The sequence below is a fragment of the Flavobacterium psychrophilum genome, from assembly GCA_001708385.1.
Lineage (GTDB): Bacteria > Bacteroidota > Bacteroidia > Flavobacteriales > Flavobacteriaceae > Flavobacterium > Flavobacterium psychrophilum_A.
On the sequence record CP012388.1, the window covers coordinates 2,306,863 to 2,422,205 of the forward strand.

The 115,343-nt window shown below is 38.6% G+C and carries 92 protein-coding genes, 1 tRNA gene and 2 pseudogenes (2 of these 95 only partly in view); 53 read left to right on the forward strand and 42 right to left on the reverse strand.

Annotated elements, in window-relative coordinates; genetic code table 11:
• The 9 genes and pseudogenes from ALW18_10060 to ALW18_10100 all read right to left on the reverse strand — a co-directional run.
• Window positions 1-1,026: the 5' portion of an exopolysaccharide biosynthesis protein gene (locus ALW18_10060; protein AOE52824.1), read on the reverse strand. It extends 108 nt beyond the left edge of the window; only the first 1,026 of its 1,134 coding nucleotides appear in the window; its start codon is at window positions 1,024-1,026; its stop codon lies beyond the left edge, outside the window.
• The gene (locus ALW18_10065) at window positions 1,026-2,213 is read right to left on the reverse strand and encodes a hypothetical protein (GenBank protein ID AOE52825.1); all 1,188 of its coding nucleotides are present in this window, start codon (window positions 2,211-2,213) and stop codon (window positions 1,026-1,028) included. The genes ALW18_10060 and ALW18_10065 overlap by 1 nt, the downstream gene beginning before the upstream one ends.
• Window positions 2,213-3,010, reverse strand: a complete 798-nt coding sequence (locus ALW18_10070) for a hypothetical protein (protein AOE52826.1) — start codon at window positions 3,008-3,010, stop codon at window positions 2,213-2,215. The genes ALW18_10065 and ALW18_10070 overlap by 1 nt, the downstream gene beginning before the upstream one ends.
• Window positions 3,003-4,367 carry a hypothetical protein gene (locus ALW18_10075; protein ID AOE52827.1) on the reverse strand — a complete coding sequence of 455 codons (1,365 nt, stop codon included), beginning with the start codon at window positions 4,365-4,367 and terminating at the stop codon, window positions 3,003-3,005. The genes ALW18_10070 and ALW18_10075 overlap by 8 nt, the downstream gene beginning before the upstream one ends.
• 100 nt (window positions 4,368-4,467) lie before the next feature.
• Window positions 4,468-5,454, reverse strand: a pseudogene (locus ALW18_10080) (hypothetical protein).
• Complete coding sequence (locus tag ALW18_10085) at window positions 5,447-6,739, reverse strand: hypothetical protein (protein AOE52828.1); 1,293 nt, start codon at window positions 6,737-6,739, stop codon at window positions 5,447-5,449. The pseudogene ALW18_10080 and the gene ALW18_10085 overlap by 8 nt, the downstream one beginning before the upstream one ends.
• Before the next feature lie 54 nt (window positions 6,740-6,793).
• The gene (locus ALW18_10090) at window positions 6,794-7,780 is read right to left on the reverse strand and encodes a hypothetical protein (protein AOE52829.1); all 987 of its coding nucleotides are present in this window, start codon (window positions 7,778-7,780) and stop codon (window positions 6,794-6,796) included.
• 7 nt (window positions 7,781-7,787) lie between these two features.
• The gene (locus ALW18_10095) at window positions 7,788-9,473 is read right to left on the reverse strand and encodes a hypothetical protein (protein ID AOE54377.1); all 1,686 of its coding nucleotides are present in this window, start codon (window positions 9,471-9,473) and stop codon (window positions 7,788-7,790) included.
• Window positions 9,474-9,571: 98 nt separating this feature from the next.
• Window positions 9,572-11,053, reverse strand: a complete 1,482-nt coding sequence (locus ALW18_10100; GenBank protein AOE52830.1) for a hypothetical protein — start codon at window positions 11,051-11,053, stop codon at window positions 9,572-9,574.
• A 19-nt stretch (window positions 11,054-11,072) separates the two neighbouring features.
• Between ALW18_10100 and ALW18_10105 the strand changes: the two genes are divergently transcribed.
• Window positions 11,073-11,252, forward strand: a complete 180-nt coding sequence (locus ALW18_10105) for a hypothetical protein (protein ID AOE52831.1) — start codon at window positions 11,073-11,075, stop codon at window positions 11,250-11,252.
• Between the two features lie 165 nt (window positions 11,253-11,417).
• Here the strand turns inward: ALW18_10105 and ALW18_10110 are convergent, their stop codons facing one another.
• Window positions 11,418-12,287, reverse strand: coding sequence for a peptidase M23 (locus ALW18_10110; protein ID AOE52832.1), 870 nt, complete (start codon window positions 12,285-12,287; stop codon window positions 11,418-11,420).
• A 195-nt stretch (window positions 12,288-12,482) separates the two neighbouring features.
• On the opposite strand from ALW18_10110, the gene ALW18_10115 reads away from it, so the two are divergent.
• Complete coding sequence (locus tag ALW18_10115; protein ID AOE52833.1) at window positions 12,483-12,674, forward strand: preprotein translocase subunit TatA; 192 nt, start codon at window positions 12,483-12,485, stop codon at window positions 12,672-12,674.
• A gap of 62 nt (window positions 12,675-12,736) precedes the next feature.
• Window positions 12,737-13,213, forward strand: coding sequence for a hypothetical protein (locus ALW18_10120; protein AOE52834.1), 477 nt, complete (start codon window positions 12,737-12,739; stop codon window positions 13,211-13,213).
• A gap of 64 nt (window positions 13,214-13,277) precedes the next feature.
• On the opposite strand, the gene ALW18_10125 is transcribed toward ALW18_10120, so the two are convergent.
• The 5 genes from ALW18_10125 to ALW18_10145 form a co-directional block, all read right to left on the reverse strand.
• Complete coding sequence (locus tag ALW18_10125; protein ID AOE52835.1) at window positions 13,278-15,401, reverse strand: RNA-binding protein; 2,124 nt, start codon at window positions 15,399-15,401, stop codon at window positions 13,278-13,280.
• Between the two features lie 33 nt (window positions 15,402-15,434).
• Window positions 15,435-16,016 (reverse strand): DNA-binding protein, encoded by a 582-nt coding sequence (locus ALW18_10130; GenBank protein ID AOE52836.1) that lies wholly within the window; start codon window positions 16,014-16,016, stop codon window positions 15,435-15,437.
• A 203-nt stretch (window positions 16,017-16,219) separates the two neighbouring features.
• Window positions 16,220-17,122 (reverse strand): cobalt transporter, encoded by a 903-nt coding sequence (locus tag ALW18_10135; protein AOE52837.1) that lies wholly within the window; start codon window positions 17,120-17,122, stop codon window positions 16,220-16,222.
• A 156-nt stretch (window positions 17,123-17,278) separates the two neighbouring features.
• A complete protein-coding gene (locus ALW18_10140; GenBank protein ID AOE52838.1) occupies window positions 17,279-17,707 on the reverse strand; it encodes a ribose 5-phosphate isomerase in 429 nt (142 codons plus the stop codon).
• Window positions 17,708-18,423: 716 nt separating this feature from the next.
• A complete protein-coding gene (locus ALW18_10145) occupies window positions 18,424-18,675 on the reverse strand; it encodes a hypothetical protein (protein AOE52839.1) in 252 nt (83 codons plus the stop codon).
• 118 nt (window positions 18,676-18,793) lie between these two features.
• On the opposite strand from ALW18_10145, the gene ALW18_10150 reads away from it, so the two are divergent.
• The 4 genes from ALW18_10150 to ALW18_10165 all read left to right on the forward strand — a co-directional run bounded on the left by ALW18_10150 (window position 18,794) and on the right by ALW18_10165 (window position 23,343).
• Window positions 18,794-20,974, forward strand: coding sequence for a ribonuclease R (locus ALW18_10150; GenBank protein AOE52840.1), 2,181 nt, complete (start codon window positions 18,794-18,796; stop codon window positions 20,972-20,974).
• Between the two features lie 63 nt (window positions 20,975-21,037).
• Window positions 21,038-21,712 carry a chaperonin gene (locus ALW18_10155; protein AOE52841.1) on the forward strand — a complete coding sequence of 225 codons (675 nt, stop codon included), beginning with the start codon at window positions 21,038-21,040 and terminating at the stop codon, window positions 21,710-21,712.
• A 151-nt stretch (window positions 21,713-21,863) separates the two neighbouring features.
• Window positions 21,864-22,517: a hypothetical protein gene (locus ALW18_10160; GenBank protein ID AOE52842.1), complete on the forward strand. Its 654-nt coding sequence runs from the start codon at window positions 21,864-21,866 to the stop codon at window positions 22,515-22,517.
• Window positions 22,518-22,662: 145 nt separating this feature from the next.
• Window positions 22,663-23,343 (forward strand): lysine transporter LysE, encoded by a 681-nt coding sequence (locus ALW18_10165; GenBank protein ID AOE52843.1) that lies wholly within the window; start codon window positions 22,663-22,665, stop codon window positions 23,341-23,343.
• A 55-nt stretch (window positions 23,344-23,398) separates the two neighbouring features.
• Here the strand turns inward: ALW18_10165 and ALW18_10170 are convergent.
• Window positions 23,399-23,469 (reverse strand) — tRNA-Cys (locus ALW18_10170).
• 147 nt (window positions 23,470-23,616) lie between these two features.
• On the opposite strand from ALW18_10170, the gene ALW18_10175 reads away from it, so the two are divergent.
• Window positions 23,617-25,569: a sulfatase gene (locus ALW18_10175; GenBank protein ID AOE52844.1), complete on the forward strand. Its 1,953-nt coding sequence runs from the start codon at window positions 23,617-23,619 to the stop codon at window positions 25,567-25,569.
• Between the two features lie 15 nt (window positions 25,570-25,584).
• Here the strand turns inward: ALW18_10175 and ALW18_10180 are convergent, their stop codons facing one another.
• Window positions 25,585-25,941, reverse strand: coding sequence for a dihydroneopterin aldolase (locus tag ALW18_10180; GenBank protein AOE52845.1), 357 nt, complete (start codon window positions 25,939-25,941; stop codon window positions 25,585-25,587).
• A 224-nt stretch (window positions 25,942-26,165) separates the two neighbouring features.
• On the opposite strand from ALW18_10180, the gene ALW18_10185 reads away from it, so the two are divergent.
• The 4 genes from ALW18_10185 to ALW18_10200 all read left to right on the forward strand — a co-directional run bounded on the left by ALW18_10185 (window position 26,166) and on the right by ALW18_10200 (window position 29,322).
• Window positions 26,166-27,851 carry a glutamate--tRNA ligase gene (locus ALW18_10185; GenBank protein ID AOE54378.1) on the forward strand — a complete coding sequence of 562 codons (1,686 nt, stop codon included), beginning with the start codon at window positions 26,166-26,168 and terminating at the stop codon, window positions 27,849-27,851.
• Window positions 27,852-28,376: 525 nt separating this feature from the next.
• A complete protein-coding gene (locus ALW18_10190; GenBank protein AOE52846.1) occupies window positions 28,377-28,712 on the forward strand; it encodes a hypothetical protein in 336 nt (111 codons plus the stop codon).
• 13 nt (window positions 28,713-28,725) lie between these two features.
• Window positions 28,726-29,079, forward strand: a complete 354-nt coding sequence (locus ALW18_10195; protein ID AOE52847.1) for a competence protein — start codon at window positions 28,726-28,728, stop codon at window positions 29,077-29,079.
• 6 nt (window positions 29,080-29,085) lie between these two features.
• Window positions 29,086-29,322 carry a hypothetical protein gene (locus ALW18_10200; GenBank protein ID AOE52848.1) on the forward strand — a complete coding sequence of 79 codons (237 nt, stop codon included), beginning with the start codon at window positions 29,086-29,088 and terminating at the stop codon, window positions 29,320-29,322.
• Window positions 29,323-29,359: 37 nt separating this feature from the next.
• On the opposite strand, the gene fabG is transcribed toward ALW18_10200, so the two are convergent.
• The 3 genes from fabG to ALW18_10215 form a co-directional block, all read right to left on the reverse strand.
• The gene (gene fabG, locus ALW18_10205; protein ID AOE52849.1) at window positions 29,360-30,082 is read right to left on the reverse strand and encodes a 3-ketoacyl-ACP reductase; all 723 of its coding nucleotides are present in this window, start codon (window positions 30,080-30,082) and stop codon (window positions 29,360-29,362) included.
• 98 nt (window positions 30,083-30,180) lie between these two features.
• A complete protein-coding gene (locus ALW18_10210) occupies window positions 30,181-31,179 on the reverse strand; it encodes a protease (protein ID AOE52850.1) in 999 nt (332 codons plus the stop codon).
• An 82-nt stretch (window positions 31,180-31,261) separates the two neighbouring features.
• Window positions 31,262-32,770, reverse strand: coding sequence for a glutamyl-tRNA synthetase (locus tag ALW18_10215; GenBank protein AOE52851.1), 1,509 nt, complete (start codon window positions 32,768-32,770; stop codon window positions 31,262-31,264).
• A 201-nt stretch (window positions 32,771-32,971) separates the two neighbouring features.
• Here ALW18_10215 and ALW18_10220 point away from each other — a divergent pair, with 201 nt between their 5' ends.
• The 7 genes from ALW18_10220 (at window position 32,972) to ALW18_10250 (ending at window position 43,335) form a co-directional block, all read left to right on the forward strand.
• Window positions 32,972-36,301 carry a glutamyl-tRNA synthetase gene (locus tag ALW18_10220; GenBank protein ID AOE52852.1) on the forward strand — a complete coding sequence of 1,110 codons (3,330 nt, stop codon included), beginning with the start codon at window positions 32,972-32,974 and terminating at the stop codon, window positions 36,299-36,301.
• Window positions 36,294-36,713, forward strand: a complete 420-nt coding sequence (locus ALW18_10225) for an rRNA maturation factor (protein AOE52853.1) — start codon at window positions 36,294-36,296, stop codon at window positions 36,711-36,713. The genes ALW18_10220 and ALW18_10225 overlap by 8 nt, the downstream gene beginning before the upstream one ends.
• 151 nt (window positions 36,714-36,864) lie before the next feature.
• A complete protein-coding gene (locus ALW18_10230; GenBank protein AOE52854.1) occupies window positions 36,865-38,736 on the forward strand; it encodes a tRNA uridine 5-carboxymethylaminomethyl modification protein in 1,872 nt (623 codons plus the stop codon).
• 74 nt (window positions 38,737-38,810) lie between these two features.
• Window positions 38,811-39,260: a hypothetical protein gene (locus ALW18_10235; protein ID AOE52855.1), complete on the forward strand. Its 450-nt coding sequence runs from the start codon at window positions 38,811-38,813 to the stop codon at window positions 39,258-39,260.
• Complete coding sequence (locus tag ALW18_10240) at window positions 39,260-40,114, forward strand: methyltransferase (protein AOE52856.1); 855 nt, start codon at window positions 39,260-39,262, stop codon at window positions 40,112-40,114. The genes ALW18_10235 and ALW18_10240 overlap by 1 nt, the downstream gene beginning before the upstream one ends.
• 240 nt (window positions 40,115-40,354) lie before the next feature.
• Window positions 40,355-40,945, forward strand: coding sequence for a hypothetical protein (locus ALW18_10245; protein AOE52857.1), 591 nt, complete (start codon window positions 40,355-40,357; stop codon window positions 40,943-40,945).
• 104 nt (window positions 40,946-41,049) lie between these two features.
• Window positions 41,050-43,335, forward strand: coding sequence for a helicase (locus ALW18_10250; protein AOE52858.1), 2,286 nt, complete (start codon window positions 41,050-41,052; stop codon window positions 43,333-43,335).
• An 82-nt stretch (window positions 43,336-43,417) separates the two neighbouring features.
• Here ALW18_10250 and ALW18_10255 read toward each other — a convergent pair whose 3' ends face one another.
• The 3 genes from ALW18_10255 to ALW18_10265 form a co-directional block, all read right to left on the reverse strand.
• Complete coding sequence (locus ALW18_10255) at window positions 43,418-43,801, reverse strand: DoxX family protein (GenBank protein AOE52859.1); 384 nt, start codon at window positions 43,799-43,801, stop codon at window positions 43,418-43,420.
• Window positions 43,802-43,805: 4 nt separating this feature from the next.
• The gene (locus ALW18_10260; GenBank protein ID AOE52860.1) at window positions 43,806-44,954 is read right to left on the reverse strand and encodes a DNA polymerase III subunit delta'; all 1,149 of its coding nucleotides are present in this window, start codon (window positions 44,952-44,954) and stop codon (window positions 43,806-43,808) included.
• Window positions 44,955-45,021: 67 nt separating this feature from the next.
• Window positions 45,022-45,612, reverse strand: coding sequence for a hypothetical protein (locus ALW18_10265; protein ID AOE52861.1), 591 nt, complete (start codon window positions 45,610-45,612; stop codon window positions 45,022-45,024).
• A 348-nt stretch (window positions 45,613-45,960) separates the two neighbouring features.
• Between ALW18_10265 and pgk the strand changes: the two genes are divergently transcribed.
• From pgk to ALW18_10285, 4 genes are all read left to right on the forward strand, one after another.
• On the forward strand, window positions 45,961-47,151 hold the full coding sequence (gene pgk, locus ALW18_10270) for a phosphoglycerate kinase (GenBank protein AOE52862.1): 1,191 nt from the start codon (window positions 45,961-45,963) through the stop codon (window positions 47,149-47,151).
• A 94-nt stretch (window positions 47,152-47,245) separates the two neighbouring features.
• Complete coding sequence (locus ALW18_10275; GenBank protein ID AOE52863.1) at window positions 47,246-49,009, forward strand: murein transglycosylase; 1,764 nt, start codon at window positions 47,246-47,248, stop codon at window positions 49,007-49,009.
• Window positions 49,010-49,038: 29 nt separating this feature from the next.
• Complete coding sequence (locus tag ALW18_10280; GenBank protein ID AOE52864.1) at window positions 49,039-50,016, forward strand: endonuclease; 978 nt, start codon at window positions 49,039-49,041, stop codon at window positions 50,014-50,016.
• Entirely contained in the window at window positions 50,013-50,459 is a 447-nt protein-coding gene (locus ALW18_10285; protein ID AOE52865.1) for a GNAT family acetyltransferase, read from the forward strand. The genes ALW18_10280 and ALW18_10285 overlap by 4 nt, the downstream gene beginning before the upstream one ends.
• A 111-nt stretch (window positions 50,460-50,570) precedes the next feature.
• Here the strand turns inward: ALW18_10285 and ALW18_10290 are convergent, their stop codons facing one another.
• The 3 genes from ALW18_10290 to ALW18_10300 form a co-directional block, all read right to left on the reverse strand.
• Window positions 50,571-52,457 (reverse strand): peptidase M1, encoded by a 1,887-nt coding sequence (locus tag ALW18_10290; GenBank protein AOE52866.1) that lies wholly within the window; start codon window positions 52,455-52,457, stop codon window positions 50,571-50,573.
• Between the two features lie 69 nt (window positions 52,458-52,526).
• Entirely contained in the window at window positions 52,527-54,140 is a 1,614-nt protein-coding gene (locus ALW18_10295) for a peptidase S8 (GenBank protein AOE52867.1), read from the reverse strand.
• A 370-nt stretch (window positions 54,141-54,510) separates the two neighbouring features.
• Complete coding sequence (locus ALW18_10300) at window positions 54,511-55,368, reverse strand: beta-lactamase (GenBank protein ID AOE52868.1); 858 nt, start codon at window positions 55,366-55,368, stop codon at window positions 54,511-54,513.
• Window positions 55,369-55,527: 159 nt separating this feature from the next.
• On the opposite strand from ALW18_10300, the gene ALW18_10305 reads away from it, so the two are divergent.
• The 7 genes from ALW18_10305 (at window position 55,528) to ALW18_10335 (ending at window position 63,914) form a co-directional block, all read left to right on the forward strand.
• Complete coding sequence (locus ALW18_10305) at window positions 55,528-55,857, forward strand: [Fe-S]-binding protein (GenBank protein AOE52869.1); 330 nt, start codon at window positions 55,528-55,530, stop codon at window positions 55,855-55,857.
• A gap of 144 nt (window positions 55,858-56,001) precedes the next feature.
• Complete coding sequence (locus ALW18_10310) at window positions 56,002-57,450, forward strand: cysteine desulfurase (protein AOE52870.1); 1,449 nt, start codon at window positions 56,002-56,004, stop codon at window positions 57,448-57,450.
• Window positions 57,451-57,508: 58 nt separating this feature from the next.
• Window positions 57,509-57,898: a 30S ribosomal protein S23 gene (locus ALW18_10315; protein ID AOE52871.1), complete on the forward strand. Its 390-nt coding sequence runs from the start codon at window positions 57,509-57,511 to the stop codon at window positions 57,896-57,898.
• Window positions 57,899-57,934: 36 nt separating this feature from the next.
• Window positions 57,935-58,681 (forward strand): cysteine desulfurase, encoded by a 747-nt coding sequence (sufC, locus tag ALW18_10320; protein ID AOE52872.1) that lies wholly within the window; start codon window positions 57,935-57,937, stop codon window positions 58,679-58,681.
• A gap of 1 nt (window position 58,682) precedes the next feature.
• Window positions 58,683-59,999, forward strand: a complete 1,317-nt coding sequence (locus tag ALW18_10325; protein ID AOE52873.1) for a Fe-S cluster assembly protein SufD — start codon at window positions 58,683-58,685, stop codon at window positions 59,997-59,999.
• A gap of 309 nt (window positions 60,000-60,308) precedes the next feature.
• A complete protein-coding gene (locus tag ALW18_10330; GenBank protein AOE52874.1) occupies window positions 60,309-62,480 on the forward strand; it encodes a TonB-dependent receptor in 2,172 nt (723 codons plus the stop codon).
• Between the two features lie 357 nt (window positions 62,481-62,837).
• Window positions 62,838-63,914, forward strand: a complete 1,077-nt coding sequence (locus tag ALW18_10335; protein AOE54379.1) for a hypothetical protein — start codon at window positions 62,838-62,840, stop codon at window positions 63,912-63,914.
• Between the two features lie 261 nt (window positions 63,915-64,175).
• Here the strand turns inward: ALW18_10335 and ALW18_10340 are convergent, their stop codons facing one another.
• A complete protein-coding gene (locus tag ALW18_10340; GenBank protein AOE52875.1) occupies window positions 64,176-64,445 on the reverse strand; it encodes a hypothetical protein in 270 nt (89 codons plus the stop codon).
• Window positions 64,446-64,731: 286 nt separating this feature from the next.
• Between ALW18_10340 and ALW18_10345 the strand changes: the two genes are divergently transcribed.
• The 6 genes from ALW18_10345 (at window position 64,732) to ALW18_10370 (ending at window position 71,445) form a co-directional block, all read left to right on the forward strand.
• Window positions 64,732-65,121, forward strand: a complete 390-nt coding sequence (locus tag ALW18_10345) for a ribonuclease P (GenBank protein ID AOE52876.1) — start codon at window positions 64,732-64,734, stop codon at window positions 65,119-65,121.
• A 64-nt stretch (window positions 65,122-65,185) separates the two neighbouring features.
• Window positions 65,186-66,016 carry a hypothetical protein gene (locus ALW18_10350; GenBank protein AOE52877.1) on the forward strand — a complete coding sequence of 277 codons (831 nt, stop codon included), beginning with the start codon at window positions 65,186-65,188 and terminating at the stop codon, window positions 66,014-66,016.
• Entirely contained in the window at window positions 66,000-67,634 is a 1,635-nt protein-coding gene (locus ALW18_10355) for a peptidase S41 (protein ID AOE52878.1), read from the forward strand. The genes ALW18_10350 and ALW18_10355 overlap by 17 nt, the downstream gene beginning before the upstream one ends.
• A gap of 48 nt (window positions 67,635-67,682) precedes the next feature.
• On the forward strand, window positions 67,683-68,510 hold the full coding sequence (locus tag ALW18_10360) for a sulfurtransferase (GenBank protein AOE52879.1): 828 nt from the start codon (window positions 67,683-67,685) through the stop codon (window positions 68,508-68,510).
• A gap of 118 nt (window positions 68,511-68,628) precedes the next feature.
• On the forward strand, window positions 68,629-70,629 hold the full coding sequence (locus tag ALW18_10365) for a potassium transporter Kup (protein ID AOE52880.1): 2,001 nt from the start codon (window positions 68,629-68,631) through the stop codon (window positions 70,627-70,629).
• Window positions 70,630-71,445: a hypothetical protein gene (locus ALW18_10370; protein AOE52881.1), complete on the forward strand. Its 816-nt coding sequence runs from the start codon at window positions 70,630-70,632 to the stop codon at window positions 71,443-71,445.
• A 115-nt stretch (window positions 71,446-71,560) separates the two neighbouring features.
• Here the strand turns inward: ALW18_10370 and ALW18_10375 are convergent, their stop codons facing one another.
• From ALW18_10375 to ALW18_10395, 5 genes are all read right to left on the reverse strand, one after another.
• Complete coding sequence (locus ALW18_10375; protein ID AOE52882.1) at window positions 71,561-72,598, reverse strand: heme ABC transporter; 1,038 nt, start codon at window positions 72,596-72,598, stop codon at window positions 71,561-71,563.
• A 12-nt stretch (window positions 72,599-72,610) separates the two neighbouring features.
• Window positions 72,611-73,387, reverse strand: coding sequence for a heme ABC transporter ATP-binding protein (locus tag ALW18_10380; GenBank protein AOE54380.1), 777 nt, complete (start codon window positions 73,385-73,387; stop codon window positions 72,611-72,613).
• 6 nt (window positions 73,388-73,393) lie between these two features.
• A complete protein-coding gene (locus ALW18_10385) occupies window positions 73,394-74,428 on the reverse strand; it encodes an iron ABC transporter (protein ID AOE52883.1) in 1,035 nt (344 codons plus the stop codon).
• Window positions 74,418-75,299 (reverse strand): ABC transporter substrate-binding protein, encoded by an 882-nt coding sequence (locus ALW18_10390; protein AOE54381.1) that lies wholly within the window; start codon window positions 75,297-75,299, stop codon window positions 74,418-74,420. Before ALW18_10390 ends, ALW18_10385 begins: the two co-directional genes overlap by 11 nt.
• A gap of 208 nt (window positions 75,300-75,507) precedes the next feature.
• Window positions 75,508-76,158 carry a hypothetical protein gene (locus tag ALW18_10395; protein AOE52884.1) on the reverse strand — a complete coding sequence of 217 codons (651 nt, stop codon included), beginning with the start codon at window positions 76,156-76,158 and terminating at the stop codon, window positions 75,508-75,510.
• Between the two features lie 117 nt (window positions 76,159-76,275).
• On the opposite strand from ALW18_10395, the gene ALW18_10400 reads away from it, so the two are divergent.
• The 7 genes and pseudogenes from ALW18_10400 to ALW18_10430 all read left to right on the forward strand — a co-directional run bounded on the left by ALW18_10400 (window position 76,276) and on the right by ALW18_10430 (window position 82,180).
• The gene (locus ALW18_10400) at window positions 76,276-77,490 is read left to right on the forward strand and encodes a cysteine sulfinate desulfinase (GenBank protein ID AOE54382.1); all 1,215 of its coding nucleotides are present in this window, start codon (window positions 76,276-76,278) and stop codon (window positions 77,488-77,490) included.
• Window positions 77,491-77,619: 129 nt separating this feature from the next.
• A pseudogene (locus ALW18_10405) lies at window positions 77,620-77,967 on the forward strand (hypothetical protein).
• 6 nt (window positions 77,968-77,973) lie between these two features.
• Window positions 77,974-78,393: a Fe-S metabolism protein SufE gene (locus tag ALW18_10410; GenBank protein ID AOE52885.1), complete on the forward strand. Its 420-nt coding sequence runs from the start codon at window positions 77,974-77,976 to the stop codon at window positions 78,391-78,393.
• A 10-nt stretch (window positions 78,394-78,403) separates the two neighbouring features.
• Window positions 78,404-78,727 carry a FeS assembly SUF system protein gene (locus ALW18_10415; protein AOE52886.1) on the forward strand — a complete coding sequence of 108 codons (324 nt, stop codon included), beginning with the start codon at window positions 78,404-78,406 and terminating at the stop codon, window positions 78,725-78,727.
• Between the two features lie 126 nt (window positions 78,728-78,853).
• Window positions 78,854-79,363 carry a hypothetical protein gene (locus tag ALW18_10420; protein ID AOE54383.1) on the forward strand — a complete coding sequence of 170 codons (510 nt, stop codon included), beginning with the start codon at window positions 78,854-78,856 and terminating at the stop codon, window positions 79,361-79,363.
• Between the two features lie 67 nt (window positions 79,364-79,430).
• Window positions 79,431-80,309, forward strand: coding sequence for a hypothetical protein (locus tag ALW18_10425; protein AOE52887.1), 879 nt, complete (start codon window positions 79,431-79,433; stop codon window positions 80,307-80,309).
• 134 nt (window positions 80,310-80,443) lie between these two features.
• Complete coding sequence (locus ALW18_10430; protein ID AOE52888.1) at window positions 80,444-82,180, forward strand: pyruvate dehydrogenase; 1,737 nt, start codon at window positions 80,444-80,446, stop codon at window positions 82,178-82,180.
• 41 nt (window positions 82,181-82,221) lie between these two features.
• Here ALW18_10430 and ALW18_10435 read toward each other — a convergent pair whose 3' ends face one another.
• Entirely contained in the window at window positions 82,222-83,457 is a 1,236-nt protein-coding gene (locus ALW18_10435) for a GTPase HflX (GenBank protein ID AOE52889.1), read from the reverse strand.
• Window positions 83,458-83,619: 162 nt separating this feature from the next.
• On the opposite strand from ALW18_10435, the gene ALW18_10440 reads away from it, so the two are divergent.
• From ALW18_10440 to ALW18_10460, 5 genes are all read left to right on the forward strand, one after another.
• Window positions 83,620-92,022, forward strand: a complete 8,403-nt coding sequence (locus tag ALW18_10440) for a hypothetical protein (GenBank protein ID AOE52890.1) — start codon at window positions 83,620-83,622, stop codon at window positions 92,020-92,022.
• A gap of 101 nt (window positions 92,023-92,123) precedes the next feature.
• Entirely contained in the window at window positions 92,124-93,059 is a 936-nt protein-coding gene (locus tag ALW18_10445; protein AOE52891.1) for a hypothetical protein, read from the forward strand.
• Between the two features lie 21 nt (window positions 93,060-93,080).
• On the forward strand, window positions 93,081-94,946 hold the full coding sequence (locus ALW18_10450; protein ID AOE52892.1) for a cell envelope biogenesis protein OmpA: 1,866 nt from the start codon (window positions 93,081-93,083) through the stop codon (window positions 94,944-94,946).
• Between the two features lie 151 nt (window positions 94,947-95,097).
• Window positions 95,098-95,691: a TetR family transcriptional regulator gene (locus ALW18_10455; protein ID AOE52893.1), complete on the forward strand. Its 594-nt coding sequence runs from the start codon at window positions 95,098-95,100 to the stop codon at window positions 95,689-95,691.
• 39 nt (window positions 95,692-95,730) lie between these two features.
• Complete coding sequence (locus tag ALW18_10460; GenBank protein ID AOE52894.1) at window positions 95,731-97,005, forward strand: MFS transporter; 1,275 nt, start codon at window positions 95,731-95,733, stop codon at window positions 97,003-97,005.
• A gap of 103 nt (window positions 97,006-97,108) precedes the next feature.
• Here the strand turns inward: ALW18_10460 and ALW18_10465 are convergent, their stop codons facing one another.
• Together ALW18_10465 and ALW18_10470 are read right to left on the reverse strand one after the other, a co-directional pair.
• A complete protein-coding gene (locus ALW18_10465) occupies window positions 97,109-97,684 on the reverse strand; it encodes a hypothetical protein (protein ID AOE52895.1) in 576 nt (191 codons plus the stop codon).
• A gap of 3 nt (window positions 97,685-97,687) precedes the next feature.
• Window positions 97,688-100,456 carry a TonB-dependent receptor gene (locus ALW18_10470; protein AOE52896.1) on the reverse strand — a complete coding sequence of 923 codons (2,769 nt, stop codon included), beginning with the start codon at window positions 100,454-100,456 and terminating at the stop codon, window positions 97,688-97,690.
• Window positions 100,457-100,550: 94 nt separating this feature from the next.
• Between ALW18_10470 and ALW18_10475 the strand changes: the two genes are divergently transcribed.
• The 4 genes from ALW18_10475 (at window position 100,551) to ALW18_10490 (ending at window position 105,128) form a co-directional block, all read left to right on the forward strand.
• On the forward strand, window positions 100,551-101,624 hold the full coding sequence (locus tag ALW18_10475) for an endonuclease (GenBank protein ID AOE52897.1): 1,074 nt from the start codon (window positions 100,551-100,553) through the stop codon (window positions 101,622-101,624).
• Window positions 101,625-101,817: 193 nt separating this feature from the next.
• Entirely contained in the window at window positions 101,818-102,357 is a 540-nt protein-coding gene (locus tag ALW18_10480) for a 3-hydroxyanthranilate 3,4-dioxygenase (GenBank protein AOE52898.1), read from the forward strand.
• Window positions 102,358-102,511: 154 nt separating this feature from the next.
• Window positions 102,512-103,441, forward strand: a complete 930-nt coding sequence (locus ALW18_10485) for a magnesium transporter CorA (GenBank protein AOE52899.1) — start codon at window positions 102,512-102,514, stop codon at window positions 103,439-103,441.
• 139 nt (window positions 103,442-103,580) lie between these two features.
• Window positions 103,581-105,128, forward strand: a complete 1,548-nt coding sequence (locus ALW18_10490; protein ID AOE52900.1) for an aldehyde dehydrogenase — start codon at window positions 103,581-103,583, stop codon at window positions 105,126-105,128.
• A 189-nt stretch (window positions 105,129-105,317) separates the two neighbouring features.
• Here ALW18_10490 and ALW18_10495 read toward each other — a convergent pair whose 3' ends face one another.
• From ALW18_10495 to ALW18_10505, 3 genes are all read right to left on the reverse strand, one after another.
• Window positions 105,318-106,271, reverse strand: coding sequence for a hypothetical protein (locus ALW18_10495; GenBank protein AOE52901.1), 954 nt, complete (start codon window positions 106,269-106,271; stop codon window positions 105,318-105,320).
• Window positions 106,272-106,274: 3 nt separating this feature from the next.
• Window positions 106,275-107,429, reverse strand: a complete 1,155-nt coding sequence (locus tag ALW18_10500; GenBank protein ID AOE52902.1) for a sulfatase maturase — start codon at window positions 107,427-107,429, stop codon at window positions 106,275-106,277.
• A gap of 590 nt (window positions 107,430-108,019) precedes the next feature.
• Window positions 108,020-108,748 carry a metallophosphatase gene (locus ALW18_10505; protein ID AOE52903.1) on the reverse strand — a complete coding sequence of 243 codons (729 nt, stop codon included), beginning with the start codon at window positions 108,746-108,748 and terminating at the stop codon, window positions 108,020-108,022.
• A 166-nt stretch (window positions 108,749-108,914) separates the two neighbouring features.
• Here ALW18_10505 and ALW18_10510 point away from each other — a divergent pair, with 166 nt between their 5' ends.
• Window positions 108,915-111,068, forward strand: a complete 2,154-nt coding sequence (locus tag ALW18_10510) for a hypothetical protein (protein AOE52904.1) — start codon at window positions 108,915-108,917, stop codon at window positions 111,066-111,068.
• Window positions 111,069-111,120: 52 nt separating this feature from the next.
• Here the strand turns inward: ALW18_10510 and ALW18_10515 are convergent, their stop codons facing one another.
• The 4 genes from ALW18_10515 to ALW18_10530 all read right to left on the reverse strand — a co-directional run.
• Window positions 111,121-112,266, reverse strand: a complete 1,146-nt coding sequence (locus ALW18_10515) for an AAA family ATPase (GenBank protein ID AOE52905.1) — start codon at window positions 112,264-112,266, stop codon at window positions 111,121-111,123.
• A 104-nt stretch (window positions 112,267-112,370) separates the two neighbouring features.
• On the reverse strand, window positions 112,371-113,123 hold the full coding sequence (locus ALW18_10520) for a malonic semialdehyde reductase (GenBank protein AOE52906.1): 753 nt from the start codon (window positions 113,121-113,123) through the stop codon (window positions 112,371-112,373).
• 128 nt (window positions 113,124-113,251) lie between these two features.
• Window positions 113,252-114,121 (reverse strand): aldo/keto reductase, encoded by an 870-nt coding sequence (locus ALW18_10525; protein ID AOE52907.1) that lies wholly within the window; start codon window positions 114,119-114,121, stop codon window positions 113,252-113,254.
• A 168-nt stretch (window positions 114,122-114,289) separates the two neighbouring features.
• Window positions 114,290-115,343, reverse strand: partial view of a hypothetical protein gene (locus ALW18_10530; protein ID AOE52908.1) — the 3' portion only. 881 nt of this gene lie beyond the right edge of the window; only the last 1,054 of its 1,935 coding nucleotides appear in the window; its start codon lies off the right edge, out of view; the stop codon is at window positions 114,290-114,292.

Sequence of the window (115,343 nt, forward strand, 5' to 3'; positions counted from 1 at the left end):
TTCTCTTAACGTATCATCTTCAAGCAACGCTATAATTTTACCACTGTACAATTCCGGATTTTCATCTTTAATTACAAATCCGTTGTAACCGTCGATTATTAGATCGCGGTTGCCATCGCAATCGCTAACCACGCAAGCTTTTGCAAGAGCAATGGCTTCTATTACGCTATAAGGAAGCCCTTCGTAGCGTGAAGTTGAGACATATACCTGAGCATGCTTAACGATATTAAAAACATCCTCGCGCGATGTCCAGGGCAGCATGGTAATGTTATCGGTAAGATCAAGCTCTTCGATAAGTTTTACAACAGTGTCCAATTCGCTGTAATGGTATCCAACGCCCATAAGCACTAAATGAACATTACGCTGTTTTTTAATTTCGTAAACTGCTTTTACCAGCAGTTCGGTGTTTTTTTGATATGATGGCCTTCCAACAGTACAAATGTATTCATCCGGCCATGTTTTAGGTACAGATAGCGGCTGTATACTATTTATTGGTAAAATGCTGTTATTGTACAGTAGTACTTTATTTTCAGGAATTCCTACTTCTTTCAGTGCCCTTTGTTTCTCTGATTCTGACGATGCAAGTATACGGCTGTTTCCTTTTTTGAAAAACCTTTCTATTGCAAGGTATACACTCCTCTTTTTAGGATTGTCGGTGCTTAGATAACTAAACGCCTGTGGCGTATATAGCGATGGGGTTTTAGTAAGCATGCCTACCACCCTGCCAATAACGCCGCCCTTTGCACTATGTGCATGAATTACATGGGGTTTCTCTTTTTTCACGATTTTATAAGCCGTACGAATAGCTTTAAAATCCTGTACAGGAGATATTTCCCTGAATATAGGGATCCTGTAGTTTCTTATCGAGTTTTTGCTTATATCATGAAAAGGGGTGTCATTATCTTTTGTACCCTGAATAACAATACTTTCAAACTTTTCGTCATCAATATGTTCTAAAATCAGTCTAAGGGAAACATCCACACCACCTACAGAATGCAGTATATGGGCAACTTTAATTTTCGTCATCAATCCTTCGTATTTCTCATCAATAGCAGTGCGGCAAAGATACTAAAAATATAGCACCCCGTTTGGCGGTGCAATACATTCTCTACCAGTAAAAAAAATATAAGAGACAGCAGTAATGCCGTATCTGGAAAACTTCTTCGTATAGTATATAATAGCGAAACGCAAAACGCAAAAAACAATAAAAAACCAATCAGGCCTTCACTTAAGTAAAAGTCTATAAACTGGTTATGAGAGTTAAATTTCGACGCTGTGAAATAGTCTTTTTTCGACTCATTTTCTATTTTTTGGGTATAGCATTCCAAATAATTATTTACAATCGTAGTATTGTTTTCATACCCAAACAGTACATTAAAATCGTCTCTGTTGGCAAGCTCATAAGCACAGGGCCATATTACCAACCTTGGCTCATAATCAGAAGCTACAGCAAGCGATTCTTTTATATTCTCTTTTATAAAAAACCTTTCGGCAATATTTTTATTAAACATAAATACTGCTACTACAACACCTAAACCCACAGCAATTATTATAAATTTCTTTAGCGGCGACACCGACAAATAAAATAACAGATATACAATTCCTAAAACAATAAGTGTTAAGAAAGAAATTCTCGCAGAGATAAGTATTATGAATGCTACTGAAACGATTCCACAAACAATAAGCAGCCATTTGCAGCGCTTGTATTGCGTTATCAGGCTAAAAGAGAATATTGCCCCCGCCACGGCATAAAAACCTGCGTAAGGGCGCTCCATAGGGATTAGTGTATTTACCACGTCTCCATTGCCAAAAGGAAGTCCGCCAAATTGCAGGTAGTATCTTGCCGACAGAAATAACGTTATCGCAATAGTAGCCATAACCCCGGCTATAGCACCTGCTTTTATAACAGCCACCCTCCTTACTTTTATAAAAAGCAAAGGCATAAGCAAGAGTATAATAAACTTTTTATGAATATTCCATTCTGTAAATAAACTTTGTGTAAAAGCCCCCCGTATAAAAAAATAAGCAAGGAATGCATAATAGATATATACTGGATAATGCTTAAGCCTTTTATAATCTGTATTCTTAAAATTTATAGCGTAGCAAATAATAAGCAGGGCAATTGCGATATTAGGCAATGCATTACCAAAAGGGAGTATCAGCAATAACATTGCAAAAATATAATCGTATGCCGATGATGCTATTCTTTTCATTACCCCTTTTTCCTTTTTAGAAACTGTATAATGCTATTAGGCATAATATATAAAAGTATATTTCTGGCAAGGCCATATAATGGATAAAACCCAAAATAAAAATTATCCTGTATTACCTTTATTCTACTGCCCACCTGTTGCTTTCTACGTGATATAGAAATACCGGACGGATTAATTTCTATCTTAACCAAAAACTGCTGAATATTTGCCGTCTTAAACTTGTTTGATATTATAAAGAAGAATGCATAATCCTCCGCCGATTTCCTGTTCACCGGATACAAACCTGTTTGAGGCAATATATCAGTACAAAACATAACCGTTGGGTGTATAAACATAGCATTTAAAAACATTTTGTTTCTAATCTCTCGCGTTTTTTCAGGCATAATAATGTTATACAAAAAGTTGCCATTAGTATCTGCAGCAATTACGTTACTGCCTACCATCTTTATATCAGGATTTATTTCTAAAAACTCCTGTTGTATGGCAAACCTTTTCCCAAGGCAATAGTCGCCGCTGTCTAACCGCGCAATATATTTATATTTCTTAACTTCAATAACATATTGAAGCCCTCTGTTAAGAGCATGTTCTATACCGCTGTTTTCTTCTAAATAAATAAAATACACTTCTCCATTACCAGTAAACGCCGAAATAACATCTTGTTCCGTTAGCTTATTTTTTACGCTTCCGTCGTCTACAACCAAAACATCTATTTGTTCAGACCTGTCGATGGAGCCTACAGATGCTATTAATCCTTCCGGATTATTATAATGTGGAATTAAAAGAATTGCTTTATTCATTGGTTATAACCTTATTACTGTTTAATTTAATAAGTACTGCCAAAGAAAGCCAAAAGCCGTACATTCTAAAAGTGTCTATTTGAAGCCAGTTGATGGCAAACCCTGTAAATGTTATAAGTAATATCATTGCCAGCACCTTCTCGTCCCCATCTTTAACTCTAGCCAAAAATCTTGATTTTTTTATGGAAAGGTAAATAATGAATACAAAAATTAGTGTTCCTACCAAACCGGTCTCTGCTAAAAGCCTGGTGTATATATTATAACCCGGAGGAAAAGATTTCTCTTTTGGGTTTTTATAAAACAAATCAAACTCGTAATTATTACGTGTTGCCCATCCCGGATAATGATGCCTGCTATGATATGTTTGCTGTCCAAATCCAACACCTTCAACAGGGTTTTCTTCCCAAACTTTAAGCGACGCATATTGCATACCAAAACGGGACTGGTTAGACACGTTGTTGGCTAAATTGTCTTTAAAGTTTAATGATTCTAGTTTTGTTTCTACCGATTTTATTACTTTTTCGGCATTATAGGCCAGCAATGCTATTGCTGCAAATACTACAAATCCTGCAGCATAACCTATATATTTTCTATACTTTGGCGTTTTGTATAAAAAAGAAAGAAACACTCCCAATTGTATAAATATTACAAGTAAAGCTGTTCTTGATCCAGAGAAATAAGTAAGAACAAGCACTGCCAGACCGGGTATAAATTTAAACCAGCGCTTTTCTGTAATAATATAACTAAACATCCATCCTGCGACGGTTATAAGATATATGGCAAGAAAAGGCGGTTCATAAGAAATAGATGAAATCCTGTCTACATGCACTTTAGGCTCAAGGAATGGCAAATAGCCAAATAATTTTAATATAGTATATGCCGGACCTATGTGAAATACCACATATACTGTTTCAATAAAACCGTAAGCAGAGGCTACTATAAGTGATAAGAAAAATACTTTTCTAATCTTTAAAAGTATGTCTGTAACAGTCATGTTCTTAATTACATTCCAGTACAATGTAAAAAACACTATACATGACAGCAAAAGCGAAATATACTGTCGTATAAATCTGTTTAACCCTCCTGTGTATTTAAAATAACTATTAAGTACAGTTGGCAGGTTAAATAGTGTTGCCACCAGGCACCAAAGTAAAAAGGCAATTAACAACCAGAATAACGGACTCTTAGTTGGTAAGCCTACTTTTCCATGTAGCAATAAAACAACAAATCCGGCTAAGAAGAAAAAAGCACCTGCCTCATTTTGAAATTCTCCCAATGCAGGTATGCCTTCAAATTCGTTGAAGGCAAAAAAGAATAAGCCTAAAAAGAAAAGTATCGTATATAGCTGCTTTAACATGCTTATCTTTTTATTTTTTGTTTAATAACCTCAACATCTCAGATAGTCGTGGGGAATATACCATCCCTATTATCCATGTTAAGAATGTAAGTTTTGATAACGCCTGTTTTTTAATAATGTTCAATACCAATTTTTGATATGTACCATAAACCTCCAAATCTTCCGGAGAATATTTAGCTACTATTTTGCGTATATCATCGTGAACAACCATTTTTTGTATGTAAGCCTTACGAACCGACTTAGGGCTATTCTTATCTGTAGCGCATCTAAAAATAAGATAAAACACTCTATGCAGTAAACGTAGAGATTTTAGTCTCTCAAGAGTACTATCGTCAATAGTAAGTCCAATTTCGTTTTTATAATCAAAATGATATCGTTCTACAGCTCTCTGAAAATAATCGCGCTCTATAAATTTACGGGATTCGTTTATAGCAACATCCCGGTAGTAATAGCCGCTGTAATCTAAGAATTCAACCTTGGCAGCTTTATTAAAAGCCTGAAAGTTAAACATGCTGTCTTCTTCTATATTCCTGTTTTCAGGAAATCTCACATGGTACTGTTCAACAAGGCTGCGCTTGTATATTTTATTCCACACCGCAAAAAGATCTTCCCTTTTTAAAAGGTCAGGTATAATATTGCCCTGTATAAACGCTGCATTATAAACCTTGTCAACCGGATATATAGATTCTTTAATAATGTATTTGTTATCGCGCCCTAAAATAGTTTTAGAAACAACTATATCTAAATCATGCAATTTGGCCCTGCTGTACAAAACCTCAAGCATATCGGCTTTTATATAGTCGTCATTATCCAGAAAACCTATATACTCGCCTTTAGCTTTGTTTACGCCAGTATTGCGCGCAGTACTTATACCTTGGTTTTGTTGGTTTATAAGTATGATCCTATTATCTTTTTGGCTATATTCTTCAATTATCTGCGCACTACCGTCCTGAGAGCCGTCGTTTATAAATATAAACTCGCAAGCGGCAAGCGTTTGGTTCGTTAACGATTGTATGCATTCCTCAATAAAAGGCGCTGCATTATAAACCGGTATTACTATACTTACTTTAGGTTCTATACTATGCATCCTGAATTGTTAATTTATACCTGTTTATTTCTCTGCGGGCATAATAATACATACCAACATCTATAATCAATTGCGTTACCACTAAAGATACCGCAGTTCCCTTGTAACTATAGTAATATGTTAAAAACACATTAAGAATAATGTTACATACCGTGGCAGCCAAAATTACATTAAAGTAATATTTGTCTTTACCCAGATTTAGCAGTATTTGCTTGCCAAACATATTATCCAGGAAAGACGCTATAGGTATAAATAGCAATATTCTGAATATAAGTACGCTATTTTGCATTTCATTGCCGTAAACAAGCGTTATAATCTCTTCCGAAAAAATATATGCCGGCACTAAAAACACTAAAAACAATAGTGTCCCTGCCTTTGATATTTTTACAACAGATCTGTACGCACCTATTGTATCATTGTGCATTTCTTTAGACATGTATGGAAAAAGTGCAAGTGTAAAAGGTGTATAAAAATTACCTGCTGCCCTAACCAGTTTTTCTGCCGATGAAAAATAACCCACAGCGGCATTACCTGCAATAAAACCGAGCAGTATAACATTGGTATTTGTAAAAAGGGTTATTTTAAGTTCAGATAAAAACAGATATCTACCCATTATAATTTGCTCTTTTACCCTGATGAACGATTGTCTTTGTATGCGGATTTTAAAGTCTTTAATAAGGTAGAACAACGACAATATACCCGCTGTTATATAACCTAAGGCAGTAAAAAGTGGTGCCATCCACACGTCTTCACTTTTCTTTACAAACACAAAAATAGCTGCGGTAAATACTATTTTAGAAAAGAAGTTTATATATGTAATATACTTCATCTTCTGTATACCCTGAAAAAACCACACCGGAAAAAGGCTTAACCCAATTATGTTGCCAAAGGTTAATAAATAGATAAGACGGTTTTTCTGAAAATACGGCACAAACAAAAGCAATACGCAAAGTATAATAAAACTGAGCCCCAGTAAAAACATTTTAGATGAAAAAACATCATTAAAAATTTCCTGTAACTTCTGCTTATCATCAATATTTACAGCAATATCTTTGGTTGCAGTCATATTAAAGCTATAATCTGTAAGCACCTGAAAATAAGTTATAAGTGCTGTAGCAAAAAATAGCAGCCCGAGATTATCTACCCCAAGTACACGTATAAGATATGGATATGTAAGCAGCGGTAAAACCAGGTTTAAGCCCTGAAGAACCGACAATGAGAAAAAATTCTTGAGAAGTGTTTTCTTATCTGGCGAATGTATAAATCTTTTTAGCTTACCTATCATGCTATGCTGCAATTGTTATTACGGTGTAAAACTTTGTGTTTGATAACCAATATATTAAACAATAACAGACTTTCTCTTATTAGATTGTTTTCTGTAAAAGTTTCTAAACTGTACACCTCCAATAAATGCAAGTACAAATAGCAAGGGAACTATAAATTTCATTCTTCCACTAGTAAATGTTTTACCATATATATTTAAAAGTGTTCCTCCATCTTTTACAACATCAGAGTAATTAACCTTGTCAATCCTGTTTTGGCCCTGTTCTTTCGTTAATTTGTTCTTATATTTTATTACCTCACTTAATTCGGTATTATCATTATAATACATTAAGTTACCATTTTTTCCTTTGTTGCTAAAGCCATTTAGTACGGCATCTATCTGTTTAATTACAGTATCGTTAGCAATTATCTTTAGGTTAAGATTATTTACATATTCCTCTTTCATCTTAAGGAAATAAGAATTGCTGTTGAAATATTTTAAAATAGGATCTACCATTTCAGACTTCTCAGTTTCGCCACTTGTGGTTATGGTAATAATGTGGTTTTTATAATGTCTGGCAGTGGTTTTATCTTCCAGTATTTTTTTCATGTCCCCATTTTCAGAGATCAATCTAAACAGTTGAAACTTCCTGTCATCCTCATCAACATCTTTATCTTCAATAAAGTCATATATCTCTACAACAGGCTTAATATCAATCTTTAAAAATTTATCTGCATTTTTAAAACCCGAAACTTTCATAAATTCAGGATCTTCCCTTCTTATTTTTGATGACATGTTTTCTATCTCCTCGTATAGATAATCTACGCTTCCAAAATTTGGTATAACAAATATTTTCTGTTCAAAAATGTTAGAGGTTTTGTCTTTATAATATCCTAATGCGGCACCAATTACAATTAGTATAACAAGTACAATGATATTTCTTTTAATAAAAAGAATACCATCAAAAATAGCATCGTTAAGACTTGAAAAATAATTTTTTACCTTTTTAGATAATTGCCCTAAATCAATATCCTGATTATCGGTACTAGTAGAGTTTGCCATTGGTATATTATAGGTTGAAAATTTGTTCTAAAATTTTAATCGTAATTATATATGTTGGTTTTACACCCGTAGTGCCCAGCCCGCCTGAGGCCAGTGTACTACCGGTTTCCAACGGATTATCTGAAGCATAGTATGCATATCTTACCTTTACATTGGGATTAATACTCTTTCTTATTTTTGAGGCAGATTGTATAGCTTTTTGATAATAAGCACCTTCCATTTCCAGCCCTATTACACCCCAGGTAGATTCATTAAAAAACTTCAGTAAATCCCTGTTTTGAAGCGATGTACCCAAAACCGATACCATTGGACCACTATAAACAGGTATGCCCTGCCCTTCAAACATCTCAGCAGTCAGTTCATTTTCAAAAGGGTAATTATCACCTGTACCTTCGTTTATATGTGCAGAAGGTATCATTATATCTCCTTTTGCACCTTCCAGTATACCGGCTTTTCCCATTATAGAAACCGACTCAACATTTAAAAATGTTCGCAGCTTACCTTCTTTAAAAGGTTTTAGCAACTCGTCTATTGTTTCATAGGCCTGCTCTCCAAAAGCATAATCCATTACCACGATAACCGGTTTTTCTCCTTCAGTTTTCACATTCGGAAAAGCCGTTTTGGTAAAATCTATCTTTGCGGTATCAAATATCTGCACATCTATATTAGTACCCGATGTATCGGGCATAGCTATCATACCATTTTTAAGTGCAGCTTCTTCTACCTTGTTCCTAAGCGCATCACTGTTGGTTTTGCTTAATTCCTCGAATATATAAAAATCGGTCTTGTCTTTAAATTTAGACTTAAGCACAGCAGGCGCAAAAATAGAGTTCATAACACTGTGCATATTGGCACTTATTATGTGTATAGGCCTTTCCAGCAAACCATTTTGCTTAAGCACCATTTTTATATTATCAGCCCATATTTCTCCATGAATATGGTGGCCCAGCCTTTCTCTAAGTATCGGGCTAAACGTTATAGTCCGCTTGGCACCTCCTAAAGACTCTTCAATAGCAAGTTTTCCAAGCCAGTAAATAACATGTAAAAACCTGTCTGGCGCTGCAGTGGTTCCAAATGCATCATAAATATCGGTTATCTCGGCAAAGGTTCTGCCTAAGATGCTTGATGCATGAGATATAGCCTGTTCCCGCTCTATAAGGTTAAGCTTTTTATTGTCCTGAATAACCTGTTCCAGCTTTAGCCAGTCGCGGGCTATCTCGCCATTATCATCTATAATCACACGATTTTTAATCTTATGCGATTCTATATAAATAAAAGTCAGGTGGGTAAGTATATCGTAAATGTCAGATCTTCCTCGGGTAATTTCCACGTTCATCTGCTCGTCATCTATACGATAACAGTTTCGTTTTCTCTTGGGCGGAACAATTGCTTTAAAATGCGATTTTGAATAGCCTTCGTCTGACGTAAGGTTAACAAACCTGCATTCTTCAATTCCAACAGGAAGCCGTTCTATTACATACAACAGCCCATTAAGCTCTGCTTTTTCTTCTGCGATAGAACCATAAATTTCGGGGCGAAGCGATAGTAATGCCTCACGAAGATTGTCTCCCGATACACCCATTGGTTTGTAAAAACCGCGGTTAAAAAGATGGCGCATAGTAATATACAGCCTCTCTATGGCAGCTGAAGACTCTTGCGCCCTCGATCGTGATATGTTTTTTATACCCTGCATTTTTTTACCTACGCCAAATGTAGGATTTTTATTTTTAGTTGATTGGTTCGCTCTAACTACTCTGTAGGATGACAAAAACAGCAAATAGTTGCTTCCTGCTATTTAAAAAAATCGGCAATTTTGCGGTCGTTTGCTAATCTGGGCAGTTTATTTTGCCCACCCAGTTTACCAATAGATTTCATATATTCCTGGAAACCATTTTTTTGCACCGGTGTAATCACAACTGTGCGTAAAACATTACCTACTATTAAATCGTCATAATAAACATTCTGTTTTCGCATAGAAGCATCTATTTTCAATGCAAAAGCGGCCATATCTTCAGGCTCATTTTCAAATTCAATAAGCCATTCATGATAAGGCAAACCATTTTCAGGATTAATTTGTGGTGCAACGCTAAATTCATTAACGCTAACCCCGGTATCCTGCATTGCTTCTTTAAGGGCAGTTTCTACCTCTTTGCCGATAACATGCTCTCCAAAAGCAGATATATAATGCTTTATTCTGCCCGTAACTATTACCCTGTACGGACTAACAGATGTAAACTGAATTGTATCGCCAATATTGTATGCCCATAGCCCTGCATTGGTAGAAATAATAAGCGCATAATTTATACCTGTTTCTACTTCGCCTATAGTATAACGACGCGGATTCTCGGTAAAAAACGCATCAGCCTTTATAAATTCATAGAATATGCCGGAGTTAAGCAGCAAAAGCATACCCTTTTCTTTTTGTGAATCCTGGTAGGCAAAAAAGCCCTCGGATGCCGGGAAAAGTTCTATACTGTCTACTTTTCTTCCAATAAGGCTTTCAAATTTGGCGCGGTAAGGTTCGTAGTTTACCCCTCCATATATAAACAGGCTAAAGTTTTTAAAGATGTCGCCAACTTTGCGGCCTTCTTTTTGATTTAATTTTTCAAAATACATTTGTACCCATGATGGTATGCCCGATATAACAGCCATATCTTCGTTATAGGTTTCGCCTACTATAGCGTCAACTTTGGTTTCCCAATCGTCTATAACATTGGTTTCCCAGCTTGGCATACGGTTTTTTTGAAGATAAGCCGGTACATAATGGGCAACAATACCCGAAAGCCTGCCAAACTTTATACCGTTCTTCTCATCCAGAACAGGGCTTCCCTGCAGGAAGATCATCTTACCGTCTACAAAATCGGCTTTACCTGTTTCATACACATACGCCAGTATGGCATTACGTGCAGCCTTGATATGATAAGGCATAGACTCTTTAGTAAGCGGAATGTATTTAGCTCCCGATGTCGTACCCGATGTCTTAGCAAAATAAACAGGTTTACCCGGCCATAGTACATTTTCTTCGCCATGTACAACTTTATCAACGTAGGTTTTTAGCCCCTCATAATCCCGGACAGGCACATTGGCAGAAAAATCTGCATACGACTGTATAGCAGAAAAGTTATGATCCATACCAAACTGTGTGTTCTTAGCATCCGCGAGAAGTTTCTCAAAAACCTTTTGCTGTGTTTCCACAGGGTTTTTAGCCCACTTTTGTGTACTTCTGTGTAGTATACTAGCAAATAGTTTAGCACCAATCGTTTTTAAAGACATCGTTTAATTTTTTGATTCTATGAATCGTTTCCTAAGTGCCGATTCAGTTGTTGAATACATATATGTTATAGCTGCAAATACAATAAAAACTGAACCAAATAAACGCATAGTTTCAGATTTTGGCAAAAGCAACCCAAAAAAGGATATTATAATTACTGCAACAGCAGCCTTTGTCATTTGTACAGAACAATATTTCTGAGAAAAATCCCATCGCTCCTGAGATCTTATTGATAATGGCGTACGATATCCGTAAAAATGATTAACTCGCTTACGCGGAAAAAAATACAATATAGCTGCTGTAATCAAAAAAGTAATTGAGAATAGTAACGCAAGAAGAAATGTATTATCTAGAAAATCTCTCATATTATTCAAAGTCGATAAATTGGTTAGGATTAATTGGGTAACCGTCTTTCCAAAGCTCAAAATGAAGATGAACACCTGTAGATTGTGTTCCTGTAGAACCGGCCATGGCAATAACCTCTCCCGATTTTACAATATCTCCCTGTCCTTTGGTAAGCGATGCCGCATGTTTGTATGCCGATATAATACCATCGTTATGGCGAATTATTATTACATTGCCATTAGTAGGCGTCCAGTCGGCCAAGATAACTGTTCCCGCTGCCACAGCCTTAATCGGAGTGTCTTTAGCAAGGGCAATATCCACCGCGAAGTGTTTATTTTTAGAGCTGTAAGGTTCTGTAATATGTCCTTTAACCGGAGGGAAAAGCACCAGGCTTACCTTAGGTTTTGCCTGTTCAAAAAGATTGTATTTATCTTCAAGGGCAACTTCTTCACGTAGTTTTTTATCGGCTTCAGACGGCCCGGGATCTACCTTACTAAGGTCTTTTTGGTCGGCAGGCTGTATGGAGTCACGGCTAAGCTTAGTGTGTTCAAGATCGCCAGTAAGTACTTTTTTAATAGATGCCAGGTAAACACTGTTCTCATCTATAACCTTTTGAAGCGAATCGCTTTTGATGGCATTTTCGGTAGCTTCACGTTTTAACTTGGTTGAAGCATATCCGGGAATATACTCCCTTAGGGGAGTAAAAGCAATAATATAGGTAGTAAGGGCAATCATTACGATACTTATAGATGTAATGGCTACAAATACATTCATAAGGTTAAGCTTGAAAGAAAACAGTTCTTCAAAAGTTTCCTCATTCAGTATCACCAAACGGTTTTTGGTGAACAGCTTTTTTTTGATTATCTGCCTTTTAAGCCTCTTTGCGCACATACTAACTCTTTAATTGACAAATATACTAATACTGCCCTATTTTATTATTTTATCTATTGTAAACATTCTTATAAACTAACAAGGTTTTAATAATTTTATTTTATTTAACCAAAACCAAAGTCAAAAATATGTCGTAAATAGTTGTTGTAATTACTTTTATAATTAACTTTGTCTTTTAATCTAATACTTGTTGTCATGGGAAAATTAGGAACCTTCGAAATAATATTAATCATAGCTGTTGTGCTTCTATTATTTGGAGGCAAAAAAATTCCTGAATTAATGAAAGGGCTTGGCTCTGGTATTAAAGAATTCAAGAACGCTGCTAAAGATGGTGAAAACCATCAGACTTCTGCAAGAAAACAGTCAAATGACGAGAACAAACTATAATTTTTTATTTATATAGTTATTTAAAAACCCGCTAAGAATATTAGCGGGTTTTGTTTTTGTATATGAAGAAAGTACTACTTATCCTGTTGGTTATCTGTTTTACGAACGGCGCCAACGCTCAGAAAAATTTTGCCAAAAACAATTTGCTAACCATTACCAAGGGTAAAGTGGTTAAAAAAGGTAACGACGTGTTCTGGGAAATTCCGGTAACACTTTCAAATACATCAAAAGATACATTGCATTATACGAGCATGTCCTGCTCATGGCAGGATTTTTACACCATTAATACCAAAAAACTTAATATTCCTGTTAGCGAGTGCGATAAAAATGTACCTCAGCGTTTGTCAATACCTCCCGGGAAAAGTACTACCGTTGTATTGAGTTTAATGGTAAAACACTCTAAAGAAAATATACCTTTAAAATTTAAAATAGGATACGATCTGATACTACTTGCTGATGAAAAACATTGGTTAACCCATAGTGATAATGTCAATGAACGCAAAAAAGTGATTTGGTCCAACGAAATTAGCATGCCATAAATCGCTAAATGCTATAAATGAACAAACCCCGCTGATATTCTTAGCGGGGTTTGTTTTTTATATTCTACAATATCATAGTCAACTGAATCCTCTTTCTGGCTTCGTCGACCTCGACTACTTTTACCTGTACATGCTGGTGTAATTTCACCACCTCATTTACATCGCTTACAAAACCTTCTTTAAGCTGGGAGATGTGTACAAGGCCACTTTCTTTAACGCCTATATCTACAAAGCAGCCAAAGTTGGTAATGTTGTTTACAATGCCCGGTAAAACCATACCTGTACGCAGGTCGGCGATAGTTCTTATACTTGGGTCAAATTCAAAAACCTTAGCTGATTTACGCGGATCAAGACCCGGTTTTTCAAGTTCTTTCAGGATATCTTTTAGTCCTAACAACCCGATAGTATCGGTAACATATTTATCGGCAGGCACTTTTGCGATCGCTTCTTTGTTCGATATCAGGTCGGCTGTTTTCAGCTTCATGTCTTTTGCCATTTTTTCAACAACGGTATAAGCCTCCGGGTGTACTGCAGAATTATCCAGCGGATTCTTTGCATTCGGAATCCTTACGAATGCCGCTGCCTGCTGATAGGCCTTCTCCCCTAACCTCGGAACTTTTTTAAGCTGTTTCCTGTCTTCAAACGGGCCGTTTTCGCTTCTATACGCCACAATGTTCTCGGCAAGCTTCTCTCCAATACCCGAAACATAGCCTAAGAGCGATTTACTTGCCGTATTAAGGTTTACCCCTACCGAGTTTACACAACGCATTACTACGGTGTCTAATTCGTCTTTAAGGGCACTTTGATCTACATCATGCTGGTACTGCCCTACGCCTATGGCTTTCGGTTCAATTTTTACCAGTTCGGCAAGCGGGTCGCTTAATCGTCTTCCGATAGATACCGCTCCCCTAACCGTTACATCGTAACTGCCAAATTCTTCCCTCGCAATTTTTGATGCCGAATATACCGATGCCCCGGCTTCGCTTACCACGAATACCTGCAATGGTTTATCAAAAGCGATTTTTTTAATAAAATGTTCCGTTTCGCGCGATGCTGTTCCGTTACCTATAGATATTGCATCGATCTTGTAGGCATTTACCATAGAACGGATCTTCTTCATTGCAATAGCCGTTTCGTTCTGTGGTGAGTGCGGAAATATCGTTTCGTTATACAGCAGGTCGCCTTTCTCGTCAAGGCAGACAACTTTACAACCCGTACGGAAACCGGGATCTATAGCAAGGATTCGTTTTTCGCCCAATGGCGGGGCAAGCAGCAGCTGCCCTAAGTTCCCTGCAAAAACCTGAATAGCAACAGCATCGGCCTTTGCCTTTGCCTCCTGCAATACCTCGTTGCTTATGGCAGGAGCCAGCAGTCGCTTGTAACTGTCCTCAATAGCCAGCTTTAGCTGGCCAGCGGTGTCGCGGTTATTTTTTATAACCGATTGTTCCATCAGGTCAATGGCTTCCTCGTTTTCTACTTCAACTTTAAACTTAATAAAACCTTCATTTTCCGCACGAAGCATAGCCAGTAGCCTGTGTGACGGGGCTTTAGTCAGATTTTCTGACCAGTCAAAATACTGCTCGAATTTCTTGGCCTTTTCGTCTTCTTTACCCGCCTTTGTTATCTTAGTGGTAATAGCCGCTTTGCGGCCGAAAATTCGGCGGAGCGATTTACGAACGTATACATTCTCATTGATCCACTCGGCGATAATATCGCGTGCACCCTGCAATGCTTCGTCCTCATTGGCGACCTTGTCGTTCAGGTATTTCGACGCAATAAAGTCGATATCATCTGCATTTTGCGACATGATTATTTTAGCCAGTGGCTCAAGTCCTTTTTCACGGGCAGCGTCGGCCCTGGTCTTCTTTTTCTTTTTAAAGGGCAGGTATAGATCTTCCAGTTCGGTAAGGTCGAAACTGTTGTTTATTTTAGTCGATAATTCGGGCGTAAGGGCATTCTGTTCGGTAATGCTTTTTAGAATAGCATCTTTACGTTTTACGATAGCTTCAAACCCCTGGTTTAGTTTGGCGATCTGCTCTATAACTACCTCATCAAGATTGCCGGTTGCATCTTTACGGTAACGTGCAATAAACGGAATTGTACAGTCTTCAGATAACAGCTTTAAGGTAGCTTCAATACTCTTTTTTGGGGCAGTTACCTGTCCCGCAATATATTCTAAGTTTGTCATTTTGGATTATATAGGAATACAAACATAGCATTCTTATTTTATAATTCTAAAAGGTACGGGATAGAAGTTTTTAATGATTCCTTTATTTATCATTATAGCAATTACAACTGGATATATAAAGTTCATTGTATACAGAAAAAAGAAAATGTATATTAATATGTTAGGGTTTTTTAATGGCCATATCGAAAATGTCTGGGTAATTTTCATCAGGCAAAACCCAACAAAAATTGTATTCGTTATAATCGTCCATAGTATCTGATAATTTAAAATATCAGCACCCTGTTTTTGTACCTGTGTTATTTTGTCGCGCTTATTAAGCCACAAAATAAGTGGTAATATGATGTTACCAAAAGGTATAAAAAGAAATACTATAACCGAAAGATGCAAATACATGAGGTAATTTTTATCTTCAAATTTACCATAGTCAATAATGTCTTCTATATTTATTTTTAAGGCTTCACATATCCCCTTTAGACTGTTACCTCTGGGTTCAGTATCGCTTTTTTCAATACGCTGCAACGTACGCAGGTTTATCTTCGCAAGCTCCGAAACTTCCTCTTGTGTTAATCCTTTTTGCTTTCTTATCTCTGCAATTTTTTTGCCGATGAGTTCCATACTATATGTTTTAAGTTATGGTTCAAAATTAAATGTGAAGATAACTTATTGATAGCGGTTTTGCTACGGCGTTTTTACGGCATTGGTGTCAAATTGGCGAAAATGCTGAAATTTTAAAAACACTATTAAATTTCTCTACTTTGCTTGTTGCGGTAGAAATGAAACAACCAAAACTGAAAACTGCGACTGAAAACTGAATATTGTCAATCCTGAACAATAAAATTCTTAGGGTCAATCTTTTTAAATTCTGGCTGGATGTTAACGTGGTTGATACCGAATTTTTCAAACAACATATCTTCAATGTTATGCAGCAGAATGTTGAATTGCGATAGTGATATATCATCGGTGCAATCAAGATGGGCTTCCAGGTGAAGTTCTTCTTCGTTTAAATGCCATACGTGTATGTGGTGCAATTTTCCGCAACCATGAATTTTATGCACTTCGCGTACTATTTCTTTAATGCTTATCTCTTCGGGTGTAAAGAGCATCAGCATCTGCGTTGATTTTTTCAGCAGGTCAAAACCAACAATTATAAGGTATATGGCAATACCTAAAGTTAATAAACTGTCTACCCAGTATACCTGGTAATATTTCATTAGCAGCCCTCCTATCAGTACTGCCACCGATGCCATCATATCTGTTAATAAATGCAGGTACGCCGATTTCATATTCAGGCTGTGGTCGGCATCTTTCTTGAGCAATAAAACCGATAAACCGTTCGCAACAATGCCCAATGCCGAAAGCCATATTACCAGCGTTGGTGCTATAATAACCGGATTAAAAAATCGTAACACAGCTTCGTAAATAAGATATACGGCAACAATAACCAGTGTAAGTGCATTTACAAAAGCGGCTAGCAGTTCTGCCCTTTTAAATCCGAATGTTTGAGAAAGTGACGCTTTTCTGCGGGAAAGCTTATGCGCCATGAAACTTATGGCCAGCGACAGTACATCGCTAAAATTGTGCAATGCATCAGACAATAACGACAGGCTTCCGGAGATGATACCCCCGATGACCTGTGCTGTGGTGATTATAATATTAAGTAGTATCGAGAAAAGAAGATTCTTCCCTCCTACTTCATGTTTTTCAATTCGCTGGTTTGACACGGTACAGTATACAATTTAGCGACCAAAAGTATCAGAAAATCAGGCCATGTATATTACATAATTGTTACCATTACACAGTTCATGTTACCATTTTTTTAAACAAAAAAGCGGCAACTGAAATTCAATTGCCGCTTTACTATATCTGGTGTGCTGTTCTTAGCACGAAATTTTATCAACCCTGTTTTGGTGACGTCCGCCTTCAAATTCGGTATTTAGAAATGTATCTACCATTTCTATAGCTTGCTGAATAGACGTGTAACGTGCCGGAATACTTATTATGTTAGCATCATTATGTTGGCGCGCCAGCGCCGCGATTTCTTTTATCCAGCAAAGTGCTGCTCTTATCTTTTGGTGTTTGTTAACTGACATGGCTACACCGTTTCCGCTTCCGCAGATGATGATACCAAAATCTACAACACCGTTTTCAACATCATTCGCTACCGGGTGAACAAAATCAGGATAGTCTACGCTGTCAAAAGAATCAGTTCCGTGGTTTATCACTTCTATACCTTTATCTTCAAGGTACTTTACAATAGCTTTTTTATAATCAGGTCCTGCGTGGTCGTTACCGATAGATATTTTCATAAAAATAATTTAGATTGCAAAATTATAAATAATTGCATTGCAGAATGCTATAAACCTATATAATTGTTGAAATTAACATTGACATTTTAGCGTTGCACCTATTATATACAGACCAAAACCTGCCGGTTTTCGACAATTATCAGCTTGTAGCAATTTGAAAATATTTTATCACTTAATAATCAATTATTTACATTTTTATGCACTTAAAATATATCGATAAATATGTTAAAATCCAACATTGTTGATAACATTTGTAATGTACTGTGTTTTAAGGGAGTTGAAAATTAACAGTATTTGTTAATAACTAAAAATGAAAAAAGACAAGATTTTTATGAAGTGAAGATAAATTTTACTAATCAAAAATGAGAACAAGAATTCCAAATTTATTTTTTACTTTTTTGCCAAATGTTATTAAAACATTAACACGGGTTATTAACAGATATTAACAAAGGAAGTTTTCACCAAAACAATAGTAAAACATACTATGAACCATTGTTAATAACTCTTATCTAAAATTACAAAAACAGCTGATTTCTAAAAATTTACATTCTCTTAACATTGTTGATAGCTTTGTATAACATTGTATAACTCCAAAAACAACAGTCTTAAAAAAAAGTTTTCGCACTTATCAACAAGCAATAATCATCATTAAAAATTTTTAAATTTAAATCTTCTTTTTTATTTGTTTTTAATAAGTGTTGATAACATTTCAGACTTTAAACGATTTTTAAATTTGTTTCTGTGTCAAATGTATCAAGAGAGTTCAGAATTTCTTTTACGGTATCAAGATCGTTTGGATGAACTTTAAGCTGAATGCCTCCAAAGGCAAAAGAGTACATTGGTACAATGTCTGCAATGGTTTCGTTCTCGAAATAGAATTGTATGCCTTCTTCCTGTTGCAAAAGATGTTTAAGGATGGCTATTTCGTGAGGGTAATTAAATACTGCGGCAATGACAAAGTGTTCCATATAAGAGAGTTTCGGTAGTAACTGTCCATAAAGTTAGAAAGTAAAAAGTTATTATTTCATTAAAAATTCCATAATATGTCGTAGTAATTTGTAATTTTCAGCATTATTTTAAGATTATATGAGTAAGAAGAACGGAAGACCGTCAGCCAAAAAGGAAAAAGATTTTTCCGCCAGAATTTATAAGATACTCTCCAAAGACCCTAATAAATCCTTTAACTATAAGCAGATAGCTGCAGTATTAGAACTGAACGATACCAAAAGCAGAAATGAGATCATAAAAGAACTCAAGATTTTAGCATCGCAGGAAAAAATAGAGGAGACCGAAAGAGGTAAGTATAAAGTGCTTGGCAGGCATGACTATGTAGAGGGAACAATTGATATGACCAGCAGGAAAACAGCTTATTTTGTTTCTTCTGAGCTGGAAGATGATGTATTTATTCCGACGAATAACCTTAACAAAGCGCTAGATAAAGACAAGGTTAAGGTGTATATATATAACAGGAGGAAAGGCAGGAAGCCGGAAGGGGAAGTTGTTGAAATTATAGAAAGAGCTAAAACAGAATTTGTGGGTGTTATAGATATACAAAAGAATTTCTCTTTTGTATCTACTGCAAACCCAAAGATGTATACCGATATTTTTATTCCCAGAGGTAAAGAAGGTGAAGCAGAGAATGGTGATGTTGTCCTTGTAAAACTAGATGACTGGCCGGCTAAAGCCGATAGCCCTTTTGGTGAAGTAATTCGCGTATTGGGTAAACCTGGTGAGCATGATACCGAAATTCATGCTATCCTGGCTGAATATGGTTTGCCTTACGATTTCCCTGTTGATGTAGAAGTATTTGCACAAAAGCTGGATACTGCTATTCACCCTGAAGAAATTGCAAAAAGAAGAGATATGCGTAATGTACTTACATTTACCATTGACCCCCGTGATGCAAAAGATTTTGATGACGCATTATCATTCCAGAAACTTGAAAATGGTAATTATGAGATTGGTGTACACATTGCCGATGTATCGTATTACCTGGAACCCGGAACCATTCTGGATGAAGAGGCGTATAACCGTGCAACATCTGTTTACCTGGTAGACAGGGTAGTACCTATGCTGCCGGAAGTATTATCTAACTTTGCATGTTCGCTACGACCTCACGAAGAGAAATATACATTCTCGGCTATCTTCCAATTGAATAATAAAGCGGAAGTTGTAGACCAGTGGTTTGGGCGTACTGTAATTTATTCGGATCAGCGTTTTGCTTATGAAGAAGCGCAGCATATTATTGAAACAGGAGGAAATACAATTCCTCAGGAAATTTCAATAACAGGGCAGGAGTATACCGTTAGCAATGATATTCAGGAAGCTACGCTTAAAATGAATGACCTTGCCAAAATACTTAGAAAGAAAAGGATGGCGAATGGCGCTATTTCTTTTGATAAGGTTGAAGTTAAATTCCATCTTAATGAAGAAGCAGAACCTACAGGTGTTTACTTTAAAGTGGCTAAAGATGCCAACCATCTTATTGAAGAATTCATGCTATTGGCAAACAGGAAAGTAGCTGAATTTATTGGTAAACAGGATAAGACATTTGTATACCGTATTCACGATGAGCCGGATGAAGACAAACTAATGAACCTGCAAACGGTAATATCTAAATTTGGTTACAACATCAACTTTAAAGATAAATCTTCTGTATCAAAATCGCTTAACAATTTATTGAGTGATGTACAGGGTAAAAAAGAACAAAACCTTGTTGATACATTAGCTATCAGGACAATGAGTAAGGCTAAATATTCTACCCATAATATTGGGCATTATGGTCTTGCCTTTGATTATTACTCGCATTTTACATCGCCTATTAGAAGATATCCCGATGTTATGGCACACAGATTGCTTCAGTATTACCTGGACGGTGGAAAATCGGCAGATGAGGAAGTATATGAAGAACAATGTATGCATTCATCCAACATGGAGAACCTGGCTGCAAATGCAGAGCGTGACAGTATTAAATACATGCAGGTTAAGTACATGTTAGACCATAAGGACGAAGAGTTCTTAGGAGTCATCTCTGGCGTTACTGAGTGGGGTATATATGTAGAGATCGTATCGAATAAGTGCGAAGGTATGTGCCGTATACGGGAAATTAAGGATGATTACTATACATTCGACGAAAAGCAGTACGCGTTGGTAGGGGAGGTTACCCACAACATTTTACAGCTGGGCGACGAAGTATATGTAAAAGTTAAAAATGCCGATCTAGTTAAGAAACAGCTGGATTTCCAGTTTTTAAGAAAGAATGACTAAACTGTAACACAGAAAATATTTTACTGTCTTTGTTGAGATAAAAACATAAAAATTAAATCAATCATGAAAAAAGCAATCGTATTTGCAGCAGTTATGCTGTTCCAATTTGTATCTGCACAGGATCTTACCAAAACTATAGGAGCATTTAAAACCATAAAAGCGTTTGACCAGATAGATGTCCTGTTGGTAAAAGGATCTGAAAATAAAGTTATTATTAAAGGGTCACGTAAGGAAGATGTTGAAGTTGTAACTAAAAACGACGAGCTTAAAATAAGGATGAAGCTTAGTAAGCTGCTTAAAGGCGAAGACATAAGTGTAACAGTTTATTATACCGATGCTATTAACCAGGCAGAAGCCAGCGAAGGATCAAGGATAGCTTCTCAGGATAACTTTAAAGCAACGGCTTTTACTTTAAATGCTAAAGAGGGTGCAGAGATTAAACTGAATATTGAAACTAAAAAGTTAAATACTAAAGCCAGTTCGGGAGGTATATTAAACATTTCCGGTAGTGCTGATAACAATGATATCGTAATTAACTCTGGAGGAATATTCCACGGGAAAGATTTTATCACCAAACAAACGGTTATCAGTGTAAATGCCGGTGGTGAGGCTGATGTTCATGCAACTGAATTGGTTGAAGCTAAAACCAGGGCAGGGGGCGACATCAATATTTATGGTAATCCTCCTCAAATCAATAAAAAGACATTTGCAGGTGGTAGCATCAACACTATCAAATAAAGTTTTATAAACTTCAGAAATTATAAAGAGTAAGTCCCCGAAAACATTTAGATTAATGCTATCGGGGATTTTTTTTAAGTTAAAGTGTAACAATTAGATAAAGAATATGTCTTTGCTAGTATATAACTAATCAATCTAGAACCAATCAATTATGAAAACAATTTTGACACTTGCTATTCTCGCAGCTTTTCAGTTGTGTTCGGCACAGAAAACAATAGGACTTAAAGATTTTAAAAGCATCAGCGTAGGGGCTGATACTAAAATTAAACTTGTAAAATCTTCAGAAAACAAGCTTGTTATAAACGGAAGTGATGAAGATAATGAGTTTCAAATTCAGAATGTAGGTAGCGATCTCGTACTTAACGGGGGTGAAGACCTTGATATTACTGTATATTATAAAAATACTTTAGAAAGTATAACTGCGGCATCTGATGCTGAAGTTTTTGGAAATGATGAAATAAATACCAAGGAATTTGGTATAGCTGCTGCTTCCGATGCCAAGGTTGAATTGAAGTTAAATGTAAAAAAACTACATACAAATGCAGCGTCTGATGCAGTAGTAACCCTTACCGGAAAAGCTACAGAACATACTGCAGCAGTTGCATCTGATGCAAATTTAAACAGTGAGCATTTATTAACTGATACTACAAATATTGTTGTTTCTTCTGATGGAGAAGCATCTGTTTCGGCTAAGAATACTGTCAATGCTACAGCATCTTCTGATGGGTCTATAAAGATTTACGGTAATCCTAAAAAAGTGAATCAAACAAAAGCCGACGATGGCGAAATTACTATCGTGAGGTAGTATAAGACATACTATTAAAATTATATATTCCCTGAAAAATAGTGTTTTTAGATGCTTTTTTTCGGGGATATTTATTTTTACGCGTAAAAAGTTATGTTTTATTAAACAATTTAAAATACTAACTTGCATCACTTAATCTGAGTTAATGTTACAGGATATTTTAAGCGCCATTCCGTTAGGTTTTTTTTTGAGCATCATGCCCGGTGCAGTATTTTTTGTATTACTGGAAACCAGTGTTATAAAAGGCTTTAGAGCAGCAGTAGCATTTGATGCAGGTGCCATAACATCAGACATTATTTTTATACTTATAGCTTATTTCAGCAGTTATCAATTGCTTGAAAATATTAAAGATGACCCGTCATTATTTATCTTCGGCGGCTTGATAATGGTTACTTACGGAGTCATTTCTTTTTTAAAGATGAACAAAACTGCTAAGAATGAAATTATAGATACCGATGCTAAAGACATCCTGAAGAAAAACTACTTTAGCCTGTTTGCAAAAGGTTTCCTGCTTAATTTTATAAACATAGGTGTACTTGGTTTCTGGCTGGCTATTATTATTACATGGGGACCAAGGCTGGATATGCAGCCATCAAGAATAATGATTTTCTTTATAGCTGTAATAGCATCGTATTTTGCACTTGATGTTTGCAAAATACTGCTTGCAAAACAATTAAGAAGCAAGCTTACCTTTAAGAACATCATGAAAATTAAAAAGACAATAAGCATTATACTTGTAATTTTCGGTATAGCTTTGTTACTACAGGGATGGTTTCCCTCAGGTGGAAATAAAATGATAGAGAAGCTGGAGCAGGAAGCGAAATAAATAGAAATAGCTATAAACTAAAAAAAGCTTTCACATTGTGAAAGCTTTTTTTGTGAGGCATCTAGCGGATTCGAACCGCTGTAGCAGGTTTTGCAGACCTGAGCCTAGCCACTCGGCCAAGATGCCATTAATTATATGGTTGGCAAATTTACATATATTTTATTCTAACGCAAGAAAAATTACACCAATTTTTGGTTTACTTAATTTTTAGCATTTTTAGTTTCTGATTAATAATTAGTTAATACTTTCGTGAAAATTTTTTAACATTTTATTATGAAGAAATTCGTATACCTTAAATCTATAGCTAATTTCATTCTTTTAGGCCTTATTATTACCACATTAAGCAGGATAATCCTGTTTTTAATTTTTAAGGATAGGATAGATGACACCCCGGATTATTGGGCTATTTTCCCAATAGGTTTACGTTTCGATTTGATATTGTTATGCTATTTGTCGTTTCTTCCGATGCTGATAATAACATTTACACCTTCTAAATACCTTCAATACTGTAATAGGTTTTTAAATGGCTACTACATACTTTTACTAACGTTGCTATTGTTAATGGAATTATCAAGCTCAGATTTTATAAGGCAGTACGATACCAGGCCAAACAGATTGTTTCTCGATTATCTTATTTATCCTAAAGAAGTCATGGGCACTTTGTTTAAAAGTTACCTTAGTTCCATTTTACTTTCAGTAGTTATAATAAGTGCCTTTGTACTACTCTTAATAAGAAAAAGGAAGGCATTATTCAGTACACCTGCTGTAACATACAGATGGAAGTTAATTATGTTTGTTCCTGTGACTTTTTTATTGTTTTTAGGAGCCAGGGGAAGCTTGACTTCAAAAAGGCCTATAAACGCAAGTAATGCAGTTTTTTCTTTTGATCAGCTTACCAATACAATGGGGTTAAATTCATTATATACTGTTGCTTTTGCAGCTTATTCCCTAAAAAATGAAGGTAATGCCGCAAAAATGTACGGAAAGATGGACGCTGCAGAAGCTTATACAAGGGTTAAGAAATACATGACGGCAGAACCTTCGGACTTCACCGATTCTGAATTCCCATTATTGCATACCCAAACTCCGGATACTTTAAAAGGCGAACCTATGAATGTAGTTATATTTCTTCAGGAAAGCCTGGGTGCAGAATATGTAGGGAGCTTAGGAGGGAAGCCTTTAACGCCACATTTTGACGCACTTACCAAAGAAGGATTATTGTTTACTAACCTGTATTGTACAGGTACAAGAAGTGTTAGGGGAATAGAGGCAGTGGTTACGGGCTTTTTGCCTTCGCCATCAGAGAGTGTTGTAAAGCTTAGTAATTCGCAATCGGGTTTCTTTACACTGGCTGATTTATTTAAAGAAAAGGGTTATGATACCAGTTTTATTTACGGTGGTATGGCCAATTTTGATAATATGGCTTCTTTTTTTAATGGAAACGGTTTTGAAAATATTATTGATGAAGAAGATTTTAACAACGATGGTAATAATTATGCCCTAAAAGGAACATGGGGATATAGCGATGAAGATCTGGTAGTTAAAGCAAATGATTATTTTAAGCATCAAAAAAAGGGAAAACCTTTCTTTTCTATGATGTTTTCAACATCAAACCATGAACCGTTTGAGTTTCCTGACGGTAGGATACAACTATTTGATAAGAAGAAAAACACGGTAAACAATGCCATGAAATATGCCGATTTTTCTATTGGTAAATTCTTTGAACTGGCTAAAAAAGAAGACTATTTTAAGAACACTTTATTTATTATTGTTGCCGATCATAATACCCGTACTTATGGTAAACATTTAGTACCAATTCACAAATTTCATATACCTGCATTGATAATTGGCCCAGGTGTAAAAAAAGGATCTAAATACAACAAGTTATGCAGCCAGATAGACCTTGCTCCGACCGTATTAGACATGATTGGTATGAAAACCGAAACCCCAATGCCGGGGCGTAATTTAAAACAGCTTAAAGCCGATGTAAAAGGGAGGTCTATAATGCAGTTTCATGAAATTAACGCCTTTAGAATAGAAGACCAGGTAGTAATTATGCAACCAAATAAAGAAGCATTACAGTTTAAAATAAAGAATGATACCGTTCTAGAACCAGTGCCTTTAAATAAGGAAATGGCTAAAGATGCACTGGGCCATGTTACTGTGGCATTAGATCTTTATAAGAACAGAAAGTACAGGATAAAGCATAAAAAAACCGGAAATTAATTTCCGGTTTTTTTATTATCTGCTCTGTTCTATTTCGATGGTAACAGATTGTACATCACCACCAATAGGGGGATTGATTTTAGAAACTCCCACAACAGTATGTATAACAGCAGGTATTTCATTAAAAACCCTGTTTACAATACGTTTTGCAACATGTTCTAAAAGTTTAGATCGTATAGCCATTTCTTCGGTAACTATCTTATTAAGATGAACATAATCAACAGTATCTTCCAGTTCATCTGTATGCATAGATTTTTTTAGGTCTGCCCTTATTTCAAGGTCAACCGTGTAATCAGATCCTATTTTACTTTCTTCTACAAGGCATCCGTGATATGAAAATGTGCGTATGTTTTTAAGTTTTATGATATCCATTTTGATAGTCGCTGAGTTAATAAGGTTCTTAGTTCATGAGGTCAGGCAGCAAAGTTACAAAGTTTTCTATTGCGTGTTTTATAAAGAGTGAATATGTATATTATTTACCCGTAATTTCCATTAAAAAATGTTTTAAAAACTCAGTAACTAAGTTCCTCAGCAACTCAGTAACTAATAAAACTTTCGAACTAATTACCTACATTTGCAGTCTTATATTTAAAGCTATGTCGACTGAAGAGAGATCACTTAATTTTATTGAGCAGATTATTGAAGAGGATTTAGGAAATGGTTTTGCTAAAGACAAACTACGTTTTCGTTTTCCTCCTGAACCCAATGGTTACCTGCACGTAGGGCATGCCAGTTCTATATGCCTTAATTTTGGCTTAGGACAAAGGTATAATGCGCCTGTTAACCTGCGTTTTGATGATACTAACCCTGCAAAAGAAGAGCAGGAATATGTAGACGCTATTAAAAAAGACGTAGAGTGGTTAGGCTATCAATGGGCTGAGGAGCGTTATGCATCAGACTATTTTCAGGAGCTGTATGACTGGGCTGTTCAGTTTATAAAAAACGGAAAAGCGTATGTAGACAGCCAAAGCAGTGAAGACATGGCCAAACAAAAAGGAACACCTTCTCAGCCCGGTACCGAAAGTCCTTTCAGGAACCGTTCTGTAGAAGAGAATCTTGACCTTTTTGAACGAATGAAAAACGGCGAATTTCCGGAAGGAACTCACGTTTTAAGGGCTAAAATAGACATGACATCAAGCAATATGCTTATGCGTGACCCTATTATTTACAGAATTTTACACAAACACCACCACCGTACAGGCGATGCGTGGAAAATATACCCAATGTATGACTGGGCACATGGTGAAAGCGATTATATCGAAGAGATTTCGCATTCACTTTGTACGCTGGAGTTTCTTATGCACAGGGAGTTATATGATTGGTTCCTTGACCAGATCTACACAGAGGGAAGGGTAAGGCCAAAACAGCGTGAATTTGCTCGCCGTAACCTTAGCCATACTGTAGTGAGTAAGAGAAAGCTTTTACAACTTGTACAGGAAAACCATGTAAAAGGTTGGGATGACCCAAGGATGTCAACAATTTCGGGTATGAGAAGAAGGGGTTATACTCCTGCTGCTATCCGTAATTTTGCCGACACTATTGGTATTGCTAAACGTACAAACCTTATAGATGTTTCATTATTAGAGTTTTGCGTTAGGGAAGATCTTAATAAGATCGCTCCACGTGTAATGGCAGTTCTTGATCCGGTTAAGCTTATCATCACCAATTATCCGGAAGGAAAGGAAGAATGGCTTGAGGCAGAAAACAATCCTGAAGATGAAACTGCAGGATTTAGGGAAGTACCTTTTTCAAAAGAATTATATATTGAGAGAGAAGACTTTATGGAGAATGCTAACAACAAATATTTCCGTCTTACTTTAGGTAAAGAGGTACGTCTTAAAAACGCTTATATCATTAAAGGAGAAAGCGTTGTTAAAGATACTGAAGGTAACATCACCGAAATTCACTGTACGTATGATACTGACAGTAAGAGTGGTAGTGGTACAGAAGCTAGTTTACGTAAAATAAAAGGTACTATTCATTGGGTTTCTATTCCGCATGCGGTAGAGGCTGAAGTTAGAATTTACGACCGTTTGTTTACACATGAAGCACCTGATGCTGATAAGGATATTGACTTTAAAGACTACATTAACCCTAAATCATTGGAAGTTATAAAAGGCTATCTTGAACCAAGCCTTAAAAGTGCAGAAGCGGGAGAGCGTTACCAGTTCCAGAGGTTAGGTTATTTTTGTGTTGACCCGGACAGTAATGCCGAAAGAATAGTTTTCAACAAAACTGTTGGCCTTCGAGACACTTGGGCAAAAGTTGAAAGCAAAGAATAACAATATCAATTATATTTATAGAAGCTCCCTAATATTAGGGAGCTTTTTTATTATTTATAAAATCTATTATATTTTAATAAATAATAAATAAAATCTTTAAAAAGTAACCTCACATAATTTCTTGTAATCTATTATCTTTTTTAGGTAAGGTATTTGGACGTTTGTATGTGTATAATATCATTAGAACGTCTTATTTTAATTTTGACTTTTGAATTGAAGTAAAAAGTCATGTTAATAGACTATCACTATTGATATATTTGTAAAACTACCGTTATCTCTATTATATAAATATTCTATCAATTTTTAATTTACCATAATCAAATACTTTAAAAAGCGACTTTATGTAATTTAATATATCGCACTATTTTTTGTAAGAAAGGTGTTTGTATATATTACCTCTAAAAACTGTCTAAAATCGGCTTATTTCAATTTTTACATACTTTGGCTTTCAATTAACGGCACATTAACAACCTACAAATGTTAAAATGGGTATCTTAGTATTATTAATCAAAAAAATTAGATATTATGGCTGGTAAAACAGGAACAATAGTAGCTGTACTTGCAGGTGCAGCAGTAGGAGCGGCAATCGGAGTTTTATTCGCACCGGAAGAAGGCGCAAAAACAAGAAAAAAAATTAAAGATGGAGCTTTAGCTAAAAAAGATGAGCTTAAAGATAAAATTACAGAGCTTACCGAAACTGTAAAAAGTAAATTTGGTGTAGCGAAACAAGATCTTGAAAGTTCTCTTGATAATTTAGTTTCTAATGTAGAAGGAAAAGCTGAAGATGTAATTTCTCTATTAGAGAAAAAACTTGAAGAGCTTAAAAAAGATACTAAGAATGCAGCATCGTCTGTAAAATAAATAAAACCCGCTTATGGCATTTGAAGAAATAAAAGAAAACGCGGAAGATTTAAAACAGGAAGTTAAAAAGCTTATAGACGCTAACGTTAATTATTATAAGCTTTGGGGCTTTAAGATTTTAATGAAATCTACCACCATGATGCTGAAGTTATTTCTTCTGGCTGTCATGCTGATGATTGTTACCGTGTTCTTTTCAATTGCCCTGGCATTAGGCATAGGCTACTGGCTTGATAATTTTGCCTACGGTTTCCTAATTGTAGGCCTTATCTATCTTGTAATGGCTATAGTTGTATATTATGTACAGGATAAAATTGTTGAAGGCCCAATGCTTTCAAGGTTTTCGAGAATTTTTTTAAAGAAATACTAAGCAATTATGAACACGAAAGTATACAACAGCTACGACGAGATAAACAGGGACCTTGAGATACTAAAAGTAGAAAAAGACCTTGCCCTTGCTAAATTTAAAAGAAGTTTAGACGAAACTAAGGAAAGCCTGCAGCCAATGAACATGTTAGGGGAGACCCCTAAAAAAGTGCTTGGAGTGCTTGGAACGCTTTCCGGACCTTTAAAGAGTGCGGCATTGACCTGGCTCTTTAAAAAAATGTTTTAATAGAGAAGGCTGCTTATTTAAGCAGCCTTTTTAATTGTTATGGGTTTGTAGACCATAAACTTACGTCTTTTACCAAAGCCCTTCGTGGCAATTTTAGATGGCCAACAAGCAATTCTGCAAAGTCTTCCGGCTGTAAAGTAGTATCCGGGTTACCGTCGGTAAGGTTAAGGTTTTTAGCCATGTCTGTAGAAATTGTACTCGGCGTCATGGTAAATACCCTTATATTATCTTTACGCACTTCCTGCATTAAAGATTCAGACATACCAATTAATCCAAATTTAGATGCACTGTAAGCACTTGTTACAGGAGCACCTTTAAGCCCTGCACTAGAAGATATGTTTACAATGTCGCCGCTTTTGCGTTCTTTCATTTCGGCCAGTATAGCCCTTGTAGCATAATAAGCACCAAAAATATTAGTCTTAACTATATTTTCCCATTGTTCTACACTAAGATCCAAGAACTTACCAAATGTACCAACACCGGCATTATTTATTAAAATATCTATATCTCCCAAGGTATTTTTTAGAGTAGCTACAGCAGTTGTAATTTGCTCGTTACTTGTAATGTCTGCCGTTGTATACGCAACTTTAATTTCAGGGTTTATTGTTTTTGCTTCATCTGCAACTGCAATAAGGTCAGCTTCAGTTCTTGCCAGTAATCCAAGGTTAACACCCTCTGCAGCCAGTGCAAGTGCGATGGCTTTTCCTAATCCTTTTCCCGCACCGGTAATAAGTGCTGTTTTTCCGTTTAAGTTTTCCATAGTATTAAAAAGTATTGAGATACAAAATTCCGTTAATTCTCAAACATAATCTAGTTATTTAGTAAATAAAAAGGCTGCTATAATTAGCAGCCTTTCGTTTATTCCGGTTGAACATCATCATGTTCGTGTGTATCGTGAGATGTGTAATCATCTTTCTTCTGATTCTTTTTCTCATTTGCTCTTTTCTGGTTACCTCTCTTGATAGATTCTCCAACCTGGTTTGAAGCGGTAAACGATGCTACCATGTTATTTAGCATATCGCTGCCTGCCTGTGGAGAGTTTGGTAATAAGATAAGGTTAGAGTTAGTATCAGATCCTATAGCCTGTAGCGTGTCATAATGCTGTGTAACAACAATCAAGGCAGAAGCTTCCTGAGAATTAATACCTACCTCGTTTAATACATTTACACTTTCTACAAGTCCACGTGCTATTTCACGACGCTGATCTGCAATACCCTGTCCCTGTAATCTCTTGCTTTCCGCTTCCGCTTTTGCTTTAGCGACAATACGAATCCTTTGCGCTTCTGCTTCATATTCAGCAGCAGATTTTTCACGGTCCGCGGCGTTAATACGGTTCATTGCATTTTTAACCTGTATATCCGGATCGATATCTGTTATAAGCGTATTAATGATATCATAACCGTAAGTAGTCATAGCTTCATTAAGCTCTCTTTTTACAGCAATAGCAATATCGTCTTTACGTTCAAAAACATCATCAAGTTTAAGTTTTGGTACTTCGGCACGTACAACGTCAAATACATAAGATGTTATCTGGTCATGAGGGTACTGTAGTTTATAAAAAGCTTCGTATACCTTTTCCTGTATAACAACAAATTGTACAGAAACTTTCATTTTTACGAATACATTCTCTTTGGTTTTGGTTTCGATGATAACATCCAGCTGTTGAATTTTAAGGTTTATCCTTCCGGCAATTTTATCAATTACAGGAATTTTTAGCTGGAGTCCTGCATTACGTATGCTGTGGTATTTACCAAAGCGTTCTACGATTACAGCTGTTTGCTGTTTAACCGTAAAAAAGGATGAAAGAAAAATAAGTAGTCCGAAAAAGAGGATTACATACAAGAAAGCATTTTCCATATTTTAAAGATTAAGATTGATTTGTGGTAATATACGAATATTCGTAAAATAAAAAACCTTCCTGTTAGGGAAGGTTTCAATACTATAACGTTTCAATAGCTTTATTAATCCTGCTGATTGTTTCTTCTTTACCAATCAGTGCGATAATATCAAACAAATGAGGCCCTTTTACAGCCCCTACAAGGCTTAATCGAAGCGGTTGCATAACTTTACCCATTCCAATACCATTTTCTTCCATCCAGGCTTTTACAACGCTTTCTACGTTTGCAGATGTAAAATCAAGGGTATTTTCAAGAATACCGGTAAGCTGTTTCATCAATTCAGCTGTTTCCGGTTTCCAGTTTTTAGAGGCTTTCTCATCATAAGCTGTTGGTGCTACGAAGAAGAAATCAGTTAAGTCCCAAAGCTCACTGGCAAAGGTTGCGCGTTCTTTAACAAGGCTCACAACTTCAATAACGGTTTCAATAGGTTTGTTAATACCTCTTTCTACTAAATGATGTGATAGTTCTTTTGCCAAGACTTCGTTATCCTGTCTTCCAAAATATTGGTGATTGAACCATTTATTTTTCTCAGGGTCAAATTTGGCACCTGCTTTATGAACTCTTTCCAAATCAAAAAGGTTCACCAGTTCATCAAGTGTAAACAACTCCTGGTCTGTACCCGGGTTCCATCCTAATAAAGCAAGGAAGTTAATAACTGCCTCTGGAAGGAAACCTTTTTCCCTGTAACCTGAAGATACAGTTCCGTCAGGGTTTTTCCATTCTAGCGGGAATACCGGAAACCCAAGTTTATCTCCATCTCGTTTAGAAAGTTTACCGTTACCAACCGGCTTAAGTATAAGCGGAAGGTGTGCAAATTGGGGTGCTTCCCATTCAAATGCCCTGTATAAAAGTTCATGTAGGGGTAGGGAAGGCAGCCATTCTTCACCACGTATAACGTGGCTTGTTTCCATTAAATGGTCATCAACAATATTTGCTAAGTGATACGTTGGCATACCATCGCTCTTGAATAATACTTTATCATCAAGAAGATTGGTTTCAAACTTAATATCACCACGAATAATATCCTTTAAATGAAGTGTCTCATCAACCGGAGTTTTAAAACGAATAACATAATCAACACCATTATCAAGTTTCTGTTGCACTTCTTCAGCAGAAAGTTTCAACGACGTGTCCATTGTTTTACGAATGGTATGGTTATATATAAATGTTTTACCATCAGCTTCTGCTGTACTTCTTAATTCGTCAAGTGTTTCAGGAGTATCAAAAGCATAGTATGCCCAGCCGTTGTTAACAAGGGTAAGCGCATACTGTTTATAAATTTCTTTTCTTTCGCTTTGGCGGTATGGACCGAACTTTCCTTCTTTGCCAACACCTTCGTCAAACGGGATGCCGCACCAGTTAAGCGCTTCTATAATATATTCTTCTGCACCCGGTACATAACGGTTTTGGTCGGTATCTTCAATTCGTAAATAGAATACACCGCCATGTTTTTTGGCAAATAAATAATTAAAAAGGGCTGTCCTTACACCACCTATGTGTAAAGGCCCTGTAGGGCTTGGTGCAAAACGCACGCGAACTTGCTTAGACATTGTTAGTTAAATTTTAAGCTGCAAAGATACAATTATGAATTTTCCTTGACAGCTAATTTAGTCAGGGAATTTTGTACTGAGGTTAAGTTATTAACAAGAACAACCGTTGATTGCTCATAACCCATCAGATAAATAGATTTTTTACGTTTAATACTCCACGGGAATTTGTATTTTTAGCAGTTATTAACAATTGTCTGTATTTTGGAAGCAAAAAATGTTATCTATTCTAAGCTTGAAGCGTTTATAAGAAAGTATTATACCAACGAACTTTTACGTGGAACAATCTTTTTTATAGGGCTGGGGCTGCTATATTTTATATTCACATTACTTGTAGAATATTTCCTCTGGCTATCTTCCGGCGGAAGGACTACTTTGTTCTGGTTGTTTATAACTGTAGAAGTTTTTCTTCTGTTCAGGTTTATCCTGTTCCCGATATTTAAACTTTTTAAATTACAAAAGGGAATAGATTACACACAGGCATCTCAGATTATCGGGAGGCATTTTTCTGAAATTAATGACAAGCTTACCAACTTCCTTCAACTGTCTTCACAGGGAGACCAGTCAGAATTATTGTTGGCATCTATAGAGCAGAAGGCAGACAATCTTCAGCCGGTGCCTTTTACAAATGCTGTTAATTTTAAAAAGAATGTAAAGTACATTCCTTATGCTGCCATACCTGTATTGCTGATTCTATTCTTTATGATCAGCGGAAATTCTGCCATATTTACGCAGAGCCTTGATAGGGTAGTGCATTACGGCAAGCATTACGCACCGCCCGCTCCGTTTGAATTTATTGTTATTAATAATTCGCTAACAGCACAACAGGATACCGATTTTATTCTTGAAGTGAAAACGCAGGGTAATGTAGTTCCTGAAAATGCTATGATAACTATCGGCAAAGAGAACTACTATTTGGAAAATGTAAAGCCGGGCGTATTTCAGTACCGTTTTGAAAAGCCTGCTAAAAATATAGAATTTCAGCTAAACGCAAATGATGTTACATCTCAGCCGTACCAGTTGAATGTTGTTGCAGTACCAACTATCGCTAATTTTGAAATGGTGCTTAACTTTCCATTGTATCTTGGCAGGAAATCAGAGGTTGTTAAGGGTAGTGGTAATGCTGTTGTACCGGAAGGAACAAAAGTAATATGGAAAGTAAATGCTCTTGCAACCACTTCTATCGAATGGGCGGGCCAGGGACAGATATTTAGCTTTGCAAATAATGAAAATACCTTCTCATTGTCTAAAAGTATAATGCAGAATACAGAATATCAGATACTTACTTCTAATAATAAGGTAAAACACCACGAAAAACTACAATATCAGCTTACAACTATCAAAGATCAGCACCCAACCATCTCTGTGAGCAATGCACCGGACAGTTTGAAGCTTGAAAGGGAAATAATTCTAGGTCAGATTTCTGATGATTATGGTTTAACTAAATTACAGATCGTGTATTATCCACAGGATAATCCCGAGGTTGCCAAACGTGGAACACTACCAGTAAAGAAAGATGTGTACGATCGTTTTTACTATACATTCCCAAATGGGTTAACGCTTCAACAGGGTGTTAACTATGAATACTATTTTGAAGTTTTTGATAATGATGCTGTGCATAATTATAAATCGGCTAAGTCATCTGTGTTCTCACATAGGGAAAAAACACAGGAAGAAAAACGTGAAGAAGCATTGCAGGATCAGAATAGCAACATCAACAGTCTTGAAAAATCTATAAAAAATCAGGACAAGCAGATTGGCGAAATGGATAAGCTGCAGAAGATGGGCAAGGAGAAAGATAACATGGATTTTAAAGACCAGAAGAAAGTTCAGGATTTCATTAACCGTCAAAAACAACAGGATGAGATGATGAAAGAATTTTCTAAAAAGCTTGAAGATAATCTTGAAAAATTCAATCCCGAAAAGAAGGATGAATTTAAAGAGGAGCTTATGAAGCGTCTTGAGAAAAATCAGAAAGAGGCAGAGAAAAACAAAAAGCTTCTGGATGAATTGAAAGACCTTGCCAATAAACTTAAGAAAGAAGAATTGTTTGATAAGGTAGATCAGCTTAAGAAAAACAGTAAAAGCCAGACTAAAAACCTGGAGCAATTGGTAGAACTTACCAAGCGCTTTTATGTTGAAAAGAAAGCTGAACAACTTGCGGATAAATTAAAAGATCTTGGTGACAAAGAAGAAAAGCTTTCTGAAAGTGATAAGAATTCTGCCGAGAAGCAGGAAGATATAAAGAGAGATTTTGACCAGATTAAAGAAGAACTTCGTGAACTTGAAAAGCAAAATGAAGATCTTAAAAAACCTATGGATATCCCTACCGATAAAAATGAAGAAAAGAGTGTAGAGGAGGATATGAAAAAAGCGTCTGATGAACTAAAAAAAGAAAGTAAAGACAGTAAGCAAAAAGCGAAGCCTAAACAAAAATCTGCTGCCCAAAAGATGAAAGAAATGGGAGGCAAGATGATGGAAGGTATGATGAGTGGTGATATGGAACAGATGGAAGAAGATGTAAAAATGCTTCGCCAGATCTTGGATAACTTACTTGCGTATTCATTTTCTCAGGAAGATGTAATGGGTAAATTCAAAGGTAGTACAACGCATTCTGCATCGTTTGGTAAGAACCTTAAAAAGCAACAGGATTTAAAGCAGCAGTTCAGGCATGTTGATGACAGCATCTTTGCTATCTCGTTACGTAACCCAAAAATTACAGAACAGGTTACTGCAGAGGTTGGCAATGTTCATTACTACACGGACAAAGCTATTGCCGACTTAGCCGAGAATCTGGTTCCCCGAGGAGTATCCAATCAGCAGTATGCAATTACAGCCGCTAATAAACTGGCCGACTTTTTGAGTGATACACTTAACAACATGCAAATGGAAATGTCAGGGTCTGGTGGTAGTGGCGATCCTAAACCGGGTAAGTCGGGTAAAGGAGATATGCAGTTACCGGATATTATACAGAAACAAGAAAAGCTTGCTAAGAAAATGCAGGAAGGCAAAGAAGGTAAAGATGGGAAAAAAGGTGAAGGTAAAGAAGGCGAACCTAAGCCAGGTGGTAAAGAAAAAGGTAAAGGCCAGGGAGAAGGTGAAGGCGAGGATGGAGATAACGAAGGCGACGCCGGAGAGATTTTAGAGATTTACAAAGAACAGCAACAGCTACGGGAAGCGTTACAAAAAGCTTTAGAAAAAGAGGGTATGGGTGGCAACGGCCAGAATGCCGCACGCCAAATGAAAGAGATCGAAAAGCAATTGTTGAATAAAGGTTTTAAAGGCGATGCGATGCAAAAGATGCAGAACTTAAAACACGAACTTTTAAAATTAGATAAGGCTATTCAACAACAGGGTGAAGAAAACAAAAGGCAGTCGCAAACCAATACAAAAGAGTTTAGTAATAGCGCAAACCGTATTCCTGATGCCCTTAAAGAATATTTGAATAGTGTAGAGATTTTAAATAGACAAAGCTTACCTTTGCGCCCAAATTTTAACCAAAGGGTGCAAGCCTATTTCAGAAAAGATGATTAGTTTTAATTACGAAACGAGCTTTGAGCTTAAGGATGAAAACCAATACGAAGAGTGGTTATCACGTGTTATAGAATCTGAGGATAAAACAGAAGGGGAGATTAATTATATCTTTTGTGATGATGAATACCTTCTTCAAAAGAACATAGAGTTTTTAGATCACGATACTCTTACAGATATAATTAGTTTTGATTATACAATGGGTAATCTTTTAAGTGGAGATATCTTTATTTCTGTAGAGAGGGTTAAAGAAAATGCAGAGGAGTTTAAAGTTTCTTTTGATGACGAATTGAAGCGTGTAATGGCTCACGGGGTATTACACTACTGCGGTTATAAGGATAAGACAGAACACGATTCAGCATTGATGCGTTCTAAAGAAGACGAAAAGATTCAGCTGTTCCACGTGGAACAGTAGCTTAAATATCCAACTAATTAGTGAGCGTTCCACGTGGAACACTTACAGAAATTCAAGTCCAATATATATGAACGTTCCACGTGGAACGTACTGCTTGGCAAAATTTTATAATGCAATTTTAAACGTTCCACGTGGAACAGGGAGAGTAAAAATGTTTAACGAGGTATATGATGTTATAGTGGTAGGTGCAGGGCATGCAGGTTCTGAAGCGGCTGCGGCTGCAGCGAATCTGGGTTCGAAAACACTGCTTGTTACAATGAGTTTGCAAAACATTGCGCAGATGTCTTGTAATCCTGCCATGGGTGGGATTGCAAAAGGACAGATCGTTCGTGAGATTGACGCGCTTGGTGGATACTCAGGTATTGTTTCAGATAAGACAGCAATCCAGTTCAGGATGCTCAACAAATCAAAAGGTCCGGCTATGTGGAGCCCACGTGTGCAAAGTGATAGAATGCGCTTTGCAGAAGAGTGGAGGCTTATGCTGGAGCGTACCACAAATCTTGATTTTTATCAGGAGATGGTTTCTGGAATTTTGATGGAGAATGGTAAGGTGACGGGTATAAGAACATCACTTGGAATTGAAATCAAAGCCAAATCTGTGGTGCTGACAAACGGAACTTTTCTGAACGGACTAATCCATATTGGTGAGAAACAATTTGGTGGTGGAAGGGCAGGAGAGAGTGCTGCATACGGAATCACAGAAGATTTAGTTCGTGCAGGTTTTGAAGCCGGACGTATGAAAACAGGTACGCCACCACGTGTTGATGGTCGTTCGCTTGATTACTCAAAAATGATAGAACAACCGGGTGATGTCAACCCGGATAAGTTTTCATATATGGATATAACAAAGCCGCTGACGCATCAGCGTTCTTGTTATATGACGTACACATCAGAACTTGTTCATGATGTGCTTCGTGAAGGTTTTGATCGTTCGCCTATGTTTAACGGTCGTATCAAAAGCCTTGGTCCAAGATACTGTCCGTCTATAGAAGATAAAATAAACCGTTTTGCAGACAAAGACCGTCACCAGCTTTTTGTTGAACCAGAGGGGTGGGATACGGTGGAAGTGTATGTAAACGGATTTTCGACCTCCCTTCCGGAGGATGTTCAGTTTAAAGCATTGCGCAGTGTCGAAGGATTTGAGAATGTAAAATTCTTCCGTCCCGGATATGCTATTGAGTACGATTATTTTCCGCCAACGCAGTTAAAGCATACGCTTGAGACCAAATTAGTGGATGGTTTATATTTTGCGGGACAGATTAATGGTACTACCGGTTATGAAGAGGCCGCATCGCAAGGACTGATGGCTGGTATAAATGCTGCGCTAAAAGTTCAGGATAAGGCACCTTTAATTCTGAAGCGTAATGAGGCATACATAGGTGTGCTTATTGATGACCTTATTACGAAAGGTACGGAGGAACCGTACCGTATGTTTACTTCGCGTGCAGAATACAGGACATTATTGCGTCAGGACAACGCAGATTTTCGCTTAACGCCGCTTTCATATGAAATTGGGCTTGCATCTGAAGAAAGAATGCGCAAAATGGAGAAAAAACGCGACGAAAGTGATGCTTTTGTCAACTTTTTTAAGGACACAAGCGTAAGTGTTGCCGAGGCTAACCCAATTCTGGAGGAAAAAGCCTCTTCACCGATTTCTCAGCCTGATAAAATGTTTAAGGTGTTTTCACGTCCGCAAATTGACCTTGAGGATATCCTTAAATTCGAAAAAGTGAAAAATTATGTTGAAGAGCATAATTTGGATAGGGAAGTGATTGAACAGGCCGAAATTCAGGTGAAATATTCGGGCTACATAGAAAAAGAGAAAAATAATGCAGATAAGCTTAACAGACTTGAAGATGTGAAAATTCCAGAGAATTTCGATTTTAGTAAAATCAAGTCTTTATCTTTTGAAGCAAGAGAGAAATTGAAAAAAATCAAGCCGGTAACTATTTCTCAGGCATCCCGTATCAGCGGTGTGTCTCCGAGTGATATCTCTGTGCTATTAATACATATGGGACGATAATGGTAATGTTTCACGTGGAACGATTTTTAAAACCCTTTTTATTAAAAGGGTTTTTTGTATTTTTTGTCTGTTTAATGTTTACATCATGTATAACACCAAGACATACAGTTGAAATTAATGATTATATCTTGTTGTTGGACGGTAAAGAGCTTTTAGGTCACAAGAAAGGACTTACAGCTTTTGTTTTTGAAAACAACCAAAAGAAAATGCCGTTTCAGCAGTTTCTAATGGCAAAATATAATTTAGGTCCTACAGAGGAATTAAATTATTACGTGAATGTCGAAAATATACGATTTAAAGTTTTTTTATATACCAACGATGAGCTTAATAAATATTTCGACACTTCGCAATTTATGGTCTCTAATTTTGAAACTGAGGTAAACAGGGTAGGGTCTTCAGCCAACTTTTTGGCCGTCTCGGTAATAAACGATAATAATGAAGATTGCCTTGCCGAGGGATCGTTATTTCAAAGTATAGCAGTAAAATATCTTAAAGATTTAAAATACGAATACTATAACTATTAATGGATTTTTCAAACAACAACATTTATATTACCGTAAAAGATTATTCGGTCTCCGGTGAAGAATTTCAGCTTCTATTAGATGAAGAACTTCAAATGCTAAAAACATATCCGCAACCTACTCTGGATAAACTAGGTGCTTACTACGAAAGCGACGACTATATTTCTCATACCGACGGGAAGCGGTCTCTATTTGAAAAACTGTATCATACTGTTAAGCAAAAAGCATTACGTGATAAAATAAAACTGATTGAAGGGTTTCAACCTGGCAAAGGTAATATTCTTGATATTGGGGCCGGAACAGGAGATTTTCTAGTTATGGCCAAGAGCAAAGGTTGGGAGATAGTCGGATTAGAACCCAATCCAAAAGCTAAAGCTAGTGCACAGGCTAAAGGTGTTATCTTTTTAGAAGAGTTGTCACAAATGCCCGATCGCTCGGCTGATATAATTACAATGTGGCATGTGCTTGAACATGTTCCTGATATCGAGAATCAGATTGCCGAATTGAAACGAATTCTGAAGCCGGGAGGAACGATAATTATAGCCGTGCCTAATTTCAAATCATACGATGCGCAGTACTATGGAAAACATTGGGCAGCATATGATGTGCCAAGGCATCTTTGGCATTTTTCTAAAACTTCAATAAAATTACTTTTTGCAAAGCAAGGGATGGAGTTAATAAAAGTCCTTCCAATGAAATTTGATAGTTTTTATGTAAGTCTATTGTCAGAAAAATACAAGACAGGAAAAATGAATTTCATTAAAGGATTTTTTACTGGTTTACGTTCAAATTTGAAAGCAACGCAAAATTTTGAGTATTCTTCTCATATTTACGTGATAAAAATGGCAAAAAACTAAATAAAAAGCGTTTAATAAACGTTTTTATGCAGAAGCGATATGTTTGTACCAACGTTTTTTAATACTTGATTACGGGGCTTTATATGAAGTCTATTTCGATTGAAGATGTTTATAGCATTAATGTGTTTCAATAAATTTTCCTTATACCTTAAAATTTTGTCAAAAACGCTCTTTTTTTGGTACTTGGCAACTAATTATTACTTTTACGAAAATTTTTAAAAAATAATTTAAAATCAGGAAATGAAAAAATCACTTTTGATAATCGGTTTTGCCCTTGCGGTAATCTCATGCAATAAAGAAACAACAACTACAACTGCAGGTTTAAAAACTGCATATGTTGATACTTCTAAAATTGTTCAGGACTTAGAAGAGTTTAAAGAACTTGAATCGCAAAGTAAAACAAAACAGGAAGTGATGGGCCGCGAGCTTGAAACTAAAGTAAACCAATTCAAATTGGATGCTGCAAGTTTCCAGGAAGAAGCGAAAGCGAAAGGTATGCAATGGGCTCAGTTAAGAGGACAGGAATTACAGAAAAGAGAGCGTGAACTCGGTATTATGCAGGAGACTATGGTTAAACAACTTCAGGATGAATTTGGAGTTAAAAACGATACACTGATTGGTAAAATCAAGAAATACGTTAAAGATTACGGTAAGAAAAACGGATATGATTATATCTACGGATCTGGCGATGTAGTTAGTATTATGTATGCTAAAGACGGATATGATATTACTGATAAAATTACTAAAGAATTAAACGACAGCTACAAAGGATCTGCTAAGAAAGAAGATGCCCCAAAAGTTGAACCGGCTAAGGCAGAAGAGAAAAAGTAATTTTTTCATGTGAAACATAGAATGCTTCCCTTTATGGAAGCATTTTTTTTGCGCATAAATCTGTATAAAAATCTGTAATTTCGCAACCTTCAATTATACGCCTCATGGAAAATCTCTCTACAGCCGCATCTTACGCCTTACGTTTTATAAATCAGACAAATAGGTCTGTTTTTCTTACTGGAAAAGCAGGTACAGGCAAGACCACGCTGTTACGCGAGATAATAAGAACTACACATAAAAACGTTGTTGTTGTAGCACCTACAGGCATTGCAGCTTTAAATGCCGGCGGAGTTACTATACATTCCATGTTTCAATTGCCTTTTGCCGGATTTATTCCGGAGCACAATCAACCCCCGCAATTCTCTGATTATGTGAAGTTTGAAACCAAAGATACACTTAGGCGTCACTTTAGGATGCGTGCTGATAAACAGTCGGTTATTAATAATCTGGAACTGCTGGTTATTGACGAAGTAAGTATGCTTCGCGCCGACCTCCTGGATGCGATGGATTTCATGTTGCGCTCTGTTCGTAAGAAAAATCTACCATTTGGAGGGGTACAGGTTTTATATATTGGTGACCTTTTACAGCTGCCACCGGTGGTAAGAAATGAAGAGTGGGAAGTGCTTCGTAATTACTATAAAGGTAAATTCTTTTTCCATTCGCATGTGGTCCAGCAAGATCCGCCAATGTATATTGAACTCGATAAAATTTACAGGCAGACCGATAGTACCTTTATCGATGTTCTTAATAATCTGAGGAACAACGTAATAACAGAAAATGATCTTAAAATACTAAACACTTTTGTTCAACCTGATTTTGATTCAACAAAGCATACAGGATATATAACACTTACCACCCACAATGCCAAAGCTGATGCTATGAACGCAACATCGTTAGAAGAACTGGATGAGAAACAGTTTACCTACCATCCTGAAATTGTGGGGGATTTTCCGGATAAGATCTATCCTGTGGAAAGCGAACTAAAGCTTAAAGTAGGAGCACAGGTAATGTTCATTAAGAACGACCTTTCGCCGGAGAAAAAATATTTCAATGGAAAAATTGGTGTAATCAAATCATTATCAGATGAAGAAGTGTTGGTGCATTTCCCTGAAGAAGATGAAACGATAGAAGCAACAAAGTATGAATGGCAAAACGTTCGCTATTATGTGGATGAAGTTACCAAAGAAATAAAAGAAGATGTTTTAGGTACGTTTGTACATTATCCTTTAAAGCTCGCATGGGCTATTACTGTACACAAGAGCCAGGGTCTTACGTTTGACAAAGCTGTGCTTGATGTCTCGCAGGTTTTTATGCCGGGGCAGGCATACGTTGCTCTTTCGCGTTTGCGCTCGTTAGATGGGCTTATTTTGCTTACTCCGATACGCATGAATGGTATCTCGAGCGATGCCGATGTGATAGGTTATGCATCCGGCAGGGCAGAGGAGGGCGAACTTGAAAATTCATTAAAACAGGAAACAGAACGTTTTATAGCCAACTTTCTGAAAAACAGCTTTGAATGGGCAGACCTGGCTACCGACTGGCAACGACATAAAATGAGTTACCTGCAGGAAGGAGATAAAGCACTTAAAGCAAAATACCGCGAATGGGCTAACCGTCAGGAAAATAATATTCACGGACTACTGGATGCGTCCCGAAAATTTATATCGCAACTAGATAAGCTTTTTAGGCAGCAGCCAATTGATATGCAATTTATTGCAGAAAGGGTTAACGCTGCGCACAACTACTTTTTTCCGGTGATGGATCATCTGGCAACAGGGCTTTTGGAAAAAATGGAAGAAGTAAAACGTATCAGGAAAGCAAAAGGATTTTACGAAGAGCTTGCTGAAATGGAAGAGGTGCAAACCGCAGCGGTTATCCGTCTTATGAAATCGAAACTGCTGATGCAGATTGTAAATGAAGGCAAACCTATAAGCCGTGAGCATTTGGTTTCTCCAGAAATACAGTCTTATAAATCTAAAAAAATCGAGGCGCTTCGCGCCGCTCAGCGTCAGAATCCGGCAACGCTTATGGAAGAGCCGGAAGAAGACTATGCAGCAGAACGTTACGCTCCTAAAAAGAAAAAATCGGCAGAGCCTAAAAAGACTACGCTGGAAGAAACGCACGAACTTTGGATGCAAAAAATGTCGATTGAAGATATTGCTAAAACAAGGAAGCTTACAGAAACAACGATTCTGAGCCATTTCGCCGGCCTTGTACAATCCGGAAAGGTGAGAGTGGAGGAAGTATTGGCGCAGGATAGAATTATTGCTTTAAAAGAAGCTTTTAAAGGTTTTGAGGGCGAAGCTCTGGGAGGGCTAAAAGAAAAATTCGGCGATGACTTTACCTGGGGCGAATTAAGGCTTTACAGGGCAAGCCTTCAGGATAATTAAAATAAAGATGCGAACCCACTAAGGTTCGCATTTTTTATATGTTCAGGACTATGTGTTAATCCAAAAATCTAATAATCGGATATTACAACCAGGTAAGCAGCAGTACTGCCGGGATAAAATAGATAACAATAGTTCTTGCACCATCATAATCTTTAGCCATACGCTGACCCAGTAAAAGAAACAGCAGCGTTACGCAAGACAATACTCCACCCCAAAAGGCAAATTCGGTTTCACCGTTTACTAAAATCTGGATAGCACCAATAACAGAAAATGCGCCTGCAAAAATTTCAAGAACCAGTATTAAAAAAAGCGATTGCGGCACAATATTTTTGATAGGTGCTGCTGCAAAGTGACCTTTAAGCCAGCCGACATTGCCTTTCCAGTCAGAAATTTTGTCGTAGCCTGATTGTATGAAGGTTATGGCAAGAAACAATAACGTAATGATAATTGCGGTATGCGTATACATAATCTTATTTTTTATGGATTAAACGTGTTAGTTTTATTGATAGGTCGGTTAATATTATTTTGGCATTTCCGTTACGCTCAATATGATACAGCGCATCGCTAAGCTCTTTAAAAATGTCGTTGATGTTGTTGCCGTTTACAAAGGGCGCAAAATTTTCCAGCTTAAATTTATCAACAGTCGGTTCCATGAAAACCAGTTCTTTAGCATTGTAATTTAGTAGTAGTGCCTGTCGGAACATATCGATGCAAAAATTTAAAAACTGCTTTTGGGCTTCACGGCCAATACCCGCAATAGCTTCGCTCCACGCAATAAGATCCTGAATGGCAGCGGCATTTCCCTTGGCACGAAAGGCGGCACGCACCCACATAACGAACCATTCTTCAAAAGGTTTGTTGTCATCGGTGTTGTGTAAAAGATGCAGCGCTTTATTGTAGTTGCCCTGTGCCTGGTGTGCTACTTTTTGAGCGGCACGCGGATCCATATTTTCACGTGAAACCAATGCATCTATAATTGGCTTTTCGCCAACGGGTCCAAAGTTAAGTACCTGACAGCGTGAAAGTATTGTCTGAAGGATATCATCCTGGCTTTCGGCAATAAGAATAAAAACCGTTTTTTCGGGTGGTTCCTCTAAAAGCTTAAGTAGTTTATTGGAGGTGGCAGTATTCATTTTGTCGGCCATCCAGATAATCATCACTTTGTAGCCACCTTCATAGGCTTTCAGCGAAAGCGACTTTACAATTTCAAGGGCCTCATCTACACCAATCTGACCCTGTTTATTCTGGATATCAATTTTTTTATACCAGTCGAACAAACTTCCGTACGGAGTTTCCTCAACAAACTCACGCCAGTATTTTAAAAAGTTGGCACTTACGGGATGGCTTTTAACTTCGCTGTTAGACGCTACCGGAAATACAAAATGCAGATCGGGATGCGACAGGTTGCGGAATTTAAGGTTGCAGGCATCATTGCCATTTGAATTTTCGCCGCCGTTATTGCTGCATAAAATATACTGTGCATAGGCAATAGCCATTGGTAAAGTACCTGATCCTTCGGGGCCTATAAAAAGCTGCGCATGCGGAATACGCGCCGATGAAGCACTCGTGGTTAGGTAGTTTTTAATATGGTCCTGGCCTAAAATTTCTGAAAAAAGCATGGAGCAAATATAGTAGAAATAGTGGTAGGGTTGCAATGGGCATTTCAGTAACTTAATTCTCTAGGAATTAATCTAAAAATTTTAAACCGACTTTAGGTTGAGACAAAAACAAAGCTTTTTGTTTTACAGGCGGACTATTGACTACTATCAGATAGCTTATGTTTTCAGATAGTTCTGCTAAAAACATTTTACCAGGTTCATTAGAGGTAAGTCCGTCTTTTAATATCCCCTCATTCAGACTTTCATAAAATAAATTAATGTTATCAGAAGTGGTTTCGGTAGTTCCATATTTGTCAGAGATCTGCCTGAATGAAATACCAAAATTATATTCTATAGGAATTGATTTTTGTAACTTTTGGTAGCTCTCATTGCCAAGAGTATCCTTATTTAAGGAAATGATAGAACAATTGTAAATACTGATTTGCTCTACTGCTCTTACCAGATAAACATCATTACTATTGATAACAATATCACCCGGATTTTTATCTGAACAAAGGTGAAATACATCGCCATCCGCTTCTAAAACTGCAAAGTCTGTTATGGCGGTATCGGCTGCAGTCGCGAAGAATTCACGTGCTGTTTTTTCGGTAATTATCTTGTCCTGTGCGGAACAATAAACAACAATAAACAGCAGTATGATTGTGGTTAATATTTTCATGGGTTAATTTTTTGGTGTAAACACGCTAACTTGTTTTTTAATTACAAGCGTAAAGCAAAATGTAGTTGCTGTTTTCATGGTAGTGATTTAGAGATGATTGATGTAAGATTACTTTTACTGTATAACGGGTTGCGAACACGTTATAGTGTATACAGACTACAAAAGTTTTGTTACAGAATACTACCGTTTCATGTGTTAAATGAAAATTTAACACCAATGTAATTAATTGAAATGTAGATATTTGCATTGTATCTAAAAATCTTTTTGAACAATTTGTTGGCAACTTATTAACATAAACGCCTATATTTGCCTTTGTACTATTTCTAAATAAAACTAAAAACCACATTAATGAAAACCCTTGCCGATATTAATTTTGCAGATAAGAAAGCTTTAATCCGTGTTGACTTTAACGTACCTCTGGATGAGAACTTTAAAGTAACAGACACCACTAGAATTGAAGCAGCAAAACCAACAATCGACAAGATATTAAAAGATGGCGGAAGCGTTATCTTAATGTCGCACTTAGGCAGGCCAAAAGGCGTTGAAGAGAAATATTCATTAAAACATATTGTAGATACAGCTTCTAAAATTCTTGGTGTTGAAGTACAATTTGTTGCTGACAGCATTGGCAGCGAAGTAGAACAGGCAGCAAAAGATTTAAATCCCGGTGAAGTATTGCTTCTTGAAAACCTTCGTTTTTATAAAGAAGAGGAGGCGGGTGATGAAGATTTTGCCAAAAAACTGGCTTCTCTTGGCGATGTTTATGTAAACGATGCTTTTGGTACTGCTCACCGTGCACACGCTTCTACAACGATTATAGCAAATTATTTTCCTGAAAATAAAGTTTTTGGTGAGCTTCTTGCTAAAGAGATCGACAGTCTTAACAAAGTATTAAGAAACAGTGAAAAGCCGGTAACGGCTGTTTTGGGCGGATCTAAAGTATCGTCTAAGATCACGGTTATAGAAAATATATTGGATAAAGTAGACCACCTGATTATTGGTGGTGGTATGACTTTTACATTTATTAAGGCTCAGGGGGGTAAGATAGGCGATTCTATCTGTGAAGATGATAAGCAGGATCTTGCCCTTGAAATTTTAGCGAAAGCTAAAGAAAAGAACGTACAGATACACATTCCTGTTGATGTTATTGCTGCGGATGATTTTAAGAATGACGCTAACACACAGGTTGTTGATGTAACTGCAATTCCTGACGGATGGCAGGGGCTTGACGCAGGGCCAAAATCGCTGGAAAACTTTAAAAAAGTTATTCTTGAGTCGAAAACTATTCTTTGGAATGGCCCGCTAGGCGTTTTTGAAATGGAAAACTTTGCCAAAGGAACAATAGAACTTGGCAATTTTATAGCCGAAGCTACAGATAAAGGCGCTTTCTCTCTGGTAGGAGGAGGAGATTCAGTAGCAGCCGTTAAGCAATTTGGCCTTGAGTCAAAAATGAGCTATGTGTCTACCGGAGGCGGTGCCATGCTTGAAATGCTTGAAGGCAAAACACTACCGGGTATCGCTGCGATACAGGGAGAATAGTGTTAAAGTTTGCAATAGAATTCAAATAGTAAAGTTATCATACATTGTTACTTTGTAATGCATTGTAATTTAACTGATTAAAAAAGTAAATTAGATGAGTAAAAAGAAAACATTGTCATTAGTTTTCGCACTGCTATCCTTCGCAGCGTTTGCCCAGGAAAGTGCCCAAACCGACATTTCACCGGTTACCCCTGTTATTAAAATTTCGTTCTTAGATTCTATTAAATCATCATTCGTTCGTCATAGCGATATGGCTTGTGTAGACAGCCTTTGGGTTAATGAACTTACCAATCAGGATCTTTTTGACAACATGCAGGACGATCTTAAAAGGTTAAACCCTGATGAAGAGGTAGATTACAGTCTTTCAACTGATTTACTAAAAGAAAGGCTTGCTAAAATGGATGCTAAATCGCCATTTAATATCGAATACAGCAAAGGCCTTGAAAACATAATTAAGTCGTACCTGAAAAACAGGCCGAGATCTTATGAAAGATTAATGGCTATATCAGAGTATTACTTCCCGATGTTTGAAGAGCACCTTGCAAAATACAACGTGCCAATTGAGATTAAATATCTTGCCGTTATAGAGTCTGCACTAAACCCGAGAGCTAAATCGAGGGTAGGGGCTACAGGACTTTGGCAATTTATGTATCCTACAGGAAAGCAGTATAACCTTGAGGTTAACAGCTATGTAGACGAAAGGAGCGATCCTATTAAAGCTACAGAAGCTGCGTGCCAATATCTAACAAGCCTTTACAATATGTTTGGCGATTGGGATCTTGTATTGGCATCGTACAATGCGGGTCCGGGTAACGTTACTAAAGCTATACGCCGTTCAGGAAGCTACAGCAATTACTGGAACATCCGTAAAAACCTTCCGAAAGAAACTCAGGCTTATGTACCAACCTTCCTTGCCACAATGTACATTTACGAATATGCAAAAGAGCATGGCATTAAAGGTAAAAAAGCACCCGTAACCTATTTTGAAACAGACACTATTATGGTAAAGCGCCAGATGTCTTTCAAACAGGTTGCTCAATTGCTTGATGTACCGATATCGCAACTACAATTGCTAAACCCAATTTACAAACTGGATGTTATTCCGTACACTACTGAGAAAGCCCATTATTTAAGGCTTCCTAAAGAAAAGATAGGATTGTTTACATCTAATGAGAATGCTATTTACGCTTATCTTGATCATGAAGACAGCAAAAGGGAAAGGCCTTATTTTATAGACAAGCCAGAAACTGCAATTGCTTCTATTAAGCGCGACAGTTCAATATCAAAAGCTGTGGCATCTACATCGCCTTACAAAAAAGAAAGAACTGCATCTGTAGCTACCAAAGTCCACACCGTGAAGAGGGGTGACAATCTGGGTGCAATTGCTTCTAAGTATGATGTTAGCGTTGCTGAGCTAAGAAAATGGAATAAAATAAAAGGCAATAATATAATGGCCGGACAAAAAATCAGGATCCAGAAAACGATCATGGTTACTACACCGGTTAAAGAAGAAGCTATTGCTGCAAAAGAACCTAAAGAAACGTCGAAAGCATCGGTCACGGCAAATGCTAAGACTGCTGTTGCTGTGAATAGTTCAGAAGATAATAACGATACTACTGATAACGAAGAACAGGTTGCTGCTAATGATACTAAACCTGTGGTTGTTACACCTGCTAAAAGAAACAGGGAAGTTAACTATGAGCAGGAGCGTATGTACGTTGTTCAAAAAGGAGATTCACTGTTTAGTATTGCAAGAAAGCACCCTGGTGTAACAGTTGAAAATCTTAAAAACTGGAACAAGATACAAGGCGAAAGTATTCAGCCGGGAATGAAACTTAAAGTTCTTGAGGTAAACTAATCTTAAATTTACCCGATAAATATAATTTGATGAAAAGCCTTAAAGCTGCGGTATTACTGGTTTTTGTGCTTTGTTTCGCAGCATGCGGAAAAGATAAGCACGATGATGCCGACTCTTCTAAGGGTAACATCAACGAGATTTCCATTGTAATAAGCGATGTATTATGGAACGGCGAGGTGGGCGACAGCCTTCGTAAAAAGCTTGCGGCTCCGGTAGACGGGCTTACACTGGAAGAACCTATTTTTACCCTTAACCAGGTTCACGACAAATCGTTTGACGGCCCTATGAAAAAGGGCCGCAACATTATCGTTGTTGATAAAGCGGTAAAAAAAGTATTCGACTTTAAACGGAATAATTACTGCGCCCCGCAGAATGTATTTACCATTAAAGGCAAATCTATAGACGAAATACTGGATCTTATAGACATGCATTCGGATGAGATAATCCGAAAGATAAGGGAAACCGAAATCGCCGAAAACCAGCAGAGAAATATAAAGCTTGGGTTACTGGACGAAAAAAAGATAGAGTCGCAGTACAACATCTCTATCAACGTACCGGTTACTTACAGCTATGCTTTACAAAACAATGATTTTGTATGGCTTAAAAAAGATATTCCCAGCGGTAATACTAACATTCTTATTTACAAAGTGCCTTACGATGTTATTGAACACGATAAAACTATCGTGACGAATATCATTAAAATGCGCGATTCTATTGGCAGCCAGTATATACACGGCCAGGAACCGTCTACGTTCATGATTACGGAAGAAGCGTATTCACCTTACCTGTACATGACCAGTTTTAAAGATAAGCGCACTTTTGAAACCCGCGGTAACTGGGAGATGGAAAACGATTTTATGAACGGGCCGTTTCTTAACTATGCCATCCGCGATGATAAGCACAACTGCTATTTAATTATTGAAGGATTTATCTACAGCCCTTCGTCACCTAAAAGAGATTTGGTAATAGAACTGGAGTCTATCATTAAATCGGTTCAGTTTTTATGAAACCACAATTTAAAATAAAGCGATTTAACGAACTTTCTTTAACCGAACTATACAAGACACTGCAATTGCGTAGTGAAGTGTTTGTAGTGGAACAGGATTGCGTCTACCAGGATATAGACGGTAAAGATGAGAAGGCATTACATGTTCTTGGCGTTTATGACGGTGAAATTGCCGCTTACAGCCGTCTTTTTGCACCCGGTGATTACTTTGATAATGCCTCTATAGGCAGAGTTGTTATCGGTGAGAAATTTCGCGACAGAAAATGGGGTCACGATCTTATTGCCGCCGGAATAGTTGCCATTGCAGAAAATTATAAGACATCAGCTATAACTATTTCAGCACAGTTGTATCTTAAAAAATTCTATGAAACCCACGGTTTTGTTCAGGACGGCGAGCAGTATCTTGAGGATGGCATTCCGCATATCAGGATGAATAGAAAATAGTTTTCAGTTTACAGTCGCAGTGTGCAGAGCGTTGTGCTATCAGAATAAAAAAAAGCAGTACTGTGAAGTACTGCTTTTTTGTTTTGTACCTTTTAAACTGTCGATTAAGATCTAGTTCCCGGAATAAACATTATTTTCCCTGTTTACATCGGCCATTAATTCTGCAGGATCTATTACAAGCATTTTAATTGCTTTTTTAGGCTTGTTTATAGTGAAATCGTAAGTTTGGTATGCCCAGTCCCAATCCGGAAGCACAGTGCGCTTTAAATTAGGGTAGGGGTTGTCTTTTATGTAACGCATCATTCGTAGTGGAACATAAAAGGTTTCCTGTGTACCATCTTCATATACCGCGATAATATCTATAGGCATTGGCATACGCCCGATACGCTCCAGAGTAACTTTTGTATTATTACCGTCTTCAGCAGCTTTAATGCTGTAGTCAATAGTGTTTGTAGTTTGTGTCCAGTCTACAAGATACCAGTCCAGCTGGGCACCTGTAAGTTTTTCGGCAGTACGTTTAATGTCGTTTGGTGTTGGGTGCGTAAACTTATAGTCGGCATAAAAACGTTTAATGGTTTGTGCCAGTTTATCTTCACCAATTACATAGCCAAGCTGCGCAAGAAAGATTGAACCTTTGCTGTATGACGATATGCTGTATAGCATGTTCAGGTCAAATCGGTCTGCCTGTGTGCTTAGCGGTTGTTCTTTACCACTTTTTACCATATAAAAGTAATTGGCGTATGAACCTGCGAACGGATTGCTTTCTTCTTCCTTTTTATCTTTTGGAGGCATAAGCGTATGCATAGCAAGGTCTTCTATATAGGTGGTAAAACCTTCGTCCATCCAACCGTGTTTTGTTTCGTTTGATGCCAGCACATGCTGAAACCACGAATGCCCAAACTCGTGTGCGGTAACACCTACAAGGCCTTCATAACTACGACCGGTAATAAGTGTACACATTGCATACTCCATACCGCCATCGCCACCCTGAATTACAGAGTATTGCTTGTACGGATACGGACCAACTGTTTTATTGTAGAATGCAAGTATCTCCGCCGTTTTCGGCTGAAGCCTTTTCCATCCGTCCTGGTTTTCAGGTGTGTTTTTATAGAAGAAGTGAAGTTCTGTATTGTTCTCACCCATTATTTTATCATGGGCGTAATTGTTATCGGCTGCCCATGCAAAGTCGTGTACATTAGGCGCTACAAAATGCCATGTAAGGGTTTTGGCCTTTTTAGGGTACGTAACCTGTACGCCTTCATCCTGATATCCTTTACCAATCTCGTTTTTGTTTTGAAGATATCCCGACCCACCAATTGTATAGTCTTTATCGATTGTGATCTTCACATCAAAATTACCCCAAACCCCATGAAACTCACGGGCTATATAAGGGTTGGCGTGCCAGCCTTCAAAATCGTATTCTGCCATTTTAGGGAACCATTGCGTCATAGAAAGCGCAACACCTTCGCTGCTGTTCCTTCCACTGCGGCGAATCTGTAAAGGTACCTGTCCTTCAAAATCTAACGTAAAAGTTGACGATTTTCCGGGAAGTAGTGGCTTAGCAAGCGTTACCTCAAGGATTGTACCTGCTACTTTATTGGTAGCTGCGGCACCGTCCTGCTTGAGATTTGTAATTTTCAGGTAGCCAATTTCATCGGGCTTAAGGGCGCTTATTCTACTTTCAAAAGTAGTTTTGCCCGCATTTTTAAAGCTCTTAACCATCCTTTTATCCGGATCTGAAATGGCTTTAAGGCGTGCATCCATATCGCTGCCCGGCTGAAAAGCATTATTGTACAAATGATAAAAAACACGTGTAAGTGTGTCTTTAGAGTTATTAGTGTATACCAGCTCCTGTTTACCATTGTAGCGGTACGTCTTTACATCCATAGACACATCCATCTTGTAGTCTACGTGCTGTTGCCAGTAGCCGGGATTAGGATTGTTCTGTGCATATAGGCTGCCAGCCGATAGCACTGCAAGTAAGAGTAGTTTTTTCATGTGTTAAAAATAAAAAAATGGAAGGGATTGCGCCCTTCCATTTATAAAAAATTTTCTATTCTGAATTATTTATTTCTTTTCTCTTGAAACTTTGTCAGCCAGGATAACCGCATTGTATGCATTGATTATTTTACCTGTTCTTGAAATTTCACTGAATGCCCTTTTATCTGCTGGATCACCACCAAGGTTAACCTGAAGATCTACCGATAAGCCGGAGTCCATAATAATATGTTTAACTTGTGGAGCCGTTAGCGTTGGGTAGTAAGAGCGGATAAGTGCTGCTACTCCTGCTGCATTTGGCGAAGCCATAGATGTTCCCTGAAGGTATTCATAGTTATTGTTTGGCGTTGTAGCATAAATTCTAACACCTGGGCTAAAAATATCTACTTCTGTTTTACCATAGTTAGAGAAATCTGCAAGAAGGCTTGAATCGTAGTTATAGCTGATAGCACCAATTGTAAGGAAATTATCTGCAATTTCCGGTCCGCCAATTCTGCTGTCATTAGGGTAACGCTCTGCTGTTTTACCGTCTGCATTAAGGTCCATGCTTTCGTTACCTGCCGCACATACAATTAGCACATCTTTATCAGCAGCATATTTAATAGCATCATATACCCAGTCACTATGCGTAGAGTAATATTTACCAAAGCTTCCGTTGATAACCTTAGCGCCATTGTCTACAGCATAACGAATTGCAAGAGCAACATCTTTATCGTACTCATCACCATCCGGCACGGCACGTACAGCCATAATTTCTACATTGCCGCTTGCAACACCGTCTCCGCCAAGATTATTACCTCTTTGCTGAGCAATGATACCTGCTACGTGAGTACCGTGTTTAGCACCTTCTGCAACCGGGCCGATAACATTGTTATCGCCATAGTTTTTATCGTTAATATCGTCCGGGTTATCGCCTACAACCTTACGGCCGTCAAATTTTTGGTTTAGGTTGTACGCCAGCTGATTGTCGTAATGCTCTTTTCCACCTTCAATTTCTTTATCAAATTCTGCCTTTGGCATACGGCTAAGAATTTGTACTAGCTGAGGTTTTACAGCATTAACAAGCTGATCGTTAGACTTAAGGTTTTTAAGGTCTTCTACAGTATAGTTGCCTTTTTTAAGCTCAGCCCTGATTTTCTGGTCAGCTTTAGCTATAAAATCCATTTGCTGTTTACCTGCCTGAGCTTCTCTTGATTCTTTTTCAAATTCAGCTTTAGCCCTTTTGTAAGTGGCCGAACCGTCATCTCCTTTTTTAAGGATACGAACGTATTCAAGATTTTCATGCTCTGCTTTTCCCAGAAAGTTCCAGCCATGAATATCGTCAATGTATCCGTTGTTATCGTCGTCTTTATTGTTTCCTGCAGTTTCTTTAGGATTGTTCCAGATTACCGGTTTTAGATCGGGGTGGTTAATATCAACGCCAGAATCTACAACGCCTACAACAACTTTTTGGCTTTTTCTGCCTTTAAGAAGTTCATAAGCGCGGTCTACACTCATTCCCGGGATTGTATCGTTTATAAGGTCCAGATGGCTCCAGCGTTTTTCCTGATTTTCTGTAAGAGCTGCTTTTTTAGCAGTTATAGGGGTTTTTATGGCAATTGGTTCTGCCGTGATTTTTGAAGTCCCGCAGCTTGCAAGGGCTAATGCCAATGCAACCGACAGGTAAATTGATCTAAATTTCATAGTCTGTAAGTTACGTATTTTTAGGATAGGTCTAAATTATCCTCATTTTGTTACACAAAATTAGTTATTAACATTAAATTAGGATATTATTTTAGAAAGTTTTTATGAATAAAGACTTTTTAGTGAAGCTGGCGAACTACTTTAGATTAAGTGCCTGTTAAAAAAGAAACCCGCAGCATATATTGCTGTGATTGTATACTAACTCAATCTATTTCAATATCTCCGCGGGTATATATATTTAAAGAATAAATATTCTGTAATTACAATTCGGATATATCTATAGACTGGCTTTATTAAGAAATGTTACACAAAAAAGGAAGTTTTTTTTCAAAAAGGTAAAAAACTTCCTTTTTTTCAAGGATACAGTAGGTTAAAGAATATCGTTGAAGTTAAAATGTTCCTTGAGACGAACACCTTTTTCTGTCTGTTCTACAGTTATAATTTGATTGTGCGCATCATGTTCCAGGAAAAGATAGTAACCTTTTTCTGCTGCGGTATTTAAAAAATGTGCTTTCTCATCTATCGTTAAAAGCGGGCGCGTATCGTAACCCATAACATAAGGTAGCGGAATATGTCCAACTGTAGGTAGTAAATCGGCCATAAAAACAATTGTCTTTCCGTTATATTCAATATGCGGAATCATTTGTTTCTCTGTGTGGCCATCGGCGAAAAATATTCCAAAGCCCAGTTCGCTTTTCTCTAAAAATCCGGCTTGTGGCCTGTCGATAAATTTAAGCTGTCCGCTTTCCTGCATAGGGATTATGTTTTCCGTCAGAAAAGATGCTTTTTCACGGGCATTCGGTCTGGTTGCCCATTCCCAATGATTTTCGTTAGTCCAGAAGTTAGCATTTTTAAATGCCGGTTCGTAACCTGTACGGTCTTTGTTCCACTGAACGCTACCTCCGCAATGGTCAAAATGCAGGTGTGTCATAAACACATCGGTAACATCATCGCGGCTAAAACCATGACTTGCCAATGATTTATCGATGCTATGATCGCCCCACATGGAATAGTAGCCAAAGAATTTTTCACTTTGTTTGTTTCCCATTCCGGTGTCAATTAAAATAAGGCGATTACCATCCTCGATTAGAAGGCAGCGCGCAGCAAGGTCTATTAAGTTGTTATTATCGGCTGGGTTGGTCTTGTTCCATATTGTTTTAGGCACTACGCCAAACATTGCGCCACCATCAAGTTTAAAGTTTCCGCTCTCTATTGGGTATAATTTCATTACTGTAAATTTATAGGAGGCAATTTAACAAATTTGTAGTAAACAGTTGGTATAACTATTGCTTATACTAGTATTTGTATAAAAAGAGTAGTGATTATTGCATTATATAAAAATGTGGTATCTTTGCACTAAATTTAGACTAATTATAAGTATTAAGTTATGATAAAAGTATCTGACACAGCTAAAAAGAGAGTTGTATCTCTAATGGAAGATGATGGCTTTGATGCATCTACCGATTTTGTAAGGGTAGGCGTTAAAAGCGGTGGGTGTTCAGGTTTGTCATATGAATTGAAATTTGACAAAGCCCTGGGCGAAAATGATAAAGTATTTGAAGACAACAATATAAAAATTGCCGTTGATAAAAAAAGTTTCCTGTATTTAGCAGGTACTATCCTTGAATATTCAGGGGGATTAAATGGTAAAGGTTTTGTCTTTAACAACCCAAATGCGCAAAGAACATGCGGATGTGGGGAGAGCTTCTCTCTATAGAAGTTTAAGGTTTCAGGTTTAAAGTTGCTTAGCGGCCTGAAATAAAAACTCTCTTTTAATAAATTAAAATAGCATTTCAGTAGTGTTTCCGGATTTGAGTGAGCAACCTTAAACCTGAAACTTTAAACCTGAAACAACAAGATAATGAGTAAGTATACTGAAGAGGAATTAAAGATTGAACTCGAAAACAAAGAGTACGAGTACGGTTTTTATACTGACATTGAATCTGAAACATTTCCCATTGGGCTTAATGAAGACATCGTTAGGGCACTTTCTAAAAAGAAAGAAGAGCCTGAATGGATGACGGACTGGCGCCTTGAGGCTTTTCGTGCATGGCAGGAAATGGCTGAACCAACATGGGCTAACGTTCATTATGAAAAACCTGATTTTCAGGCAATTTCATATTATTCTGCGCCTAAAGCAATTGATGCTAATAAAACGCTGGACGACGTAGATCCTGAGCTATTGGCAATGTACAAAAAGCTGGGTATTTCTATTGATGAGCAAAAGATGATGAATAACGTTGCGATGGATATCGTAGTAGATTCAGTTTCTGTTGCTACAACATTCAAGAAAACACTTGCTGAAAAAGGCATTATTTTTTGCCCGATTTCGGAAGCTATAAAAGAACATCCTGAACTTGTTAAGAAATACATAGGGTCTGTAGTGCCGCAAAAAGACAATTTTTATGCAGCGCTTAACTCTGCTGTATTCTCTGACGGGTCTTTCTGCTACATTCCTAAAGGAGTGCGATGCCCAATGGAGCTTTCTACTTATTTCAGGATTAATCAGGCTGGTACAGGTCAGTTTGAGCGTACGTTAGTAATAGCCGATGAAGGAAGCTACGTTAGTTACCTTGAAGGATGTACTGCACCTTCTCGTGACGAGAACCAACTGCACGCCGCTGTTGTTGAACTTATTGCACTTGATGATGCCGAAATAAAATACAGTACGGTACAAAACTGGTTCCCCGGTAATAAAGAGGGTAAAGGTGGTGTATATAACTTTGTGACGAAACGTGGTATCTGCGAAAAGAACGCTAAAATATCATGGACACAGGTTGAAACCGGTTCTGCTGTTACTTGGAAATACCCAAGCTGTATCCTTAAAGGTGATAATTCGGTAGGGGAGTTTTACTCTATTGCTGTTACCAATAACTACCAACAGGCAGATACAGGTACAAAGATGATTCACCTTGGTAAAAACACTAAGAGTACTATTATTTCCAAAGGTATTTCTGCCGGTAAATCGCAAAACAGTTACCGCGGACTTGTACAAATTGGTGCAAGGGCAGAAAATGCACGTAACTTCTCGCAATGTGACTCATTATTAATGGGTAACAATTGTGGAGCGCATACCTTCCCATACATAGAATCTAAGAATACAACAGCTAAAATAGAACACGAGGCTACTACAAGTAAAATTGGAGAGGACCAGGTTTTCTATTGCAACCAAAGGGGTATCCCAACGGAAAAAGCTATTGCCCTTATCGTTAACGGATTTAGTAAAGAAGTGCTAAACAAACTACCAATGGAGTTTGCTGTTGAGGCACAGAAACTACTTGAAATTTCGTTAGAAGGATCGGTAGGATAAGTTTAATTTGTTTAAAGTTTAAGGTTTAAAGTTGCTCAGCAACCCTTATATAAACAATATGGCAACGATAAAAAGATTTGAAGATCTGGAAATTTGGCAGGAAGCCAGAAGGCTAACCAGAGAAATATATATAATATCTGTTGAGACCGCTTTAAAGTCTGATTTCAGATTACGTGATCAGATAAAGGCATCTTCAGGATCTATTATGGGTAATATTGCCGAAGGCTTTGAAAGAAATGGCAATACTGAATTCAGGCAGTTTTTATCTATTGCAAAGGGTTCAGCAGGTGAAGCGAGTTCACAATTATATAGGATTTTTGATTTTGGTTATATAGATCAAGATAGATTTATACATCTAAAAGATAGTTTTGAGAATCTTAGCGGTAAAATAAACAATTTTATAATCTATTTGAATAATAAGGATTTTAAGGGTACAAAGTTCCAATAGGCAACTTTAAACTTTAAACCTTAAACAAAAAAAGCAATGTTAAGTATTAAGAATTTACACGCGCGTGTTGAGGATAAAGATATTCTAAGAGGTATTAACCTTGAGGTTAAAGCTGGTGAAGTACACGCTATCATGGGGCCAAACGGTTCAGGTAAGAGTACACTTTCATCGGTTATTGCCGGTAAAGAAGATTATGAAGTAACCGATGGTGAGATCCTTCTTGAAGGGGAAGATATTGGCGAACTGGCTCCTGAAGAAAGAGCACATAAAGGTGTTTTCTTATCGTTTCAGTATCCTGTAGAAATACCTGGAGTATCTGTAACGAACTTCATGAAAACAGCGATCAACGAAAGCCGCAAAGCAAAAGGACAAGAAGAAATGCCTGCTAACGAAATGCTTAAGCTTATCCGCGAAAAAAGCGAAATGCTTGAAATTGACCGTAAATTCCTTTCCCGTTCACTTAACGAAGGATTTTCGGGTGGTGAGAAAAAACGTAACGAGATCTTCCAGATGGCTATGCTTGAACCAAAGCTGGCTATTCTTGATGAAACCGATTCTGGTCTTGATATCGATGCACTTAGAATTGTTGCTAATGGCGTGAACAAACTACGTAGCGAAGACAATGCTGTAATTGTTATTACACACTACCAAAGGCTTCTTGATTATATAGTTCCTGATTTTGTACACGTACTTTACAATGGAAAAATCGTAAAATCGGGCGGTAAAGAGCTTGCTTACGAACTTGAAGAAAAAGGATACGACTGGATTAAATCGGAGAATTAAGATGGAGTTGAAGGAAAAATTATTATCCTCGTTTATGGCTTTTGAAGAGCAGGTTGATGTTACAGCCGATCTTCACGATATTCGAACCGAAGCCCTTAAAAATTTTGAGGCTAAAGGCTTTCCTACCAAAAAAGAGGAAGCATGGAAATATACATCGCTAAATGCGGTGCTTAAGAACGATTTTAGTGTTTTCCCGAAAGAGGAAAGTGTAGTAAGTTACGAGGATGTGAAAAAGTATTTTATTCACGAAATCGATACTTATAAAGTTGTTCTTATAGATGGTGTTTTTAGTTCATTCCTGTCGTCTACAACACACGAAGGAGTAGATATCTGTCTTATGTCTTCCGCGCTTACAAAGCCAAAGTATAAGGAAGTTATTGATACTTATTTTAATTCAATCGCCAATACAGAAGACAGCCTTACATCGCTAAATACTGCGTTTGCAAGCGAAGGTGCCTACATTAACGTTCCTAAAGGGAAAGTTGTTGAAAAACCAATTGAGCTTATGTGCTTCTCTACAGGCAACGAGGCTGCCATTATGGTACAACCCCGTAATCTTGTAATTGTTGGCGAAAATGCCCAGGTACAAATTATTGAAAGACACCAAAGCCTTAATGGTAATCCGGTGTTAACCAATTCGGTTACAGAAATATTTGTACAGCAAAGAGCTATTGTAGATTATTATAAAATACAAAATGACCTGCAAAGTGCTAACCTGGTAGATAATACTTATATCGCTCAGAAAGCTAATAGTAATGCGTCTGTGCATACTTTTTCTTTTGGAGGTAACATTACACGTAACAACCTTAATTTTTACCATCAGGGCGAGCATATTGAAAGTACGCTTAAAGGTATTACCATTATCGGAGATAAGCAGCTCGTAGATCATTATACGCTGGTTCAGCATGCCACTCCAAACTGTGAGAGTCACCAAAACTATAAAGGTATTTTTGATGGTAATTCTACAGGGGTATTTAACGGTAAAATATACGTAGAAAGAGAAGCGCAGAAAACAGATGCTTTCCAACAAAATAACAATATATTACTTAGCGAAAAGGCTACTATAAATGCTAAACCGCAGCTAGAAATTTTTGCAGATGATGTAAAATGTTCTCACGGCTGTACAATTGGCCAGCTTGACGACAGTGCTATGTTCTACATGCAGAGCCGTGGTATTCCTCAGAAAGAGGCTAAAGCTTTACTTATGTATGCATTTAGCAATGAGGTTATAGAAAGTATTAGAATACCGGCATTAAAAAGCAGAATTACAAAACTTATAGCTTCTAAATTGGGAGTAAGTATGGGTTTTGACCTTTAAAAAATATTTATAATGTCATCAAAGCTCCTGTGAAAACAGGAGCTTTTGTTTTTTTGGAAGGTTTGCTTTATAGTAAAAATAGTAGTGATTGATAAAAATCATAGGATTTATTTCGTACAGTTATTCATGAGTTAACCATGATATTTATAAATCGATAATTTATTAACAGCAGATCATTTATCGTTTTTACCTAAATATTTTATATTCTGAAAATTAGCTTTATTTAGAATTAGTAAAAATAATTTGCATATCTAAAACTTGACTGTTAGCTTTGCAGTCAATTTAGAATTAATCTAACTTAAGTTAGTAATGCACAAGCAAACACAAGTAATCCTATCTATATTATCCCTGATTGGTATTAGCGCCACAGCACAACAAACCGTATCAGACACCATAAAACCTCCTAAAGTGACCCAACTTGAAGAAGTAGTTGTTACTACAGGACAGATTGAACCTCAGTCATTAAGAAAATCAATTCAGAATGTTAAGGTTATCACCAGGCAAGATATTGAGCGCCTTGCAGCTAACAACCTCGCCGATGTTTTAAATCAATCTTTAAATATTAACGTTAGAACCAACGGAGAAAGTGGACGATCTACCGTTTCTATGTTTGGACTTGACGGCCAATATTTTAAAATTCTTATAGATAACATACCTGTTATTAGTGAACAGGGACTTGGAAATAACGTAGACCTTACACAGATTAACCTTAACGATGTAGAGCGTATCGAGATAATAGAGGGCTCAATGGGGGTAACACACGGAGCCAATGCTGTAAGTGGAATATTAAATATCATTACCAAAAAATCTTCACTGGATAAATGGGAGATTAATGCAGCAATTCAGGAAGAAACTGTAGGTAGTGAATATGCTTTGTTTGATAAAGGGCGACATATACAATCGCTTAAGGTATCTAATAATATTTCAGAGAACTGGTTTGTGTCGGTAGGAGCTAACAGAAACGATTTTGCCGGGTTTTATGATAATAAGAAAGGTGTAAATTATACAGGTAATGATACGTTAAGGGGCTATAGCTCATGGCTACCTAAAGAACAGATAATTACTAATGCACTTATTAATTACAATAAAGACAATTTTAGGGTATTCTATAAATTTGATTACCTGAATGAAGTTATAGATTATGCAAGTCCTTTTGTAACGCCTATACCAAATTATCCCTTTGAAGATACTTACTACTCTAAAGACAGACGATATTATGTAGAAAGATTTTACCACCATTTAAATTCTTATGGAAAGTTATTTGGTGATATCAATTATAACATATCGCTTTCATACCAAAAGCAGACGAGGGATCTTGAAACTTTTGATTACCTTATTTTGAGCAGGGATGAAATTAAAAATGACAGATTTACTTATCTGTCTAAAGAAGTTCTATATTCCACTGGTATGTTCACAAACTTCTTCAAAAGTGAACTTATAGACTTTCAATTGGGGTATGAATTGGTTAATGATAAGGGATTTGCAGATGGCAGGGCCGGTTTATTTTTAAATGATTCGGGACAGCGTGAATCTAAAAGGGCAAGACTTGAAAATTATGATATCTATGCTTCAGCAGAGATAAAATGTACCGAGAGATTTTCAATACGTCCGGGATTTAGGTATTCTTTTCAATCAGCGTTTGAAAATCAACAGGCATCATCTATAGGTTTCAGATACCTGTTTAATAAAAATCTTGAGGTGAGGGCATCATTTGGTAAGTCATACAAAACACCAAATTTTGACGAACTATATACATACTTTGTAGATAGCAACCATAATGTACAGGGAAATGAAAATTTAGTACCTGAAAACAGTATGTCTTATGAAGGTAGTGTAAAAAAGACAACATACTTTGATTCTGGTCTTGTGCTTTCTAACAGTATTGTTGTAACGCATCTTAATGTTGAAGACAAAATAAGTTTGGTATTGGCAGCAGTAGATCCCGTTCCTGCATACCAATATCTAAACATTAACAATTATAAAACCTGGAATTTTTCTACGCTTCACCAGTTAGCGTATAAAGATTTTGAAGCGAAGGTTGGAGCTTCTCTTGCAGGAGTAGCACAAAGATTGGATACAGGGGCTGAAAATGCTGTTTCCAGCGATGATTATCTGTATTCGCTTCAGTTAAACGGAAGTCTTGGCTACACGGTTCCCAAATGGAATACTGTTTTTGCACTGTATTATAAATTTAACGGACGTTTCCAGCAATACCAGCAGGGTGTTGACGCTGATGGGGAAACTACATTTGAATTATCTAAAGTGCCATCGTTTAGTATGATGGATGCTTCTATAACCAAAACTTTCCTGGATAAAAACCTTGGGCTTACCGTTGGAGCAAGGAACCTGCTTAATGTGAAAAATGTACAAACAACACAGGCTTCAGGTACAGGTGGTCATGCCGGCCCATCGTCAACATTGCCATTGGGTTACGGCACATCATTTTTTGTAAAACTATCGTATAATCTTAATTTTAATTAATACCAATATATCATGAAAAAAGGTTTTCTTTTCCTGCTATCGGCATTTGTACTTGCGCTTACCGTATCATGCGGTGACGATGATAGCAAAACGAACGGGACTGCAATTTCGGTTTCATTTGCTAACCAGTCTACGAATATTACTGCCGCTGCCACACCAATACAAATAGTATTTTCTGCTCCCGCTTCATCTGCAGGTCAGGTAACGGTTCAGCTTGCTGCTTCAAACGTAGTATATGGTACAGATTTTACAACTACCCCTGCCGCTACAGGTAATACAGTTGTTGTTCCTTTTAATTCCGGAGCAACCGGAGCAACTTTTACGCTTAACAATCTTGCAGATCTTAGTGAAGAGCAAATAGGGAGCGTAACATTTACAATATCTAATATCTCTATAAACGGTACTGCTACAGGTATTACAAGTACATTGGTTAATTTTTATGAGGCTGCATCTTCAGGTGCTGCTATTGCTGCGCTTACAGGTGGCCCTAATCAGCCTAACCAGGTTTACGTAGACTTAAGCGGTGCAAGTTCAGTTGAAGTACCAAGGGTTTCTTGGGATCTTGGTTTTTCTGCTGCAGATAATTTCAGGCTTGTAATTAACGGTTCGCTTAAAATGGCTGCAAAAGCACTTAGCTCTACAAATATTGATGAAGTAGTACAAGAAGATAGTGCATTACTTTTCGGACAAGGCGCCGGTAGTCCCGACATTATCGACGATCCTTCTGGAGATATTACAAAAACAGTAATAAAAGAAGTTTCGACAACAGATTCTGAAAACCCTGTATATCTTGTTAATCTTGGTAACGGTCCTTCTGCATCAACTCCTGCTATAGGTACAGAAGGTTCTGCAGCGGGAGCGCACAGAGGCTGGAAAAAAATACGTATTTTGAGAAGTGGTAATGATTATGTTTTACAATATGCAGATATCAACGCTACAACGCACCAGGAAGTTACAATTACAAAAAATGCAGCTTTCAACTTTACGTTCTTTAGCTTTACAACGAACAATGTTGTAAATGTTGAGCCTCAAAAAAACCTTTGGGATATTAACTTTACTACGTTTACAAACTTTGTAAGTACAGGAAGTAGCTTTATACCTTACTACTATGCAGATTTTATCGTTACTAACGTCAAAGGCGGTGCAAGGTCGTATGAAGTCATAAATACAGACCAGCTAACATATACAAGCTTTGCACTAAGCAATGTAGACCCGTCTAAATTTACCGAAGACCAGCGTAATATTGGCTCTAACTGGAGAGCAACAAGCGTTACAGGTTCTGATGGTATACCGGTATCTCAGTTTGTAATAAAAACAGATCGTTTTTATGTAGTTAAAGATGCAGTTGGAAATATTTACAAATTAAGATTGACCCAGGGTACTGACGGTGGTGTGAGAGGCTACCCTAAATTTGAATATTCTCTACTTAAATAGAATTATAAGTTAGTTTTTGTTTTATTTGTCCCGGCAGTTTTTGTGTATAAACTGTCGGGATTTTTATGCATTGAAATCAAAGTTTTTGAAAGTTTTCTAGCTAGGGTTTATAGGAAGCACAAAAGTCGCTTAGAGCGGTTTATTTTAGCTTATACGAGCTGCAGATATCAAATCAAAAAAGCCCCTGACTGTTCCGTCTGGGGCTTTCTTAAAGCAGGGAAAATAGAAAATCCTGCTTGTTTATATAATGGCGCTAAAAAATTAGTTAGATTTTTTAGCTGGGTCAGCCTTTTTAGTTTCTGTTGTTACCTCTTTTTTAGTAGCCTCTACCTTTTGTGCAGATGCTGCCTGGGTAGCAGGTTGTGCTGTTGTAGCTGCAGCAGCAGGTTTAGCCTGTGCCGTTGAAGTTGTTGTAGCAGTTTGTGTTGTCGTTGTTGTTTGTGCCGGCTGAGCTGGTTGTGTTGCCGGTTTTTCCTGTGCCATTGCCATAACGCCTGTTAGCATTAATGCGCTTAAAAATAACTTTTTCATATGTATATATTTTATTTTAATTTTTTGATGTTATATGAAGTGCAACTTTAGTGCCTTATAAATATCCAAATATATTGTTTGCCAGATTTTTGATTTTAAAATATTGATTATCAAAGGTTAATATAGTTTTATTGTCGCATTTGCTTTTATTTTAAAAAGGATTTAATGTGTGTAAAATGTAGAAATGTGTAGAGAAATTTGGGGAGTTTTGTGTGTAAATTTTGTTTATGCTATTTCTGCCAGAATGTAGAATCTAAAAAAATTAAATTAATGTTACCTTTGCGCCATGCAAAATGGGCAATACACATATCCAAAACTCGAAAAACTAAAGAGCCGTACCATTATAGACCTAATGTTTACAGAAGGTAAATCGGTTTCGAAGTATCCATTGCGATTGGTATATGTGCCTATTGACAAAAACTACACCGACGGATCGCCGTTAAAAATGGGTGTATCTGTGTCGAAAAAATACTTTAAGAGAGCGCATGATCGTAATTACTTTAAACGTGTATTGCGTGAAGTATATCGCCACCACAAACATATCATTATAGACAGGCTGGATAAGCCGTATGCCTTTATGTTTTTTTACCAGACCAAAGACCGTCTTTCTTTTGAAGAAATAAATACCAAATGCATACTGCTTTTTGAAAAGTTTGCAGCACAGGAACAATTGTAAATATACTTTAGGTACTTTACACTAAGTGGGTTGTATTTAGCGTTACAGGATAAATCACCAACCCATGAAAACCACAATTTGTTCACTATTACTTTTGTTAGCCCTTGCTGGCTGTAAACAGAAAGAAGAAGCTGTTATGGAAACAGCGATGCTTGGAGAGCCTTCTGTATCCAACGCTCCACTTGCCGATTCTGATAAAGCAGCATCTGTATCGGGGGTTGCATATCCTACACAAAAAATTATAAAGAACGCCACGTTGCGTTTTGAAAGTGAAGATCTTTCGGCGACTGCTGAAAACATTTACAAAGCAGTAAAAAAGTATAAGGCTCAGTTACAAAACGACTCTGAAGGTAAAAACGATTACTCGCTTACCCGAACCATGACGGTGCGTATACCATCGCAATATTTCGAAGCTTTTCTTACCGATATAGGAAAAGGAGTTAAATACTTCGATACAAAAGAAATATCCTCTGAAGATGTTACAGAGCAATACGTAGATACAGAGGCACGTATTAAAGCTAAAAAAGTGCTGGAGCAACGTTACCTTGAACTTATAGGTAAGGCTAAAAAAGTATCGGAAATACTGGAGATTGAAAAAGAACTATCGGCCATTCGTGAGGAGATTGAGGCAAAAGAGGGGCAGTTGCGCTATATGCAAAGCCGCGTGGCGCTAAGCACGGTTAGCATAGAGTTTTATAAAGCTACTGCCGAAAAGCCCGATGCTACAGTGTCGTACGGCTCTAAAATGTGGAACGCTGTAAAATCCGGTTTTAACGGGCTTTCAAGTTTCTTTATCGGGTTGCTGTACATATGGCCTTTTATCCTTATTTTCGTAATTGCGTTTTTTATTATCAGGAAAAAATTAAAGAAAAAGAAACATGGTGAAAATGCTTAGAAAAAGATACGTGGTGCCGGTTTTGGCATCGGCGTTTTTGTTTGTGGCGGTAAGCTTTAAGAACGACTTTTTTGAAATAGCCAAACAGCTCGAAATATTTACAACACTGTATAAAACGGTAAACAATAACTATGTAGATGAGGTTAACCCGGGGCAGCTTATGGATAAAGCCATTAAAAGCATGCTTGCAGACCTTGATCCCTACACGGTTTACTTTAACGAGCAGGATGTAGTTAAATTCAAAATCAACAATACTGGCGAGTATACCGGAATTGGTGCACTGATTACCCGTAAAGAGGGTAAGCTTATTGTTAAAGAGCCATATAAAGATTACCCTGCCGATAAAGCAGGCCTCAAGGCTGGAGATGAGATTATACAGATTGGTGATGTAAATTTATCTGATTTTAAAGAAGACGCGGGAGAACTGCTTAAAGGAAGTAAAAATACCAAGGTAGATATTAAGTATATCCGTCAGGGTAAAACGTATAATACCCAAATAGTGCTTAACGAGGTTGATATTAAGGCAGTTCCTTTCTTTTCTATGATAGGTAAAGAAACGGGTTATATTGTCCTTTCACAGTTTAACAGTAAAGCATCTACCGAAACAAAAGCAGCTTTATTGCAGCTTAAGGCAGATGGCGCTAAAAATATTATACTGGACCTTCGTGGCAATCCGGGTGGTTTGTTAAATGAAGCCGTAAATGTTTGTAACCTTTTTGTGCCACAGGGCGAAATTATTGTTACCACAAAATCTAAGAATCAAAATTACAATAACACATACAAAACACAAAAAGCCCCTGTAGATCTTGATATTCCACTGGTTGTATTGGTTAACGGAAGCAGTGCTTCGGCATCAGAAATTGTTGCGGGTGCACTTCAGGATCTTGACCGTGCAGTGATTGTAGGCAGCAGGAGTTTTGGTAAAGGGTTGGTTCAGCGTCCGCTTGACCTTACTTACGGTACGCAGGTTAAAGTAACCATTTCACGTTACTATACACCATCAGGTCGTGGTATCCAGGCGCTAGATTATACGCATAAAGATGCTGATGGTAAAGCCATCCGTATCGATAAAAAAGACTACAATGCTTTTAAAACCAAAAAAGGCAGAACAGTGTATGATGGTGGAGGCATATTACCAGATGTTGAGCTTGAAGAAGCAAAACAAAGCGCAATTGCCGATGCGTTGGTGCGTAACGATGGTGTTTTTAACTATGCTACAACCTATTACTATAAAAACCCAACGCTAACAGCTGTACCGGCTGTTTCTGATACTGATTTTGAAGCCTTAAAAGCATCGCTTAAGAAAGACAACTTTCAGTTTGACACCGAGACTGAAAAATCGCTTAAGGCTGTAATGGAAGTTGCTAAAAAAGAAAAGATAGATGCAAGTATTTCGGCAGAATACCAGCAACTGCTTACTGCACTGCAAAAAAGCGAAGAGAAAGAGCTTAACCTGCACAAACAGGAAATAAAGCAATTACTTACCGATGAGCTTATAAAACGCTACCAATACAAAGAAGGGTTGTATAAATACTATACTACAAGTAATACCGAGATACAGAAATCGGCGGCATTGCTTGCTAATAGTGCAGAATATAACAAGATACTTAAAAAGTAAAACCATAATCCCTTGCCTTTTAGGCAGGGGATATTAATTTATAACCTTATGGAACCGATTATTCAGCCGGAAGATTTGTTAGAACTTGTAAAAACTACCGACGTTGTAATTGTAGATGCCGGAAGCAGTATAAGCTATGGTACACAACATCTTAAGGGTGCTGTATATGCAGATCTTAATCTGGATCTTGCCGCTGTGCCCGAAGATGCCGCAAAAGGAGGGAGGCACCCGTTGCCTGATCCTGCTTATTTCGGTCAGGTTTTATCGCGTTTGGGTATAACCCCGCAAAGTCATGTAGTGGTTTACGATGATAAAAACGGCGCACTGGCAGCTGCTCGTTTTTGGTGGATGCTAAGGGCAGCAGGGCATGAAAAGGTTCAGGTGCTTAACGGCGGACTAACGGCTGCTGTAAAAGCGGGCTTTCCGCTTAGCGACCTCGTGGAAATGCCAATTCCGGTTGCTGAATATACTTTTGCCGATTGGAACCTTCCGCAAGCGTATATGGATGAGGTAGAAACAGCTGCATTAGGTACAGAACATGTAGTTATAGACGTTAGGGAAGCTGCACGCTACAGAGGTGAAACAGAACCAATAGATCTTATAGCGGGACATATACCCGGTGCTATAAATTTGCCGTATGCCGGTAACTTAGATGAAAACGGATTGTTTATAAAACCCGAGATCATAGGCCAGAAATATGTAGATGAGCTAAAAGGTGTAAATGCTGCTAACTCCATAATACATTGCGGGTCTGGAGTAACGGCCTGCCATACTATATTGGCTATGAATTATGCCGGCCTGCCAATGCCAAAACTATATGTTGGCTCATGGAGCGAATGGTCGCGAAATGATAAAAATATAGCGTCAGGCAGTTAAGTAATCGATTGAAATTCTGTCGAGTAAACCTTGTCTTTTTTTTTCAGGTTAAATATTATGGGATTAACGGTCTCATTTTGTAAAAACACATACCTTTGCTCTTTAATTCAAATTTATCGTGAGCACCAATCACATACAACTCAACAAGGTAACGCTTGGCGGATTGCTAGTTACCCTGGGAATTATTTACGGAGATATAGGAACTTCCCCCCTATACGTTATGAAGGCAATAATAGGTTCCCAGCCTATTGATCAACAGGTTGTACTTGGCGCCCTCTCCTGTATCTTCTGGACTCTTACACTGCAAACCACAGTTAAGTATGTTTACCTAACCCTTAAGGCCGATAACAAAGGTGAGGGTGGTATCTTTTCACTGTACACACTTGTAAAGCGTCTTAAGAAAAAAGGACTTATAGTACCTGCAATAATTGGTGGTAGTGCGCTGTTGGCAGACGGCATTATCACACCTCCCATATCGGTATCGTCTGCCATAGAAGGTATTAAAACCTATCAGCCAAACCTTGATACGGTGCCTATTGTTATAGGAATACTATTTGTGCTTTTCTTTATACAGAAATTTGGAAGTAAATTTATTGGTAAGTTTTTCGGGCCAATGATGCTTATATGGTTTGGTATGCTTGGAGTACTTGGATTTATCCCTTTGGTGGAAAATATTTACGTTCTTAAAGCGCTTAATCCATACTACGCATTCCATTTACTAACCATTCACCATGAAGGGTTTTATGTACTTGGCTTTGTTTTTCTGTGTACCACTGGTGCAGAAGCGTTATACAGCGACATGGGTCACTGCGGCAGGGGCAATATTCGTGTAAGTTGGGGTTTTGTAAAAGCCATGCTTGTAGTTAACTATTTTGGGCAGGGTGCTTTTCTTATAGCAAATTCAGGCAAGACACTTATTGATCTTAGTGGCGGAGACATTAAAAATCCTGCCAACCCTTTCTATTTGTTGATGCCGGACTGGTTTCTTCCGTTTGGAATTGCCATTGCTACATCGGCCGCTGTAATTGCATCACAGGCATTAATAAGCGGATCGTTTACACTTATATCAGAAGCGATGAGGTTAAACTTCTGGCCAAAAGTATCGGTTAAATTTCCGACAGAACTTAAAGGTCAGCTATACATACCGTCAATTAACTGGCTCCTTTTCCTGGGGTGTGTTTTTATAGTGCTCCATTTTAGGGAATCGGGCAATATGGAAGCGGCTTACGGTCTTGCGATTGTGTTGTGTATGTTAATGACTACCACATTACTTGGATATTATATGGTAATGAAACGATATAACAAGCTACTTATACTGATAGTAATAAGTGTGTATTTTGCAATAGAGATATCTTTCCTTATTGCTAACATAAGCAAGTTTCATCATGGCGGTTACGTATCACTTGGTATTGCAGGATTGCTGGCTATAATAATGGCGGTATGGTTCTCTGCAAAGCGAATCCGTAGTGAGTACACTGAGTTTACTAAAATTGCCAATTATAAAACTGTATTGTCTGAGCTTAGCAACGATATGTCTATTCCTAAATATGCAACGCACCTTGTATACATGACTAATGCACAGTTGGGAGATGAAATTGAATCTAAAATCATTTATTCGATACTTCAAAAAAGACCAAAGCGAGCCGATATATATTGGTTTGTGCATGTAAATGTTGTAGACGAACCGTACAAAATGGACTATCGCGTACGCGAAATTATGAAGGATGATGTTATTCGTGTAGACTTCTATTTAGGCTTTAGGGTGGCGCCAAGAATTAACCTAATGTTTAAGCAGGTAGTTCGCGACATGGTAAAACGAAGCGAAGTAGATATTACCAGCCGTTACGAGTCACTTAACCGTAACAATGTAATCGGTGATTTTAAATTTGTAATTATAGAAAAATTCCTTTCGTACGATAACGAGTTGCCATGGTATGAGAGGATAATATTAGATATTTACTTTATCCTGAAAAAGATCAGCCTTTCTGAAGGACGTGCTTTTGGGCTTGATAGCAGTTCTGTTAAAGTAGAAAAATTCCCTATAGTTATTCACCCGCCGGAAGACTTCACACTAAATAGGATAGAAGACTGTCCCGGAAAAGACCATCACCAGCAATAGATGAAATCACTTTACTTATTACTCACCTTTTTAATTACTTACATTGCAGCTGGACAGGAAGAGACTGTTTATTCGGTCTACTTTGATGTAAACAAATATAATCTTGACGATAAGCAGGGCAATAATGTTGTTGCATTTATTAAAGCTATAGATACGGCACGTATAGAAACGATACAGATCTATGGCTATTGCGACGACCGGGGTAAGGATGAATATAATTTTAAGCTTTCTACCAACAGGGCAAATACCATAAGGGATACCCTTTTAGGCAGAGGGATAAAGAACAAAATTATCGTAACGATAGAAGGTAAGGGACGTATCTTACTGGAAGAAGACATTGATAATGTAAGCGAGGCACGTTCTAAGAACCGCCGTGTAGACGTTACAGTGAACTTTAAGCCACTTCCCCCACCCAAATTAGAGCCGGGGGTGTATAATGCCCTTAAAAAGGATTTAATCGTGGGAGACCGCATTTATCTTGACAATATACTTTTTGAACGTGGCAGCAGTAAACTAACTACAAAATCTAAGCTTGAGCTTGATAAAATGGTGCGCTTTCTTCAGAAATACAAAACCATTAAGTTTGAGATACAGGGGCATATATGCTGTACGCCTACATTCCAGAAAGAAGCTATAGATAAAGATACCAAAAAGCGTGAACTATCTAAAAACAGGGCGTTTGCGGTTTTTAAATATTTAGTGTCAAAAAAAATAAGCCCTAATAGAATGACACACAAAGGTTACGGTAATACCGTGCCGCTGGGTAAAGGCACAGAATACGATCGCAGGGTAGAACTTGCCATTACAGGGATATAAATAACGATATTTATAATAAGAAAGCCACTCATTAAGTGGCTTTCTTATTTGATACCACAAAAAAACCGCCCTCTCTCGAAGGCGGTTTTTACATTGTATATAACCTGATTAAAGATTATAGAGAAGCTACAAGCTCTCTCCACTCTGTAAGTTCAGGGATACCCGGTTTTCTTTTTCCGAAGAACTGAACGATGATCTCTCCCATTTCGTTGTATACTTCAAGAGCAGTAACCTCGCCATCTGCAGTTGGTTTACGTACAACCCATACCTGAGCGATCTTGTCTGTATCAAGGTGAAGGTTAAAATCAGGATCCATTACATTAAACCACTGGTTGTGCCACATTGTTTTGCGCACCAGGCCTGTGTGAATTTGTATGTTACCCCTGTTACCAACAAATACCATGATAGGTAGTTTTTGCTCTGCAGCACCTTCAAGCATTTTAGCAACAACAGTTTTGTCTAACTGTTTAGCAAGGTGATCGTTTGGAGCAAGGCGAAGTGCCTGTGTTCTTGTAACACCGAATTTTTTAAGCATACCAAAGAAAGCGTGCGTATCAGGTAATGATAACCATGCCTCGTGGAATTCAGCAAGGTTAATTTCGCTGTCCGGTTTTTCATCAATGATAAGTGGCACTTCTGCAACCGTTTCTTCTGTGCTTTGGTTATCAGATTTAAACTGCTCAACAAGAGCGTCAAAAGCAGCTTCGTTACTGTCTTTTGTCAGGTATATTTTGTGGATAGCAAGACCGTCTTTACCGAAAAACTGAAGGCTTTTTCTATCGCCGTGCTCGCTTTTTTCTGCTACTGCAAAAGCTTTATCCCAATGTGTAAGGAACATACGTAAATCGATATCCTCACCAACAAAGATACTTGCAAAAGGAGAACTGAAATCTCCGTTAAGATAAACACCTTTACGCTCATGTACGCACTCTTCGTTACGTGTAAGTGCCATAACTTTATCAAGTTTTACAACTTCAGTCAGTATAGCAGCAAACTCAGGACGGAGGCGTGTTACTGTATCGCCAACGCTTGTTGCAACAAGTTCAGCTTCGCTTACGCCAAGCTGATCTGCAGCATTTCTTATTCTTAAATGTGGGTTTTCTGCTTTAAGCGCTTCCCACTGAGATTTCAGTGAATTTGTTATTGTACTCATATTGTGTATAAATTAAGTTCCAAAAATTATTAACGGGTTGTTATTGACAGGGTTTGCACAAATAGTGCAGGGAAAATTGTAAACCGAGCTAATGGTTTCTTTTGTAAATACCTTTTCGGGTATATCATAGCTTACTATTTTACCCCTTTTAAGCAGCATAACCCTGTCGGCAAATTGGGCTGCAAGATTAAGGTCATGCAGCACCATTACGGCCGTATGCCCTTTTTGGGTAAGTTTTTTAATAGTATTTAATATTCTGTGCTGATGCAGCACATCAAGGTTGTTAAGCGGTTCGTCTAAAAACACAAGGGTGTTTTGTACATCGTTATCCAGTTGGGTAAGCACCCTTGCCAGGTGCACACGTTGCTTTTCTCCGCCCGAAAGCGAATTGTAGTCCCTTTGTGCCAGATGAACAACGTCAGTCTCCTGCATAGCCTTTAAAACCGCTTCTTCATCTGTTGTATGAGGAATGGAATTAAAATATGGGTAACGCCCCATCATTACTACATTGCTCACTGTAATAGGAATGTCATGGCTGTTGTTCTGTGAAAATTTAGCCTTGCTTTTGGCAAGTTCTTTATCATCCCACTGCTTAAAGGTTTTTTTCTTAAAGAAGATGGTATCGGCAGTAGCGCTCATTTCGTTAGCCAGTACACTTAGCAGGGTAGATTTTCCTGCACCGTTAGGCCCAACGATAACGAGAAGCTCTCCGTTGTTTACCGAAACATCTATACCTTCCAGTATAGAAAATTTTCGATGTGCATATGATATTTTTTCAGCTGTTAACATAGTCAATTACATTGATTTCCTGCTTTTTACCAGAATAGTTATAAAAATAGGTGCTCCCATAAAAGCAGACAATATGCCTATCGGTATTTCTGACGGAGGTGCTATAGTCCTGCTTATAGTGTCTGCCGACACAAGCAGTATGCTTCCAAAAATTGCTGCCAAGGGCAAAATCACACGATAATTCGACTTAAAGATAAGCCTTAGTATATAGGGCACTATCAATCCTACAAATCCTATATTGCCTGCAAAAGCTACACAGGTACCTATAAGCAATGCCGTTAAGATAACTATCTGTTTTTTTATGCGTTCTACGGGTATACCCAAATGTTGCGCATCTTTTTCTCCAAGCATCATGGCGTTAAGTGCTTTGCCTTTCGGTAGGAGCACAAGGTAGCAACATACTATAACAACGGCAAGAATACCATTTTTTATCCATGTAGCACCACCAAGGCTACCCAGGTTCCAGAAAGTAAGGTCGCGAAGTTCTTCTTCTTTAGAGATATATATAAGTAATCCCATAATGGCGAATCCCAACGCTGTTATAGCTACGCCTGTTAAAAGCATAACAACAACGTTTGTCCTTCCGTCTATGGTACTAATTCGGTATACGAGTATCATTGTGAGTAATGCGCCAACAAATGCCATTACACTTAATATTGAAAAATGAAAAGCCTCGGGTATATAAGGCTTAATATGGCTTCCTAACACTATTGTTATGGCTGCCATTAAAGATGCCCCTGCCGTTATACCAAGTAAATCTGGCGAGGCAAGCGGATTACGGAACATACCCTGAAGGCAGGTGCCCGAAACTGCAAGTGCGCTACCAATAAGCACGCCCATAACAATGCGGGGCAGGCGAAGGTCCATAAGCACGAAGCGGTCGCTGTCGGGTATGGTACCATCGTTATTAATTGCTCCGGTTAGTATTTCTACAACCGAATGTTTTTCAAAAACATATACACCCATAAATAGCGAAACTACTGCCAGTGCAACCAGCAGTAGTAAGCTAAATACTACGTATATTGAAAGCTTATTTTGCATTCTCTAATAAAAGGGCGTTCAGTTGTGCAGCACCTTCGCCCAGACGTGGGCCAAAGCCTGAAAGCAGCGCGCCGTCCATTGCAATGATTTTTTTATTTTTACCAGCGTTTGTTTTATCAACTCCGGGAATTTTTAGTACACCCTGAGGTCCGCCAAGGCTTCCAAGTCCTGAATCAAATAACAAAATTACGTCCGGGTTACCTTTTATAAGTGCTTCAGGGGTAAGAGGTTTAAAGTCTTCAAAGTCGGTAACTGCATTTGTACCGCCAGCAAGTTTAATAAGTCTTTCAACCGGCGTACCAGTTCCAGAAACCATCATCATGTTAGCACCACGAGCATAAATAAATAATACTTTAGGAGCTTTAGCGATAGGTTTCACATTTTTAAGGTCGGCATCAATTTTATCTTCAAGTGCTTTGTAGTCTGCATGGTTAAGTGCTTTTGCTACATCGCCGATAAGTTTTTTAGTTCCTTCAGGAGTAAATTCCTGATTAAATACTTCAGCTTTAACACCAGATTTTTTTAGTTTTTCTAAAAGCTCAGGGCTTAGGTCTTTTTCTGTAGCAAGAATTACAGTTGGCTGTAATGCCATAATAGCCTCTATAGAAACCGAACGAACGTGTCCAAGGTCTTTTGCTGTAGTTTTAAGGCTTTCGGGATAAGTACTTGTAACATCTGTACCTAAAATTTCTTTTTCGTGACCAAGTGCAGCGATAATTTCGGTAACTGCACCATTAAGCGAAACTATTTTTTCTGTTTTTGCAGGCGCTACAGAATCTGTTTTAACTGTAGTGTCTTCGGTAGTTTTTTCTTCTTTTTTACAAGAAACGGCTGCCGATAAAACAAAGGCAAGCATAACTATGTGTTTGATTTTTCTCATTAGAAAATGATTGATTGTTTATAATTAATCTAAATTAGCGCAAACTTACTCTATAAATCGTTATCGGCAAAAACAAAACGGGTTAAATTTAGGTTTCGTTACTAGTTTAGAAATACATAGACGGCAATGATATTGGGTTAAAAGCAAAAAATGCGCAAAGCTAAGGGCAGTGCGCATTTTTTTGTAGTTTCCGCGTGTTTTAAGGATTTGCTAGTCGATATAGCGGATCATCTTTTGGTTTTACTCTCTTTATTTTTAACCCGTCGAAATCTTTATTTCTAAATTCTGTAGTAGAAGGTAAGTTCGTAATTCCGCTTTTCTTCATTAAAAGATATATAGCTACCGAAGCATATCCGCTGTCGCGGTAGGACGTTGTTTTATTATGCGAAAGATCGATAAAGTCTAACCATCCATTATTGTGTTTGTCAATATAGTGTACCTGTAAATATTTTATCTGGTTTGCCTTTAAAGGCTCATTATTGCAGAGATCGGCCCCCTCGGCAAGCAAATAAAAATGATACGTAGAATCGGCGTTATATTTTTTAGTGACAGCTGCCAGGGCGGTAGTAAAATCTATCTTGTTTAGCTCGAGATGTCCATAACAAAAGTGAGGATAGTCTTTATACTCCTGATCGCGAACATAATCCAGTTCATACTTGAGGCTATCGGTAAGCGTAACTGTTGTGGTTTTTCGGGGTATAGTACCATCTCGTACAGCATCCAGATACGGCCTGCACTTTGGTTCTTCTTTCCTGCACCCTGTAATTGCGAGTGCTGAAAATAAGATAATTAGTGAGTTTTTCATATATAATTGGTTTAGTTGGCAATCAAATATATAGAAAATAGGCATTTGCAATAACCACATTCTTAAATGTTACGGCAAAAAACCGTTATTAAAAAAACATGCCGTAAATTTGCATGTAAAATGTTTGCTATGCATACATCTATAAATTCAGAAAGGACCATAATGTTAGATATACAAAAAGTCAGGAACGACTTCCCCATACTAAACCAAACCGTAAATGGCAAACCGCTTGTTTATTTTGACAACGCTGCTACGTCTCAAAAACCTCAGGTAGTTATAGATGCTATAAGTAATTATTACAGCACTATAAATGCTAATATTCACCGCGGAGTTCATACACTTAGCCAGTTGGCTACCGATGCGTATGAAGCTTCAAGGCAAACGGTTCAAAAGCATATTAATGCCAAACATGCGTACGAAGTGCTTTTTACAGCAGGAACTACACATGGCATTAATTTAGTAGCCAATGGTTTTGCTGCCCTGGTAAAAGAAGGCGATGAGATTATGATCTCTGCAATGGAACACCACAGTAATATTGTGCCATGGCAAATGCTTTGCGAACGCACAGGTGCAAAACTTACTGTGATACCCATGAACCAAAAAGGTGAACTTATCATTGAAGAGTTTGACAGGCTGTTGTCTGAAAGAACAAAACTGGTTTCGGTAAATCATATTTCAAACTCACTAGGTACCATCAACCCTATTGAATATATTATAGAAAAAGCACATGCCGTCGGAGCTGCCGTATTTATAGACGGGGCACAGGCAGCACCACATTTAAAAATAGACGTTCAGGCACTGGATTGCGATTTTTATGCTTTTTCAGGCCATAAAATTTGCGGAGCTACAGGATCAGGTGCTTTATACGGTAAGGAAGAATGGCTTAACAAGCTGCCACCGTACCAGGGCGGAGGAGAAATGATTAAAGAGGTGTCTTTTGAGAAGACCACTTATGCTGACCTTCCGCATAAATTTGAAGCCGGTACTCCAAACATAGAAGGTGGTATAGTACTTGGCACAGCAATTGATTATCTTAACGCAATAGGACTGGATAACATAGCAGCCTACGAAAATGAACTGCTGCAATACGGTACAGAAAAACTTCTTGAAATAGAAGGATTAAACATTGTAGGTACAGCAGCGCACAAAACATCGGTAATATCGTTTAACATAGCAAACATACATCCGTATGATATTGGTGCTATTGTAGATAAAATGGGTATCGCGGTGCGAACAGGGCACCATTGCTGCCAGCCGGTAATGACCTTTTTCGATATTCCGGGTACAGTAAGAGCATCCTTCTCTTTTTACAACACTAAAGAAGAGATAGATGCATTAGTACAGGCTTTGCTTAAGGCACAGCGCATGCTGGGATAAAAACATAACCAAACAATCATAACCATGAAAAAAATTGCATTAGTAATAATGACCATCGCTTTGGCAGTAGGATGTTCGTCAACAAAAAAGGCTACAGCAAAGGCTGATACGGCAAATTCGCTTTCGTTTGAATATACAGCTTCTACAAGAGGTTTATATAACAAAGTAGTTGTAACACAGGATAGTGTTGTTACTATTAAAGACCACGAAATGAAAAACGTGTCTACAAAATCGTTAAAAAAGGCAGATTGGGATAAACTGGTTGCGGATACAGAGAAAATAGATCTTACTACACTGCAGAGTATCAAGGCTCCGTCAACAAAACATCAGTTTGATGGTGCTCTTGGAGCCAACCTGAAAGTAATTAAAGATGGTAAAGAATACAACAGCGCTACTTTTGACCACGGTACTCCTCCGGCCGAAATTGCAGGCATAGTAACCAGGATCTTAACAGTGTCTGATTTACAGAAGAAGTAATATATAATGAGCATAAAAGAAATACAGGACGAAATTATTGATGAGTTTTCTATGTTTGATGACTGGGAAGAACGTTACCAATATGTTATAGACCTTGGTAACTCGCTTCCGTTAGTTGATGAACAATACAAAACCGAAGAGAATATTATTAAAGGATGCCAAAGCAAAGTATGGCTGCACGGCGAACAGAACGATGGAAAAGTTGTTTTTACTGCCGATAGCGATGCTATACTTACCAAAGGTATCATAGCAATACTTATCCGTGTTTTCTCTAACCAGAAACCAACTGATATTCTTGATGCAGATACTGCATTTATAGATGAGATAGGCCTAAAAGAACATCTTTCGCCTACACGTGCCAACGGATTGGTATCAATGATCAAACAAATTAAAATGTACGCGTTGGCTTTCAGCGCAAAAAGCTAAGACTACTGTTATGGAACACGAAATAGACACTGCACAATTGGGAGAAGACATCGTTAAGGTGCTAAAAACAATATACGATCCTGAAATTCCGGTTGATATCTACGAACTTGGGCTTATTTACGATGTTATGGTAAATACAGACTATGAAGTTAAGATACTTATGACACTTACATCGCCTAACTGCCCTGTGGCGGAAAGCCTTCCGATGGAAGTAGAAGAAAAAATAAGAAAAATTGAAGGAGTTGTTGCCGCTGAGGTTGAAATTACTTTTGATCCACCATGGAGCCGCGACCTTATGAGCGAAGAAGCAAAACTGGAACTTGGAATGCTGTGATAGGGTTACAGTAACGATTTATAGTATTGTCGCTCTGTCATTCTGAGCGCAGCGCAGCGTAGTCGAAGAATCTCTATTTAATTATCTATGCTATCTACTAGGAGTAAAAACCTTAAATCAGAAACAATGGAAGAACAGGAAATTATAAACCGCGTTGCCAATAGTGTCCTTCAGGTATTTGACCTTGAAGATTATTATCCGGCAGGCGAACGTGTTGGTATAGATATATCGGGCTGGTTATGGGAAGGTTTTGTGCTTCGCGAAAAAGAATTCCGTGACACTCTAAAAAACCATGACTGGCAGCAGTATGAAGGTAAATTTACATCTTTATATTGCAGTACAGATGCTATAGTGCCTGCCTGGGCTTATATGCTTATAACTACTTACCTTCAGCCATATGCTAAGAAGGTGGTTCAGGGCAGGGCGGAAGATATAAATATCCAAATTTATCAGGAGATACTTAATAACCTTGATTACAGTGAGTACGAAGGTAAGCCTGTTATCATTAAGGGTTGTTCTAAAAAACCTGTTCCGCAGGAAGCCTATGTAATGGCTACCCAAAAGCTTATGCCTGTCGCTAAGAGCCTTATGTTTGGAGAGGCGTGTTCGTCTGTGCCTTTGTACAAAAGAAAATAGGGATTTAACAGGGCTTGCTTGGGGCTTTTTTAATTTATAGTTATATTTGTGTAAACAGCAATTAATTATGAAGAAAAAGATACTTTTACTGCTTAGCCTGGGGAGCATAGTGGTAGTAAATGCACAGGATGCCGCTCCGGTGCAGGACACTATAGGTCCGTGGACAACTAAGGGCAATGCCTCATTACTGTTTAACCAGTCAACTTTTGATAACTGGATAGCAGGGGGTGAAAACAATATATCCGGTACGCTGGGTCTTAATTATGATTTTAATTATAAAAAAGAAGACTGGTCGTGGGATAATAAAGTAATCGCTTCATACGGTATTGTAAAGACCAAAACTTCGGCATTTGCCAAAAAAACAGATGACCGTTTAGAGATTAATTCAGTGCTTGGTAAAAGGGCTACAGAAAGATGGTACTATTCGGCATTTTTAAATTTCAGGACGCAATTTACCAAAGGATATAACTATACAAGAGACGATAACGGCGCGGAACAAAGAGAAGAATTTACAAACTTTCTTTCGCCTGCCTACCTAATGGTTGGTCCGGGTATGTTGTATAAAAAGGATGATAATTTCAATTTCAACCTTTCGCCGGCAACATCTAAATTTACTTTTGTAGATGCTTCATTTACATTGCCTGACGAAGCTTATTTTGGTGTAGAAGAAGGTAAAACCATGCGTTACGAACTTGGTTTTAACGCATCGTTATACTATAAACTCGATGTTATTGCTAATGTTACTTTTGAAAACATTTTAGGCTTATATTCTAACTATCTCGAAGATCCGCAGAATGTAGATGTTAACTACCAGCTTAATATAGTAATGCGTATTAACCGTTATCTAACCACAAATTTATCTTTCCAGATGATTTATGATGATAATGCTTATCAGGGATTGCAGGTTAGGCAGGTGTTTGGTGTTGCAGCCAATTACGGATTCTAAACAACCGAAAACGATATATAGTAAAGCCCGGAAGAATTAACCCTTCCGGGCTTTGTTATTGTATTAAATAACGTTAAATTACACAGTTGTAGTCTTATAATCTGTAACTTAACGGTAATTTAAATACTACAATTATGGCAAAAAAAGTAGCCGACCAAATCGTAGAGATGCTGGTTGAAAATGGTGTAAAAAGAATATATGCAGTTACGGGCGACAGCCTAAATGAATTAAATGACGCTGTTAGGCGAAGCGGCAAAATTAAATGGATACACGTTCGCCACGAGGAGGCAGGTGCTTATGCTGCTGCTGCCGAGGCTGAACTTGATGGACTTGCCTGTTGCGCAGGCAGCTGCGGACCGGGACATGTACATTTAATAAACGGTTTATATGATGCCCACCGCACGGGCGCGCCACTTATTGCCATTGCATCTACCATAAATACTCCCGAGTTTGGTGTCGATTACTTTCAGTCTACCAACACAATACGCTTATTTGACGATTGCTCGTGTTATAACGAAGTGGCGTCTACAGCAGGACAGGTTCCGCGTATGCTTCAGTCGGCGATACAGCATGCTATACATAATAAAGGGGTTGCGGTTTTAGGACTTCCCGGAGATGTATCTGCCCTTCCGGCGGAAGAAAGCGTTACAGCTATGCACAATTACAGGAACAACCCTGTGATACGTCCCTCAGATTTTGAACTTTCACAACTTGCAGATGTGCTTAACAGTAGTGCTAAAACCACTATTTTTTGTGGTATAGGCGCGGGCAAAGCACACGATGAGGTAGTTCAGCTAGCTGCCTTGCTAAATGCGCCTGTAGGGTACTCGTTTAGAGGCAAGATGGATATTCAATATGATAATCCGTATGAGGTGGGGATGACAGGCTTATTAGGGCTGCCATCGGCTTACCACAGCATGCATGAAGCAGATGTTGTATTGCTGTTGGGTACCGATTTTCCGTACCAGGCTTTTATGCCATTAAAAAACAAGATTATCCAGATTGACGACAAACCTGAGAAACTAGGTAGACGTGCTAAGCTTGAAATGGGACTTTGCGGTAAAATTGAAGATACTATTAAGGCGTTGCTGCCTCTTTTAAATCAAAATACAGATGACAGTTTTTTAAAAGCGCAGCTAAAACTGTACGATCATGTAAAAGAGAACCAGAATATATATGTTAAAGATCAGGGTGAAACAGACAAGATATCACCCGAATTTGTGGCACATACAATTAATACCCTTGCCAATCATGATACTATTTTTACGGTAGATACCGGTATGTGTTGTGTATGGGGTGCGCGTTACCTGCATGCTACAGGGCAAAGAAAGTTGTTGGGTTCGTTTAATCATGGGTCTATGGCTAATGCCATGCCTATGGCAATTGGGGCGTCTTTAAGCTACCCTGACAGGCAGGTAATAGCACTTTGTGGCGATGGTGGCCTTTCTATGATGCTGGGCGATCTGGCAACTATAAAACAGTATAACCTGCCTATAAAACTCGTTGTGTTTAACAACAGGGCATTAGGAATGGTAAAACTGGAAATGGAAGTACAGGGATTGCCGGATAACGAGACTTATATGGTTAACCCCAATTTTGCTTTAATAGCGCAGGCTATGGGCTTTACGGGTATTACTGTTCATAATCCCGGTGCATTGCCTGAAATTTTACAAAAAGCTTTTGCAGAAGAAGGGCCTGTACTTATAAATGTAATGACCAACCCTGCATCGCTGGCCATGCCGCCTAAAATAGAATGGGATCAGGTTAAAGGTTACGCTTTAAGTATGGGTAAGCTTATATTAGGTGGACGGATGGATGAGGTTCTGGATACCGTAAAAAGTAACTATAAGCACCTTAACGATTTGATATAAAAATAAATGCCCGCAACTGCGGGCATTTATTTTTATAAAATTTATTCGTCGTCTTTTTCTTCGGCGTGATTGTCTTTGTAGTCAGGATAAAGAAATTTGTTATAAGGAAAACGTGTAATATGTATTTCCCGTACAGCCTCATAGATCTTCTCTCTAAATTCTTCGAAGTTTTCTTTGTTTGTAGCCGAAATAAATAATGCATTTTCTTCACCTACATTACTCATCCATGTAGCTTTCCATTCTTCTAAAGAATAGTGGCGTGTTGTCCTTTCTGTAATAAGATCATCGGCATCTATAGTAAGCGGTTTGTATGCATCAATTTTATTGAAAACCATAATAGTAGGTTTATCAATACTTTTTATGTCCTGCAATATTTGGTTTACCGATGCAATATGGTCTTCAAATTCAGGATGCGAAATATCTACAACATGTAATAAAAGGTCGGCTTCGCGAACTTCGTCCAGTGTACTTTTAAACGATTCGATAAGCTGGGTAGGTAGTTTTCTAATGAAACCTACGGTGTCAGATAATAAGAAAGGAAGGTTTTTAATAACCACTTTTCTAACGGTGGTATCAAGCGTTGCAAAAAGTTTGTTCTCAACAAACACCTCACTTTTACTGATAACATTCATAAGTGTAGATTTGCCAACATTGGTATATCCTACTAATGCTACCCTTACCATTGCGCCACGGTTACCGCGCTGTACAGACATTTGCCTGTCTATTGTCCTTATTTTTTCTTTAAGTAATGATATACGATCGCGAACAATACGTCTATCTGTCTCAATCTCAGTTTCACCGGGTCCGCGCATACCAATACCTCCACGCTGACGCTCAAGGTGGGTCCACATACCCGATAGTCTTGGCAATAAATATTGATATTGTGCAAGTTCTACCTGTGTACGCGCATACGACGTTTGTGCACGCTGTGCAAAGATGTCGAGAATAAGGTTTGTTCTGTCCAGTACCTTGATGTCAAAAATTCGGCCTAAGTTTTTTTGCTGAGCGGGTGTAAGCTCATCATCAAAAATTATTGTAGAGATGTCATTCTCTTTAATATATAGGTTTATTTCTTCAATTTTTCCGGTTCCCAGAAAGGTCTTAGGATTAGGACGTTCCATCTTTTGAGAGAAACGTTTTACTACCTCTCCACCTGCAGTAAAAGTTAAGAACTCAAGTTCGTCAAGATATTCATTTAGTTTTTCTTCGCTTTGGTTTTGGGTTATAACACCTGCAACTACCGTTTTTTCGAATTTAACTGTCTCTTTTTCAAGCATAAAATTGTTATAAAAATGTAAAATTACGAAAAATATGCTCAATACTGATATTTTCCCCAGCAATATGGGAATTTTCAGAAAGTGTGTTAAATTTCACTAAAATGTTATGTATATGTTATATTTTTTTAAATTTGAAGATTAAATTTAGCTAAACCATAAATTATGAAAAAAATTACTTTGATGATCTTTGTGTCATTGATGTCCTTTTTTGCGTATGCCCAGCTGCCAGAGTATCAGTTTGAAGATGCCTGGACCGGCTCTCCCGCGGCCCCGCCTAACTGGATTGTAATCAATGAACATGGACCTACTTACACCTGGGCTCGTACTGTGCCGGGTATTCCTACCCAACCACCTTATGGCGGTACGGGTTACTCTGCCTACATAAGAAGGGAAGAAGCCCCACCAACAGGTGCAATTCCTACAGACTGGCTTGTAAGCAGTGCTTTTCCTATGGTTAATAATGCCGAGCTGAGATTTCAGTCGAGGTTATTTACAGAGGGAGACCAGGGAAGTTTATTCAGAATTTATATTGTTAAGGATACCGGTAACCCGGCTGATATGACAGTTGATAAAATTCAGGATGAGGGAGTTATGATATTTGGCTCCAGCCCTTATACAGAAAGCCAGTTAATGCCCGGACAACAAACTGTCTGGAAAGAATTAACCTATGCACTTCCTGCCAATACATTATGGCCGGCAGGTACTAATGTTCGTGTTGCCTTTGTAATGGAAGGTAACTTTAAAGATCAGTGGTTTATAGATAACGTAAAAGTTTCGGCGCTATGTATTGCGCCTACAGGCGTTTCTAATACCGCTGCAACAGACACTACTGCAACTTTTACATGGACAGATGCTGCGGCGTCTAACAAATGGGAGGTAGCAATTGCTAAAGAAATTGATGCAGTTCCTACATCAGGAGATATTGTGATGGGACCGCTTCCATATACAAAAACAGGTCTTGAGCCTTGTACAGATTATAAGGTCTTTGTACGATCGGTATGTCCTGACGGCGGAACCAGCCCGTGGACTAATGTGTTGTTTTTCTCCACGCGGTGTTTAGGTGAAACCTGTGCTTTGCCTATTGTAATTCCTCCGGCAAATGCATATACTACCACAGATAATACTGCAAATTATGCAGATATGTATGAGGCTACAGGTGCAGCCGGATGTAATACTTCGGGTAATTACCTTTCGGGTAACGATGCTGTGTATTCTTATACTCCGGGTACATCGGGTAATTATAACATAGAAATTAAAAATGGTGTTACCTCTGCAGGAGTTTTTGTTTTTGCAAGTTGCGCTAATTTATCTCAGGCAACTACAGGATGTTTAAATGGAGCTGTTGTTACTTCAAGTTCGGCAGGGGGTGCTAAAATAGCCTCAATGCCATTGGATGCAGATACAACATATATTATTGTTGTTTCTTCAGGATCATCGGCATCGACTACACCATACAGACTAACTATACAACAGGTGTTTTGTACAGAGCCAACTCTAGGCGTGTTTAACACTCCTACAAGTAGCTCTGCAACCCTAACCTGGACTAAAGCTGCAACAAGCATAGATGCATGGCAGGTAGCTGTACAGCCGTTAAACTCTGGCTTACCAACAGGTAACGGGGTGCCGGTTACAGGTACACCTAGTTATAATGCAACGCAGACTGTTGGGGGACAATCACTTCAGCCTGCTACGACATATGAATTTTACGTAAGAGAAACGTGTCCGGGCGGTACTTCATACAGCCCATGGGCAGGTCCATTCTTATTTTCAACTACACAGATACCTACCGGTCTGCCATATCTTCAAAATTTTGAAAATGGCAATGCAGGTATGTCTATCAGTAATGGTTTGCAAACAAATGTTTGGAAGTTAGGTACAGATGCAACTACAGGTATAACTAGTAATTCGTTGTTTATTACAAACAACAATACAACAAATGAGTATACTACAACAGTAGCGTCAACTGTTCATGCTTACAGAGATATACAGATGCCGGGCGTTATTGGCCAGTTGAGCCTTAGCTTTGATTGGAGAGGGATTGGCGAATCGTCATTTGACCGTTTAAAGGTATGGATGGTTCCTGCGAGCTATGTCCCTGTTCCTGGTACTCAGATAACTACAAGCAACGGTATGCAGATAGGCGGCAACTTTAGTGCTAAGGCTGAATGGTCCAACTCACTTTTAGTATTTAATGCCCCCGCTGCATGGAACGGTGCTGTAATGAGACTGGTTTTTGAATGGAGAAATGATACTTTTACGGGAACTCAGCCTCCCGTGGCTATTGATAACATTAATTTATCATTAGTAACGTGTCCTCAGCCTACAGCGCTTACACTTGATTCTTTGGCAATTGGTCAGGCTGTTGTAAAATGGACAGCGCCGGCAATTGTTCCTCCGACGTATGATTTGTTTGTAACTACAGATCAGGCGCAAGTTCCTACCACAACTACTGTTCCATCATATAATGGTATTGCAGGTACTACATATACTATACCATCGCTTATACCGTCAACAGCATATTATGTTTATGTAAGAGCACATTGTAGTGATACCGATACAAGTTATTGGACAGGTCCTTTAACTTTTTATGCACCGCAGATTCCTGCGGATATGGACTATAGCCAGAATTTTGATACCGGAGCTCACGGATTTACTTTAAATAACGGTACTCAGCCTAATAAATGGTATGTTGGTACTGCTACAAGCAATAGTCCATCATCATCATTATATATTTCTGATACTAACGGAACAACAAATACCTATAATGTAGAGTTGTCTTCTGTTACACATGCGTACAGAGATATAAAAATGCCGCAAACTATCCCTTCAAATCAGGTTAGCCTTACTTTTGACTGGAAAGCCAATGGAGAGGGTACTTCAGACCGATTAAGAGTATGGCTTGTGCCTATTACTTTTACACCAACTGCCGGCACGGCGATGGGTGCTTCGAGTGGACAGTTGATAGGTTCATATAGCCAAAATGGCACTACGTGGTCTACTGTAAGTACTATTTTTAATGCTACAGATTGGCCTGATACTACAAAAAGACTTGTTTTTGAATGGATAAATGACAGTTTTGGAGGTTCTTCGCCAGCAGCAGCTATAGACAACATAAACCTTAAGGTTGTTTCTTGTCCTGCGCCAACCGGCTTAACGATTGCCTCTACGGCTCCGGGATCTGCTTCATTTACATGGACGGCTCCTGCGGGAACTGTTGTGCCTGAAGGCTACCAGTATTATTATAATACAACCGGTGTTCCTCCTACAGATGCTACCGAGCCAATAGGTTCTGTAACAGGTGTAACAACAGCAACAATATCAGGTTTTGGCGAATCGATAAATTATACGGTATGGATAAGAAGTAATTGCGGATCTGGCGGAACCAGTTTATGGGCACCTCCGGTAAGTTTCCTTTCACCACAAACTCCTGCTACTATAGATTATTCTCAGAACTTTGATACCGGCGCTCACAATTGGGCATTGAGTAATGGTACTCAGGTTAATAAATGGATAGTAGGGTCTGATACAAGCAACAGTGCTCCTAATTCGTTATACATTAGTAGTAATGGTTCTACTAATACATATAATATTAACCAGGCATCTGTAGTACACGCCTACAGAGACGTGATTATACCTGACAACTCAGACCAGCTTCTTCTTCAGTTCGACTGGAAAAGTATAGGCGAAATAAACGACTACTTTAGGGTATGGCTTGTTCCCGCAAGTTATTCACCAGTTCCCGGAACGCAAATAACGGCTACTAATAGTGGTGGTGGTATTCCTATAGATGGCGGTAATTTTACAGGTTCTACAATCTGGAAAACACGACAGTCTATTATTGGAGCCGCAAGTTTTAGCGGACAGGTGAGAAGACTCGTATTTGAGTGGAGAAATAATGGCTCTAACGGAGACCAGTCTCCAGCGGCAATAGATAATATTAAATTATCGGTAGTAAAATGTCCTCAGCCACTTGCACTTGCTTTAACAAGTAATACCACGGCAGGTACTACATTTACGTGGTCGCCACCGGCATCGGGAGCACCAGCTTCTTACGATTACTACTACACATCCAGTGCTACGCTCCCAACAGAAGACACTGTAGAGTCTGGTAATACCAGTGCAACAACTGTAACATTGAATTTACCAAATTCAACCAACTACTTTTTCTATGTTAGAAGTAATTGTGGAGGAGATGGTACAAGTATCTGGACAGGGCCTATAAACTTTAATACGCCTCAGGTTCCAGTAAACATGCCTTATGCTCAGTACTTTGAAGAGCCTACTCATGGCTTTGCGTTAAGCAGTGGTGCTCAGGTAGACAAATGGTACTATGGTACTGCTACCAGCAGTAGTGCAACTCATTCACTTTACATAAGTAATGATGGAGGTGTAACAAACAATTATACCATAACAACTGCAAACGTTTCGCACGTTTATAGAGATATAAATATTCCTGCAGGAACTACTCAGCTTGATATTGCTTTTGATTGGAGAGCGGCGGGACAAACTGCTCAGGATTATTTAAGGGCATGGTTTGTGCCGGCGACATTTGAACCTGTACCTGGAACTCAGATCGTTCCGGCTAACGGAATTCAGATTGGAACAAACTATAATCAAAAAGCAGAGTGGACACATGCAGATGCTATTATTACCCTTCCGGCTGCTTATCAGGGGCAGACAGGAAGAATAGTCTTTGAATGGAAAGCAAATAACAGTACCGGTGCGCAACCTGCCGGCGCTGTAGATAATATTGAAGTAAAAGCCTACTCATGCCCTAAGCCTACAGCATTAGTTGTAGACCAGGTTGGTGTAACCACAGCCAGGTTAAATTGGGAAGAGCAGGGTACTGCGAGCCAGTGGGAAGTTTACGCCGTTCCTGTAGGATCGCCAATACCAACAACTGCTACAGTTGGAGAAATTGCATCTTCTAAACCTTATGTGTTAGGGAATTTACAAGGAGCAACAAACTATCAGTTCTATGTAAGGGCGATATGCGGCCCCGGCGACAAAAGCCGTTGGTCTGGCCCAATTGAATTTAGAACAACTGTTTGCGAGGTAGAGGAGCAGTGTGTTGTTAACTTTATACTTACTGACGGTGGCGGAGACGGCTGGAATACCAATACAATTACTGTGAGCCAAGGTGGTTTTGTTGTAGGAGTGCTTGGTCCTCAGATTACAGGAGCAGGGCCTACTACAGTAACATTAACACTATGTAAAGGTTTACCTTATGAAGTATTCTGGGGTCCTGACGGATATGATTCTGACGAAATAGGATTGGAAATTGTTAATCCGTTTAATGGGCAAACAGTTTTCAGAAGACCTATGAATACTTTAAACTCAGATCAAAACACATTGTTATATACAGGTATTGCCTTCTGCGAGGATATTACATGTCCTCAGCCTGTAAGTCTTGCAAGTAAAAATGTTGTTAACGCGCCAAACACAACAGAATTAAGTTGGACTCCTGGTGGTGCAGAGACACAATGGGAAATTGTTGTTCAGGTTCAGGGAACTGGTTTCCCGGCAGCTCCGGGGTCTACTCCAGAGATTATTAGTGTAAGCGAGCCTAGTTATACTTACGCTAACCTTACACCGAGCACTCCTTACGAGTTTTATGTAAGAGCTATTTGTGGTACTGATGATCAGAGCTACTGGTCAGGACCTCTTAAGTTCTCGATATTTACGCCGCCTGCTTGTGCAGATGTAGTGGTGTTAGATAAGGATCTTGAAATTATTGCACCCGATACAGAATATTTAATATGCTCTGGTGAAGATGTGTGTGTAGATTTTTCTGCAAACTATTTTACAGCAGCAGCAGAAACAACATCTTATTCAGTAGAAAGCATTCCGTTTAACCCTCCATTCCCTACGCTTGGTGGTACATCATTACCTGTAGGAAGTGATGATATCTGGTCGCCGAAAATTGATTTACCGTTTGAATTTTGTTTCTATGGTAATTCTTATAACTCAGCACAGGTTGGTGCAAATGGCCTTGTAAGCTTTAACGTTGACCATTATTCAGGTGAGGGAAGTGGATACATATTCCCGGAACAGGCACCTAATACAGATTTTGTTGAGCGAGAAATTAGTAACGCTATATATGGTGTAATGCAGGATACAGATCCTTCAATATTCAACTATTTTACCGCACCAAACATCAATTATCAGGTGTTGGGTAATTACCCTTGTCGTGCACTTGTAGTTAGCTTTAATGAGCTGGCTCAGTATGGGTGTAATTCAGACGAGACTGTTGGAGCGCAAAGTTCTCAGATCATAATATATGAAGTTACTAATATAATTGAAGTATATGTAAAAAGAAGGGTTCCTTGTAACGCACACCAAGCAGGTAGAGGAATTATTGGTATTCAGAATGCAACAGGAACTGCTGCAGTTATTCCTCCGGGAAGAAATACAGGAAACTGGTCTGTACTTACACCGGAAGCATGGAGGTTTACACCAAACGGAACTCCAACGGTTAACTTTGAGTGGTTAAAGAACGGAGAATCGTATAGTACAGATAAAGATATTAATGTATGTGGCGAAACAGGAACAACTGTTATGACTGCCCGTGCAACATATTCTTTATGTAACGGTGAAACTATTGTTAGGGAAAGTGAGTTTTCTTTAACTGTAACAGAACAAATAGTTCCTGATACAGATCCGGTAGACATTACTAAATGTGGTAATGGTGGTGAAGTTACAGTTGAACTTACAGATGCTGTTGCCGATTTATTTGCTAATCCGGCAGGATATGATGTAACATTCTTTGCTACAGAGCAAAATGCAATAGATAATGTAGATAACATACCAAGCACTTTTGTTACAGATGTAACTACTACCATTTGGGTAAGAGTTAGCAGAGGTACAGAGCCGTGTTTTATTACAAGATCATTCCAGGTAATTGTATCTAATCAGGGTCCTGTATTTACAATAACACCGGACGTATCTATTTGCGAGGGCAGTACAACTATAATCTCTGTAACGCCGGGCGACTTTAATGAAACCGAGGCAACGTACGAGTGGACACTGGATGGTGTTTTACTACCAGACGTAACAAGGTCTATTACTGTTTCGGCAGCCGGAGAATACAAAGTGGTCGTAACTAAAAATGAGTGCGAAAGTACAGCTACAACAACTGTAACTGTAGTACCGCTACCGGTTGCAGATACCCAGCCAGATGTAACAGAATGCGAAAGCTATCTACTACCTGTGCCGAGCGCCAACAACAGTTATTATACTGCTCCTGGCGGGACTACAGGTTCTGGAACTCTAATAGATCCTACGCAGCCTATTACTGCTACGCAGTCAATTTATGTGTATGCCGTATCGACGGATCTGGCTACGTGTACAAGTGAAAGCTCGTTCATAGTAACTATAGAGCAGAAACCGGTTATTAATACAAGTACAGAAGATGTGCTTGCATGTGGAACGTATACGCTTCCTGCACCGGCAGCAAATGAGGTGTATTACACTGCTACAGGTGGCCCTAACGGATTTGGTACTATTATAGACATTACTACCCCAATGCCGATTGGTACCTATGAGATTTTTGTATACGAAGAGTCTGTCAGCTGTTCTGCTGAAGATAGCTTTATTGTAAAAGTATCTCAGATACCTACGGCAGATGCTCCGGCAGATGAGGTTCGTTGTGATGCATATGTGCTTCCGGCACTAAGCTTCCAGAATGAATATCGCACTCAGCCGGGCGGACAGGGAGATGTCATAGCAGCAGGTACTTCTATTACTTCTACACAAACCATTTATGTATACGCCTTTATTGAAGGAAATACAAATTGTTTTGCTGAAAGCGAATTTACAGTAACTATTACTCCAACACCGGCATTCAATCTTGGTGGACCGTACAATGTTTGTCAGCCATCAAATGCTGTAATAAACGTTAATAACGCAAACTTTACAGATGCAGACGTTACTTATGAATGGACTCTAAACGGTAATCCTATTGCAAATAACACAGGTAGTCTTATCGCTACTGAGTTTGGTACATATTCATTAACTGTAACCAGAGGAGATTGTGTTCATACAGAAAGTGTTGAGGTAGTATTAAACAACACTTCTTTTGACCTTGGCTTTACTGATGGATGCGACGGAAACACTTATTCTGTTGAAGTAGTTGATGTTAACGGTTCATTTAACATCGATACTGCTACATATTCATGGTCAGGTCCCGGAGGGTTTACGGCTACAGATCGCGAAATATTCCCGAAAGTGATTGGAGATTACACTGTAGTTGTTACAAGTGCAGATGGATGTGTTTCTGAAGATGTATTCCCTGTAATAAGTACAACCTGCGATATACCACGTGGTATATCTCCTAACAACGATGGATTGAATGACAATTTTGACCTGAGCGGACTTGGTGTTAAAAAGCTTGTTATTTTCAACCGTTACGGACAGGAAGTGTATTCAAGGAATAACTATAAAGATGAATGGCATGGACAGGGACGTGGTTCGGAAGAACTGCCAACAGGTACATACTTCTATATGGTAGAACGTACAAACGGTGAGTCTAAAACCGGATGGGTTTATATCAATAGAGAAGAATAACAACATTTTATAAAAAAAAGTATGGACAAACCCTCGCTACATAGTGAGGGTTTGTCTTTTTTTTATATTTTTACCCAAAACCATAGCATAACACACATTACATGAAGAAACTTTACCTTGCAGCACTATTGGCGCTGGGCGGCCTTGCGGATGCTACTGCACAGCAGGATCCTCATTACACACAGTACATGTATAACATGAACGTGATTAACCCGGCATACGCCGGTAGTAAGGAAAACCTATCTTTCGGGTTATTATACCGTAAGCAGTGGGTTGACATTGAAGATTCACCCACTACGATGACCTTTTCAGGGAGCAGCCCTGTAGGCAAGAACGTAGGTTTGGGGTTATCAGTTATCAATGACAAGATTGGCCCTGTAGAAGAGACCAATGCATACGCAGATTTCTCTTATACGCTAAACTTAGGTGGCGAGCACCGTTTGGCATTAGGATTAAAAGCGGGAGCTACTTTCCACAAAGTAGGACTATTTACAGACATTGGACGTGACAACGTACCACAACCGGGCGACCCTGCCTTTAGCGAAGACATCAGCAGGACGTATTTTAACGTAGGTGCAGGTTTCTTTTACTACACACAGAAGTATTATTTAGCGTTCTCGGTACCAAACATGCTTAAGAGCAAGCACCTTGATTACAGGGATGTTAATGGTACAAGACAATTCGGATCAGAGACATCACATTACTTCTTAACGGGAGGTTATGTATTCCAGTTGGGCGATAACCTAAAGATGAAGCCATCATTCATGTTAAAATCATCATTTGATGTATCACCATCAGTAGACGGATCTTTAAACTTCTTATTCTTTGAGCGTTTTGAGATAGGGGCAACTTACAGGCTTGATGATAGTTTTGGAGGAATGGTAAACTTTGCCATTACACCAAACCTAAGGATAGGTTATGCGTATGACCACATCGTGTCAGACCTTAATGTAACTACGCCTGCATCACACGAGGTAATATTACTGTTTGACCTGAACTTCCCTAAAAAAGTATCACGTTCACCACGTTATTTCTAAACCTAAAAGCGACTTAAGAAAATGAAGAATCTATACATTACACTTGGTTTTATGCTCGCCACTATGGCTGTAACAGGGCAGACAAAAGAAACCGAAAGAGCCGATAAATTATACGCACGCCTTGATTATATGGATGCTGCCAAAGAATACCAGAAACTGGATGGCAGCCCATATGTTTACAAGCAGATAGCTGACAGCTATTATAACATATTCAACTCAAAAGAGGCAGTGCAGTGGTATGCTAAGGCAACCGAGACACAACAGGACTCAGAGACATACTACCGCTACGCACAAATGCTAAAGGCAGAAGGCAAGTATGAGGAGGCCAACGTTCAGATGAAGAAATTTGCATTGTTAGCACCATCAGACCAAAGGGCAGTATTGTTCAACCAGGACCCTAACTACCTTCCAAAACTAAAGAACCAAACAAAACTGTTTGATGAGAAAGTATTGGACATCAATGATGACAAATACGGATCATTCGGTGGTGTGCTTGCAAATGATAACAGCTTCTATTTCTCATCAACCCGTAACACGGCAAGAAAGAAATACGGAACTAACGAAGAGCCATTCCTTGACATCTATACCTCAACTTACAATGCAAACGGCACCTTCAGTGAGCCGGTACCGGTATCAGAGGTAAATACCAAATGGCATGATGGCCCTGTGGCAATCAGCGCCGATGGCAAGACAATGTACTTTAACAGCGAGAGCTTTAACGAGAAGAAGCAGTTTGAGAGAGATAAGGAAATGAACCTTAAATTAGGGCAGGTGTTCCTTTACAAAGCCGTAAAAGAAGGCGACAAATGGGGCGAGGCACAATTGCTACCCTTTAACAGCAAAGAATGGTCAACACAAAACCCATCGATCAGCAAAGACGGTAAAACACTTTACTTCTCCTCTGACAGGACAGGTACAATGGGTGGCCAGGATATCTGGAAGGTAGAGGTAAAAGCAGACAACACCTATGGTGAGCCTGTAAACCTTGGTCCAAAAGTAAACACAGAAGGTAAAGAAAGCTTCCCATTCATTACAGATGATAACAAGCTATACTTCTCATCAGACAGGCCAAAAGGCTTTGGAGGGTTAGATGTATTTGTAATCGACCTTAACAAAGGTACAGAAGCTACAAACGTAGGGGCACCGGTAAACACACCGAAAGACGACTTCGCCTTTAGCTTCAACACGACAAAAAACATCGGTTTCTTCTCAAGTAACCGTACAGGTGTAGACAAGCTTTACCTTGCAACACCGGTATGTGGTGTAGAGGCACTTGTACTTGTAAGGGACAAGAAAACAGGAAAAGTACTTGGCAATGCTAAAGTTGCAATACTTGATGAGAGAAACAACGTAATTGAGACAAGGACAGCAGGTGCAGACGGTAAGGTAGATTACAGCATTGACTGTAACAGGGCTTACACAGTTCAGGCATCCATGGAAGGCTATGCTAATGGCAGCTTCCCTGTAGCTAAGACAAACGGCGGTGTTGTAAACGTAGTAGCAGACCTTGACCCAATTGAAACCATTGTAACACCAACAGACGTTGTACTTAACGATATCTACTTTGAGTTCGATAAGAGCAATGTAACGAGGGAAGGCGCATTTGAACTTGACAAGTTAGTTGAGGCAATGAAAGCTAACCCAACAATGGTTATCATGGCTAAATCGCACACTGATAGCAGAGGTTCAGACAAGTACAACATGAACTTATCAAACCGCAGGGCAAAATCTACAGTTCAGTATGTAATCTCAAAAGGTATTGCTAAGAGCCGTATTTCAGGCCAGGGTTATGGCGAGAGCCAGCCTAAGGTAAACTGTGGTGGTGACTGTACAGAAGAGCAGCATGCACAAAACAGGAGAAGTGAGTTTATCATCGTTAAGAAATAATCAAGACGGGATACGATAAACACCCTTTATCCACCTATATAGAAACTCCCGCCATTGGCGGGAGTTTTTTGTTTTTAGCGCATCAAAATATTTCATTAATAAATGAACGATCATTCATTTATTGAGTTATCTTTGTCGAAAAAATTTTGGAATGCGCACACGGGATGCCGATAAAGAAAAGCTTGTTATAGCAAAAGCCATTGAACAGATTGTGCATGACGGGCTTCAGGGCTTTAGTATGAACAAGCTTGCTAAAGCCTGCAATATATCTGTAGCTACATTGTATATCTATTACAAAGATAAGGATGATCTTATTATTCAGATAGGCAGTAAAATAGGCGAGCAGTTTTTTACAACGGCTATAAAAGATTTCTCTTCGGATATGACTTTTAAAGAAGGGCTTTGGAAACAATGGCAAAACCGTGCGATGTTTGCTATTGAAAACCCGGTAGAGGTAAAATGTTTTGAAGCTATGAAACACACGCCCTATGCCGAAGCGATAATGAAATCGGGCTTGCTGAGTCAGTTTAAAGAATTACTGGACGGCTTTACTAAAAATGCAATTCGCAATAAGCAACTGGTAGAACTGCCGCTCGATGTTTTTTGGAGCATAGCTTACGGACCGTTATATACACTACTTAATTTTCACCGTGAAGGCAAATCGTTAGGGGGAAAGCCATTTACACTTTCAGAAGAAAAAATGGAACAGGCTTTTAACCAGGTAATAAAAGCACTTACACCATAATCAATTATAATCATCAAAGTTCAATCATCAATCAAAAAAATGAAAAAGGAGAAAATTAAAGCCCCCGCTTTTACCGGATATCAGAAATTTATAATTGCGTTGCTGGCACTTTTGCAGTTTACTATAATACTCGATTTTATCATAATTTCACCACTGGGCGATATCCTTATGAAAAGCCTGGAGATGACACCTGCAAAATTTGGTATTGCTGTATCGGCATATGCCTTTAGTGCAGGAGCATCGGGGTTACTGGCGGCAGGATTTGCCGATAAGTTTGACCGTAAAAAGTTATTGGTGTTTTTTTATACAGGGTTTATAATCGGAACGATATTCTGTGCAATGGCAACCAATTACTGGACGCTGCTTTCGGCGCGTATATTTACAGGATTATTTGGAGGTGTAATTGGGTCGGTATCGCTGGCTATCGTAACCGATCTGTTTGAACTAAACCAAAGAGGCCGTGTTATGGGCTTTATACAGATGGCGTTTGCTACCAGCCAGATATTGGGTATTCCAATCGGGTTGTATTGCGCTAACCATTGGGGATGGCATTCGGCCTTTTTAATGATAGCAGCTATTGGTGTCTTAATACTGCTGGGTGTAATTATTAAGCTTCAGCCGGTAAACAAACATTTAGCGTTGCAGGCCGACAAAAATGCATTTCTTCACCTTTGGCATACTTTAAACAATAAAAAATATCAAATTGGTTTTACGGCGATTGCTTTTCTTTCGGTTGGCGGGTTCATGCTTCAGCCTTTCGGGAGTGCCTTCTTAATCAATAATATCGGAATCCCACAGGCAGATCTTCCAACTGTGTATTTCTTCACAGGATTATCTGTATTATTCATTATGCCATTGGTTGGCAAGCTGAGTGACAAGGTTAGCAAAGTAAGATTATTTACTGCTGGTTCGTTTATATCTATTATAACAATACTAGTATATACCAACTTAAGCCATGTGCCGCTTTGGGAAGTAATACTTATCAATATGGTTATGTTTATGGGGGTAATGAGCCGAATGATTCCCGCAACCACACTTAACACTGCAATACCCGAAATGAAAGACCGTGGTGCTTACATGGCAATAACCTCATCGTTACAGCAAATTGCGGGCGGCATTGCAGCGGTATGTGCAGGTTACATTGTAGTACAGGAAACCAAGACGAGTCCTCTACAGCATTACGACACGCTCGGCTATGTAATAGCAGGCGTTACGTTAATATCAGTTTACCTTATTTCCAGAGTAGGTAAGATGGTTAACGATAAAAGTACTCCTGTAGACACACAGGCTGCGACTGAAGCGTTTAGTCAATAATTGTAAACAATGACATGATGATCTTAAAACAGAGCCGCTAAGGGCTTTATAGTGCTTATAAATTGAAAAACCCGGAAGTTATCGGCCTCCGGGTTTTTCAATTTTAATATACCTTCACATTATCTAAATAATAACCTGCTTCTTTGGTAGCGTGTGTGGCCTTAAAACCAATGTAGACTTTACCCTGATATCCGTCGAGTCTTATTTCTCCCGATGAAATAAACTTATACCATTCGGTATATATTGTTGGTGTTTTTGCCTGAAGCGGAATCCATTGCGCTGCAGTAATATCCGATCCGTTATAATTTATAGAAATAAATACTTCCAGTTTACTACCTTCCTGAGGCATGTGATGCTGCGCCAACTGAAAATGTAATGTGCGTGTACTATCTCCTAAATCTATCTGGGGAGTAATCAGCCATGCGGCAGATGGAGAATCTGTATCATTCAGGAATTCGGTGTAGCCATTCCCGTCATATTTTTGTTCAGTCCATAACATTGTTCCGGTCTCAGCACTATTTGTAAAGCCTTCTGTATTTAAAATGGTATTGTTCTCGGCAGTTTCAAAATCTTCAAGATACAACAACGATGTGTAAGGAGGCAGCGACGTATCATCATCACAGCTTATGGGAATGATTATTACTATCAGAAGGGAAATTATAAATAGAAGTTGTTTCATAACTTAAAAATTCAGGTAAACATTAATGTAATAATTGCGCCCGTAACCGTAGTAATATTTCGGTCCGAATGATGGCGTACCATCTGCTATATCATTGTTCAGTTCCCGATAATTGGTATTGCGTGCCTGCTCAAACCCGCCAGTTTTATACGTTGTATCGAATATATTATTTACGCTGGCAAAAAAACCAAGGTATATGCCACGCTTTACTTTCCACGATTTGCCACCTACTACATTAAACAGGTAAAAAGCATTAAATTTTTCCTGATTCAGTAATTGGCGTGCGCGGTTTTCATCGATATCTTCAAACACATTTCCGGGGCTGTCTGGGTTTTCAAAGAAATGCTGTGTTCGCAGTAATGCCGAAACATCAATATAATTACTGGCAAGATAGTTCGCATTTCCACCAATCCACCAGTAGTTTGGGTCGCGGTATTCTGCACCTATAGATATCGCCTGTTGTGGCATGCCCGAAAGTTTATAATTTTTAAGGTAGGCTTTACCAAAGTTTGTCGTGGTAAGCGGCAGATTAGGAATAGGATTACCGTCATCGCCATTTATTATTGCCAGTGCATCGTTGTTAAGCGATACATTAGGATTGTTGCTGTAAATATAAGTACCCAAAGCCGCCGAAACCATTAGCTTAACTGTTGGCGCAAGCTGATATTCTGTACCAAGTTCAATACCCATCATGCGTTTGTTAATTCCGGTTACGTTTTCGGCAACAAATGCATCGGCATCGTCGCCTTCAAAAATACCTTCACCATAAAAAGAAGATGTTTCAGATGCATTTTCTATCGTAGTATAAAAACCCGTAAAACGTGCTTTTAACTTTGGCATGCGCAGTATGTAGGAGGCATCTATGTTTGATAATGTTTCATTGGTAATATTATCCATCACCACGTTATTAAGCCTTGCGTTAGAATAAGTGTTGCGTAGCGACGGTACCCTGCTTTGGCGCAACGCATTTAATACAAACAAATGCCTGCCGCTGAATTTATAGGTAAGTCCACCCTTAAATCCGAAATTTTCAAAGACTGTTTTTTGGCTTTCACCGAAAGAATTGCCGGGATATAAGCCATTTCGATATAAACCTACTCTTTGATATGCCGAATGGCTAAATGATTGAGACAGATAAAAATCCACCTTTTTATAACTGAATCGGAACTGTGTAAAGGCATCAAGCACATTGGCAAACAAGTTATAATTGTAGCCAAAAGTATCACCTTCGCCTACCTGGCGGTTAGGATGGTTTAAGTCGGGCTGGGAAAAATCGCCATAATAAAAATGGTCTATGTCCAGAAAATATTGACCGCCAAGAAGGCTGGTCAGGTTTTGGTAGTTGTGCGATTTCAGCCTTTTATAGCTAGTGCCTGCATTAAACGTAATTGCCGATGATAGGCGGGTATACAAAATTGTACTTGCTGTAAAGGTTTTATCATCGGTACGGTCTTCGTATTCGATATATTTACTCCTGCCATCGGGCGAAAGCCTGTTGGTGTCGTACATAGACTGCCAATTTAGTTGCCTTTGGGTTAAAAAGGGAGCGGAGGCGGCTTCGGCAGGATCATCAAAATAATTAGGTGTTTTAGTATAATATGTAGGGTCAGGGTTTGGAGCGTACTGATAATCCAGCCTGCTGTTGCCAATTTTCCCAAACTGGTAGGCAATGTTGGTGTTTAGCGTAGTTTTATTGTCAATTTTCCAATAATGATTCAGCATTAGTATAGGTTCTTCTACATCTTTGTTGCGTGAATTGCGCTTATTACCATTAAAGTCGCCCCAATATGCATTGTACTTTACTCCGGCAATGTTTGTTACTTCCTGCGTGTTAGGTGAATTGCGTCCGCGCTCGCTTTGTGCATAGATACCCGTAAAGTTAAGACTGTGCTTGTCGCTGAAACGTTTTTCAACAGCAAGAAATAATGAATTTCCACCGTAGTTGGTACCGTCAAAATAACCTTCATTGGCACCTCTTCTCGATGCCGAGACCACATAAGCAAATCCTTTGGCATTAAGCCCTGAAGCATAAGTAACCATTGCCCTGTAATTATAATATGTATTTGTGCCGGCAAACGATAAACGTAATCCTTTTCTAAACGACGATGCCCTTGTGTTAATAGACTGTGTACCTAATAAACTTCCAAAAGTATAATCGCTGGGTGCAGTTGCAGTAGTATACTCCTGATTTCGGGTCGCATCATTGAGCCCGCCCCAATTGGCCCATTGCGGCCTGCCATCGTAGAGTCGGTTCATGGTGATGCCGTTTATAAGTATCGAACCATATTCAGTATCCAGTCCGCGCATCTTAAAACGGGCCGGCCCCCAGTTGAACGCCGCAGCCTGCTGAAACACATCGCGTGACGCCTGCAACAATCCGGCTGAATTCTCAGATCCGCTGTTGCCATCTGCAAGGTCATTATCTGTAAGGGTTATAAGTCCGAGTTGCTGTTCAGAAGTAATGTCTTCTTCAAGTATAATTATACCTAGATCTAGCGCACGTCCTGCAACAATTTTAAGGCTAAAGTTTTGCGGGATATATCCGGTGATCGATATAGTAAGAAACTGATTGCCTTCGGGTACTTTATCAAGTACAAAAAAGCCGTCGGCATTAGTTAAAACTTCGCGTCCGTTACTTTGCAGCGAGGCTGTTGCTCCGGGCAGGGGTTCCTGGGTCTTGTAGTCGATTACTTTAGCAAGTACAGATGCCGTTTGCTGTGCCTGCAGGGTCATAGCCTGAAGCAGCAACAGAATGAGTAGCAGTCTACGCATTAAAAGGTTTATTGGTTGGGTTAATGGTCTTCAAAAGTAAATAATTAAATATATTATTTACTTTAGTGCTGTAAAAAACGGAATAAAATCTTACATGAACAGAATCTTTGCAGTCCTATTGGTGTTGTTTTCACTTTCTGCCACAAGTCAAAAACGCAGTTTTAAAATACATACCATTGCTTTTTACAATACCGAAAACCTGTTCGATACCATAAACGATTCGGGCTATGGCGATGATGAATTTCTGCCGAAAGGCAGCTATGCATGGACGGGGGAGAAGTATCGTGCCAAGCTAAGCAATATTGCCAGGGTGCTTGCTGATATTGGGAGAGATGAAAATACCGAAGCTCCAACTATCATCGGGCTTGCCGAACTGGAAAACCGCCGCGTATTAGAAGATTTGCTAAAGCAGCAATCGCTTATAGAAAAGGGATATGGTATTGTACATTTTGATTCGCGCGATTCCCGTGGTACCGATGTTGGATTATTGTACAGAAAAGCATCGTTCAGGCCTACAAGCTATAAAAACATACCGTTGATTATTAAAGATAGCCTTCCGGCAGATAAGAAGCTGGTAAAAGGAAAAAAGAAAAAGCCTGCTCCCGCACTTTTTACGCGGGACCAGTTATTGGTAAGCGGAATGCTTGAGAATGATGAAATTCATTTTATTGTAAATCACTGGCCGTCGAGGTATGGCGGGGAGAAAAAGAGTAGTCCGCTACGGGAAGCTGCGGCTGCTTTAAACCGAAAGATCATAGATTCGCTTACGGGTATCAATCCGAATGCGAAGATCGTTACGATGGGCGATTTTAACGATGGGCCTTATAACAACAGCATTACAAAAGTACTCAACGCCAAACGTTTTAAAGATAACCTTAAACCCGGCGATCTCTTTAACCCTATGGATGCCATTTCTAGGGAAGGTAAAGGTACCGTTGCCTATAACAACGCGTGGGATCTTTTCGACCAGATCATTATCACACCTTCGCTGGTTTCTAAAGACTATACTTCGTTCAGATACTGGAAAGCAGGCATTTTTGATAAAGTGTACCTGTGCGAGCCAACAGGCAAGTACCGTGGCTATCCGTTGCGTAACCGTTATGGGGAAGCAGGGTTTAGTGATCATTTTCCGGTATATATGTATTTGATAAAAGAAATCGTGAAATAAATGGAGGCGATGTCATTTTGAGCGCAGCGCAGCGTAGTCGAAAAATCTCTAACTGGCTTTTAATCATATTACGTTATATAATAAGTTCTTTTGTCTTGAACCAGTCAGCATCAAAAGTTCAAAGAGTCGGTTTTTATCATATTTTTTTATTTATATCTCCGTACCTTAGTACTTCAATTCAAAAACCTTTCTCATGGCACTCATGAAACCCTTTAACCTGAACAAATGGATAGACGATAACCGCCATCTTTTAAAACCACCGGTAGGTAACAAAAATATTTATCCATTGTCAGACAATTACATTGTAATGGTTGTTGCAGGGCCTAATGCCCGTAAAGATTACCATTATAATGAAACGGAAGAGCTGTTTTATCAGTTAGAGGGCAGCATTAAAGTTATTGTTCAGGATGAAGGTGAACGTAAGGAAATGGAACTGCATGCCGGAGATATGTATCTGCATCCGGGTAAAGTGCCACACAGCCCGGTAAGAAGCGAGGGGTCAATTGGCCTTGTGATAGAAAGGGTACGTGCAGGCCGTGGATTTACAGATGGTTTGCTATGGTTCTGCGAAAACTGTAACAACAAATTGCACGAAGTATATTTTGAACTTCATGATATAGAAAAAGACTTTTTACCTCACTTTAAGCACTTCTATAACTCGGAAGATTTGCGTACCTGCAATAAGTGCGGACACGTTTTGGAAGCTGACGCGCGCTTTGTAGAGAAAAAATAAATAGGCTTTTAACAGCTAATAGAATCATAAGCAGTACCTTTGCACCAAATTTTAAAACAACTAATGGACGATTATCATCATCGGGAATTAATTAATTTACGATAGGGAACCTGCCCTGGTGCATTCCCTATTGTCTAACATTTGGAATGCATTTATGATTACGTACTACAAAAACAACGCTACCGGCATTGCGGAGGCTGCTACTCACGCTGAATCTATTTGGATTAGTGCCGTAAACCCAACAGACATCGAAAAACGCAGGCTTCTTGAAGAATTCAGGATACCTGAAGCTTTTTACAACGATATTGAAGATATAGACGAACGCCCCCGTATTGAGTTTGAAAACGGATGGTGCCTTATCATTGTAAGGATTCCGTTTAAAAGCGACGACCTGAAGTTGCCGTATACTACTGCGCCTTTGGGTGTAATTTTTAATGAAAACGTTTGTGTATCGCTCTGCTTTGTTGAAAATGAACTAATAGACGATTTTATTACCTATTCTCAACGCAAGAATATTAATGTAGGCGATAACTTTGCTTTGGTATTCAGGCTATTGCTTTCATCAAGTATCTGGTTCCAGAAATACCTTAAGCAGATAAATCTGGGCATTAAATATGCCGAAAGCAATCTTGAGAAATCGGTGCGTAATGAAGACCTTCAGGCACTTTTTAGAATGGAGAAATGCCTGGAATATTTTATTACATCGCTAAAGGGTAATGAACTGCTCTTTTACCGCATTAAAAACCTCAAAACACATAAAGACTTATTTGATCCTGAGATGGTAGAAGATGTTGAAATCGAGATCAAACAGGCACAGGACACGACCAATATTTACAGCAACATCCTTACTGGAATGATGGATGCTTATGCATCTGTAATTTCTAACAACCTGAATGTGGTTATGAAAAGGCTTACGTCGATATCATTAATATTAATGATACCTACACTTGTTGCCAGTTTATATGGAATGAACGTGCCCAATTCGTTGCAGGATAATCCGTACGGATTCCCAATCGTGGTTTGCATGTCTTTACTCCTGTCTTTTATAGGGGTGGTAATGTTCAGGAAAAAGAATTTGTTCTAGGCTATTATCAAATTATTGAACACAACCTTTTATCTTTAACGAATCATTCATTTAAAATTAATTTAAAGGGATATAAATTACGGATTAGGCAAAATTCAATACATTTGTAAAATATAACAATTTTTAATAGAAAAGTTAAATGGCAACACTTACTGACCAGTTCGGCATTCAGGAGGCCTTATCAAAATTAGGCATTAAAGACATTAACGATGGTACATCAACCGGAAGCAACTCGTTTGCCAATGGTAATATTATAGAATCATACTCGCCGGTAGATGGTACGCTTATTGCAAAAGTAAAAGCATCTACCGCAGCAGATTATCAGGCAGCTATGGCAAAAGCCCAAGAAGCTTTTAAAACATGGAGACTTGTTCCTGCGCCCAAAAGAGGTGAAATTGTTCGCCAAATGGGCGATGAGCTTCGCAAAAATAAAGAAGCATTAGGCCAGCTTGTTTCTTACGAAATGGGTAAAAGCCTTCAGGAAGGTTTAGGAGAAGTTCAGGAAATGATTGATATCTGTGACTTTGCAGTGGGTCTTTCACGCCAGTTATACGGACTTACAATGCACAGCGAAAGGCCAATGCACAGAATGTATGAGCAATGGCACCCGTTTGGTGTTGTAGGTATTATTTCGGCATTTAACTTCCCTGTTGCAGTATGGAGCTGGAATTCTATGCTGGCTTGGGTTTGTGGTGATGTTTGTGTCTGGAAGCCAAGCTCTAAAACGCCGCTATGTGGTATTGCATGCCAAAACATTATAAGGACTGTTCTTGAAAGAAACGATATTCCTGAAGGCGTTAGCTGTCTTGTTACAGGTAATGAATCGGGCGATTTAATAAACAACGACAAACGTATTCCGCTTGTATCGTTTACAGGTTCTACACGTATAGGACGCCACGTATCTAAAACCGTTGCAGAGCGTTTTGGTAATACTATCCTTGAGTTAGGTGGTAACAATGCTATCATTGTTTCAGAACATGCAGATATCAGCATGGTATTGGTGGGTGCTGTATTTGGTGCAGTAGGTACTGCGGGTCAGCGTTGTACATCTACAAGACGTTTAATTATCCACGAAAGTGTTTACGATAAAACGGTTGAAGTGCTTAAGAGCGCGTACAGCCAGCTAAAAATTGGTAACCCTCTTGACAGCAACAACCACGTTGGGCCGCTTATCGACAAAGGTGCGGTAAACGATTACCTTAACGCTATTGAAAAGGCGAAAAAAGAAGGTGGAAAAATTATTGTTGAAGGCGGTGTTGTTGAAGGCGATGGCTACGAAAGCGGATGCTACGTTAAGCCTTGTATAGTTGAAGCAGAAAATCATTTCGATATTGTACAGGAAGAGACATTTGCTCCGATATTATATATTATGAAATACAACACTATTGAAGAAGCTATTGCACTACAAAATGGTGTACCTCAGGGACTTTCTTCTTCTATTTTTACCAACAACATGAGGGAAATGGAATTATTCCTTTCTCAGGCAGGGTCAGATTGTGGTATCGCTAACGTGAACATAGGAACATCGGGTGCTGAAATTGGTGGCGCTTTTGGTGGTGAAAAAGAAACAGGCGGAGGCCGCGAAAGTGGATCTGATGCATGGAAAGCATACATGAGAAGGCAGACAAACACTATTAACTACGGTACACAATTGCCATTGGCACAAGGTATCAAATTCGATCTGTAATCTACAAATTATAAGGTTTTTATAAATGGAAAGGCTGTCGAATGACAGCCTTTTTTATTTTCTACGTATTTGCTATTGGGTTTGAGTCTTCCCCTCCTTTGGAGGGGAAGATATTTACGTGAAAATCTTTGTAAGTAATTATCAATCACACATGGTTTAACTCGTAACCTGCAACCTAATAACCCGTAACTATTTAACCCACAAACTATCGGTAAAATAGTGTTTGCAGTCTAAAAAGTTATGTTTTGCGGTAAATCCTGCTGCTTTAGCAAGATCGTCAATTTCGGTAAAGCTATATTTTTTGGAAAGTTCTGTCCATATTAGCTCATCCCTTTCAAAGTGAAAAGTAGTGTTAAGCACAGTACTGTGAAAATGCTGTTTTTTAAGGCTGACAAGGTAACTGTTCACCTCGCCGGTTTGCGGGTCGTAATCGCAGTAAAAATCGAATTGATCCAAATGTATATCGGCATCCAGCTCACGGTTTATGCGTTCTAAAAGGTTCATGTTAAAAGCACGGGTAATACCATGCGGGTCGTCATACGCTTTCTGAATAACACGCGGATTCTTTTGCAGGTCCATTCCCATAAGCAGCATATCGCCTTTTTTCATTCCGGCATTGAATTTTTTAAGCAGGGCAAGGGCATCTTCTTTTTTATAGTTGCCTATGTTGCCGCCCAAAAAAAGAAATAGGTTGGGTGTTTTACTGCCCTGAAGCGTATCTAGCACCTCAAAATAATCTCCCGTACGCGGTTCGATATTCAGTTCCGGTAAAGCTGTTTTCATGTTTCGCTTTAGCGTATCGTTGGCTTCCTGCGAAATATCAATGGGTATGTATGTAAAGTCGGCACCTTTGGTAAGAAATGCTTTTAACAGCTGACGGGTTTTGCTGCCATCGCCACTGCCAAATTCTACAATATTGAATTTACCTTTCAGGTTTATAGTGTCATAAATAGTACCCGATTGCTGCGACAGAATCTCAAATTCGCAGGCAGTGGGGTAATATTCGGGCATTTGCATGATCTGAACAAAAATGCGGCTGCCGTTATCGTCATAAAAATATTTAGAGGATAAATGCTTTTGTTTTGCCGTAAGTCCTTCTAAAACATCTTCAGCAAAGGGGCTATGTACTGTCGTTGTGTTCATAAATTATCGTTTTACAAGACGAATGCCGTTAAATTGCCAGCGTTCCTCAGGATGAAAAAAGTTTCGGTATGTTTTTCGGCTATGGCCTTCGGGTGTAGCACACGATGCACCGCGCAACACCATTTGGTTCACCATAAATTTGCCGTTATATTCGCCTACGGCACCATCGGGTTTAGAAAAACCGGGATAGGGCAGGTAGGCACTGTGTGTCCATTCCCATCGTCGTCCCCAGTTAAGCTGGGTGGAGGCAACTTCCCATTCGGCTTCGGTGGGCAGGCGCATTTTTTTCCATTCGGCAAATGCCAAAGCTTCATAAAAGCTAATGTGTGTAAGCATAGCTTCCGGGTTTATATCCTGCACGCCGGATAGTGTGAAGTGCTGCCATCCCGTTTCGGCCTTGTGCCAGTATAAGGGAGCCGTTATATTGTTTTGATTCACCCAACTCCAGCCTTCGTCCAGCCATAAGTTAAAATCGGTGTAGCCGCCAGCGTTGATAAAATCGATAAACTCACCGTTCGTGACAAGTGTTTTGGCAATCTCAAAAGTATTGAGGTATACCTTATGCCTGTTGTGTTCATTATCAAAGCTAAATCCCTCACCCGTATACCCAATTTCGTAAACCCCTTCATCGACGGTTACAAAGCCATCTTCAGAATTAAGCTGGTTTTCCCATGCAATATCTTCACTGTATACAGGTGATATAGGGTTGCAGGAAAAGATGTATTTAATATCGGTAAGCAGTAACTCCTGGTGTTGCTGTTCGTGGTTCAAACCAAGCTCAACAAGGTTATGAATATCGTGCTGTTCGGCTTTCATTTGAAGCAGCAGTTCCATATGCATGTCTACATACTGCCGATACTCAATAACCTGCGAAGTTGCAGGGCGGGTTAAGGCTCCTCTGTTATTGCGAAGTACCCTTTTGCCTACATTGTTGTAGTAACTATTGAATAAAAAGCTAAAATCATCATTAAATACCGCATAGCCCGGCAGGTGTTCTTTAAGGATAAACTCCTCAAAAAACCATGAGGTATGTGCAAGGTGCCATTTGGGCGGACTCACAAAGGGTTCCGGTTGCGGCACATGATCTTCGGGCTGCAACAGGCTGCAAATCTGCTCGGTGTGCCTACGTGTTTTGTGGTATTTATCTAAAATCGTCATTTGTTGTTTGTTGTTACTACTAATTTACGAATAATTGGAACCCGCTTTAGATTTTTATAATCATGTTTAACTTAATACTAACATTTGTTTTAAGTAACTATGTTTATGGCTTACGGACTATGGATTTCAACCTATCTAACTATATTTTAGAAAAAAATATTGATTGATATTCAGCGTATTTATTGAGATTGTAGCTAAAAACTGAATTTAAGGTACTGCTTTGCACAAAAAAAGTCATTAAGCTTAACAAACTGGAAGAAGCGTTAAAAATTATAGAGGCTTCTCACAGGGTACTGGGCACAGATACTTTTGTAATGGCTTATTTTAAGGGGTTCCTGTATGAGAAGTGTGAAATGTACAGCACTGCGGCAGACTATTACAAAGAGGCTAAAAAGTGTCGCTTTACAATTATTTTTGTGACACCATGAATGAAAAAGAGCTATTGATAAAAGTCTAAAAAGAAAGATAGGGAAAAGAAAAAAGAGAAAGCTTCCTGATGAAAAATGCCGCCTTTAGGCGGCATTTTTATATTTTTAGCGGTAGAGGTTTACCCTTCATTGAGACTGTAAACTGACCACTGAATGTGTAAATTAGTTCCTCCCGTTTTCGTCGGGGTATAAAGTATAGGCGGGGTCGCTCTGCCAAAATTCTTTAGTGTCAATATCCATAATGGTAACGGGGCCTTTAAAAGCGGCTCCTGTATCAACATTCCAAACGTTAGCACGGTTTATAGGTACGGTTTCACCAATGCGGGTTACCGGTGTATGGCCTATAAAAATCTCTTTGTATAGCGTCAGTCTCTTAGGGTATTCGGGGTGGTTGCGGTCCATTGTTTTATCGAGTGACATTGCTGTTTCCCAAAGGGTTCTGTCCCAAAAAAACATGCGTGTAAAATATTCATGCTTTATGCCGTTAAGGCTGGTAAACCCTGCGTGTACAAAGAGGCGGTTGTTGTCATCCAGAAAATAATCGGTAAGGCTTTCCAGAAAAAGAATATGCATTTTTTTCCGGTCTTCCGACAGGTGCTTATAAGCTTCTGTGGTACTTCTTCCGCCATGAAAAAACCATTCTTCGGTATACGTCCCGTCTCTTAACCAATCCAGGAATAAATCGTCGTGATTGCCCCGGATGTAGATACAATGATGTGTTTGTTTAAGATCGATTAAAAAATCTAAAACTTCCGGCGACTGTCCCCATCCGTCAACATAATCGCCTAAAAATATAAGTTTATCTGCCGGAGTAACTGCGGCACGTTCCAGTAGTTGTAGTACGGCTTTATAGCTTCCGTGGATATCTCCTATTACAAATGTCCTGCTCATATTACAAGTTTACGAAATTTTTAAACGCTTCAGATGCGGATGAACTTTAGAAGCGATAAATAGCATTTTATCTGAAAATTTACAAATATTAAAGTAATTGTATGTGTGTTTTGTTAATGGTTTTAAATAATCATTAATTTTAATCCATCAATCCAACCTTAATTATATGAAAAAATTTTTACTAACCGCATTGCTGGCAGTTTCCTTTACAAATTATGCCCAGACAGCAATATTCGAAGATTTTGAATCGCTTACTTTTCCACCACCGGGCTGGCTAGTTAATAATGTTTCAGGTGCTAATGTTACCTGGAGAGGATCCGATCCTAATGTTCCGGGAGAAAATGCGGTTTTAGGGTATCACGCAGCCCTGCTGAACGGAGAAAGTACTGAGAGCGGTGCCGAAGACTGGCTTATAAGTCCGCCAATTGTAATGCCCGATAATCCCCACATTGCATTTTATTCGCAAATGCAGCAAGCGGGCGATCAGGGTGGGGTTTATAAAGTAATGATAGGTACAGATCCCCATGATTTGAGTTCTTTCACCCTTTTAAAGCAGTGGACAGAATTGGAGATCAATCCGCAACAAGGTGTATACGCAAATGCTGAAGTAGCACTGCCGGCAACGCTGGAAGGTGAGACACGATATATTGCTTTTGTTGGTATGGGTAATAACGCCGACCGTTGGTCTATAGATGTTTTCACTGTGAAAGCTTTATGCGAAAAGCCCATTTCTGCCTTTATATATGATATTACAGATACTTCTGCTACAATACTATGGGAATCTTTTTCAAGTGTACATGAGATAGAAATTCTTGAAGCCGAACAGACGCCAACAGGCGTTGGTATTCCGGTTACAACAAATGGCGTTTTTGTTGTAGCGGGTCTTGTACCCAGTACAATATACAAATGTTATATAAGAAGCATTTGCGGAAACTCGCTTGTAAGTACATGGGCTGGTCCGTATTACTTCACAACAGCAGGCGGTAAGCTAAGTGGTTTCGTAACATTTGACGCAAATGGCGATGCATTCTGCGATAACTCTGACATATTGAGTGGTTTGGAAGTGCAGATAACTGTAAACGATGAAGAACCGGTTTCGGTATATACCAATGCCCAGGGCGAGTATGTTTTTTATGGCCTTGGAACAGGAACAAATTCGGTAAGTATTTTGGCTAATTCACCAGTAGGCTTTTCCGGTATAACTCCTGTACTACAGGATGTTACTTTTAACAATGAAATAACAACGGCAGAAATAAATATCTGCCTGCCACAACCGGAGGAAGTTACAGATCTTTCTGTTGTATTAGTGCCCGAAAATGTGGCGAGGCCCGGAGTTGCAGCCCGTTACAACCTGGTAGTAAGAAATGAGGGAAATACTTTTATTGAGAACGCAGAAGTGGTGGTGAATTTTAATTCTACGAGGTTAGACTTTGAAGTATCTGATTTTACTTCGGCTACTGTAACGGGAGATAATATAACAATTAGCCTAAGCGCACTGGCTGCCTATTCTTCGCAATCAGGATATTTACAATTCACAGTTAAGCAGCCTCCCTTTAATATTGGAGGCGAAGCTTTATATTTTATAGCAGATTTAACCGCTCCTGAAACAGACGATAATTTAGAAAATAACAGCTCTTCTTTTGTGCAGATTATCGTAAATTCTTACGACCCTAACGATGTTACAGTGTTGGAGGGACCGGAAATTTACCTTGATCAGGCGGGTGATTACTTAACGTATGTTGTTCGTTTTCAAAATACAGGAAGTGCTGAAGCTTTAAGGATACGAATCAAAAATACGCTTGACGGTTTACTGGATTGGGATACTTTTCAGCCAATAAGTTCAAGCCATGCCTACAGCTTAACACGCAAAAACAATGAACTTGATTTTCTGTTTGAAGATATCAATCTTACTTATCAATCAGACAGTGAAGAAGAAAGCCAGGGATTTGTCAGCTATAGAATAAAACCAACAGCCGCGTTTGGCCTTGGTGATATTGCTTCTAATACAGCAGATATTTATTTTGATTTTAATCCTGCTGTAACCACTAATACTGCCACGACAGAAGTTGTAGCTGTAGTTGGGCTTGCAACTCATGAACAGCCTTTGGTTACATTGTATCCTAACCCGGTTAGAGACCAGCTTAAGGTTGAGGTTAATCAAGGGGTGCTTCAGTCGGTTACAGTGCACGATGTTAACGGCAGGTTATGCCTTTCGGCGAATGCCAATACAATAGATACAAGTGTTTTAAACGGAGGGATATACTTTGTAAAAGTTACTACAGATGCAGGAAGCACAACTTACAAGATTATAAAACATTAAAAGTGTTTTTTTGAGAAAAAAAGTCCAGACTATGTAAATGGTCCGGGCTTTTTTATGCATATTTCATTTTACGTAGAACGCGCATGGCTTCTTTAAATGAAATATAGGCCTGCTCGTCGGGGTAATTCTTTAGCAGTGGTTTTGCTTCTGCAAGTTTTTGCTTGGCATCATTAAAGCCATTGAGCTGGCATATCATGAGTGTAGAAGGAAGGTTTAGCAAATCTTTATGTTCCCGTTCCGATAGTGGTATTTCTTTTTCAAGTTTTTTTATAAGCGCAAGGTTGGCATTATAAATATGGAACATCATTTTGCGGTTATACTGCGGTGGATCAAACAACAGCGTAGATTCCATTTTATAATACCCATTCTCTTCAAAACGTATGCTTACTTCCTCCAACGGATAATAGCTCGTTTTATCGTTAAGCCCCAGGGCTACATATTCGGTAATGGCAAAACTATCGTCATCATAGGCAATGCTAACCTCATCCAGTGCCGAATAAAATAGCTTGATCTGTTCGTTTATCAGCTCAATATCTACACGTGAATAGTAGGTTTGCCCTTTAACTACCTTTTTATGACCGGCCCAGCAAACTACAAACAGTTCTTTAAACACTTTGTATTTGGCGGCCATATCTTTATGGCGGTTGGTAACAAAGTCCATAACACCTTCAAGAGTATATTCTATACTGTTGCGCGATCCGTTTTCTATGGCAGTTACAGTCTCGGCATTATGGTCGGTAAAGGCCACATCAACACCAGGTTCTAATGGTATCGAGTTGCTGCCCCTGCGGGCAAAAACAGCTCCGCCTAAAATCGTGTAAATATTCTTTTTAAAGTACGATGTCCCGCTTTTTGGCTGAATAGTTACCAGGCCCACTACTTTGTCTTTCGGGAGGTTTGGGAAAGGCACATTTTCGTATTGTATCGTTGGCGGATTTACCAAATAGGCATTCACAAGATTCTGAATGCGGCTATCGTCGTAAAAATCGGTACCCAAAATTTCATTGTCATGGTCTTCTACACCTACTACAATGTACGAGTTATTGGCAGGATTAGAATTGGATAACGCACAAATATGTTTTACAAATTTGGCTTTACCTTCTTTGGTGTGAAGGTTCAGTTGACGCTTTTTATCATAAAAACTGCTCTCATCGTTGTGAGCCAGCAGGTTTTTAATTAAAAGGCGCTTATTTATCATGGTGGTTTATCGGGTTGCGGGTTGTTGGGTGCGGGATTATTTATCAACTAGCAAGGCTTAAATAAACCTACAAGGTCTTTAAGACCTTGTAGGATATGTAATAGTTAAAGCTGTTTATTTACTATTGTAGCTGACGCCTGAGCGGTTGGCAAAATAAGCAAATCGGCAATATTTACATGGTATGGCCTTGAAACCACAAAATGAATAACATCGGCAATGTCTTCTGCTTTAAGCGGTTCAAAACCTTTGTATACACTGGTGGCACGTTCGGTATCGCCTTTAAAGCGCACTTCGCTGAATTCGGTATCTACCATACCCGGATTAATTGCCCCTACGCGGATACCGTACTGATTTAAATCCATACGCATACCTTGGTTTATAGCATCTACAGCATGTTTGGTAGCGCAGTACACATTGCCGTTAGTATAGGTTTCTTTACCTGCAATAGACCCAATATTAATTATGTGTCCGCTTCGGCGTTCTACCATTCCGGGGATAATATGTTTGCTAACATAAAGTAACCCTTTTATATTAATGTCTATCATGGCATCCCAATCGTCTGTATCGCCATTTTCTATCGGGTCAAGGCCGTGGGCGTTACCGGCGTTATTTACAAGGATATCAATCTTTGCAAAATCGGCAGGTATCGATTTGATAGATTGCCCTACCGCTTTTTTGTTACGCACGTCAAAATTAAGAGTGTGCACTTTGGTTAGGGCAGCAAACTCATCCTGTAATTCTGCAAGACGGTCTTCGCGCCTCCCGCAGATAATGAGGTTATAATTGTTTTTTGCCAGCAGGCGGGCAGTAGCGCGGCCAATACCGCTGGTAGCACCTGTTATTAATGCTGTTTTCATACTTTATTTAAAAATTGAAAAGATTTAATAATTTAAAGATGGGATGATGCATTCTGTAATTTTGAACACTGAACACTGAACACTGAACACTGAACACTGAACACTGAACACTGAACACTGAACATTGATTAAGGTACTTTATTGCCAATACTCTCTGTCCATATAGCAAACCAGTCTTCCAATTCCAGTTTAACCTGGGTTGCTTTTATTTGGTTTTTAAGCCTTTCCGGGCTTACAGATCCCGATACGGGAGTTACTCCTGCAGGATGCTGAAGTATCCATGCTAACAGGATAACATCAGCGGTAACGCCATATTTTGCCACAAGTTGAGACAGTAACAGTTTAAGGCGGTGCGTTTGATCGTTATGCTCTTTAAAAATACTGCCTATAGGGCTCCATGCCATTGGTTTGATGTTATTAACCATCATATAGTCGAAACTACCGTCCAGCATTGGATCTAAATGGGTCGCCGAGAATTCAATCTGATTGCAGTACACTTCGGTGCGGCTGCGTATAAGTTCGGTCTGGCTAGACGTAAAGTTAGATACTCCAAAAGCTTTGATCTTGCCCTGGCTTTTAAGCTGTTCTACGGCTTCGGCAACCTCATCCGGATTCATAAGGGGGCTTGGGCGGTGTAGTAACAATATATCAAGATGGTCTGTCTGTAAAAACTTAAGCGAGTTTTCGGCACTCCATATTATATATTCTTTAGAGTAATCGTAGTGCTTTACCTTGGTAGGTCTGTTGCCAACCGTGTGCTGAATGCCACACTTAGAGATAAGTTGTATTTTATCGCGGGAGATGCCGCTTTCGGCGAAAGCCTTGCCAAATTCAGCTTCGGTAGTGTAACCTCCGTAAATATCAGCATGATCAAAAGTTGTAATGCCGTTTTCAATACATGTGTGTATCATTCTGGCCATTTCTGTAGTAGAAAATTTAGCCTGCCAAACGCCCCAGTTCATGGCTCCGGCAATTATAGGAGAGATATGTATACTCATTATAATTATATAAGGATTTTATGACCATAAAAATAAGCAAATGATTTTGCACTATGCGTGCATGCTATTTAAAATAAACATGAAAAAACCTGTTTTCTGTATTTATTTCAGAAAACAGGTTTAGGTTAACAGGCTCAAATTATTTTAGTATCGCTGTAGCGAATGATGTTATTGTTTTATGACTTTTGAAATTTCTTTTTTTCCGTTGGCATAGGTATGTACCAAATATGTTCCTACGGTAAAGTTCTCTATGTTTATAACAGGATTCTGACTCATAATTGTTTGCTGCAAAACGAGCTGTCCTAACATATTGTAAACTTCGACTTTATTAATACCGTCACCGGATATCGTAAACGATGTTTGTGCCGGGTTGGGGGTTAGAGTAAGTGTATTTTTGATAAAGGTTTCAGTATTAAGTACATCAAGTACATATACGCCATAATCCTGCACGCCGGCTTCGTAATAAGGTATATAACATTGTGCTTCAACAAAGGATGTGTTATACGTAGAGCCTATTACCCTCATTCCTAGTAATTTGTTTTGTACGGCATTTAAAGGGATTGTTATATTTTCAGTAAAGGTAGATGTTACAGTATCTCCAGGGTTTCTTCCTTCAAAAACCTTTTCTTCAGTTTCAAAAACGGTATTGTTATTAAAATCTATATAAACCTCAAGAAATTGTTCCTTCCCGTAACTGCTATGGCATTGTAAAGTAATAGGATAGGTGCTGCCGGCGTGAACTGTAGTATTCTCTGAACAGATAAAATTATGGTACGGGCCTGTTTTTTCTGTAAATTTATTGATGTCGTTAAACGTTACATTTTTTATACGTAGATGTTCATACGGAAAATCGCGGGTAAATTTAGGTACACATGGTAATGCATCCAGTGCTACAGTTGAAAATGCAGCATTCTTTGTATGCGATTTTGTGCCTAACGGCGTAGTTATTTCCAGCGTAACGTCATAAGTTCCCGGTTCATTAACGGTGAATTTTGCATTTTGTGTTGCAAAACTGTAGGTGTTAGTGCCATTGGTAACTGTCCAGTTAAAAGTAATGTCCGGCCAGGTGCCGCCAAAGATGTAGGTATTTGGCATACATGGTGTTTTGTCTAAAAGTTCAATTTCCTGACCTGTATTATAACATGATATAGCATTCGCCGAAACTTTAAAATCTATATCGGGCAATGTAACAGGAACCAGGCTCATAGCGCCGTTTTGTGCA

Coding starts and splice junctions, on each gene's coding strand:
- ALW18_10065 (AOE52825.1), bottom strand. CDS start 2,213: ATGAAAAGAATAGCATCATCGGCATACGATTATATTTTTGCAATGTTA.
- ALW18_10105 (AOE52831.1), top strand. CDS start 11,073: ATGAATCGTTTCCTAAGTGCCGATTCAGTTGTTGAATACATATATGTT.
- ALW18_10350 (AOE52877.1), top strand. CDS start 65,186: ATGAAAACCACAATTTGTTCACTATTACTTTTGTTAGCCCTTGCTGGC.
- ALW18_10515 (AOE52905.1), bottom strand. CDS start 112,266: ATGATAAATAAGCGCCTTTTAATTAAAAACCTGCTGGCTCACAACGAT.
- ALW18_10075 (AOE52827.1), bottom strand. CDS start 4,367: ATGTTAAAGCAGCTATATACGATACTTTTCTTTTTAGGCTTATTCTTT.
- ALW18_10420 (AOE54383.1), top strand. CDS start 78,854: ATGGAAGAACAGGAAATTATAAACCGCGTTGCCAATAGTGTCCTTCAG.
- ALW18_10125 (AOE52835.1), bottom strand. CDS start 15,401: ATGACAAACTTAGAATATATTGCGGGACAGGTAACTGCCCCAAAAAAG.
- ALW18_10245 (AOE52857.1), top strand. CDS start 40,355: ATGAAAAAATCACTTTTGATAATCGGTTTTGCCCTTGCGGTAATCTCA.
- ALW18_10470 (AOE52896.1), bottom strand. CDS start 100,456: ATGCGTAGACTGCTACTCATTCTGTTGCTGCTTCAGGCTATGACCCTG.
- ALW18_10225 (AOE52853.1), top strand. CDS start 36,294: ATGATTAGTTTTAATTACGAAACGAGCTTTGAGCTTAAGGATGAAAAC.
- ALW18_10275 (AOE52863.1), top strand. CDS start 47,246: ATGAGTAAAAAGAAAACATTGTCATTAGTTTTCGCACTGCTATCCTTC.
- ALW18_10260 (AOE52860.1), bottom strand. CDS start 44,954: ATGCTTTTTTCAGAAATTTTAGGCCAGGACCATATTAAAAACTACCTA.
- ALW18_10415 (AOE52886.1), top strand. CDS start 78,404: ATGGAACACGAAATAGACACTGCACAATTGGGAGAAGACATCGTTAAG.
- ALW18_10345 (AOE52876.1), top strand. CDS start 64,732: ATGCAAAATGGGCAATACACATATCCAAAACTCGAAAAACTAAAGAGC.
- fabG (AOE52849.1), bottom strand. CDS start 30,082: ATGGAAAACTTAAACGGAAAAACAGCACTTATTACCGGTGCGGGAAAA.
- ALW18_10145 (AOE52839.1), bottom strand. CDS start 18,675: ATGGAACACTTTGTCATTGCCGCAGTATTTAATTACCCTCACGAAATA.
- sufC (AOE52872.1), top strand. CDS start 57,935: ATGTTAAGTATTAAGAATTTACACGCGCGTGTTGAGGATAAAGATATT.
- ALW18_10120 (AOE52834.1), top strand. CDS start 12,737: ATGAAGAAAGTACTACTTATCCTGTTGGTTATCTGTTTTACGAACGGC.
- ALW18_10110 (AOE52832.1), bottom strand. CDS start 12,287: ATGTGCGCAAAGAGGCTTAAAAGGCAGATAATCAAAAAAAAGCTGTTC.
- ALW18_10085 (AOE52828.1), bottom strand. CDS start 6,739: ATGATAGGTAAGCTAAAAAGATTTATACATTCGCCAGATAAGAAAACA.
- ALW18_10445 (AOE52891.1), top strand. CDS start 92,124: ATGAAGAAACTTTACCTTGCAGCACTATTGGCGCTGGGCGGCCTTGCG.
- ALW18_10100 (AOE52830.1), bottom strand. CDS start 11,053: ATGTCTTTAAAAACGATTGGTGCTAAACTATTTGCTAGTATACTACAC.
- ALW18_10305 (AOE52869.1), top strand. CDS start 55,528: ATGATAAAAGTATCTGACACAGCTAAAAAGAGAGTTGTATCTCTAATG.
- ALW18_10450 (AOE52892.1), top strand. CDS start 93,081: ATGAAGAATCTATACATTACACTTGGTTTTATGCTCGCCACTATGGCT.
- ALW18_10340 (AOE52875.1), bottom strand. CDS start 64,445: ATGAAAAAGTTATTTTTAAGCGCATTAATGCTAACAGGCGTTATGGCA.
- ALW18_10435 (AOE52889.1), bottom strand. CDS start 83,457: ATGCTTGAAAAAGAGACAGTTAAATTCGAAAAAACGGTAGTTGCAGGT.
- ALW18_10360 (AOE52879.1), top strand. CDS start 67,683: ATGGAACCGATTATTCAGCCGGAAGATTTGTTAGAACTTGTAAAAACT.
- ALW18_10190 (AOE52846.1), top strand. CDS start 28,377: ATGGCTGGTAAAACAGGAACAATAGTAGCTGTACTTGCAGGTGCAGCA.
- ALW18_10480 (AOE52898.1), top strand. CDS start 101,818: ATGGCACTCATGAAACCCTTTAACCTGAACAAATGGATAGACGATAAC.
- ALW18_10425 (AOE52887.1), top strand. CDS start 79,431: ATGAAGAAAAAGATACTTTTACTGCTTAGCCTGGGGAGCATAGTGGTA.
- ALW18_10490 (AOE52900.1), top strand. CDS start 103,581: ATGGCAACACTTACTGACCAGTTCGGCATTCAGGAGGCCTTATCAAAA.
- ALW18_10255 (AOE52859.1), bottom strand. CDS start 43,801: ATGTATACGCATACCGCAATTATCATTACGTTATTGTTTCTTGCCATA.
- ALW18_10070 (AOE52826.1), bottom strand. CDS start 3,010: ATGAATAAAGCAATTCTTTTAATTCCACATTATAATAATCCGGAAGGA.
- ALW18_10315 (AOE52871.1), top strand. CDS start 57,509: ATGGCAACGATAAAAAGATTTGAAGATCTGGAAATTTGGCAGGAAGCC.
- ALW18_10165 (AOE52843.1), top strand. CDS start 22,663: ATGTTACAGGATATTTTAAGCGCCATTCCGTTAGGTTTTTTTTTGAGC.
- ALW18_10090 (AOE52829.1), bottom strand. CDS start 7,780: ATGGCAAACTCTACTAGTACCGATAATCAGGATATTGATTTAGGGCAA.
- ALW18_10400 (AOE54382.1), top strand. CDS start 76,276: ATGTTAGATATACAAAAAGTCAGGAACGACTTCCCCATACTAAACCAA.
- ALW18_10510 (AOE52904.1), top strand. CDS start 108,915: ATGAAAAAATTTTTACTAACCGCATTGCTGGCAGTTTCCTTTACAAAT.
- ALW18_10280 (AOE52864.1), top strand. CDS start 49,039: ATGAAAAGCCTTAAAGCTGCGGTATTACTGGTTTTTGTGCTTTGTTTC.
- ALW18_10200 (AOE52848.1), top strand. CDS start 29,086: ATGAACACGAAAGTATACAACAGCTACGACGAGATAAACAGGGACCTT.
- ALW18_10525 (AOE52907.1), bottom strand. CDS start 114,121: ATGAGTATACATATCTCTCCTATAATTGCCGGAGCCATGAACTGGGGC.
- ALW18_10185 (AOE54378.1), top strand. CDS start 26,166: ATGTCGACTGAAGAGAGATCACTTAATTTTATTGAGCAGATTATTGAA.
- ALW18_10180 (AOE52845.1), bottom strand. CDS start 25,941: ATGGATATCATAAAACTTAAAAACATACGCACATTTTCATATCACGGA.
- ALW18_10485 (AOE52899.1), top strand. CDS start 102,512: ATGATTACGTACTACAAAAACAACGCTACCGGCATTGCGGAGGCTGCT.
- ALW18_10465 (AOE52895.1), bottom strand. CDS start 97,684: ATGAAACAACTTCTATTTATAATTTCCCTTCTGATAGTAATAATCATT.
- ALW18_10455 (AOE52893.1), top strand. CDS start 95,098: ATGCGCACACGGGATGCCGATAAAGAAAAGCTTGTTATAGCAAAAGCC.
- ALW18_10375 (AOE52882.1), bottom strand. CDS start 72,598: ATGAGTACAATAACAAATTCACTGAAATCTCAGTGGGAAGCGCTTAAA.
- ALW18_10175 (AOE52844.1), top strand. CDS start 23,617: ATGAAGAAATTCGTATACCTTAAATCTATAGCTAATTTCATTCTTTTA.
- ALW18_10380 (AOE54380.1), bottom strand. CDS start 73,387: ATGTTAACAGCTGAAAAAATATCATATGCACATCGAAAATTTTCTATA.
- ALW18_10140 (AOE52838.1), bottom strand. CDS start 17,707: ATGAAAATATCTATCGGTAACGACCACGCAGGACCTGATTATAAAAAA.
- ALW18_10300 (AOE52868.1), bottom strand. CDS start 55,368: ATGAAATTATACCCAATAGAGAGCGGAAACTTTAAACTTGATGGTGGC.
- ALW18_10385 (AOE52883.1), bottom strand. CDS start 74,428: ATGCAAAATAAGCTTTCAATATACGTAGTATTTAGCTTACTACTGCTG.
- ALW18_10295 (AOE52867.1), bottom strand. CDS start 54,140: ATGAAATTTAGATCAATTTACCTGTCGGTTGCATTGGCATTAGCCCTT.
- ALW18_10095 (AOE54377.1), bottom strand. CDS start 9,473: ATGCAGGGTATAAAAAACATATCACGATCGAGGGCGCAAGAGTCTTCA.
- ALW18_10410 (AOE52885.1), top strand. CDS start 77,974: ATGAGCATAAAAGAAATACAGGACGAAATTATTGATGAGTTTTCTATG.
- ALW18_10395 (AOE52884.1), bottom strand. CDS start 76,158: ATGCCTATTTTCTATATATTTGATTGCCAACTAAACCAATTATATATG.
- ALW18_10230 (AOE52854.1), top strand. CDS start 36,865: ATGTTTAACGAGGTATATGATGTTATAGTGGTAGGTGCAGGGCATGCA.
- ALW18_10195 (AOE52847.1), top strand. CDS start 28,726: ATGGCATTTGAAGAAATAAAAGAAAACGCGGAAGATTTAAAACAGGAA.
- ALW18_10355 (AOE52878.1), top strand. CDS start 66,000: ATGGTGAAAATGCTTAGAAAAAGATACGTGGTGCCGGTTTTGGCATCG.
- ALW18_10240 (AOE52856.1), top strand. CDS start 39,260: ATGGATTTTTCAAACAACAACATTTATATTACCGTAAAAGATTATTCG.
- ALW18_10505 (AOE52903.1), bottom strand. CDS start 108,748: ATGAGCAGGACATTTGTAATAGGAGATATCCACGGAAGCTATAAAGCC.
- ALW18_10330 (AOE52874.1), top strand. CDS start 60,309: ATGCACAAGCAAACACAAGTAATCCTATCTATATTATCCCTGATTGGT.
- pgk (AOE52862.1), top strand. CDS start 45,961: ATGAAAACCCTTGCCGATATTAATTTTGCAGATAAGAAAGCTTTAATC.
- ALW18_10215 (AOE52851.1), bottom strand. CDS start 32,770: ATGTCTAAGCAAGTTCGCGTGCGTTTTGCACCAAGCCCTACAGGGCCT.
- ALW18_10130 (AOE52836.1), bottom strand. CDS start 16,016: ATGGAACTCATCGGCAAAAAAATTGCAGAGATAAGAAAGCAAAAAGGA.
- ALW18_10440 (AOE52890.1), top strand. CDS start 83,620: ATGAAAAAAATTACTTTGATGATCTTTGTGTCATTGATGTCCTTTTTT.
- ALW18_10430 (AOE52888.1), top strand. CDS start 80,444: ATGGCAAAAAAAGTAGCCGACCAAATCGTAGAGATGCTGGTTGAAAAT.
- ALW18_10115 (AOE52833.1), top strand. CDS start 12,483: ATGGGAAAATTAGGAACCTTCGAAATAATATTAATCATAGCTGTTGTG.
- ALW18_10290 (AOE52866.1), bottom strand. CDS start 52,457: ATGAAAAAACTACTCTTACTTGCAGTGCTATCGGCTGGCAGCCTATAT.
- ALW18_10250 (AOE52858.1), top strand. CDS start 41,050: ATGGAAAATCTCTCTACAGCCGCATCTTACGCCTTACGTTTTATAAAT.
- ALW18_10150 (AOE52840.1), top strand. CDS start 18,794: ATGAGTAAGAAGAACGGAAGACCGTCAGCCAAAAAGGAAAAAGATTTT.
- ALW18_10520 (AOE52906.1), bottom strand. CDS start 113,123: ATGAAAACAGCATTAATAACAGGTGCTACCAGCGGTATTGGCCGCGCT.
- ALW18_10265 (AOE52861.1), bottom strand. CDS start 45,612: ATGAAAATATTAACCACAATCATACTGCTGTTTATTGTTGTTTATTGT.
- ALW18_10235 (AOE52855.1), top strand. CDS start 38,811: ATGTTTACATCATGTATAACACCAAGACATACAGTTGAAATTAATGAT.
- ALW18_10370 (AOE52881.1), top strand. CDS start 70,630: ATGAAATCACTTTACTTATTACTCACCTTTTTAATTACTTACATTGCA.
- ALW18_10495 (AOE52901.1), bottom strand. CDS start 106,271: ATGAACACAACGACAGTACATAGCCCCTTTGCTGAAGATGTTTTAGAA.
- ALW18_10460 (AOE52894.1), top strand. CDS start 95,731: ATGAAAAAGGAGAAAATTAAAGCCCCCGCTTTTACCGGATATCAGAAA.
- ALW18_10475 (AOE52897.1), top strand. CDS start 100,551: ATGAACAGAATCTTTGCAGTCCTATTGGTGTTGTTTTCACTTTCTGCC.
- ALW18_10310 (AOE52870.1), top strand. CDS start 56,002: ATGAGTAAGTATACTGAAGAGGAATTAAAGATTGAACTCGAAAACAAA.
- ALW18_10160 (AOE52842.1), top strand. CDS start 21,864: ATGAAAACAATTTTGACACTTGCTATTCTCGCAGCTTTTCAGTTGTGT.
- ALW18_10285 (AOE52865.1), top strand. CDS start 50,013: ATGAAACCACAATTTAAAATAAAGCGATTTAACGAACTTTCTTTAACC.
- ALW18_10210 (AOE52850.1), bottom strand. CDS start 31,179: ATGGAAAATGCTTTCTTGTATGTAATCCTCTTTTTCGGACTACTTATT.
- ALW18_10500 (AOE52902.1), bottom strand. CDS start 107,429: ATGACGATTTTAGATAAATACCACAAAACACGTAGGCACACCGAGCAG.
- ALW18_10155 (AOE52841.1), top strand. CDS start 21,038: ATGAAAAAAGCAATCGTATTTGCAGCAGTTATGCTGTTCCAATTTGTA.
- ALW18_10325 (AOE52873.1), top strand. CDS start 58,683: ATGGAGTTGAAGGAAAAATTATTATCCTCGTTTATGGCTTTTGAAGAG.